Genomic DNA, 105140 nt, shown 5'->3' on the forward strand with positions numbered 1-105140 from the left:
GGGAACTCCATGGTCAGATCGACCCCTCTACCCGCTCAAGTCAAAATGGCAGTCGCGCCATCTCAGAACGAGGCGCCCCTCCCGCGAAGCGGGTTCGTGCATTAGGCGCAAAGCGGCCATTTAGGCCCGGGCGGACGTCAGTCGCCTTTGGATCATGGGCGTGAATTCGCGGGGCGGACGAGCGGCCGCTTAAGATCAAAACTCGGTCGCTCGAGGTAATTGGGTTTTGACCTCACCGATACTCGAAGATCGACCTGAAAATCCCGGGCGCTATCACCGATAGCGGATTGACCTCCAGGTTCGGCTTGTTGGCGTTGCCCTTGAGCCTGTAGGTGACGCCGATCAGGCCGCGGTCGCGGCCGTTGCCGAGCAGTGCGCCGATCAGCGGCAGTTCGCCGAAGATGCGGTTTACGCCGTAGGCCGGCATGAACGTGCCGGTCATGTCCATATTGTTGTTCTGGTCGTAGAGCGTGCCCTGGAAGGTGGTGCCGATGCGCGAGCCGCGCAGCACGCCGTTGCGCAGCTTGAGATAGCCGCTGCCCTTATCGATCTCGCTGAAACCGCGCTCGAACTTCACCCTCGACGTGTCGAGATTGCCTTTGACCGCCTCGTTGAGGCTGCGGTTGTCGCCGGCCGGCGTCGTCGACACGATCGAGGCGAGCTTCGGCTCGTTGACGACAAAGAAGTTCTTGGCGTCGACCTGGCCTTTCATCGGACCGTCGCCGGCCCCGGTGAGCGCCAGCGTGATCGAGCCGCCTTCCATATGCTCGTAGATGTTGAGGAAGCGCAGTATGGCGCCGGCGTCGGCCGACTTCATGTTGAGCGTGCGCAGGCCGCCGCCGGCCGTGTTGCTGATGGTGATGGCGGCTCCCGAACTTGCCGTGGCGCTCACCTTGAGCCCGTTCACCCGGGAGCCTGCGGCGCTGTAGTCGAGCTTCAGATTCGACAGCACCTCGTCGTGGAAGCCGGTCAGGGAGCTGACGTCGGCACTGACCGAGATCGCATCGACGCCGGTGGTCTTAGTGGCGGTGTCGACATCGGACGTGAATTGCTTGATCAGCGAGCGTGCGTCCAGCGCGCTGCCGCTGACCTCGACCGCATAGGCCTTGCCCGACCGCTTCACCGAGACGGCGACGTCGTCGCCCCTGTTCAACGTGACCTTGCTGAACCGGGCCGAGGACAAGGCGCCGTTGACCAGCACGGCGCTGCCGTCGATGGAGAAGGTCTTGCCGTCGAGTTCGAAATTGGACAGCGTCGTGGTGTCGCCGGTCTTCGCCATGGCGAAGACCACCTTGGCGGGAATGCCGGGGCCCTTGCTCCAGCCGGCCCAGGGAATGTCCAGCCTGGCATTGGTCAGGTCGGCCGACACGTTCTGGTTGCCGGTGCCACTCTTGTCGATCGCCACCTTGATGGTTCCGGAAAGCAGCGTCGACAGGCCAGGCATGGCGGTGGCGCGCGTCTTGTCGTCGAGCACCAGCTCCACTTTACGACTGCGCGGCGGGCCGCCATCCCTGAGCGGCTCGATCAGGTCGAGCTCGGCCGGAATGCCGTTGAGCAGCGCCTTGGCCGAGATCACCGCCCGGTCGGGCGCGACCGTGATCGAGCCGTCGGCATGGCTGACCGTCTGGCCCTCGAACGGCTTGCCCAGCGACAGGTCCTTGTAGTCGAGCGCCACCAGCCAATCGAGTTTGGAAGAGTCGACACCGGACTGCAGCGGAATATCGGCCTTGACGTGGCCGGTCACCGTGCCGGACAGGTCGTCCGGCAGCAGGCCGACATGGCGCATGGCGTTGATCGGGTCAAAGGATGCCAGCTCGGCGATTGCCGGCGCCTCGCCGGCGACATCGATGTCGAGCGCGCCGATCACCGGCGGATGGTTCGCCGCCTTGACGGTGAGCGTGCCGTTGCTCGCCGCCACCGTGCGGCCGCTCGGCATATAGACGCTGCCCGACGACAGCGCGACGTCGACGTCATTGCCGTGGAAGCCGACGACGCCGACGGCATCGCGGATCGGCGGAATGCGGCCGGCCGTGTCGAAGCGCGATCCTTCGACCTGGAATCGGCCGAACACTTCATCGGCCGAAAGCGGCACGCCGTTGCCGAGCCGTCCGGGCACGACCTGGAACTGCAGGCTGCCATCGACGACGCGGCCGCCGAACAGGTTCTTAAGCACCCACAGCCTGGCATTGCGCGCCGAAAACCAAGGCCATAATTGCTTGACGTGCGAGACCGGCATGTCGTGGACATTGAGCGCCACCGATATGCCCGGCGCCTGGTTGGCGACGAATGAAACCGAAGCCGTGCCCAGCACTTCGCTGCCCGGTCCGGACCGGACGCCGATCTGCTCGGCGACCAGCTTTTGGCTCGTCGGCTGGTAGACGCCGGCAATACGGGCAATGAAGCTGAGCGCCGGCTCCGGCGAATCCGAAGGCGCCAGGGTCGAACCGTCGCTGGTCAGGTCGTAACGATAGGATGGCTCCTCGCCCGCTGCGCCGGTAGCGGGCTTCGGGCCGATCGAACCGGCGAAATCGAAGGTCGAGCGGCCGGTTTTCACCAGCAAGCTTTCGACCTGGATCTTGTTCGACCCGGCGACGAGCGTCGCATCGAGATCGATGTCGGCCGGAAGCAGGCCGCGCGAACCGAGATCGAGCACCGACCCGGTCAGTGACAGGGCGGCGGTCAGCCGCGAACTGTTGTCGCCGGTCCCTTCCGACCCCGCCAGCTTCAAGGCGATCGCGCCCAATTTGCCGCCTGCTGCCGCAGCTTCGGCATCCGCCGCCTGGATGCTGGCATCCAGCGTGGTGATGCGTCGCGTCGCCGGATCGCGGGTGGCGGAAGCGGCGATGGTAAGTCCCCTGCCGTCGACATCCGCATCGGATGAAAACTCCATGCTTCCCGGTCCCGTCTGCGACACGGAGGCGTCGGCGATGGTGACCGACTTGACCGATCCGGTCTCGGGCAGTGCCAGCTCGACGTTGCGCAGATCGATCTGGCGCATCGAATCCACGCGCACCGCATCGAGCGCGCGGTTGACGTTGGCGAAGACGGCGGCGGAAAGTTTTTCCGGATCGATGAGGCCATCCTGGTTGCGCAGCCCGGCCGTCCAGTCGCCGCCGGACGGCATCGCGGCCATGACGATGTGCGCGTCGGAAATCCGGGCGCTGGTCAGCCGTACCTCGCCCGAAAGCAGCGGGATCAGCCGGATGCCGAAGCGGACCCGGCCGGCATCGGCCATCGGTTTGCCGTCGGCGGTCTTGAGGCTGACGTCGCTGACCTGCAGCGCAATGAAGCTCGACCCGTCAAGCGTCAGCCGGGCCGGCCCGACGGCAACGTCGACATCGAAGCCGGCCAATCTCTCGATTGCCGTTTCGGCTTCCGCGCGAAGCCGCTCCGAGCCGAAGCCGGACACGCCGATCGCATAGACGCCGGCGGCAGCCAGCAGCACAAGGGCGACAAGACCGGCAAACAGCCGCGCCATCATACGGACCCCGCGACCGATCGACGCCTGGCCGAGCGGCGGGACGCGGCACGCGGACGGAAAGGTTCCCAGGTCGGTGATCTCGTCACGCCTGAACCTGATCTTCTCGTGCTGCGGTAGCTCCTGATCCACGCAATCTTCCGTTGAAACGAATTCGATCGTGGACGAATCCCCGCTCGACATTATATCGATGCAGCCTGGCGCGTAACCTCAAACAAGGGCATCGGTATGGCTGGCCTCGACGTGGGCGATGTTGCGCCGCAGTTCGATCTTCCGCGCGACGGCGGCGGTTCACTCAGCCTCGCCGCATTGCTGGGAAAACCCATCGTACTCTATTTCTACCCACAGGACGACACCACAAGCTGCACCAACGAGGCGATCGGCTTTTCGCAGTTGAAGCCGGAGTTCGAAAAGGCCGGCGCTGTCGTCATCGGGCTCTCGCCGGACAGCGTCAAGAAACATGACAAATTCAAGGCGAAATACGATCTGAGCGTCAACCTTGTCGCCGACGAAGAGCGCAAAGTGATCGAGGCTTACCATTTGTGGGTGGAAAAGAAGCTCTACGGCCGCACCTATATGGGCGTCGAGCGGGCGACGTTCCTGATCGGCCGGGACGGACGCATCGCCAGGATCTGGCGCAACGTCCGCGTCAAGGGGCACGCCGAAGAGGTGCTGGAGGCGGTTCACGCCCTTTGAGAGCTGCGCCAGGTCGCTGTAATTCGATACCCGTTTTGCGCGAAGACCTTTGCCTGTCGTTCGATCGGCAAAACTTTGTTAACCCTAATAATGTGTAATCAGGCTTGTCGTTGGTGTCGTAACGAAAGCTTGGTCCCGTGAACGTAGCCAGTCAGCCAGCGGTCTTCGGCAGACGCAGAGAGCCCCACACGGTCATCATCGCCCGGGGCGACCAGATAAGGCATTTCACCATACGCCCGTGGCTGGCTGCATTTTGCGGCTCGGCGCTGGCGGCGGTCGTCATCGGCTACCTGCTGGCGACCTCCTATCTGGTGCTGCGCGACGATCTAATCGGCGCCACGACGGCGCGGCAGGCGCGCATGCAGCAGACCTACGAAGACCGCATCTCGGCACTGCGCAGCCAGGTCGACCGCATCACCAGCCGCCAGCTACTCGATCAGCAACTGATGGAAACCAAGGTCAGCGAGCTGCTGGAACGGCAGAGCCAGCTCAGCCTGCGTCACGGCCGTCTCGGCCCGATCCTCGAACGAGCCGAAAACGAGGTCGCAACGCCGCCCATGCCGACGGCAAAGCCGGACGAACATGCCGACGCGACCGGCAGCATCCAGCCGATGGCCTATTCCGTCGCCAGCCTTGCTGCCCCCCTTCCCAGCAACGACACCAGGCCGTTCTCGCTGTGGTCGACCCGCGCCGATCCGCTGCCGAGCGAAAGCGCGGCCGACCGGGCAGACAAGCTCTTCGTTTCGATCAACAACTCGCTGAAGGCCATCGAGAGCCAGCAGCTCACCCGCATCGCCACACTTGCCGACAATGCCTACAAGAGCGCCGACGCGATCTCGCAGGCGCTCGAGGCCGCCGGCCTGCCGGTCGACAGCGAATTCGAAAAGAGCGACGTCGGCGGCCCGCTGATACCACTCGACAGCTCGTTGGTCTTCGATAGCAAAGTCAAAGAGTTGGACGAAGCGCTTGACGCGCTGGATCATCTTAAAAAGGAAGCGCGCCGGCTGCCGCTCGCCAACCCCGCCCCCGGCCGCAGCGTTACCAGCCCATTCGGCGTGCGCACCGACCCCATCCTCGGCACGGCCGCCTTGCATTCCGGCATGGATTTCAGGGCGCCGGTCGGTGTGCCGGCCAAGGTCACGGCAGGCGGCGTCGTCGTCAAGGCCGGCTGGAACGGCGGCTACGGCCGCATGATCGAGGTCGACCACGGCAACGGTTTTGTAACGCGTTACGGGCATCTCAGCGAAATCGACGTCGCCGTCGGCCAGAAGCTCGATGCCGGAGACGTCATCGGCAAGACCGGCAACAGCGGCCGCTCGACCGGCCCGCACCTGCACTACGAGGTCCGCCACAATGGCGAGGCGATCGATCCGCTGCGGTTCCTGACCGTCGGCAAGAAGGTCGAGCGGTATCTGTAGAGCCGGCGATTCATTCGGCGTGAAGCCTGTCGCGCGGCCAACCGCCCGCTAGGCAATATCAGAGATAGATCGCTTTCAGCCCTCAGCAGCAGCCATGAACGCGCCGAGCCGCCGGTTGAACGGCTCACCGGTCTGCTGAACGCTGTGCCCCGCGCCGGCGATCACGGCACGATCGGCACCAAGCACGTTTTCGAGCACGTCGCAGACGGCGTCGAATGCTGCGCTGTGCCCGCCGGATACCACCAGTTTCGGGAACGGCGCATCGGCAAGTTGCCGAAGCGGAATTTCGGCCTCCCATGGCCCGCGTTCGACGACGAGCATGGCCGCGCCTTGCGCGAGCGGGGGCGGCAGCGGGTCTGGCAATTGTATCGCCGAGCCGACCAGATGGAGAAACTGGCGCAAGAAAAGCGCGGGATCGTCGCGCGGTCCGCTTTGCCAGTGGGTCTTCAGGCGCGTCACGAGTTCATTGACGGCAACATCCTCGCGCGCAAGGTCAAAGGCCGGCGGCTCGATCACCGTGAGCGAACGGATTGCTCGCGGGCGCATCGCTGCTGCAAGAAGAGAGATGACGCCGCCATAGGAATGCCCGACCAGATGGACGCGGTTTTCGTCCCAGAGGTCATGCGTCCGATCGAGGAATCCGGCAACCAGTCCGGCGTCGACGGCGAAATCCTCGCGTTCGGCAGGGGAACTTGATCCGAATCCGGGCCGGTCGACCACAACCAGCTTCCAGCGCTCCGCAAGCGGTAGCTGGGCGGACCATGTCATCATGCCGTTCGTGACGCTGCCGTGGACGAACAGCACCGGCGGCCCGTCGCCCCGCACCTCATAGCCGAGATCAATCCCGTCGAGGGTCAGCTTCGGCATCGCATCTCCTCCCGCCGACCGGCGAGAGGAAGTATGCTCCCTGCAACGGAAAGGCGCAACGAACTCCGATCCTTGGCCGGCTCACAACCGGTTCCGAAATGGCTTCAGGGCGCTGATCGGAATGCCGGCCAAGGTCATGCCTGGCGTCCCCGTCCAGCCGCTGGCGCTTCATACTGGAAAATTGCCAGAGTTGGCCCATCCGCCGGCGGGCGCGAATTCGCCGGCGTTAGAAGGACCTTGGCCGCAGGCGAATTATTTTTGAATTCCATTTGACTGAATAAATGTTCGGTGCGAACCTCTGCTCTCTCGAGAGGGCGCCAGACATGGCATTGCGCGGGACCAATCAGGAGTTCGGGCGGCCGTATAACCGGCGCATCGTGCTCGAATCCATCCGCCTTCACGGGCCAATCGCTCGCGGCGATATCGCCAGGCGGGTCGGACTCACCGTGCAGACGGTGTCAACCATCGTTCGCGAGCTGGAAGAGCACGGTTACGTGCTGTCGTTGCGCGAAGAGCCCAAGGGGCGCGGCCTGCCACCGGCAACGCTGCGCATCAATCCGGAAGGCGGCTATGCCGTCGGCATCCACGTCACCCCGCTGGGCATCAATGCCGCCCTGATCAACCTAAGCGGCGATGTTATCGAGAGCACCTACCGCGAAGCCCCAAATGCAACGCCCGACCACGCTTTCGAGCTGATCGGCGCCATGGTGCTCGAGTTGACGGCATTGCGGGCCGGTGGCCGCGTTCTCGGCATCGGCATGGCGCTGCCCGGACCGTTCGGCGTGGAGTCCATGAGCTTTGTCGGGCCGACCACCATGACCGGCTGGAAGGATGTGGCGCTGCGCGAGCGGCTGGCCGCCTCGACCGGACTGCCGGCCTTTTTCGAAACCGATATGGCGGCGGCTGCCATCGGCGAGCGCCTCTACGGCCTCGGAACGGCATATTCCGAGTATTACTATCTTTATTTCGGCGTCGGTCTCGGCGGCGTCATGGTGCATGACGGGGCGGCATTGCGCGGCGCCTGGGGAAACGCCGGTGAAATCGGCCACATTCCCGCGGTGCCGGGCGGCGAGCCCTGCCCGTGCGGCAATCGCGGCTGCCTCGAACGGTATCTCTCGCTCGAGGCGCTGCGGCGCCGCAACATCGCCGACGCCGAGTGGGTGAGCGAGATTGCGCCGATCTTCCGCAACGCCGTCACCATCATCGAAAACCTGTTCGATCCCGAAACCATCATCCTCGGCGGGCTGGCGTCCACCGAGCTGCTCGAAAGGCTTGCCGGCGCGGCCGCGCACCTGCCCAATTCGGTCTCGGCGCGAAGCGATCGCACGACGCCCCGCGTCAGCGTCGCGCGCGGCGGCCAGCATGCGGTGTTGCGCGGCGCCGCCGCGCTTGCCGTTTCCGGGGTGCTTTCGCCGCGCTTCGGCCAGATCTTCACCGCCGAGCGCGAACGCGGGCGAGATCTCTTGCATAACAAGGGGATCGCGGCATGAGCGAACCGCTGCTGGTGCTCGACAACGTAGCCAAGAATTACGGCGCCATCGAAGCGCTGAAAGGCATCAGCTTTTCGATCGACAAGGGCGAAGTGGTGGCGCTTCTGGGCGACAACGGCGCCGGCAAATCGACGCTGGTCAAGATCATTGCCGGCGGCCTCGAGCCGACCTCCGGCCGCATGCTGTTCGAAGGCAAGGAATTCCTGGCCAAATCTCCCGCCGAGGCCAAGGCCGCGGGGATCGAGACGGTCTACCAGGACCTGTCGCTTTGCACCAATGTCGACGTGGTCGCCAATTTCTTCATGGGCCGCGAGATCACCAGGAAGGTTCTCGGCATTCCGGTGCTCGACGAGCGCGCCATGGAGCAGGTGGTGCAAAAGGCGCTGGCCAGCGCCGGCACCCGCATTCCCTCGCTTCGCACCAATGTCGAGCATCTTTCCGGCGGCCAGCGGCAGGCCATCGAGCTCAACCGGTTCGTGCATTTTGGCGGCAAGCTGGTGCTTCTCGACGAGCCGTTCGCGGCGCTCGGTGTCGAGCAGACGCGGCGCGGCCTCGACATGATCCGCCAGGTGGCGAGCCAGGGCATCGGCGTCGTCATCATCACCCATATCATGCAACAGGCCTTCCAGGTCGCCGACCGGATCGTGGTGATCCGGCAAGGCGTCGTGGCGGGCGATGTCGCACGCAACAAAACAAGTCCCGACGCGGTGATCAACATGATCACCGGAGAGACGCTCGCCGGTGCCGGACCGGCGAACTGAGGGACAAATGAGGGGTCCGGCGCAAGAGGAGCGAACGACATGAAGAAAATACTTCTTTCCGTCTTCGGTATCCTGGCACTGGCCTTTGCCACGCTCACGCCGGCATTCGCCCAGTCCAAGGGCACCGTCTACTACATGGTGCCGACATTGCTCGATGAGTTCCAGACCGGCTCGGTGAGCGCGCTGGAACTGTTCCTGAAGCAGGTCGGCTACGAGATGAAGACGTTGAACGCCGACAACAAGACCGACGCTCAGCAATCGCAGATGAACGACGTCATCGCGCTGAAGCCGGCGGCGATCATCCTTGCCGCCGTCGATTTCAATGCGCTGAAACCGTCGATCGAGGCGGCCCGTGCCGCCGGCATCCCGGTCGTCGAGTTCGACCGCCAGATAACCTCGACCCCGTCCGACTTCACCTCGGTGGCCGGAACCGTCGAGATCGGCTACGTCGCCGCCGACCAGGCACAAAAGCTCCTGACCGCGAAGAACGGCTCGGTGAAGGGCAAGATCCTGCAGGTGCTCGGCGATCCGGGCGATCCCTACACGCTCGACATCCAGAAGGGTTTCGAGGAGAAGATGAAGGCGTTCCCGGACGTCAAGATCATCTCGCTGCCGGCCATGCAATGGGCGGCGGATGCAGCCGGGACCATCGTGAACGACCAGCTGCTCGCCAACCCCGACATCGACCTGATCTTCAGCCATGCCGCGCATCTTTCGGTCGCTGCCGTCGCCTCGCTCGAGGCCGCCGGCAAGAAACCGGGCGACGTCATGCTGATGAGCTCGAACGGCGCTCCGGTCGGCCTCGACCTGATCCGCAAGGGCTGGCTCAACGTCGAAGTCGAGCAGCCGCTCTATGCCCAGGCCGCGGCGGTCGCCATGTTCATGGACAAGGTGGTCAACAAGCAGGAGATCAAGCCCGGCGAATATGATGTGCTTGGCCTGAAATCGACCCTGACCAAGGAAGCCTGGGGGCCGAACATCAAGATCCCCGGCGCTGCGATCACCAAGGAAAATGTCGATAACCCGGCCTTCTGGGGCAACATGAAGCCGCCGACCGAAACCATAAAGCCGGTCGAATAGCAAACTCGCCAGAAGCTCCGGGCCATGCCGGCCCGGAGCCCAGCCCTGCAGCCTCAGTGCGTTCAAACGGACGCGCACGGGAATGCTGCAGCAATTTTCAACCGCGCCTGATAGTCCGAAAACCGAGTGGTTTTTCGGGGTCGGCGCCAACCGGATCCTGAGATGAACCCCCGCACGCGCCAAACCCTCGAGTTCATCCTCGACAATCTCGTCTGGTTCATGCTGGTCTTCGTGCTGGTGGTCTTTTCCATCCTCATCCCGAACTATTTTCAGCTCGGCATTTTTGCGAACATCATCGAGGCGTCGAGCGTGCTCGGCGTCATGTCGATCGGCCTGGCGCTGGTCATCATCGCCGGCCATATGGACCTGTCGGTCGAATCGGTCGCGGCGCTCAGCGCCATGGCGGTCGGCATCCTGTTCTGCTCGTCGGGCATCGGCCTTGGCATCCAGTTGCAGCCGCAATGGCTGATGGTTCCGGTTTCGCTACTCATCGCCCTTGCCGTCGGCGGTCTCATCGGCGTCATCAACGGCTACCTGGTGGTCAAGGTGAAGATGAGCGCCTTCATCATCACGCTGGCGTCCTACATCTGGGTGCGCGGCCTGGTGCTGGTTATTTCCGGTGGCCGCTCGGCACAGGACCTGGCGCCGGCAATCCGCTGGTTCGCCATCCAGCGCCTGGGTGGTCTGCCGCTGACTGCCTGGATCGCCATTGCGTGCTTCGTGGTGTTCTCGCTGATCATGGCCAAGACGCCCTTCGGCCGGCACCTGGTCATGATCGGCGGCAACGAGACGGCGACCTTTCGCGCCGGCATCCGCGTCAACCGCAACCTGGTCATAGCCTTCGTTCTCGCCGGCGCCATCGCCGGCCTTGCCGGTTGGCTGCTGGCGATCCGTACCTCCGGCGCGACAGCTAATCTCGGGGTCGGCCTGTTGTTCAATGCCTTCGCCGCGGTCGTCATCGGCGGCGTCAGTCTGAAGGGCGGCGTCGGCACCTTGCCCGGCGTCTATGCCGGCGTGCTGCTGCTCTCGGCCATCAACACGGCGATCAATTTGATGGGCCTGCCGGCCAACTTCACCCAGGTGATCCATGGCCTGCTGGTGCTTGCCGCCGTGCTGCTCGATGCGTTCAAGCAGACGATACGCCAGAGGCTGGCATGACCGGCCGTCTGGAAGACAAAGTCGCGCTGATCGTTGGAAGTGCGCGCGGGATCGGCAAGGGCATCGCACGACGCTTTGCCGAAGAGGGCGCGACGCTTGTCCTGGCCGATACCGAGGCTGAGGTCGGGCAAGCGACTGCGGACGAGCTCGGTGCCGCCTTCATACGCACCGACATCTCGCAGATGGCCGATGCCGAGGCCGCTGTTGCACTGGCGCTCGACCGTCACGGCCGGCTCGACATCATGGTCCAGAACGCCGGCATCTATCCCTGGCAATTGCTGGAAAACACCAGTCCCGACGATTGGGACCGGGTCATGGCGGTAAACTTGCGCGGCAGCTTCATCGCTGCTCGCGCCGCACTGGTGCCGATGAAGGCACAGCATTTTGGCCGCATGCTGTTCACCTCCTCGATCACCGGCCCGCATGTCACCAGCCCCGGCCACGGCCATTATTCAGCGACCAAGGCCGGCATCAATGGGCTGATCCGTTCGGCTGCGCTCGAATTCTCGGGCTACGGCATTACAGTCAACGGCGTCGAGCCCGGCAACATCCTGACCGAAGGCATAGAGCAGCATCGCGGTGCGGCCTTCATCAAGAACATGGAAGACGCCATCCCGCTCGGCCGTCTCGGCAGCCCGCGCGATGTGGCCAATGCCTTCCTGTTCCTAGCCTCTGACGATGCCAGCTACATCACGGGCACGACCATCATCGTCGACGGCGGGCAGCTTTTGCCCGAGGGCAAGGATTTCCGGCTGCTGCCGCCATGATCCTCGATTTCGGCGGCGGTTTCTTCCTGCGCCGGGCGACCACCGCCGATCGTGCAGCGCTTGCGATGATCTGTCTCAAGACCGGCGATGCCGGCAAGGACGCCAGCGGCCGCGAGGACGACCCGGAACTGCTCGGCCTCCTCTACACCATTCCCTACCAGGTGCTCGAACCCGAGCTGGCCTTCATTATCGATAGTCCCGCAGGTGCGGCCGGCTACCTGCTTGGCGCGGCCGATACGGGCGCTTTCAATGCCAGCCTGGCATCAGACTGGTATCCCGACCTTCAGCGGCGCGTGGCAGACCCCGGACCCGACAGCTCGCGCTGGCGCGGCAGCGACTGGGCGCGGCATCGGGTCCATCGTCCCGATTTCGCTGTTCCGCCTGCGCTGACCGCCTATCCGTCGCATGGCCATATCGACCTGTTGCCGCAAGCGCGCGGGAAAGGCATCGGCCGGCGCGCGATGGCCTTCCTCGAGCAGGGGCTTGCCGCGAGCGGCTCGACCGGCATCCACCTCGAAGTCATGCCGGAGAACGATGGTGCGCTAAGGTTCTACAAGGCGATTGGATTTGAGGTGGTGCAGGACGCTGATTCATCGAAGCGTTGTGTTTATGTGGCGAAACGGATTGCTCACGCTCCGGCGATTGCAGGCTGATCTGCGACAGGCCAATCGCCCAAGTTGCAAAGAACCGGGAGGCCTATGGACGTACAATGCTGCCGTTCTGCAGCAGCCAGTTGCCCCGCGTGAACACCTTTGCCGCGGGAACGAAACCTTCGTCGCGTGCTCCACCGCAGACACGAAAGTCACCAGCATCAACACGGTGCGGGGCTAATCCGAGTGTTGGCGGAGCGTCTACTAGTGCAGTATGGGCGGCAGGGGAACATCCGCGACCGTTCCCCCGGCCACAATCGAGAGCACATAAAGCAGATAAATGGCTAATACCAACAGGGCGAGGAATGAACCGCTGGCAAAGACTCCTGCAACCGCGGCGTCGGGATAAGCTTCGACTTGTTCTTTCTTGAAGGTGTCTTCTTCGTTACGGGTTGTCTTCACAATCCGTTCGCCTGGAAGCCGGTTTTTTTCAGCTTCCTTCGATATCTTATCCGCGAGATCTCCTGCGATCACGGGATCGTCCGGAAGATGACTCGCAAGCCATCCAGGAATATTTTCGCTCCCGCCCATGCCCATACGCAATTGAGATACTGCAAGTTGTAGCTTTCGGCAATCGTTTCCCTCATGAGAGGCAAGCAGATCAGACTTAAGTCCCTGCGGAAAGACAGTTTGAATCAGACCAAAGTCCGAGTAGCACAGTGGTCGGATGCGTCTCACCTGGCGATCAGCTTGAGCGGTGTAGCCCAAACTGAACACATCGAGGAAAATGGTGGGCGATGACGGGCTCGAACCGCCGACATCTTCGGTGTAAACGAGCGTTCAAACGCCAGAAATGGCGTATTTCCGGGACTTTCTGTGCCGTTTGTGCCCAGCTATTTCCCCGCAATCTGGGCGCTTGGCCTCGTATCTGGGCGGTTTCGGGGCGCTGGTTCCTATTTGGAGCAGGTGATAGCATGTGTGATCCGATGAAGGTGACTGTGATCGGCCTTGAAAGGTCATCGGTCCTCCGGGCCGCAAACGGGATTGAGTGCTGTACATGTCACAAGCGTGTCAATTTCGACAGGACGGACAGCAGGCAGGAGCTGGCGCGGCTGGCAGACCTTGGCTGGACCGTTCCGAGGAGCACTACAGATTTCACCACCGCCACTTATTGTCCTGATCATAGAGGCGGACGACAGGAGAGCGGCATGACGCGAGAACCAAATTGGATATCCTTGAGCAAGCTGGGCTCGGCGTATGACGAAGAACTGGACGTCAATGCTTCGCCTGATACCCCCGATAGGCTGAAAATGCGCCATCGGCCGATATCGTTCACAGGCCAGGAAATGGTTGATTGGCAGCCAGGCCCAGCGCCGGACAGCGAGGAAGCCCCCGTGAATGAGATACCCGACGGGCCGCGCAGGCAGTTTTCGACGGTCTGACAACGCCGTGGCGAAGGGACGACGAACCGGGCGGGGACAGCGATGCGGATGTTGCCAGCATCGCCCGCGCCATCATCGCCGAGCGGGAGCGGTGTGCTGAGGCGTGCTTCAAGCGCGCCGGCGGCGACTACTTCAAGGACGACCCTCATAGCTACGAAGCAGCATGTGGTCGCGCAATTCTCGCGGGTGAGCAGCCATGATCGGCGCCCCGGCCGCGCTCCTCCATAGCCGCTCCTTTTGGGCGCGGCATTTAGTCGATGCGGTGGCCCATTCCTGAGACTTTGGTCTTGTCCGGTGCATAGGTCAGGCCGACGGCTTTGCCGCCGCACTTCGCACACCTCAACTTCGGAATGAGATCATCAGCCATGGCCGGCGCATCAGGACCGAGCTTCGCCTTCAGCTTCTCAAGATTGAGCAGCTGATTATGGTGGCATCGCGAATTGTGGCAGAACGCATGGAGCGCCATGCGCGCGTCGATCAGACCCTGAACTGTCCACTTTGCCATCGCGCCGATATAGGTCCAGTCCTTGACGACCGCCAGTCGGGCGCCAGAGTCCCTGCGGATGGATGAGAACTACATCTACGGTGAACGCACAGGCCTGCAGCTGGTCCGCATGGCGATTGAGTTGACCTGCCCCGCCGGCGTCCTGCCGAGCGAGGAAGCCGTGAATTGCCTCTACGGCCCGCTGCCAGTGCATGAGGGCGAAGCACTGGCCAAGGCGATCATCGAGACGGTCGAACGGCTGACGCGTCACGCCAGCGACTAAGGTCACTCGTCGTCGCCGAAACCTACCAGTGAGGCGTGGCGGATATATCGATGCTCGCCGCGGAGGTGCTTGACGCGCAGCTTGACGCCAGGCTCGACCCATTGTGTCGCCGGCCGTTTCTTCATGCCCTCGGGCGGCCGGCCGGCATGGCCTTGGACGTGCTTCCACAGCCTCTGCTTCATGTCACGGCCCAAGGTGATGAAGGCAGTGCCGACATACTTCCCGGTGCCAGGCTGCGCCAGCAGAGCCATGGCCGCGTTGCCCGGCTCCCGCTCGACGCCCATCAGCTCGTATTCCTGGACCGTGAAGCTCTTCGTCTTCAGCCAGTTCGATGTAGGGCCACTGCGGTATGGACTGTCGGCGCGCTTCGAGACGACGCCTTCAAGCCCAGCCTGGTCGGCGAGGTAGAAGATCGCCTTGGGGTCGCCGGGCAGAGCCTCGCTGAACTGGATCCTGCTGTTCGGCTTGATGATGCTGAACAGAAGCTCCCTGCGTGCCTTGCAGCCGATGTCGCGAAGATCGTAGCCGTCGAGATGCATGATGTCGAAGGCACCGAGAATGGTGGCGTAGGGATCGCTGTGGACGGCCTTCTGCAGCGCGTCGAAGTCGGGCAGTCCGGCCTTGTTAGTAACGACCGCCTCGCCCTCGAAGATCGCATTCTTGACCTCGAGGTCCCGCGCGGCTTCAACGAGGCCTGTGTATTTGCTCGTCCAGTCCGCCCCGCTTCTGGTGAAGACGCGAATATCGTCGCGGCCGTTGATGACGATCTGGGTGCGGTAGCCGTCGAGCTTGATCTCGTGAATCCAGTTTTCACCCTCGGGCGGTTTGGCGACCAGCTTCGGGATCATCGGAGGGATGAACGCCAGCCTTTCGCCCATGCAAACTCCACGCCGCACCAACCCGATTCAATAAACTTTGAACGTTTCGGTTCCATGAACGCAAAAAGCCCGCCGGACCTTTCGGCACGGCGGGCGATCATGTTGCCAGCGTCGGGAGAATGATTCAGCGCTGCTCGGCAGCCTTTAAGGCTTCAGCTCGGGCGTGAGCGGCATCAATGGCGCTGGCGCTGGCACGATGTCGAAATAGACGGTCGGCGCCGTCACGACGATCGGGAAGGCCAGCTTCTGCAGGATGTTGCAGGTGTAGGTGAAGCGCGCCTCGTAATGCGCCCGGCCGAGAGCCGTCGCCAGCGGGATGGTGATCGAGCGCTGATAGGTTTCGCGGCCCTCCGGCGGGTAGCCGTCGATCAGCGGCCGGCGGCCGACCGTATAGGTCGATGGGACATGCACGATGCCATCGGAATCGGTGACGTAGCGCTCGACGGTCGCCGCGCAAATGCGGTTCTGGATAACCGTATACTGGATATCCAGCACCCCGCCCTGCGGAACTTCCAGCGTCAGCACTGCCGCCGCCTCGAAGACCGTCGGCGGTTCCCGATCGATGATGGCAATGACCAGCCAGGCCAGCAGCACCGCGAAGGGCGAAGCGATCGCCGATGACAGCCAGTCGAAGGCGCGTGTTCTTTCCAGAACCGTCATTTGACCGACCTCAGATAGGGTGCCAGCATGGTCCACAGCTGGTTCAGCGCCACCAGCACGGCGGCAAGCCCAAGCACGATTTTTGGGGCAGAGCGCAGCGTCCTGGTGAATAGCACCGATCGCGTCACGATCCTGAAGCCTGCCTCCCATTTATCGTCCGGTAGCTTAAGGAATTGATCGAGGCGATCCATCTGCTTCTTGGTCAGGTGGCTGACCTGGATCATGCGTTCGCGTTCTTCCTCGTTCCAGCGGTAGACCATCTCGATGGTCCGCTTGTCGAGGTCGCGCCATCGATCCGGCAATTCGCTGTGAGCTCTTTCCGCCATCCGTTCATGCCCCTGCTCTGCACTGCTCAGTTTTTCAGTTCGGCGCGGCGTGCTGCGCTGGCCTTGGTGTGGCGGTCGCATTCGGCCGGCTTGTAGAGGCCGATCGCGCAGCCCGGCGCCATGGTGCGATCGATCCTGTTCTGATCTTCGACGGTCTTGCCCTCAGCACCCGCAAGGCTGCTACCGAGGGCCGAGCGAAGCGCCGGAACACCGCTGACGCCGGAAGTCCCACACCCCGCCAGCAGCAATGCAGTCGTCAAGAGACCGGCTGGTTTCAATGCCTTTGCGAATCGCATCCTGATTGTCCTTTTCGATCTGGTCGCGCACTTCCTGCGCACCCCAATGCTTGATGAGTTCGTAGCCACCAAGGGCGGTGCCGGAGATGGCGACCAGCATGACGGCCCATGTCAGGATGCCGGCGAGCGGGCGAGGAACGCCAACTAAACCGGCGACGATTCCAATAAGCCCCGACATCAGCAGGACTCCCAGACGCCATCTGTGAGGTAGCCGTGCCAGTGCGAACTCATGTCGGGATTGTGCAGAAGGACTGACGCTCGCACTGTCGGCTTGTCGCGGCTCCCATTCCACGTCCAAGCGCCTGGCCCGGCCACCGTGACGCCGCCGACTGATCGGCAGCCGCAAGGACACTGGAAATCGAACCCGGCCGGCTTGTGGTCGGCAGTCTCGTAGAACTTGATCGCGCCGGCCGGCGCACTCTCCCCGACGATGCTGTCGACCAGCACGGACGATACCGGCTCCGTCTTGACCTCGCCCATCACGCCAGCACCGCATCCGGCGCCGCGGCCTCGGCGGCGATCTCTGGATGAATGTCGCCCTCGTCGGTGTGGCGGCTCTTGAACCAGCCCCACACGGCATAGGCGGCGAGGCCGAGGCCGATCGCGCCGGATCCGGCAAGCAGCATGTTGGCGACGGTTTGGGCCGTGTCGGCCTGAATGCCGGTGAGGTAGCTTGCCGTCTCGGCGACCTGGTCGCGCGCGGCGATGATCAGCACCAGCACGCCGCCGCCCTTGGTTGCATCCTTGACCTCCGGCACTTGGCTTACCAACTGCTCACCGGGTTTCTCGGCAGCGCTCTGCTTCCATGCCTCGAGGCGGCGGAACGTCTCCGGGCCGGCGACGCCATCTGCGGTGACCTTCTGCCCCTTCTGGAACTCGCGCACGGCATCACGGGTCGACGGGCCATAGTCGCCGTCGACATTGACCGCGTAGCCGGCCCGCACCAGCAACGCCTGCAGATCGCGCACTCTGGCGCCGTTCGATCCCATGCGCAGCATGCCGGTCGACGCCGAAACGGGCGGGGAGCCGCTCAGGCGCCTGTATGCGGCCGCCATCTTCAGATGATAACCCTGCTTGGCGAAGGCCTTGCCATTGTAGCCGCGGGCGAAGGCAGTGAAGTCCAGCCGGCGCAGTTCGTCGGCGAGGCCGAACTTGTCGATGAAGCGGGCCATGACGTCGATCTGGCCGGCGGCGCCGCTGCGGGCGAGCTTGATCATGTCGTCGACGCTGGCGAAGCCGAGCTTTTGCCAATGCGCCGTCATCACCTGGCCGAGGCCGATCGAGATCGATTCCAGCGCCGCCTGCCGGTCGATCTTGGCCGCGCGCGCCAGCAGCATCCAGCGGGCCGCCTGCGAGGCCGGGTTCCTCACCTTGCCAGCAACTGGACTGGCAAGCCCCTGCGCGCGGGCGACGGCGCGGTTCGCGGCATCGAGCCGGGCATCGAAATAGTGCCCCTCGAAGCGGATCAGCGGCTCCTGCTTGCCCTTGACCAGCGCGAAGACCTGGCCGTTGCTCTCGACCTCGGCGACGGCCTGCAGGGCAGCGGCCGAGCATTTGAGGCGATCGGCAAGGCCCTCGATCGCATGCAGCGTCGCCGCGTCGAACATGGCAGTTCCTTTCCGCCCTTGCGGGCAGGTTGCAGTTTTTGAAGTTGATGCGTTCTGGAGGTTCCCAGCCGGCGCGAAATCGCTTAAACCGCACTGAGAATTAGCCACGAGGGAGAGTGATGGGAATCCTGAACGAGCTTCGTACGGCCCGGAAGGAGATGGAGGTCTGGTGGCCTCAGATAGGAATAGGTGTCGCGGTAATTATCTGCGGAGTGTGGACCGTCTACTTGCCGATCGTTGGGATCTTATACCTGATGGGTAAACTTCACTGAATCCGCAACCTCACAAACGAAGTAGACTTCGTTATTCAGCAGCGGCCCAAGTTGCGGCACTGGCAGGTATGTTCGCTTCTTAATGACAAAACCATTCAACTCCAGGTCCTCTTGGAACTGCCGCCAGCGAAAGCCGATATGTGAGTGCGTCCATTGATCGCTTACGTACTCACGTTTGATTTTTACGCCAAAGAGTGAACGGAACGCCTTCGGCAGCGTAGCGCGCTGACGCCCGCCCTTCGCGACACGATACAGGTTCTTGATGAAGCCGCTTGGGCCGCTTTCGACCGGCACTCCAAAAACGACGATGGCGCCGGGCGCAGCCAACGCTTGTATATTACTGAAAGCATCCGACATCGCGGAAGGCGAAAGGTGCTCGCAGACCTCAAAGCAAGCGATGCGGGTAAACAAGTGGCGCTTGTCGTTGATCAGCGCATGGATATCCGGACGGAGGTCAACATTCTCGAGGGTTTGGGAGCGCTGGGCAAGTAGGCCCGAGTCCGGATCATAGCCGCAAAGGTCTTCATCCCCGATGATGCCTTGAAAATAGGTGAGAAGGTGCCCGTCTCCACACCCGTAGTCGAGAAGGCGATCCGTAGGACCCGCGCCAAGGATTTGGGCCGCAGACGAAAGCCGACCGCGATGGGCTAGTCCTTTCAGGATTTCGCGTGTATCACGCGTGTAACTGGCGTAATTGGTGGCAGTCATGATTGATGTCTCTACCGTTGCGAAACCGCGATCCCCTAGCCGATAGCAACATTCTGGTCTATGCGCCACTTACTTCCGCCACCGCACCCTCATTTCTCCCGCCGATTGACAGCGCCGGGATTGATCGGGGTGATCTTCATCGTCGCCGCTCTGAATCCTTGGTCCAACTTCGGGTTGAACGATCTGGATTCCCAGCCCTGGCCATTGCTCGGCGGCCTTCTCTTCTGCTTCTCATCGCGTCATTTGCGAACACCGCCATTTTTCGCGGGGATGTGCCTATCGCTCTTTCTTGGCGTTGCGCTCGCAATGGCTGTTGAACCGGGATCGCCAGGGACCGCCAGGGCAGTCGTCAGTTACCTGACGATTATCGTTTGCTACTTCGCCTTCTTCAATTACGTCATCCTGCACGGATTCCCGACCAGGATATTCGTAATCCTGAACCTGATTTGGTTGGGCGTCGGCGTGCTGGAGCTGTTCAACCCGACTTTATCCGACATGATTTCCAAGAACCGAACGACATTGAACCGGGGCGTCACATCGATGTCTCCCGAACCGACGCACTTCGGAATTTTCCTCTTTTTCATGACGTGGCTTTTGCTTGCGTCCCGGAACTATCGACCATCCCACCTGATACTCGCGCTGTGCCTTGCCAATCTCATCGCCATCTTTGCCTTGGCGAAGGCCAGCATGGTCATCATGATCCTGATCATCTCGTTGGGCATCGTCGGTGTAGCGATGTTGTTCCGCTGGATCGCGACGAAAGGCAGGGCGCGCGGGCGGATAGTACTACTAGGACTTTCCGGTCTGCTTGCACTCGGGGCCATTGTCTTGGTAAATGTCACCTTCCCCGATTCCCGTGTCAGCCAGATCACAAGTCGCGCCCTCGAAAACTCCCCCATGGATCTTGTCCTGAGAGACGCCAGTATCAACCAGCGCCTTGAGGCGATCGTTTACTCCTACTACGGTTTTCTGCACAACTGGATGTTTCCAGGCGGCTTCGACACGTTTCTCACCATGCAGGCAGAGCTTCAACTGTTCTGGGGAGACATCTTCTGGTACCCCGTCTTTCACAACAAGATCATGAGTTGGTCAGGCGGCGTGATCTACGAGCTCGGAATCTTCGGAGCGGTCTTTATCCTCATGCTTTTCCTGGCATCCCAACGTGGTGGATTTTTTTCGAAGCGTGAGGCGGTCGTACTGTTTGTGGTCCTTCTTACGGCGATCCCGCCTGCATTCCCCCTGGTACCGATGCTGTTCGCGCTCTGGGCGGCGCAGCGATACGCGACCCCATCACGTTCAATAAACCAAAATATTCGCGTTGGCGTAAATCTGGCCGCGAATGTCTACGATCATAGTCTTGGCCGTAATCGCGGCTGAGGCTGAAACCTGAAGCGCCAGCTTCCCCGAATTGTTGATCAATGTCGCGCTTGACATGTTCTGGTGCCTGACTGACGCCGTGTCTTCAAGGGTGAGGACATAGCCCGATGGAGTCCCGTCCGTGCCACCGGTAACGGTGACATCCCACGACCCAAAGAAATTCGTGTTGGCGTTGTTCAGCGACAGCGTAATCCGCGCTTTCATGTTAAGCGGCATGTCCATCAAGTCGAATATCTGTGTTCCTATGACCGCAGTCACCAAGCGCGGGAACTGGACGTGCTCGATGATTGCACCAACGTTTGTCGTGTTCCCGACATATGCCAGAATCTGCGTCGGTACAGTATCCGACACGATGCTTTCGATAATTGAGTTGTTGGTTGCCCTCAGAAGGATCGGGCAGCGCTCGGTTAGGAAATTGCCGCGCGCGCAAGCACCAGCAGTCAAGTTGATAGCGTAGTCACAATCCTGCGCCAAAGCGTTCGCAAAGATCGCGTTCCTGCGTCCGGAGCCAGCACCGATATTGTAGCCGTACTCAAAGCCTCGGACGCGAACATTGGCGTAGGTCATAGCCGGCAGGCCGCCATCAGCCGCAGACACCTGATAGATGCCATACTTGCCGGCGCGCTTTACCTTGATCGTCCAGTCAGAAAGCGTTCCAGCGCCCGCGATGGTGGTGACGTTAACGGTCAGGCTCGTCCCGCTATAGGCAGTGACCACGCCTTCCATATAGTTGACCGTCGGGTTTGCATCGCTGGTGATGCGCACGGTCATGTTGGCTGAAAATGACTTGCCGGCTGAGACGGTGAAGACCTTTGATCCGGTCCCAATCGTGAATGAAGTCGCGGACGCGTCGATAAGTTCCGGCACGACCGACGCGTGCTTGAACGATACGTTTCCAACATTGAAGCCGTCGCACTCGCCCTGGCCGGAGGATATAGCCGAACGTGACAGATAGGCGCCATGGCCGAGCGTGCATTTCCAGACGCCGTTGGCGACCAGCCCGTCGAGTTGTTCATCCTCGATGTGGATGCCCTCACTGCGGGTGAACGGCACGAGATTGTTAACTACGCCCCAGCCTTTGACGCCAGCGATGCCTACCGCCCAGCCAGAGCCGGTGGACGTGGATCCTGTGCCGGTGGAAAGGATGTTCCCGTCCACCCAGCGGTTCTTCTGCAAACCATCGGGAGAGTTTAACTCGATGACGGTTCCCCTGTTGGAATATAACTGGCTCACCGCAATGATTGCGTCCGTCAGCGTGGAGCCGGTATCGCTAAGCCAACCGTAAGATGCAGCATTGATCTCTGCCCCGAGCATGGTGACCTTCGACGCGCCGGTCGAGATATCGTTCACGCCTTGGCCGTCAACGGATTGCGCCCGACCGGTGAACTTCCAGCCAACCGTGCTGTTTGCAATGCGAAGAGCCGGGTTCGACGTGACGCCATTGTCGACAACCCGCTCAAACATGTCGACATTGCTGATCGAACTGATGGTGTTGACGCGATAGACCTTTGAAGTGGCAGAGCGCAAAGAGAGCGCGCTACTGACCTTGGCGTTATCGTCAGTGACGCCATCACCAACTGCCCCAAGCATGTCGGAGATGGTGCCTTGGCCCTCTACGATCTCCCACCACGCGCCATCCAGCGACTGGAATTTGCCTGAGTGAGACGGCTGCGAAACAACTTTCTTATAAAGCGCCCCGCCGCCATCCCCAACTGCGGTATATCCATTGGTCCGAAGAGCGTTAATGCCTGCTGGAACCGACAGCGCTGCTATACCCGTGGCAGTCGCATAGATTGGCACGTTGCCCTGACTTACGATGTCGGATGCAAACCCTTCCGCAATGTCGCGCGCAGATTCTGCGGCGTCCTGCGCGGCCTCAGACGCCAACTGGATAGCAGCGCTAGCCTGATCCGAGAGAAGCCTAAAAGTCGACCCGGAGACGAAGCCAAGAACCGGCCCAGGCGTCAGACCCGCGATAGCTATGTCACCGCCGGAGGAAGTCTTGATCGTAAGGGCGGCTCCGCCGTTAAATGAAACGGTGACCGGAGTTGCTGTGTTTGCCTCAAACACGTCGAGACGCACGATCTGAGAACCAGCGGCCGAAACGGCTAGATTGGGTTCTGCGATGATGCCGTTAGGCGTTCCGGCTCCGCTGTCTACTGCGTGGACAATCTGGGAGCCGGGGACAAAATCCGTCAACTGTCCCCATGACCCCGTTGTGGTGGCGCCGACCTTCATGTAGAGGCCGTCGTTGGCCGGCGTGGGGTCGCCAGACACCAGCGCCGCAGTGTTTGCCGCCGGCAACAGATCCGCCTCCAGAGCGGCTCTCGTCTGATAGACTTTGCCGTTCGTGAAGGAGAGATTCGCGAGAGATTCGATGTATGTGCCCCACCGGCGGATCTCTGATTTCGGCGGTTGCGATGGCGCCAGGGTCGGTCCATCAGCCCAAATGACACTGGCAAGATCGGCCATCCCTAAATCTCCTCTTTTTCGGCAGCAAAGCAGCCGCCCTGTTCGGCCTGCAAAGCCGCTATGTGAGCATCAACATCAGTATGGTCGCCCTCACAGTCATCGCCGGTCGCCACGAATGTGGACCATGACGCGAGGGCTTCGGTTGGATCATCCTCTAGCGGCAACACTTGCTCTTTCAGGATGCGCCAAATCGGCATTGTTCGAATTCCTTGATCAAGGTGCGACATAGCCGCCACAGTTAAAGTAGACCTGCGAGCCCGTGGTGATATTGGCGATGTTCAGCGCTGTTGCTGCCGTGCTCTTCAAGGGTGACGGAAAAGAAACCCGAACGGGGCAAACACCGAGAGCTTTCAGAAAGCCCCGATAGATCACGGTTGCGCCGTCCTTGACGACGAACTCGGTGTCGACGGAGGCATGGACGTTCTCGGCGGTGAGCCACGTCATGTAGTTACGGAGACCGGCTGCGGCTGCGGCTTTTACCGGAACATCTGCAGTGCCGACCTCGCCGCCAGAGGCAGCCGCGTAGGACCAATCCGCTTCAGGTATAGAGAAAGGCTTTATGACAAGCGCGCCGACGAGGGTAGAGACCAAATCTGCAACATCGCCCGTCTGCACAGCTGTATAATTTGCCGTCAGCGCGCGCGCGCCAGGGCGAACAGGGGAGCCGCTGATCGCTGCGTCGTGTGCAGCTTGACCACCCACGGTCGCCGTGCCCGAAATTGACGCTGTTACCAACGGCAACGCATTGGATGCTGGCGCTTTTCGTGCGTGTCCGACTACTGACACCGTGCCGCTGCCATACGTCGACAAACGCGCGCGAAAGTATCGGAGGAGATTGCCGAACCTGAGGGCGATAATCGCATTGGACGTGGCCGCAGTAATCGAAGATCCGACAGCCGCTACGCTTAAGCCGCCAGTCGAGAGCCAATTGGTATTGTCGTCGCTGGTTTCATACGTGATCGTGCATGATGTTCCTGCATTCGTCACTTGAACAGAAATGCTTTCGTAGCCCAGCATGTCCTGAGTGAAGAGCACACCAGCGCCGCTGAGTGAGCCAGAGACTGGAAGACCGTCCAACTGAGAAACAGGCAACCGCGTTGCGTCCGAATACGAGGTCGAACTGCTAAGCTTGGCCAAGACGGCCGCCAATGTCACCTCTGTTGCCGGCGCCGCAATGATCTTCGCCAGAACGGCGGCAACATCGGCGTGCAGCGTGTCGAGCTTGGTATTGGCACTGACCTGCAGCGTCGACGTCGCCTGCGGGATCGGCGTATCCGTCTCGTCGACCGGAATTGTCCGAGCGATGTCGAGGCCACCGACAGTGGTGACGGAGCGGCTTCGTGTTGCTGCCGCGGCGTCTTTATAGGTTACTGCTGTTCCGGCCATGTCGGCTCCTAGACGTCAAAGATGAACTGGCTGTTGGTGGCGATCGAGAAATCGAAGCTGGCATCGGTGCCGGTCGTGTAGACAATTTCGGAATCAGACCATGTGCCATATTTCCCGTTCGACCCGATGAACGCGGCCTGCACCTCGATCTGGGTTTCCAGTGGCACCGCATTGGTGTTGACGATGATCAGGCCGGCAGCCGGCACGGCATCCGGGTATTTTTGTTCGATCCAAGCACCCGGAACGCCGCCGCCGGTGTCAACGATCCGATAGCGCAGCACGGTTGTTACATCGGCGGTGTTGGGGTCGATGATCGCCACGCGGATATAGGCGGAACCGGCAGACGGCACGGCGTAGACGGTGTCGATCACAGCGCTCGGCACGCCATCCGATTCCGGCTTCGGCGGTACCGGCGGCGCCGATCCTTCGTCAATTGCCGGGACCCACGCATCGATGTCGGTCGGCATGACGACGAAGGTCATCTGGAAGCCGCCGCGCTGCACCGACAGAACCGAGCGGCGGTTGTTGATCAGCTTCCCGTTCATGGAAGGAATGCTTAGCGGGGTCTGCAGCCTGACCCACGGCGCATAGACTGCGTTGATGCCGGTGAAGCGGACATCGAGCGAGCCGCGCTTTTTCTGCCGCAGGCGGGCGAACTCGCGCTTGGCCAGGCGGCGCGCCTGGCGCCACTGATTGACCCAGAGATAGGACGCATCCTGCGGCAGCACCCGGCCGGCTTGGAGCTGCGCAGGCACGTCTTCGAAGAAGTCCGTATCTGTCGAGGTGTAATCGGTCGCCGGATAGGTGAACTTCGGAACGAGGCGGTTGACCTCTTCTTCCGGCAGAACGTCGTGCTGGATGGTATAGCCGACGATATCGGCATCCGTCAGCGTGGCGACGTATTTCTCGCGGAACTTGCCGGCGACGAACAGCAAGGCGCCGTCGCCGCGCTCGCACATCCAGCCGTCGCATGCGGCGAGAATGGCATTGGTGGCAGCCTTCGGGTCATGCTCCGTGGTGTCGAAGCCGCCGCAGGTATATCTTTTCTCGGAGCCGCCAACAGCGCGCGCTATGAGCTCGTCGCAGACCTCGGCCTCCTCTTGCCACATGTCGAGCACCGGCAGCAGCGCCTTCCTGAAATCCCGCTTCGTCCCAAACGGGTTGAAGCACTCGTGCCAGGCCAGTTGGACGGCCGGGTTTTCCGTGAAGACCCATGTCGAGGGGTCTTCTGGATCCTGCAACGGCTCACGAAAATCCCAGCACAAAGCCAGTTCGGCAACCACTGATAGCGCCGGCTTGCCATAGGGGAACAGCGACTGAAAGTCTTCGGCCTGAGGCGATTTGGCAACCATGCCGATGTACGCCTGGCCATCGCCGCGATGGTTGTTGGTCCAGATATCATCCGCCCCAAAATAGGCGACGATCTCCGAGATGGCCGTTTCAGGCGTCAATCCGATCCGAGTATAAAGCTGACATCTGGTTGTGCCGTAGCGATTGCCATGGGCAGCGCTGACATCGTTGCCGGTCAACACGATCTTGTCGTCATTGAAGTAGTAATCGATGTAGCCGTTGATCCGATGCGCGACGATCGCCTGCACGGAGATCATCAGATCGTCTGCGGTTTCCCAGAGCATCATCGCTCCGGCGAGCCTTGCCCGCCCGACACCCCAGAACCGATACGGAATGGCCTGTGTCAGCGGCTGGCGCCCGTCCTCCGGCTTCGGCGGGGTCGGAGCCAGCAGGTACGAAAGACCGACCGTCAGCGCGGTCGTGACAATTGCGGATGCAATCGCAGCGTAGGTGATCGTCGTGCTGCCGAAGGTGATCCCGCCCGTGCCGAGAATAGCGGTGAAGATCGGAACGAAGATGGGGTCCTTGTGAACCGGCCACTGGTATTCGCCGTTCCATCCAGAGGCGAGGAACTCCTGCGTCGTCGTCGTCTCGAACGCGCCAATGCCCGGATTGTAAGAGACCGGTTTGCCCTTCAGCGCCTCGCGGATGGCCGCCTCGAGCGGGGTTATGCGATGCGCCATGCCCTGCCCGTCCAGTCGAGTTTCTTGACCATCGGCCCGCGCGCCGACAGCACCGCCCAGAGTGGACCGAACTTGATCCCGGGAATGTGCTTGACCACCATGCCGGCGACATCGAAGCCAGTCATGGCGTTGATGATGCCGATATCGCCGTCCTGCGGCTGCTGGACGCGCTGGAAGCCCAAGGCGCCGAGCTTTGCCCCGACCAGCGCCCCAACCCCGCCAGCGGCCCGCAGGACGGCGTCAGCGCCATCGGCGTCAAAGTATGTCCCGCGCAAGTCGGCGGCAGGATCCTTGCCCGTCCTCGCCAGCACCCAGCCAGCGCAAAACGTGGTGCAATCCTCGCCGCCCATGCCGCCCCAGCGCCACCGGTGCGGCAGCCTGATATATTCCTCGAGGGTCATGATGCCTCAGTAGTTCGGCCATGCCGGAGCGACGCCGCGGCCAAGCCGCGCGATGTTCGAGCAGAACTCGTCCGTCGGATAGAACGCCTTCTGGTGCGCCGGCGTCCACAGCGACTGAGAGGCCCGCGACCTGGTGTTGGTGCCCGACACGACGGCCAGGCTCAGTGTGGTCTTCTTGTTCTCTCCGCCGGTGACAGCAGGAGATGATTCCGTCGGGTGCGAGGCCGTCCCGCTCCACAGCGCCACGATGCTGGACATCGGCTGATAGTATTGATCGAGCGTGGTGAAGCCTATCTTCAGATCCTTGCCGCGCACATCCGGCATGGTGTCCAGCACCTTTTGCGCGGTGGACGGATCGATGCCGGAGATACCGAACTCCACGGAACTCGACTGGCCGTTGACCAGCACCTCGAGCGTCGGGATGTTAAGCAGCCTGCCGCCGCCGAGATAGACGGTGTCATCCTCGTCGATGCTGTCGAAGCCGGCCGGGATGTCGTTGACGCCCGCCCAGATATGCAGACCGGGATCGGTCTCCAACCGAAAGAAGATGCCGAGGATATGGCTGGTCGCCATGGCTTCGAGCACCGGCTGCGGTACATAGTTGACCGAGTAGGAGCCGATCAGATCCTGCCATGCCATGGAAGGCGTCCGATCAGCCGCGACGGCTGTTGTAATCGCGCAGAGCCGAGCCAACGCCAGCTGCAGCGACTCGGCGGATATGCTCGTCTTCAGTAGCCCTGTTTACGTGAACCTGGATCTTCACTTCATGCCGGCGGATAGAAGCCTCTAAGGCTTCCAGCTTGCGCTCGACCATGGCAAGCCGCTGTTCGATCGTCATCGGACGGGTCTCCACAATGAAAGATCGGATTAGAATCTGGGATAGGTGATGTCAGGACGCTTCGACGAGTCCTTCAGACATTCCATAATGACGCCCTCAAGGTCTCTCGCCATTTTCGATCCGTACCGCTCGATGATGATCGGCATGACCAGATTAGCGGTAAAGGAGTCGTAGAATTGGCTGAAATATTCGGCGGGTACAGACGTTTCCATTGCTGCTTCCTTCTCTTAGAACGCTTCGACGAATTGAAAGCTGACGCTCGCCTGCATGAAGCCCTTTGCCCGCCATGCCAGCGTGAAGCCGACCGGGAACTTGCAGACGCAGCGTGGCCGGGCGAACTCGATGCGGGTGCCCGCCACAGCCGCCTCGCGCAATGGACGATCGAGCGAGAGCAGATATTGCGAGCCGGTGTAGACGACGCCGTCGATCGTCTCGGTGACGTCGACAGGATCCGAGGTCTCCCAGTAGCGGTAGGTCCGCCAGCCCTTGACCGGATGACTGATGGAAAACCAGTCCGACCAGCGCAGCGCGCGGCTGGCGCCATAGATGTTGATGGTGACCTGGCCGGCATTGAGCGCTGCATCCGCCGCGACGGTGCCGAACACCGTCGCCTGGCTGTAGCCGGCGCCGTCCGAAAACAGCGAACCGTCGGAATGCGGAATGCCGCCGATGATCGGCTTCGGAACACCATTGAACAGCGGGAACGGCCCCATCCAGTCGGATCGAACCGGTACGTTCATGAACCGGAAAGATCCGTTCATGCGGGCCGACACCCAGTTGATGTATTCGTGCTCCTCCGGCCGCTGCGCAAAGCAGTTTTCATAGCTGGCGACGAAGACGCCACCGCCGGTGGTTTCGATGGTAACGGATTCGCCGAGCCCGTTGCTGCCGCCCTCGAGGCCGCCGCCCTTGGTGTCGAACGACATTTCCGAGGCCTTGATGAAGCCGATGTCGAGCGTGGGCAGGCCTGTGTAGCGACCCATGCTGCTCAACCCTTCTGGGAGTTGTAGCGGCGCTGCAGTTCGCCGAAGCCGCCGCTGGCCTGCGCCTCGTGATAATCGCCGATGGCCTGCTGCGCGCCCTGCCGGGCCAAAAGGCGGATATGTTCGTCGCCACTACCGCCATAGACATTGACGTGGAGATTGACCTCTTGGCCCCGTCCGCCGCCGCTTGCACTCATGTTCGCGTTCGCGGCCATGTCCATCGAACGACCGTGGCTGCGAATGACGTCGCCGCCGCGCAGCTTGCGCAATTCCGGGCCGCGCTCGCCGACCCATGCCCAGCCTTCCGGCGCGCTCTCGGTGCCGTCGGCAAAGCCGAACAGCTTTGGCAGGAAGCCAAGCAGCATGGAGAGCAAGCCGCCGCCTCCGCCGCCGGCGGCGGCAGGTGCTGGAGTTCCAGCGCCTATGCCCAACATGGCCGCAAAGCCGCCAGGATCCGGCGTGAAGTTGCCGGGCTTGAGACCCTCCAGGATGGAGGCAAGGCCACCGCCTGCACCTCCGACGCCGCCCGCCAGAGAGCCGATGGTCTTGGTGACCGTCGTGTCGAGCCCGCCAAGGCCCTGTGTCGCCTTGTCCACCGCGGCGTTGAACTTGTCGACATAGACCGAGCCGGAGGTGCCGAGAATATCCGTGGCGCCGGCGCCGCTCTTCAGCGGGCCGCCGGTGAACCATGCCGAGGCGGCATCCTGCGGGTTGCCGTATTTGGTCAGGTACTTACCGAACTGCTTCTGGAAAATCGCATCCTGAGCGGCCGGATCGGCAAGGAACTGGTCAGGCGTAAGCGATTTGCCGAGCGCGTCCTTCGACCAGGACGGAATGTTATTGCCCATGACCTGGTAAGCGCCATAGGCCCGGTCGCCGTTCGTCCAGGGACCAAGCGCGGAATAACCGCCGCTGCCGGCGCTTTCGATCGAGCGGATCGCGCTGGCATAAGCGGCCATGCTGCCGGTGCCAACAGCACCAAGCGGCGAGCGCGTCACCGCACCAGGCGCATAGTTGTCATTGGCGAAGGCGCCGACCGCGCCGGCTGCTGCCGCGCCGAAACCAGCACCGCCAGGCACTTGCCCGGTCAGCGCCGAAGCAAGCCACCTCCCAAACATGTCAATGAGCTTGCCCAGCTGATCGTCCATGGACTTCGTCAGCGCGTTGAGAATCGCCGTTCCCAGCGCTTCGCCGACATCGCCGCCATTGCGCAGCAGCTCGGCCTTGAAATCGGTCAGGAAGCCAACGGCGAGACCCTTGGCGTCGGCGAAACGGGCGATGTCTCGCATCTGCTGCGCCGCCGGCGAATTGAGGTCGACATCGAGACCGGCGCCTTGCTGGCGCGAGGCGATCTGCTGATCCTGCGCCGAGCGGAACTGCTGCTCGCGCTCGAAATTGAGGTCCTTCGCCAGATTGGCGCGGGCGATCTCGTCTGCGACTAAGCCATAGGCGGCCGCCTTTTCCTTGATCCGGGCGATTTCCGCCTCATCGGCGGGAACACCCTTCAAGGCGGCTTCCTCGCGGATTGCCGCGATCTGCTCGAATTCCATGCGAAGACGCGCCGTTTCGCCGGCCGTCTTGCCGATCAGCTGCAGGTCGAGCTGCTGGCTGGCCAGCGTCTTATCGATTGCGCGGCCGCGATCGAGTTCGGCGTCGCGCGCCTCGGTGGCTTGCCGGTTGCGCTCGGCCTGCAGCGCACGATCGACGCGCGCCTGAAGGCCGCCGCCCTTGTCCGCATCCTGGAACGCGCGGGCGCGGACCTGCGCCTCGATAGCAGCCAGCTTTTCGGCGTTGGTGCGAGCCCGCGCCATCTGCTGCTCGGCCTCGAATTGATCGTTCTCGCGGCCGAGCGCGGCGTCCCTGCCGGCCACATAGCCGCCAAGCACACGCCGGTCGGCAAGACCGGGCCGCGTGTTCTCGCGATCGATGCGGTCGAGAATCGCCTTTAGTTCCTGCGCCTGACGCGCCGTCTCGACGAAATCCTTACCAAGGCTGATGACCTCGTCGGCCAGCTTGGTGATGCCCTGGGTGGCGCCGATCGCCTCGATATCGGCGTTGAACCTGGAGAGGTTCGGATGGTTTTCGGCGACCTCGATCTGAAACCGGTTGATGACCTGCTGGAACGGCTCGAACTTGCCTTTGACCTCGAACGCCGCCTCGCCGAGCGCCAGCACACTGTCCCTTGTATTGGCAAGCATATCGACATCGGCACCAGGCCGGGTCGCCAGCGTCTTGAACAGGCTGTCGACGTCCTTTTCGAAGCGCGGAATATCGGTGTGGCCCTGGCGGGCGCTTTCGATCAGGCTGGTGATCGGCCCGGCAAAATCGCTACCTTGCGCGCCGCCCATGTTCTGCCGGTCGAGCAGCGACGTCAGCGGGTTGGCATCGCTCAGATAGCCGGTCAGCATGCCGCCGGTCATGCCGCCGACCATTTCGCTGCCCTTTGAGCGGATCATGGTGTTGAGCATGGCCTGGTTGGCGCGCACATCGGCCGCGGTGAAGGCTTGGCCACCGACGGTACCGACCGTCTTGATGACCTCAGCCAGATCCCCGTACTGCTCCGTCAGCAGTTTGAGAGTGTCCGAATGAGCCTTGGTCGCTTCGGCCATCGACTTGGCGCCGTCGCGGCCCTTCATGAAATACTGGATGGCCGCAGCCGTCCCGCCGACCAGTGCCAACGTGACCAGCGAGACCGGATTGACCAGCGACAGGAAGGCTCCGCCGAGAGCCTTGACCGCGCCGCCGGCGCCAAGCGGCCCGAGAACCGCCTGCAACTGCGTTCCCTGCTGCAGGGCGATCTGCAGGGGCGACATGCCCATGGCAGCGGTGACGCCGATATCCTGAAACTGCGCGGCAATGTTGGCGGTGTTGAAGGCGCCGGGTCCTGCCACATGGTTCACCGCGGCAACATTCGCGTTGGCGGCCTGCATTCGCTTCGCGCTGGCGATGGTCTTTTCAGCGGCCAGAGCCTGGCCCTGTATCTGCGCGTTGGCGGCGCCGACTGCGGCGGCGAGCTGGGTTTGTCCCTTGGCAGCCAGTTCCGAGGCGTTTGCCGACAGGCCGAGCTTCTGGTTCATGCCGATCAGGATCGACTGCGCCTGCTCCAGCTTGATCTTGCCGCTGTCGAGACCGCGCGCGAGCGAGCCGAGACCGCTGTCGAATCGCTGCTGTGCCGTAAACCCTTCAACATATTGCCGCGACAGCCGGGTAAGCGCATCGCCGGTCTGGCTGATCCTGGTGTCGGTGGCAGTTGCGGCCTGACCGACAGCCTGCGCCGAGGCCACCATGGCGCGATCGGCGGCGACCTTCTGATCGGCGCCGGTCTTGTATTTCGAGGCATCGATCTCGGCCGAGGTCACCAGGCGGGAGAGTTGTATGGTCATTTGTTCTCACCCTCCTTCTTGGCGACGTGGATCAGCCATTCGTTGTCGATGGCGGTCATGAATGCGAGGAAACGCTCGAAGGCCTCGCCCTCGAGGCTGTAGCGCCGGGCATAGGCGTCATAGGCTATGAAGCCGATCGGCGATTCACCGCCCATGGCGCCATATTGCCGGTCGAAACGGAGCGCTTCCCACGCCTGCCAGTAGAACTGATGCCAGTACTCGGCACGCGCTTCTTCCGGCCGGGTCGGGACCTTGGCCGCCGGCAGTTCCAGCGGGAATTCGGCGGCGATCTTCGCCAGCCACTGGTTCTGGCCTTTCCGCTCAAGATCGTAGCGGAAGGCCGCGGCTAGTTTTTTGTTGCGGCCTTGACGAACTCGACCTGCTTCTTGCCGACACGGCCGGCGCACCAATAGACGATGTTGCGCAGCACGCGGTGCTCTTCGGCCGTCGCGGCATCGGTGGCGTTTTGCGGCGAATAGTCGACGTCCAGCCCGCGCCAGCCGAGCAGCAGATGGTCGACGGCAAGGCGCCCTTCGGCGGCGGCGAGCACGTCGGGAGGAATGATGCCTTCCGGATATTCCTTCTTCAGGTCCTCGAGGACCTTCTGGCGGGCAACCACATAATCCGGATAGTTGGTCGACCGCACCAGGAAGCCGAGCCCGGGCAGCGGCGTCATCGCGCCCGGGTTCTCGAGGTCGAGGCCGGGCCATTCCTTCGGCTCTATCCACTCGCCTTCGCGTTCCTTGGAAAGGTCAGCGCTTAGGCTGGCCAGCTTGATGGTCATGTCGATCTCCTGTCGGGGAGTTGGAGGGATCGGGCGGCTCCGACAAGCCGCCCGCCTTCTGCGCGCGCGGCAAAACTAGACCCGGTGTCGGCCGGGAACTCGGTCACGCGTAAAATTCGAGGCGATCCAGGATGAGATGCGCAGAGGTCAGGTCGTCCTTCGACGCCATGCCCGTCAAAGGCAGCATCGCGTCGGTGTTCTTGGCGGTCGCCGACGGCGCCCCATCGGTGAAGGTGATGCGTGGGATGGCAAAGATCAGCGCCTGGTTGTTCTTTGCGATGCGGGTGTTGATGTTGGTCGGCGTGCTGGCGAACAGCTTGTTCAGCAGGGCGTCCGATCCGAATTGCGTCGGCGCGTTGATGCTGACGTCGAAGCTGCCCTTGCCGATGTCGACCGGGCCGATCGTCTCGTCGCAGTCGAGCGCGTTGATCATGCGCAGATTGTTGTTCACGCTGATCTGCAGCGACTGCATCCAGTTCGGCGAGCCAAGGCAGACGCCGTTTTCGGCGATGCGGCCGACATTGACGGCCGCCGCCATGATGGCGTTCGTCGTCGCCGCATCGGGCGAGGAGTCGAGCGAAGTCGTCGAGGCCTGCCCGCTCATGCCGGAGAAGGTGATGGTGTATTTCGCCTTGTCCTCGGTGGTGAAGTTGAACTGTCCTTCGCCGGCCACCATGCCGCGCTGTGCGATGTAGGTCGGCACCGCTTGGCCCATGAAGCCGCGTTCGATGGTGCAGCTCTTGGTATCGACGCCATTCTTGATCTGGTCGCCGAAGAAAGCCTGGATGGTCTTGCCGGTGCCGACGTCTGTCGTCCAGCCGGACGGCAGGTTATCGAGCGTCAGCTTGGTCGCGGCGATGGCCGTGATGCGAGCCCAGGCGTTTCTGCGGGCAACCAGGCCGGCGGTGACCAGGAAGGCGAAGGTGGTCGCATCGGCGGCACCGCCGATCTTGACCCATTGGCCGACGGCGAGGCCGAGCGTGGTGAAATCGAGCAGCGTCGAGCCAAGGCCATCGGCGAGCGCCGTGATGTCTGCGGCGGCGCCCATGAAACCGACAACCTTCATGCGGGCAGCTGCCGGGGGTGCCGCTTCGGCAACGAAGCCGGCGCCGACGAAGGCGGGAACCGTGGCGCTGCCGGTGGTGCATTTGAATACGCCAGTGTTCGCCGAGGCGGTGAAGCCGGTGAAGCGGACAAGCTGACCAGCGACGAAGGCAGCACCCGTCGTCACCGTGGCGACGTCGGTGGTGTTGGTGAGCGCGGTGATGACGGAATCGGCGACGCCGTCATTGTCGCGGAACGGCGTGTTCAGCCAGGTCGAGCACATCAGTGATTTCAGCCACAGCGACAGCGGCGATTCATCGACCGGGAACGACAGCTCCCCATTGATTGGGCCGCTGTTGGTCTCATTGACCTTGACAGGGTCGCTGGCCATTCTGTCATCTCTGATCTCATCAGAGCTTACAAACGTTGGCTTAAACGCCAGTGTTTCGCCCGTAAACCGAGCCGTCCTCATTCGGGGGGTCGTGGGTGTCGTCCCCAGCGTCACCTCTTCAACCACACTCATCCTGGTCCGATTTGCGTCCATAGCCGTTTCTCCATAGCAACGTGGTCGCTCTCTGGTGGGTAGAGAAGCGGGTTAAGAGATTTGATGAAAAGTCGGAAAGGCGTTTACGTCGCCCAAGACTTGCCAGTTCGGATCGAACTGATTTGCGACGTTGATAGACCGTATTCGACCGCGAGATGCTTGCCGAGCGCGCCGAGCGAGAGCTTGATCCGGATAGCGTCGACTTGCTCGCGCTGCAATTTGGCAACCCCTATTTCGGCGCCACGAAGCACTCTTTTGCTCGGAACATCAAAGCGTCCGATATCCTCAGTCTTGCCGGTCACATGCGACCAAGTTCGCCCATTCGCTATGGCCTGGATGGTTGCCTTGGTGACACCCATCACTTGGGCCACCTGTTGGAACGAGTGCCCTGCCGCCAATAGCCCGCGAATGTCTTTCACGCTTTCGGTGTTGAGACGACAATTACCAGTTGCCTCACCGACCGCGCGTGTGACGCCAATCTGCGAGGCTGTGATCTTCGCTCTGGCGGCTTCCGTATGCCGACGCCCAGTCATAGAAAATACACGTCGTGCGATGTCGACAATGTTGTAGCCGTGTCGTCGATCGGCGGCCCTGCGGACATCAATCCAGTGCTGCTCACGCGCTATGAGCGCTTCGTCGCCATGCGCCATTTCCAACACTTCCCACTGAAAGGACCCTTCACCATATCGGCGATAAGCCTTCAGCAAATGTGTGTTGCAGTGCTTTCCGCTCCGAAGCTGACAGAGATGCACATACTGGCGAGCGCGGATATCGCGAGCGCTCCCGATGTAGACTTTGCCGTTTCGGACGTTGGTGACCTGGTAAATTCCGGAAAAGGACGGCAGCATAATCGGCCTCAAAGCAGCCCCCTTACTCTACAGCTTCGCCGGCCTTTTCCGCACCCTTTTTCGTCTTCGCGGCGATCGGCAACTTTTCGATGTAGCAGGCGTCGACCAGGCCATCGAAGCTCTGCGGCGCCAGATCGTCCTGCGGCGAGACGCGGTCGCCTTCCTTGAATCGGCGCAGCCGCGTCGAAAATGGTTTCAGCACCTGTGCCATCATTCGTCCCTTTCGAAGTTCACGATTGCCGTCATGGCGTAGTAATTGGCGAAGGTCCGGCCGGGATCGCCGGCGCCGATCGACGCGTCGCGAAAGGTGACGGCGTCGATGTCCTGGCCCCAGAACAGCCCGACCAGCTGTTTGGCCAATACGCGGGCCCGGCGGCTGCCGGTGCCGTTCGGCGTCATGACGTGCAGATAGACCTGCCCGCCCTCGCGCCACAGATTGTCTTCGCGCGGCTCGGCGCCGAGCGAGAACTGGTCGAAGAAATCGCCATAGATTTCGACATAGACGAACTCGGTCGGGACGTCGGGCAGCTGATAGTCATCGTTCTCGAAGACGACGGGCGTGATGTTCCACAGATCGGCGATCTGCTGCTCGACGACGTCGAAGGCTTCCGGGCTGGCCATCAGAGCGCGTTGATCACGAGGGCCGGATAAGTCAGCGGGGTGCCAGCCGCACGCCGGCGGGTTGTCCGCTTGAGCTTGTAGGGAGCCAGCGGGTCAATGCCGCCGGGCACGTCGACGTACTTCGTCTCGAATTTGAAGGCGCTGCTGAAGCGTCGATTGAGAGCGCCCTTTGAAAGGTCGAAGTGCCTCTTACCTGGTCCGTTGGAACCGGTCTCTGTTTTGCGCGTATAGGGCTGAGCGTTGAAGATGATCACTTCTGCATCCGCTCGCAGACGCGAATAATCGGTGACCACTGTCCTGCCGCCGACAACCACCACGAAAGACCTTGCATACCGGCCAGACCTGCGGGGCGAACGCCTGATCAATTCCTGCAGCGCAGCGTTGATGATCAGCGGCCAGTTGACGAATTCGTAGACGATCGGCCCGGGCGCCTTCACTGCCTCTTCCGGCGCACCCTGGACGCCGTTGACATAGCGCTCGTAGTTCGAGCTGGCGATCCCTTCGCCGATGACGCGCGCGAGCTCCTGCTTCGCGAAGGCCGCCAGCGCGTTGTTGATCGCCTCCGGCTCCATGCCGGCGGTCGCGAGCTTGAGATCGCGCTCGAAGAACTGGAAGCCAGCCATCAGCCGCCCACCGTCAAATCAACCCGCACCAGCTCATTCTGGAGCCGGATATGCTTGGCGAACTCGACATTCCTGACCTTGCCGTCCTGCACGATCTTATCGTTTTTCTTGACTGGCAGACGCCACTGCGCGCGGTTGATGTCGGTCGGGCTAAGCACGACGCGCGACCAGGTCTGATCGATGGCGCCCACGAGCTCCTCGGGCCGCAACGGCCGGATCGAAGCCCTGACATCGGCATCGAACGGGATCTGGATCGAGTTCGGGCCAAGCGTCAGCCGACGCAGCTTCACGTCCTCGCCGGCATCGAGCAGCGCGGCGTCGAGATCGGCGATCAGTTCGGCCGGCGTCGTCACCTGGCGTGAATCCGGCCCGACAACACGGTGCTGCCGGCATAGGTTCCGGTCGAGACCAGCTTCAGCCTGAGGTGGTCGCCGAGCACGCCGTCGATCGCGGTGTCGTCGGCCAGAGCGCCGTCGGACGGGACGACCTGCGTCAGTTTCGGCGTCAGCGCCGAGAAATTGAGCACCGCCGTTTCGCTTGCCGTCTGGAACAGCACACAGGCGATATCAACGGCCGTGGTTCCACCGTCGAGACTTGTTTGCAGATAGGCGCGGATCGTGGTTCCGCCACTGCCATAGGCGAGCCGCAGGTTGGCCAGTGCCGCCATCATGCCTTCAAGGTCGGTGACCCAGTCGCCGACCTGCGTTCCTGCCGCTGTGATGGCGAGGTCGCCAAGCGAGTAGAGGCCAGGATTGTCCATCATGCCACCATCATGTTGCGGAAGCGGGCGAGCTGGCCGGCGACGATGTCGGGGACAGCGCCCTCATTGGATTGACCCGGGACCGAACCGACCCAGTAGCCGCGCTCGACCCTGCGCACGTCAGGGATGTCGACAACCTCGGATTTCAGCGCGGGATCACGTTTGCTTTCGGCCCAGGCGAGCCGCATGAAATCCATGGCCGCCTGCTTGAGGTCGCCGGGAACGGTGACAAAGCCAGCCTTGTAGACGACTACGACCTTTCCGGCGCACCAGCGACGCGGACAGTCGTCGGAAAGCCTGGTCACAAGGCCTGATTCCGGATCGACCGAGAAGCTGACCTCATTTGTCAGCGTGACGCCGTCTTCGATCAGGCTCGTTATCTCGACATTGTGCCGTCGTGCCAGAACCAAAACAGCAGCATCGACCCTGCGGCACGTCTCGGTCAGCGTTTCCTGCAACAGCGTCGGCTCGGCGCCGGCGCCGATGGCAATCCTACATTCCGCCATGATGGCGGCACCAAGTCGCAGGTCGAGCGCCGCAAGCTTGGTGTCCTGGCTGGAATCTGTCACGCCGATTGCCTCGCGACGCTCGGCTTGGGTCAGCAGCGAGCGGTCACTCGCCGGTGTCGTGACCGCCAGGACGGACAGCATTGATCAGGCCTGCGCAGCCATGCGAGCGTCGGCGATCTTGCCGAGCACGACATCCTTGCTGTCGCCATCGACGACGGCGATCTTCTCGGCTTCAACTACCTTGGCGAGGTCTTCGTCCGAAAGCTTCATGAGGTCCGCCAGGATAGCATCGCGCATCTTGGCCGCTGCCTTCGCGGCTTTCTCGTCCGCCTTGGCCGCCTTCACAGCTTCCGCGATTTCCTCAGGCGTGCTTCGCGACGCATAGCCGTGCGGCGGATAGTCCGATGCTGAATACCCAGCGGCCACGAACTCTGCGACTGTGGGGCCATCGTCACGAAGGGCACCCTTGCCACCCTTCTTGCCACCGAGCGCCTCAACGTAGCCTTCAGCCTCCAGGCCGGCGAACACGTTTTCCGGCACCTTGTCTTCGGTGCCCTTGACGATCTCTCGGCCGTAGTGATTGCCGGTTTCCGCAACGCGGACGGTTCGCAGAACCTTGACTGCTTTCATGTCGGACATGCTCGTTCCTTTCGGGGTTAGCCCTTGACGAGGGGATTGGGATGCTTCGCATGATCATAGCGTGCCTCGATCGCATCGGCCGATGGCAGCCGATCGTGCGGCGTCATCGTAACGACGTGTCGTTCGCCGGTGTCCTCAAAGGCCAGATCGACCATGTCGTAGCCGTAGAGCCGATCGGGTATCGGCGCGTTGGCGTCCATGAGCGATGTCCCGGAGGGGAAGCCGATTTCGATCCCACGTTCGGACGCAATCCCGAGATGGAATTCGACGCAGGCCCGCCCCTTCTCGGCCTGATGGGAATTCGCATAGGTGAAGTCGAAACCCCACATGCTGATCTTCTTGACCCCGATGTGGATGGCGTAGGCGACGGCATAGGCTGCCGTGCTGTTGAAATAGGCCCAGCCGCACGAATTGATGACATCGTCCAGCGGGTAGGCGATAAGACCCGGATAGTCCGGATGCGTCTGGCTGGTGTAAATCGGGCCAGGATGGCGTCGCATCCATTCAAGCATCCTGGCAATGTTACTGTCCGGCCGAGCTGCTGCGCGCACCTCCTGGACCCTGACATCGTCCATGTGGAAGACCCGATCGCACTGAACGACGCCGGCCACGGCGTTGATACCCCAAACCTCGTCACAGAAAGCGTGCCGTCCGCCGAGGCGCTTCACCAGGTCAACATAAGCCTCGAGCGAAGGGCCGAGGCCAAGAATGCAAACGTGGTCAGGAACGTCGCCGGCCGGGTGAATCGGCGCAACAGGTTCGGAAGACCAGCTGATATTCGGCAGTCGGCCGTCAAAGCCCTGCTGCACTGAAACCGGGAACCACTCAGCCAGGCGCTCTATATCGCCGTGATCACAGTGAAGTGCCGGCAGTTCGGCCGGATGATTCCCGACGATCACCGAGACGTTGTAATCGTACGTTCCGACCCGAGCCTCGCGGCAGTCAAAACCCGCAAGAATGAGGTGGTAAAGCAGAAGCCCGGCATTCCAGAGCGCGACATGCCCGCCGACGATGGCGTGCTTCATCGGCGGTACCGTGACCACCAGATAGCCACCAGGGCGAAGCCGGCGACGGCATTCCCGCAGGAACGCACCCGGATCAACCTGGTGCTCAAGAACGTGGCACGCCCATATTGCGTCGAAGTCGGTCTTCGGCGAGGCCCAGCCCATGAAGTCACCGATCACGTCGGCCGGCTCGATGAGCGAGATCGCGATCACATCACGGCCTTCGGCGCGCATGATGCGAGCATGCTCGCCGTCGCCGCTGCCGACGTCGACAATGGTCCGGACGTCGTCATATTCCAGCAGGCGTGTCAGCGCCTGGTCACCACGCAGGGATGTCATTTGGAATTCCTGTTGTCGGACAGGGGAGGCGCGCGCCAAGCGGTGCCGGCGCGCGCGGAGGAAATGTCAGGTCGCGGGCTTGCTGGCCGGATCCAGGTAGGCAGTCGCGGCGACCGGCGTCGCGGCCGTCGTCGTCGACTTGACGCTGATATTGCAGTAGCGCTTGCCGCCCTTGTACCCGATCGTCTTGACACAGTTCTTCGAGGTTCCCGAGACGCGGGTTCCGGTGGCGCCGACACCAGCTGCGGCTTCGGTGCCGATCAGATCGGCGTCGGCTGCAGAGGTCATGGTGCCAGTGACGTCGCCTTCTTTGACGGTCGCCGTATAGACTGCGGCCGTTGCGGTCACGGTGCCGTATTCGACCGCGAACAGAACGGGGCCGATATAGCCCTTGCGGTCTACGATTTTCCCGACCTGGCCGGTGCCGGTGGTGCCGATGGCAACCGGCGAGATGACACGAACGGGCTTGAGCCCATTTTGAGGTCAAACATTTGAAGTGCTCCGATTTGTTTGAGGAAGAGAGCCCGGCCTTTGCCGGGCTCAGCTGATCACAAAGGCTCTCAGGTCGAGCACTTCAGCAGGCGGATTGCCTCGGCCAGCACCACCTTGCCGCCAAGCCGCTTGCGCAGGATGAAGCGGATGTTGCCGGAGGTCGCCTGGGTGAAGGGATCGCGCAACATCTCCATCGAGATGCGATCGGCCATCGTATAGGCGCGGCGGAAATCGCCGAAGCCGATCGGATAAAGATTGGCGCCTTCCGATGGCATATCCGGCATTTCGACATAGGGAGCACCGAGGATGGTGTTCGGCACGCCATTGGCCAGGCCAGGCATCCAGATATACTGCTTCTGCGAGTCCTTGAGCTTGCGCACCGAGCCGAGCGTGGTCCGGTTCAAGATCCAGTTCGCATTGCGCGTATAGTCGGTCTTGATGGCATGGAAGAGTGTCATGAGGCCGTTAGCCTGGCCGTCGGAATCGGCGATGACGGCAGCCGAGCCGGATACGGTCGAGGCCACGGAAGCGTTGGTTAGAATGCCTTCCATCTCGCCGACGCCGGAGCCGGAGACAAACTCGGCGCCTTCCTTGACGGCGAACTGCTCCTGCGCCTCCTCGCGAATCTCAGCTTCCATGTCGAAGGCAGAATCCTCGAGCATCTGGTTGGAAATGTCGATCAGGGCATACATTTCCGGCAGGGGCATTTCTTCGAGGCCGTATGTCAGACCGGTAGTCTCGGTCTTGGTGCCCTGCTCAGAAACGCGTCGAGCGGCGAACTGGCCCGTTCGCTTCGGGAGCTGGATTGCCTTGTTCGCGCTTTGCCGAACCTTCACGATGGAGCGTGCCGGGCTGATTTCGGTGACGCCCTTGATGATCTCGGCAACATACTCCGTCGGCGCGAGATAGCCACCGGCGGTGTCGGTGCCGACGTTGAGGGCCTTGTATTCGGCCACTACGTCCGACAGAGCTTTCTGCTGCTCTGCGGAAAGATTGGCACTGCCCATGGCATAGGCGTCATAGACAGCGTGGCCCCAGTCGTTGACGCGCTTCTTCAGCTCGATCCGGCGTTCAGTGCCGTTCTGCGCGCCAGGACGGCCGAGTTTGGCTTCCATCTTGGCAAGAAGCGCGTCGGACTGTTCCTTGTGCTCCTCCAGAGCCTTGTTCTTGGCTTCGGCCTGCGTCAGGCGCTGGTTGAGACCTTCGAAACCTGCGAGCGACGTCTCGATCTTGTTGAGCTTGTCGACGGTCACCGGATCCGCGCCCCCCTTCTTCTCGATCTCCTTGAGACGGGTGTCATTGGTGTCCTTGAACTGCTCGAAGGTGGTCATCAAGCCTTCGACGGCCTTTTTGACTTCTTCCGGCGACACGGCAACCGCGCCGGCGGAGGCGATCATCATGTGGTTGGCATCGAAGCCGTGACCATGAACGGCGCCCACAAGCGCGACGACGGCATCCGGCGAAACGCCGAAGGCGAAAGTGATTGCGATGGCGCAGCACGCAACGAGCGCGAGCGCCGTCAGAAGACGGTGACTTTTCATGATATCCCTCGTGTGGGTTGGGTTGAGTTTGGTTGCCTACCGAAGAGCGGCAGCGGCTCGATTGATCGAGGCGATGAGCTCCGCCGGCAGACCCTCGTCACGAGGTCCCGTTTCCGGCTCTCCAGCGTCGCGCTGGAGCCATGCTTTGAGGCCCGACACCGCTTTCGTGGCATCGGCGCGCGAAAGCCCTTCGTCGCGAAGGGCCGCCTCCAGATCGCGCCAGTCCTGTGCTGCCATGCCGCCGATCAGCGACTTGACGTTCGTCACCAGGGCGCGTTCGTTCATTCCGAACAGAACGACGCTGACTTCCTTGAGATCGAGAGTTTCGATCGTTCGATACGGCTCGGCCGGTTTTGTTCCGAGCGAGAATTTCTTGGCCCGGTAGCCGATCGATAGCCCGTCGAGCTCGCCTTCTTTCATCGCGGCATAGATCGATTTGCCACGGTCGGTGTCGAGCGCGATCAGCTTGCCCTCCACCCGAAGGCCCTTGGAATCTTCTTTCATCGCGGTCCATTTGCCAATCGGCACCGAGTCCTCGGCGCCGCCGAAGAACATGCCGCCATGCTGCAACAGCATTTTCGGCAGCTTGCCCTTCTTTTCCCATTCGGCCAGGCTATCCTTGAAGGCGCCGCGCAGGATGACGTCACCGCCCATGTCCTCATTGCCGAACATTGAGCCGTAGCCCTCGAACGTTCCGTCCGGAGCGCCCTGAGCGAACTTCACCTCGAGGTCAAAGCTAAGCCGATCCATTGGTTTCCCCTTTCGGAAGCGTCTTCAGCACCGTGTCGAGTTCATCGCGGGCCGATGTGATGCGGCGTTCGTTTGCAGCAGACAGAACGCGGCCGACTTTCGCCTCGATTTCGGCATCGTCGAGAGCCGGGCCGCCATTGTGGCCCATCATGCTCTTGACCGCGGCGGTGACTTCCTTGGCCATGGCGGCGCGCTCGGAAGCGGTCCCCATGTTGAGCGGGATCAACGGCTCATCGAGGCCGTCGATCGGGTTGAGGTTTTCCCAGCCCCTGACCTCATTGCGGGTGAAGTAGCCGTTAATGATGCCGGAGGCGTAGAACTCGGCGCGGGTCTTGTGGTCGCCGCGTAGCAGGCCCTGCACGCTGAATTCTGCGCTGATATCGTCCTCGTCCGGGAACAGATCCCGCGCGAACACCTGCTGCCAATTTTCAATCCAAGGCGCCAGTGAATGGATGACGTGGGCGAGGAAGAACGCTTCGGCCGATGCGAAGGTCGCCGTCTTGTCGCTGTGGCCGACCATTTGCGGAAACACGCCGAGGTCGCGGCAGATTTCCTCGATCTGGAACTTGCGGGTTTCGAGATGCTGGCTGTCGACGCCGGTCATCTGGAACGGCGTCCATTTGGCGCCGTTGTCGAGCACCAGCGTCTTGAAGGCCGAGCGCAGGCCGGAAATATTCTCCTGTGCGAGCGCCTTCAGCCGTTCCTTGGCCTTGTCGCCGAGTTCCTTGTCAAACGACAGCAGACCGCCAGGCTTGGCGCCATTGCCGTGCATGCGCGCCTGCGTCTCCTCTGTCGCGATCGCCAGCCCGATCGCCTCACGAGCAAGCTGCAGGGCGTTCATGCCGGCAAAGCCGTTCCATGACGGGCCACGAAGGTGGAGGATATCTTCGCGCCGATACGTTGAGGTCATTCCATCGCTGGCGGTGACCTCGTAGGTGATAGTCCAGTCGGCCGCCTGCCTGGTCACCACATGGCCAACCAGCGGGATCAGTTCGACCAACCGTCTTTTGACGCCGCCGCGGCCGATATAGGCGTAGGCGTTGCCGTCCAGCACGGCATGAAACATCATCAACTGGCGAAACTCGAATGAGGTCATCCAGTCATTCGGCCGGCGCCACAAAAGGCGATAGGCCGGGTGATCCTTGGCAAGCGCTTTCGAGCCTTTGGCGTCCTCGCGAAACACCTTCAGCGGGATCTGCGCCACGCCATTGGCGAGCGCCCGTGTCACGGCCAGAACGGTCGACACCTTCAGCGCGGAATCGATGTTGACCGAAACGCCTGATTTGACCTTGGCATCCTCGCCGAACAGCTTCTCCCAGGTCAGATTGGAGATGTCCGTCGCTTTGCTCTCAAGCCCGCTCGCCAGCGCGCCGAACAGGCCGCGGCCCATATCAGGCCGCCTTCGCGCTGATCAGGATAGTCCCGGCGAGAAGCAGAGCGCCGCCAACGATGTAGCCGGCCGCCGGGAAAACCAGCCAGGCGCCGTAGGAGATCAAGCCGACTGCCGCCAGGCCGACGAGGTCACGAAGGACGATCGGCAACCGAACAGCGATGGCGGCCAGAGGCCCTGCAAGCTTCTTCAACATCGGTCGCCTCAAAAAACGAGAACTTCTTCGTGGTCGAGATAGGAGCTGCCGGCGATCGCGATCGGCTCCGGATTCGTCACCATGATCGACACCGCGTCGAACAGCGCCATGGCTGGATCAATCTTGGCGTCTCCGGCGTTTTGCTTGGTGGCTCGAATCGCCGTCGCCGTTGGCTCAATCCTGATGTTGCCCACGCACCAATCCATGAGCTGGCTCGACTGATGCTTGAGTGTGCCGTTGGCAAGCTTACGCTCGGAGGTCTTGATAGCGTTCATCAGCCGATAGCCCTGCCCCACACCGACCAGGTTCTTGTTTTCCTGCGTCACGCCGATCAGCGCCAGTGCGTCAGCAAGCTCGCCGTACGGCCCTTCGACGTCGATCGCCACAGCGGCCAGCTTTCCGGCTTCAAGCACCCGCGACACCAAGATCAGAACGCCAGCGACATCCTTCGGCAACAACAGCGCGTCGCAAGGCTCGAGAAGCGTCACCAGGGCGGCGACGTCGACGAACTCATCGTCTATGATCTCGATCTCATCGAGCCTTGCGAAATCCAGCAGCCGCGCGGCGATCGTCAGCCGCCTTTCCAACACGCTCTTGTGGCACCATGCCTTCGATACCGACAGCCATGTCTTGGTAGCCTTCTCTCGGCCGAGCGCGCTGGCGCCGAACAGATCGTCAAGCCCGCCGCCGTCGATGCCGACGACGATCGCCTCCGAGCGTTCAATCAAGCTGTCTAGGTCAAGCTCCGGTTCTTCCGCTCCGGCCCAGAACTCGGCGCCGGGCCAGCCGTCCGTCTTATGCCCTACGCCCATTTCGATGTTGAGATATTGTGACGCCCACTCACGGATCGAGCGTTCGCCCTTGTCTTTGTCGGAATTCCAGCCCTGGACCAGGTCCTTCATATGCACTGAACGGCCGAGGTTCGGTTGGACCATCGGCCAGTTCGCCGGATCACGCCACTTCGCGGGGTCTTTCGCGATGTCGTCCGGAAACTCGTACATCACCGCCAGGGTGGGCCGTGCTTCTTTGTCCCGGAACTCGCCGTCGCGGTGTTTTCGCGCGCTGTGGAGTTCATCCTTGAAGGCGCCGGCCGGGATGTCGTCGCTTTCGGTCGTCGTGATCAGGAACTTGCCTTCGGGCGTCTTGTCGATTCCGCCGCGTATCTGGCGGATCACCTTGCCGGCGTAGGGTGACTTGCCGAGCAGGTGGACCTCGTCGAGGTGCGCGAAGATCAGGATCGCGCCGGTCAGAATGTTCAGGTCGAACGTCTTGACCTTCATCTCCGAGCCGTTAACCAGGTCCTCGATCGTCTTGAGGTGATCGCGCGGCCGAAAGCGTCGCTTGAGGTCCGGCGATTCCTCGATCATGCCGACCGCTTGTTCGTAGGCGCGGTCGGAAATCGCTTGGGTCGGTCCGATGAACAGGGCCTCCGCCCGCGGGCGGCGGTTCATCAGCATGACCGCCAGTTCCATTCCGGCACCATAGGAGGTCTTCGACGACCCTTTCGGCGCTAGGACGAAGATGTCCCGGATGAAGTTCTGCTGCGAGGCAGGATCCCACGATCCAAAAGAGGTGGCAACGATATCGCGGAACCACTGCCCCGCGGCATCGCCCAACCGCGGCTTTCCCGGAACGTCGGGAAGCTTCAACTCGTCGAAGAACGCGAGGCCCATCTCGGCCTCGGATCGGATCAGCGGCAGATCCGGGATCAGGGAACGGCCGGTACGGATCCGCTCTTCCCAGTCCGGACAGCTTAGATCCCACATTAGCGGCGGCGCATCAGTTCGCTGGCCCCTGCCGGCGCGCCATCAGGTCGCCAAGGCGATTGCCTCTATCCGGCTGGTGAGCCGCGGCGGCTTCGGCTTCCTTTTTGCCGAGCTTGGGAGCCTTTTCGGGCTTCGGCGGCTGCGCGATCTGCCCGTACAGCATGAGGTCGTTTTTCTCGACGAAGTCGCGGAATTCCTTGCCGGCGGCGACGTTGCCAGCCATGAACAGTTCCCACAGCTTGGTCGCCACGGTGGCATTGAGACGATCCCGAGCTACATCCCGGAACTTTAGCTCGGAAAAATAATGCTTCCGCAAAGTCGGCAGTGTCACGAACAGCGCCGAGGCAATCCGCGCATTCGACCAGCCCAGCGACACTAACATGCTGACACGATTCCGGTTTTTCTGGCTGGCGATGTGCTGCGGTCGACCGCGCTCACCCCAGTTCGCCGGAACGGCCTCGCCAAAGAGGTCCAAAATCTCACTCATCGAAAAAAAACCTCTGAATGAGCCCCAAGCGGTTAGGGGCCCCATCGACCCCCAGAGATTTGACCCGCCCCCCCTTGGTCAGGGTCGGGCTGCCATCCTCTTGGCCCGCTCGGCCAGCGTCTTCTTGGTGTGCGATGCTCCGCAGCGGAGCATGATGTTGCGCTTGTCGAGCGGCGCACCGCCGTCCCTGAGCTCGATGACGTGATCACCGAACACGCGCATGCCAGGCCGATGCGTGTTGCCATCGCATTGCGGGTCCTCGCATCGGCGACCGCGCTCCGCGATGATCTCGGCCATCAGCTTGCGCCACTCGGGCGACAGGTAGAACGGCTCTGCCGTCTTGGGAGCGACCTTGACCGTGCGTGTGTCCATGGTCCGGATAACCGGAGCCATCATCTTCAGCTTTGCCAAGGGAATCTTTTCCATTGCGGGGAAGCATGCCGGGCCGAGCCCTTCGCTTCATCTGGATCCGTCCGGCACCCATCCTACGCCGCACTGGCGTGGCCGTGTCTCGGTCTCGGGAGCAATACGCGCTCCACTGTCGACGGTTCGTCCTGGGTCGGATTCGCTAATCCGGTTTCACCAAATGCGCAAGAGGGATGTCGATGACGTTCTTACCACCCCAGAGCATGAGCATAATGCGATCGTGACGCTTGCCCTTGATCGCCTTGACGACGCCCTTCTTGCCATATGCTGGGCCGGCACCGACCTTGACCGTATCGCCGACGCCGACAGTCCAGCCAGTCGGTTTCTCACCATAGACGCCGAGATCGACCATCGTGCGGAAGCTGTTGAACTGCTTGTTCAAAATTGGCATCGGCCCATGCTCGTCGCCAATGATGGAGATCACGTGCTTGACGCTCCTCAGACCGTGCCAAGCGTCCGCCGACATCACGATATGAACGAACAGCAGACCCCACAGCACAGGCCGTTCCTGCACCGGCAGGCGACGTCCTCGGCGCACCAATCCCTCTATGCGTTCGAGCGGCAGCCACGTCGAAACGCCCGCCATCCACAGCGCTTTATCCACAGCCTTCTCGCAGTTTACCCGCACGCGAATCGCAAACCAGGCGCGCTCACCGTCCACCGCTGCCGCTTCGAGCTGCTTGCGAACCCGTGCGCGACTCAGCAGCGCACGATCGATCGCAGCCGTCTGCCTGTCGGTCGGGCCGATGATTTCCGCCTCACTCAGCCGCTTCACGTCCGCTCGCATCATGGTTCCCTCGCACCGCCTGTTCGAATGCTTCCAGTCCTGCCGGCCCGCCAGCCGGGAAATACACGCCGGGCATCGTTCCCGGGTCCGGCAGCCATGGCCAACCGCGCATCTCGTGCTCGAGCTTCCATGCCTGCCATACCTCGCTGCCGATCGGCACGAACTCGCAGAGCTTGCCGATCTGCTCTTCCTCAACTCCAAAGCCATGGATACCGAGCCCACGCGTCTCCGCCGCAAGGTCCAGCGCGTTGACCATCGGCCAGCCGCCACGCAGCCTGTTGGCCTTCTCCAGCGTGTGCCGATCGAGCTTCATGGTGCCGTCGGCGAGCGAGCGTTCTTCCCATGGCTTCAGCGGCGTCGCCTGCTTCGGCCCGGTGACTAGGTCACGCATGCGGATCGCTGCCCAGACCGGGCCGAAGGCAGGCGCATAGGCCGGCTTGGGCGCTGCCACTGGCGGTTCCGGAACCTCGCGCCACAGCTTCTGCCCAAAGTAGCTCGATGGCGCTGGAGTATGGGTCTTGCGCTGCGCCTTGAGCAGCGCCAGCCAGTGCGGGAACAGCCGTGCGGCCTCGGCCCGTTCCACTGGTTCGAGGCCGCGCCACACCTTCAGCGCCGGTTCCTTCGGCATGCCGGCGAACCCCGGCCAATCCTTCAGCAGCGCCCAGCCTTCGGCATCGATTTTCTTGCCGTCCTCGCGCTCGCGCTCTCTCTCAACTGAGGGATCAAGGGAGGGGTCTTGAGGGGTTGGGTGACTCAGCTTGTCACCCTTAGGCGTCTCCGGTGTCACCCTTTTGCTGTCGCCGGTGTCACCCTTTTCATCACCTTCCAAGGGTGACACCGTGTCACCCTTTTTTTCTTCGCCGTTACCTGCCCTGTCGGCCGCCACAAGCGCCCATCCGCCCTTGCCAAGCAGGTGCAGCACGTCGAGGTCGAGCGTGTATTCGTTGGTGCTGCGCGGCCCCTTGCCGCCCTCGCGCACCAGCCTGATGAGCCCGATGTCGAGGAAGGCTTTCAGCTCGCGCTGCACCTGGCGCGTCGAGCATTGCGCGGCACGGGCGATCGTCGAGATCGCCGGGAAGATGCGGCTGCCGTCATCGTCGCAGGCGTCGATCAGCTTGAGCAGCACCAGCTTGCGTGCGCAGGTGCCCATGTCGGCGCGAAAGCCTATGCCAAGTAGAAATGCGCTCATGTCTACACCAGCAACGGCTGCACGGAGCCGTCCGAGAAGTAACTGTCCATCGGCATGTCGGCCGCCGGCTCGTCGCCATCCCAGCCGTTCGGCCATGTCTCAGCGGCGATAAGCTCGCGGATACGCGCTTCTTCCTCAGGGTTGAGGATGTCCAGCAACGGGCGGCCTAGTTCGGCGGCGCGAGCGTTGCACTGACCCTGAATAGACAACACGCGATCGAGGCCCATAAGCCGGGCCGCGAAGGTCAGCGGCCCCATCCTCTGCGGGTTGGCCGCGACCGATCCGTCCTTCAGTCGTTCAAGGCCGGCCTTGCGAATGCGATGCCGGGGCTCGCGCAGCTCGCGATAGAGCGGCTTCAGGCCCTTCAGCGGCGCAAGGTGACCCCATGCCGGCGACGCCACGATCGTGTCGAGCGCAAGATCCTTGCTGGCCAGCGGGCAACCGGCGCAGCCGGTGCGCGCATTGATCTCGGTCGCCTCGTCGCCGCCATAGGCGTCGGCGATCGCCGCCGTCGCCCAGCCGCCATATTCGGCCATGGGCGCATAAATGCGCAGCCAGTCCCAGACATTGCAGACCCGCCAATGCAGCAAAGGTGCGAGCGTCGCGATACGGCCCCTGATACCCTTGGCGTTGGGCAGAACCTCCTGATACCAGCCCTGCCCGCATTCGGCCCCATCCTTGCCGCAGGACATGGCGATGCGGTCATCGCGAATGGCGCTTTCGCCCTGGCGCACGCCTGTGATCATCAGGATCTTGCCGTCCAGCTCGCCGAGCCGCTGCTCGAGCGCTTCGGCCATCGGGTCGATCTTGATCTGCCGCGTGCACCAGCGCAGCGTGTTGTTGTTTGGCGGCGGCACGCCACGGCCGAGGATGTAGACCAGGAACCGCTTGTCGAGCGGCGCCCGAACCACCTCGCTGCGGATGCCGCGCTCGGCCAGTTGCACCATGATGCGCTCGGCCGCGATTGCCAGCGGCGGCAATTCCTGCCGCGTATCGGCATAGAACACGGTGAGGCTTTTTGGAGCCGCCAGCCGGCCGACATCGATCAGATGGACGATGAGTGACAGCGTTGCCGAGCTGTCCTTGCCGCCAGACCAGGCGATGCCCCAATGATCATGCGCTGGGCCGTATGCCTGCATGGATTGCAGCGTGAGATCGACCGCCTCATCATAGACGAGGCGCTTTGATCCTTCGAAAAGCGTTGGCTGAAAGGGCTTCACTGCACGGCCTCCGGCTTTCGCCTTGCGCGAGCCCGGTGTTCCAGCTTCGCGATGGCCATGATGGTCGGCTTGAGTTCAGCCGGTGCCGCGTCATACCGGCGGCCGGATTTGCCATTCAGTCGTGGCAGGAGCCCGATCGGGACCAGTTCCCAGTTCGCGGGATCGGTGTTCGACCGGTCGCTGTCGAGGCATTTGAGCACATGGCCTTCTGGCACCGGGCCGTGCGCCTTCTCCCAAAGCCAGCGATGCTTGTGGATTCGCCACGTCGAGGCGCCCGTCCACGGATTGGGCTGATCGGTGACGATCCAGACATAGCCATCGTCGTCGATCGATTCATGCCCTGGGCCACGATAGTTTTGCGGCAGCTGGCCCTTCTTGAACCGGGTCGCGGCCGAATTCGCGTTGAAGGGCATCCTCTTGCCCTTGTTGTGCGAAACCGCCCCTTTTTCGAAGTGTCCGCTGCGGCCGGTTTTCCAGCCCATGCGCTTGCGCAGGCTGTGCAGCTTGGCCGGCGTCGCATCGTCGCGTGCGAACGCTTGGCGAAACGCGGCGCACCAGGCGTTGATCTCCATCGTCGAATTGTCGCGCAACCACGCGATTTCTGCGGCAGTGTAGCGATTGTGCCGCCCGGCAAACCGACCGGGCGCGCGGCCAACCTTCCAGCCTTTGCGCTTGCGAAGCCCATGAAGATGACCCGCCGACACGTCGTCGCGGCCGAACTCGACACGGAAAGCCGCGTGATAATCGCTGATGATCATCGCGCGATTGGTCTGCAACCACGCCATCTCGGGGGCGCTATAGTGGATGCGACCGCCCTTCATTGGCCGCCCTCGACTTTCTTCTTGAAGTCCAAGACCGGCGCCGACGTCGCGGGCTCGGCCAGCATCGGCAGGTGCTTCATGAAGCGGTCGCCGTGCTTGGCAACTAGCTCGCAGGCCTGCAGGTTGAGGCGGGCGTTGTCGACGATCTTGTCGGCGATCTTGACCATGGCGTCGGTGCGGTCGACCTCGCTGGCGATGTGTTCCGCCGTAAGGGTTTCGTCGGCAAGTCGCTCGAGCTGCATGAACAGATGGTCATTCAGATCGGTCAGTCTGTTTTTCATGGTCATGTCCCCGCCTTCAGCCATGCGGCGAAGCTGGCGCGCAGCGCTTTCCACGCTTCGCTCGCCTTGCCGCCATCGTTCAGTTCTTTTCGTGATTGGACGCCGAGCAGCGAGCGCACCTTTTGCGCCACGCGATCGTCGGTCAGCGGCTTTTCCAGCCCGTGAGCCTCATGGAGGAACAGCTTGAAAGCCGCATCGTCCTTGCACTTCATCGCGCATTCGGCGGCGAAGTTCTTGACGTCTCGCGCCATCGGCTCGCCGGCCGGTTCGTTCTGCCGTCGAGGCTCCGGCAGCCCGCGCAACCGGCGGATTTGGAAGCAAGCGGCATCGAACAGCCGTAGTAGGAAAGCGACCGTCTCCGGCGCATTGCAGACGAAGTCGATCTCGTCGACTGTCGCTTCGTCGAAGCGCGCCAGCACGAATAGCTCGCCCATGTCGCCGTGCGATTCGACGTAAGCGCCGTCGGCGCCATGCACGCGCGTCCACACAGCAGGCTCGATCGTGGCCAGGGCGGCGCGAACGGCTTTCAGCCGCTCGGCATCGGGCGAGAGCACGGCGGCGTTCACGGCATCCGCCCGTGCTTGCGCATGACCCGGCCTAGAATTGTGCCTGCTCGTTCCAGGGACTTGCGCGCTGCGATCTCGCCCGCCCCGAACTTCGCCTGCGCCAGCCGGTCGGTGGCACTAGCCACCTGTCGGCAGGCCTCCATGATGTCGTCATCAGCCTTGCTGGCTTTCGGCTTTGCAGCCGGCAGCGCTGCAGCGAGCCGCTCGACTTCGGCCAACAGCATTTGGCGGACGACTGGTGCCATGGCGCGCGCCAGTGGATCGACACGTTGCCCGAGCGCGCTCACGTCTCGACCCCCATGGCGGCGAGTGCCGCCTCGTTTTCGGTAATGCGCAGCCTGAAGGCGGCGATCAGATCGTCGCGGATGCGCGCCTCATAGCCGGGCGTCAGGACAATAGCCGAAGGCCCGTTGCTTTCGCCGATCCGCAGGGTCAGCGCTTCGCCGCCGGCAAGCCGCGCCAGCATGGCGACGTTCTGGTCACGCGCATTGCTGATTAGCCGCGCTTTTTCGAGATCGGCGGCTCTCATTGGTCGAACTCGCCGCAGCCACGCCCGATCTCCCCTGGCTTTTCAGGCTTGGTGAATTGCTGCCATGGCACCCAGCCGCGCGGGCAATGGAAGCCCCATGTCCGCAGATTCGGCCCGGTCAGGAACAGCGTCCAGCAGGGGCCATCGACCAGTTCGATGCGATGTGCGGCCGACGCGAGGCGGAACTTGCGGTCGCCTGCTTGCCTTTCGACCCGCTGGTTGATGCCGCCGGCCGAGATGGTGTGTTCTAGATACCGGCCGTGCAGCAGGATCGATAAGTTCCACCACGGATGATCGTGCAGCGCCCGGTCATCGTCGGAGCGCATGAAATGATGGAGATAGATGTTGAACACGCGATTGCGTGGAATGATCCACCACCGCAGCATGTAGGGATCGGCCGCACCGCCGATGATCACGTCGGGCGGCCGTTTTCCCGAGAGCGCGATGATGCGCGGCGCAAGCCGCAAAATGATCGACTTAAGCATTCGTGGAAATTCCTGTTTCAGTGCTTTTCCCGTGAAACATCGCCCGCGCGCGTAATGCTCGCCTTGGGTGCTTGCGCGGTAGCGGCGCGCCGAGCGGCGGCCGATAGAAGGAGCGGGCATCGAGCCCTGCCCAGTCGCAGATGGCGAAGATTTTGCCGGCGGCGATGTCCTGCCCAGCCATGACGCGCGACAGGTCCGGCGAGGTCACGCCGATCTCGTCGGCCAGCGCCCGCCAGCCGCGCCCGTCATATTCCAGCATCGGCCGCAGTTTCCTGCTCAGGGCCAACGTGTCATAGGCGGCGAGCGTGCCGGAACGGATCGGGCGGCCACCCTCGCGCGCTGTCAGTTCCTCGGCGCGGTCATCCATGCGCATGCGCTTTTCCAGCGCCTTACGCAGGCGGGCCATGGCGCGGAGGATGGAGACGTCCGGGGTCATGCGCTAGCGCCCCAGACAACGGCGAAGACCAAGCCGGCACGGCCATTGACGTCCGGTCGGAACCATGCCATTTTGGCAGGTATTCGACAGGGGCAATTGTGCCCGGCGATGGAGGTCACCGAGATGGTTGAGTACGTTCCCGGCATGACGGTTGCGCAGTTGAGGGCGCAGATCGATGCGGCCAAGGCGCACGCCATGGATAGGTTTGAGAGCGATTGGGGAACGCGTGACATACGCGTTGTCATGGACGCGCTGTGCCGGACCATTCCCGGCAGCGCGAGCCCGGCCGATGCTGCCGCCAAGGCGCTGGCGATTGTGCGCCGATGAACGGCGAAGAATTCCGCAATACCCTTGACCGGCTTGGGCTCAGCATCGTTGGCGCGGCGCGCATGATGCGGGTCGGCGAACGCACGGCCAGGCGCTGGGCGGCCGGCGAGCAGGATATCCCCTACGTGGTCACTCTGCTGTTGCGACTTATGTTGCGGTTCGAGGTCAAGCCCGAAACGCTGGAGTGAGGCGTGCGAACGGTTCATTCCGCCGCCTCCACCAGGTCACTCTCGCCGATGCCCAGCATGTCGAACATGGTCGGCACAGCCAACTGCGCTTCGGCCTTGCGGCAATAGTGCGTGCCGTCATGGAAGTAGGTGGCGGAAAGCTCGGAGGCCTGCCCGCGCCGGCCCTTGAGGATCGCTCGATAGGGCACGGTCATCAGCCCGCCGAACGGGTCGTAGATGATATCGCCGTTGTTGGAATAGCGCTCGATCAGCCGGTCGACGATGTCGAACTGCAGAGGACAAACGTGCTTCTCCAAATTCTTGAACGCCTGCTCACCATTCAGCGTCAGCATGCGCACCACATCGGTCCAGATCGCCTCGTGCTTCGATGGCGGATCGAGCGTCATGTAGGTCTTGGAGAGTGAATCGCGCGCGGCCAGTTCCTCGCCGAGCTTCACATGCATTTCGAAATCGTAGATCGCCTCTTCGGAAACCTTCTGGAACAGCGCGCGCAGCGGCTTCGGTCCGAGCCGCACAAGTTCATCAGTGGTCAGCAACCTATCGCCGGATGACGGCCAGAACGCATGCGCGTCGAGCTGCCAGCGCGCCAGCGTGTAGCCGCTGGCCGCGACCTGCGGCCGGCGGTCGCCGTCGCTCCAGCGCTCATGGCTGCCGTCTGGCGCGATCACCAGCGGCTTGTCGTGCACAACAGGTTCGTCGGCATAGCCGCGGGTGAGATCGCTCTGCGGCCGGCGGAACAGCAGCACATATTCCGGACAGCCGACGCCCATCTTGGTGGCGTCCTTCATCATCTCGGAATAGGTCAGCCGATAGGTCTGGTTGTTTTCCTTCACCACGTCGGTGGCGATGGTGATCATGCCGACGAACTGAAAACCGTGCTTGAGGTAGTGGAAGATCGCCTCGGCATGGAACGGCGAGACGGTCGGCACGCCTTCGCCGGTCACCGAGCCGAATAGCACCCGGTCCTTGACATGGATGCAGGCCAGCCGGCCGGGCTTCAGGATCCTAAGCAGCTCCGGCGTCAGGAAATCCATCTGCGCCCAGAAATGGCCATTGTCGTCGGTGTGGCCGAAATCATTGTAGCTCGCCGTGTATTCGTAGTGGTTGGCGAACGGGATCGAGGTGACAATCTCGCCGATGCTGGCGCTGGCGGTCAGGCGCGCCTCGAGCACGGCATCATTATGCGCAATGACGAAGCTGTCGCCGCGCTCCTCGCGCCGCACGACGCCGATCGAGCGCGACAGCACGTCGTCGAGTGGGAGGCCGTCCAGCCCATAGCGGCGGATGATCTCGGCCATGCGCGCCATCAGCCGCTCATGCTCGGCCCATTTGCCTTCGAGGTTGCGGCGCACTTCGCGCTCGGCTTCCGAAAAGATGATGTCGATGCGGCATTCATGCGCCTGGCCGAAGCGCACGATCCGGTGCACCGCCTGGATGAAGTCGTGGAACTTGAAGCCGACGCCGACGAAGATCGCCCAATGGCAATGTTTCTGGAAATTGTTGCCGGCGCCCGACATTTCCGGCTTGGTCGCGAGGTCGCGGAACTTGCCGTCCTTGAAGCCGATGGCGTTCTTCTCGTTCGCCTCTAGGCCTTGCGTGCCATAGATCGAGCGCACGCCGGGCACCGCCGCCTCGATCGCCCGGCGTTCATCCTCGAGGTCATGCCACAGGATGCGGTGCGCCTCAGGATCCTGCGCGATCAGCTCCGACATCTTGGCGATCCGCGCCGCCAGGCTGTCGCGCTTGGCAGCACTCGCCTGCACCACGCCGAGCGCGGCGTTGCGCAGCAGCAGGCCCTGCCCGTCGCGATCCTCGCCGGCCGTCGAATGGTCGATCGGCACCTCGTGCCAGTTCACCGTCACCGGCGGCAGCACATAGCCATCGTCGGAAAAGCCGAGATCGGAAGGCGATTGCAGAAACACCGCCCAGCTGTGCACCCACAGCCAGAATTCATCTTCCTTATGCGGGAACAGCGTCAGGTCGCCGGCCTTTTCCGAATTGCGCTGGAAGAACCGCGTCAGCGCCTGGCCGGTGTCCATCACGCCGAGGAAGCCGGCATAGTGGATCAGTTCCTTGGTGCGGTTCGGCGACGGCGTCGCCGTGGCGACGAACTTGAAGCGCACCGCCTTGAACAGCGGCAGGAACGTCTGGAAGGTTTTTGTCCCATAGCCGCGCAGCACGGCCGCCTCGTCGAGGCTCGCCCCGACGAAGCGCGACACGTCGATCTTGCCGGCCAGCACGCTTTCGTAATTGGTCAGGTAGATCGTGTCTTCGCCTTCAATGCCGTCATCGCTCTGGATGAACTTCAGCTTCACGGCGCAGTCGCCGGCAAAGCGCTCTTCCGCCTCGGCGAAGAATTCGTGGCGCACGCCGAGCGGGATCACGATCAGCCGCAGACCAGGCGCGAACTGTCCGACCAGCCGCATCAGCTCGATCTGCATGAAGGTCTTGTGCAGCCCGAACGATGCGAAGATGGCGCGGCTGCCGCCCTTCAGCGCCCAGCGCACGATGGCCCGGCAATGCGGTGCACCGGCCGGGTTGATGTCGTCGAGCGCGACGTCGAACCCGTCCGCCTTGGCCAGTTGCATCTTGCCGCGCAGGAAGTCGAGATAGGGATCGTCGGGGAAGGTGACGGGCGCGTTCATGCCGATTCCTCGACACGCGAGAGGTCGCAGAGATATCCGGCCTGGGTGACGCGCAGGCGCCTGCGCTCCTGGTAGAACTCGACCAGCTCAGCGGCGGCGAGCTTGTTCCATGTCGCCCGCATCACCGGGGCGCGGTCGCCACCGGCGAGCAGCACCTGGTTGCGATCGAAACCCCCGTCACCATTGCGGTTGCGCAGCCATTTCAGCGCGGCAAGGCAGCTTGAGGTGACGGGCGCGTTCATGCCGGCACCCGCGACAGATAAAGCGCGGCCAACATCAAGGCGCCGCCAGTCGCACCGCCGAGTGTCCAGACCAGCTCAAGCTTCCAGTCGGAATTCTTCGTAGCAACGATGTTGAAGCCACAACCCAATGCCGAAAGCAGTCCGACGATGAAGATGGTGGCGATCATGCCGGCACCGCCTTTTCAAGTGCTGCGGCCTTCTGCAGCCTGTCGAGATCACGGCCGATCATTGCGTGTTGAACACGCAAGGCGGCGAGGTGCACTGCCAGTTCGTTCGAAGGGATTTCATCCGTCCGCTTCAGCAGACGACGCATCTCGAGGGCGTCGGCGCGGGCGAAGGCTAGGCATCTCTGGAATTCGCTCATGCCGGCACCGCCTTGCGCGGTCGGCGCTTCGTCGGAGGTGCAATGGGCTCCGCTTTTGGCGTGATCTCGGCTTCGACGATGGGCTGGAGCGCATCACGCCGCGCGATTTCGTCCGGGCTCAGATCGTCACGAGCCTTCAGCCGATTGAATTCGGTCCAATCGGCCAACGCATCGCTGAAGCCTCTTTTCTTGCAATCGACAACATTGACGGCATCGCCATCGGACGCGGCGTCTACCAACCGCCCAAGTTCGGCGAGACGCTTGGCACCGCCGACAGACAGTTCCCTGCCCGCCCAAATCAGGCCCCTTTCCTTGAGGGTTTCGAACAGTGGTCCGGAAACTGTGATGCCGTCGGCGACAGCGCCGAGCATCTTGAATTCGGTAAGCTCGGCGGCGGTAACCGATGCGCACCCGTCATCCGTTACTGCAATTGGCACGGCGTGCGGCGCTACAGGTCCGCCATCACCGACCGCCTCAGGTGTCGCCAGTTCCGATTCATTGCCCCAGACCTCCCAGCCTGGGCGCGCGCTGCGCGCGTTGAGTTCGATCTTCGGCGTGTTCGGCCAGTGCTTTTCGATCCACCCGGCGAAGACGTCCGGCTTGGCAGAATGCTTGGTCGCATCGGCCTCGATCGCCACATCGTCGACCCAGCTGTGCAGTTGGTCGCCCATTGCCGGGGCCACCGGGTTGCCGCGCGTGGCGATCAGCAGGATTTCGTGCTTGCCGCGGTTCCAATAGCCGGGCGCAATCTTCTGCTTCAGCCAGGCCCAGTGGCTGACATAGCGGGCATGCGCCTTGTTCGGCATCAGGTAGCCGGTTGTGGCGTCGCGCTCGATCCAGGCGAAGCCCCATGCGTCGAGAACGCAGATCGCCTCTACCAGCATCGGCGCCGTCGCCCACAGGAACAGCACGCAATCCTTGGCGGCGATCGCGCCGACGTCCCGCTTCATCAAGGTCAGCAGATCGCTGGTCGGATAGTGATTGTCCGGCGCGCGATCCATGCCGGTGTCGGCATTCCACGGCTCGAACTTCCATTCCGGATCGGCATAGATGATGCCGTATTTCTTCACCGGCAGCGCCACCTGGCGCGCGGCAAGCTCGATCTCGCGCTCGCCGCGGCGTTCCTTCTTTTCAGCCTGCACCTCGGCGCGGATCGATTTCACCGCCGGCGCGATGGCACGCTTCAATGCCGTGCGCGTCGGTTCGGAGCCGCTTGCGAGGATGTCCGTCAGCGCACGCTTGACGACATCCGGATCCTGCTCGATCGCGTCCCGTATCTGCCGCGATTCGAAAACCTGCTTGCGAGATAGCCCGGCCTCTTGCGCGGTAAAACCGTTCCCGTCCGGAACGGTTTTCGGACGTCCGCCCTTGGCAGCACCGGCAGGCTGCGCCGCATCATATTCGTCGGCCAGCCGGCGCTTGGCCATCGCCTCGATTTCCAGCGCGTCGGCTTGCGTGCGGTGCGTCGCGGCGATCAGCTCGTCATGCGCCCGCCGCGCCCTCTGCAGGCGCGCCGTGCGCTTGGCGGCATCATAGATGGTCGACGCCATTTCGGCGGCGGCCAGCACCTCTGCCGAAGTCTCCGCACGCGCCAGCGCTGCCGCCGCTTGACGAACAAGCGATGGCAGTGCCGACGGCGAGGCCGGCGCGATGGCGGATGACTTCGGCTTGGCGCGGATCATTGCTCCGGCGCACCTTCGAATGCAGGCAGGCCGGTCGCCTTGGCGACCGTTTCGAGGTCACTCTCCACCTGCTCGCGCAGGAAGAATTCCCAGCGATAGAGCTGGTAGAACCACATGACCTTGCCGCCGGCGACGCGATAGCGCAGCCGCGCCGGAATGCGCACCACCTCGCCGTCGACGAAAGCAGGCACCGACAGCATGAAGATGCCCGGCACCGTGATCGCCTCGCCCTTGGCGTTCTGATGCTCTTCCGCGAACTCCACCGTGCGCTCGCCCGTCTGCAGGCGAATGCCCTGCTTTGCGCGGGCGGCAACGAACACCTCGAGATAGCGCGACAGCGCAACGACGTCCGACGGCGTCGCCATCTTTTCGTTGAACAGCCTTTCGTATTCGCTGACCTCGCCGTCCGTCGGCGCGGCCAGTTCGGCGGCATGCTCCTCGAGGAAGGCGGCAAAGACTTCCTGTTCCATCGGCTTGGCGTTGGCGCCGACCCACGCCTTGAACTCTTCCGTCAGCGGGAATGCGTAGATGATCCGATGGTCGGCGGGACGGACGTCGGCATTGGCCGCATTGTAGTTCAGCACGGCGGTGAGCTTCGGCTCCGGCCATGCGCACTTTCCGAACAGCGCCGACTGGGCGTCTTTGTGGCGGTCGATCAGGGCGATGAAGCTTTCCAGCGTCTCGGCGCGCGCCGTGCCCTTGCGGCGGGCTTTGACGTCGCGGAACTCCTGCACCAGGCCTTTCAGCGACTTGAAGCTGGAAGTGACACGATCAAACGCGACCGGGATCTTCTCCGGGAGATCGTCACCGAGCCCGACCGTGTCCAGAATCAGGATCTCGGGTGCGGCTGCCTGTTTTGCCAGGGCCGTCACCAGTTCGATTGCATGCGGTTCGATAGGCACGTTCTGCTGCTTGTCGGCCATGGCCGTTTCCTTTCAGGGGTTAAGAAAGAGATCAGGAGGCCGCGGCTTCCTCGTCTGTGTCGTCATCCTCGCTTTCGCGCGAGGCAGCCGCGCGCGGCGCGCGGAACATGTCGATCTGGTTCGGGTGCTCGACAGAGAGCTGGCCGTCGACGGCCCAGAACGGCGTCTTCATGAACTTCACGGTGTCGGGCAGCTTCGATTTGGCGTCGGCCTTGATGTCGATGCGGCCAAGCTCATAGTCGAGCGTGATCTTGACGATGATCTCGGCCTTGCACTTGTCGGCCGGGCATTCCTCGACCGCCTGAATCGCTTCGTTCAGGAGCTTGTCGCAGTGACGTGAAAAGTCGCCACGCGAGAGCAGGCCAAGCATTTCACGGAAGGTGCGCAGCACGCGGCTCATGGTCCGGTCCTTTCTGCTGTTTGAGAAAATTGCTCTTCGGCCGTAAGCCGCTCGCGAACACGAGCGCCGAGCCATTCGACGTCATTGGCGAGGCTTCGCGCGTTACCGTCGTCGCCTTCGCCGCGCATGATCTTGGCGAGGAAGTCGAGCGTCACGGCGGCGAGCGAGAGCCGGTCCTTGAGAGGCAGGTTCATCGCTCAGCTCTCGCCGATGACGCGGTAGGTTGCAGACGTGCCCATCTTGCCTTTGCGCACCGTCTCCAGAAGGCCAGCCTCGATCAGCGCCAGAACCAGCCGGCCGGTCGATGCATGGTCGCAGCCGATGTCTTCGGCGAGCAGGGTCTGGAAGCGCTGGACGTGGCCATTTTCCCCGGCATGGACGCGAAGCGCGCACCACAGCTTCGCGGCCATCAGCGTGACGTGATGGCACTTGCTGAACTCCACGGCATCGAAGCCGGCAGCATCGAAAGAGGCGAGCTTGGTCGCATTCGGCCTGGCATCGAGGATGGTCTCGAAATGCCGCTGCACGAACGCCGTCACGCTGATGCCGGCCTTGCGCGCCGCCGCTTCGATCCTGGTGCTGGTCGCACGGTCGCACCTGACCGAATACCGGTAGACGGCATCGGCACGCTCGGCTTCCTTGAATCCAAAGCCGCCCATCAAAACCCCCGCGGCGGCACGAACAGGCAGATCGTCTTGCCGTCATTGGCGCCGGCGACCGAGCACCAATGGAACTTGCCGTCGGGGCTCCGCCTGACCTTCGGATCGGTCATCGCGATCAGTTCGCCGGTGGCGCGAATCTCGTAGCCGCGTGCGCCCTCGACGATGTCGGCGTCGGGCACCTCGCGGCAGTCATAGCCGGAGCAGCAGGCGAACGGATAAGACCAGCCTTGCGGCTTGGCGACGGTCGGCAGCGCATCATGCGGGAAGGCGACGTCGCTGCCGAAGATCATCGGCCAGGCTGCGGCGTAACCCGCCGCGAGAATGCCTACCGCGAGAATTGTTCTGACGCGCATCATTTTGTCCCACCCTGTTTGCGCCATGCCTTGAGGATCGTCGTAACCAGCGACAGCCTGACGCCGGTGGCGGTCGAGATCGCCTCCGCATCGCCCTGCCCGGCGCAGGCAAAGACCAGCGTCACCTGCCGGTCGAGTTCGGCATCGCTCGCCGGATCACCGCGCTCCTGGCCGATGCGCGCAGCGAAGGCGGCGTCGAACAGCAGCTTCGCGTAACCGGTCGGCGACATGCCTTGCGAGCGGGCACGCTTCGTCACCGCATCGAAGACCTTCGGCGACACGGCGAAGGCGAACTGCTTGCGCTCTATGGTGTCGGGCGTCATGCGGCCCTCGCCGAGAAGCCGGCATAGACGCGTGCGGAATGGTGCGCGCAATAGGAAGCGCCCTCGCCCGTCACCTCACCGCAGAACAGATGCAACTCGCCGGCCGGCGCATCGTTGACCGCAAAGCGGCACTGGTTGGAACCAAGCTCGGCCAGCGGCAGTTGCCGGCTGCCAACATCATATTTCCTGGGACTGATTACCGGGCGCGGGCGCGGCGCCGGAGCTTCGGCGTAGAGATGGAGGCAGGCCGGATCGGGTGACGTTTCGCCCACGCTCTGCACGAACAGTTTTCTCGGCAGATAGGCCGTGTGCCCGACGGCGCGCTGCTCTGCTTTTCGCGTCAGTGGCGAATGCGGCACGGCCTTGAGCAGAGCCGCTTGCTTTTTGCGCTTGTGCAGCGGCGGGCGTGAGCCGCCGGCCGCACGTGCAAAGCCAATTGCCTTCAGGTCCTTGTTGCGATGGACAATGCCGACGATGGCATTGCGGCTCACGCTTTCCCGGCGAAGCTCCGAAAGCCGCACGGCGATGCGCGAGGCCGCGTCGCCGTCGCGCAGCCATCCTGCAATGGCGGCAATCTCCGCCGCCGAATAGCCGCTGCCGATGCTCGTCATGCCGCCTCCACCTTCGCTTCGATCGCCGCGATTGCCTGGCGAAGGTCGGCGAGCTCGTTCAGGATCCGTTTCTTTGCCGCCGGCGTGATCGTCTGGTCGGCGATGCCGGCCATGATCGCCGACACCGCTTCGGAGGCCTCGCGATGCAGGCGCTGCAGATCGTCGAGGTCGAGGTTTTGGCCGGTGCCCTTCTGCTCAGCCTTGACCAGGTCGTAGCCTTGCAGGGCGGCGAGCGTACGCGTCACCGCCGGATCGCCGGCCGCGAGCTCGAGGTCGAGCACCACGTCGATACCGGCATGCCGATCGTCTTCGTGTGGCGCGATGTAGCGCGACAGCATCGTGGCGTTGACCCGCGTGACCGTCTCGGCGAGATTGCCCGCGCCGATCAGGTCGATGACGCGCGCCACCGCCATCTTCAGGCTGTGGCGCTGCTTGTCGGAGGATGAGCGGGACATCAGCGGCCTTTCCCAAACCGGTTGAGGCCGGTGCGGTCGAACGCCGGCACTTCGTGGAAATCGTCGGAAATGCTATTTGCGTGACGCTCGCCCGCCTCGGATTCTATCTGTCGGGCAAGCGAGGGAATCCCGATGGCTTCGGCATACACACAGATGGCGCGGGCGATGATCTCTTCGGCGGGCAAGCCCTTGGCGGTGACCGCCAGATTGAGGATCAGCGCCACCGCCGGTTTCAGCTCGATGGAAAGGGTGACCGCGCCGGAGCCGGAAGAGGCAATCTTCAACTCCGGCGCGGTCTTATCCTGCCCCGTTGCGGCGCAAGGACAGGATTCTGTGAAATGGGAAAATGCCGCCGAAGCCGGGAGGTCTTGGGCTTCGGCGGCAGCCGCGTTCTCCTGGGAGGGAGAGGAAATGGCGGGGAGGTCAGCCGAAGCCGCCTCCCCTTCAAGGCGGCCCTCACGATCCGCAAGCGTCCTGCTACCTATGCCGGCAAGGGAGGCTTCGGCTTGCGGACCCGCCCCCAGGGATGGCTCATCGTTGATCGAGGGCCTCTGTGCATTCGAGAAATCGGCGCGCCGCGGCACAAGACGTTCGGTGAAACTGATGCCAGCAAGCCGCTCGCCATCTGCGAGGACCGCGCCGGTGGCGAGGGGCGCCTTCATGGCAGCACCTCGATGGCGTCGCCATTAGATTGGATGATGCGCGAGCCCGCAAAATGGTTACGGCTTAAGGTTACCGATCGGTTTCTGTGGAAGAAAACGGCACCGTGGCGCATTTTACGATGATGGAAGATGCGGCACCAAAGGCGGCGGGAGCCGGAGACCGAGTTCATGCGGCCTCTCCGTTGACGGCTGGCCCAAAGACATCGGGTCGAATTTCGTGGCGAGAGATGCCGGTGATGCGTTCAAGCTCCAGAACTTTTTCCGGGGCAACCTTCCGGGAACCCGCCTCGATTCGTGACCATTGGACGTTGCTCACGCCGATCAGATGGCCCGCCTCTTCCGTGCTTAAGCCGCTCGCTTTCCGCCAATTTCTGAGCTGTTCCATTGCGCGGATGTACCATCATGGTAATTCACGCGCAAGATCAAAATTACCAAGTTGGCTGAATACGCCGCTCAACCATGTTGGTAAGTTCAGCCATGGTCGCTAGGATCAAACTTGACGAGGCCCCAGAGGCCAAAATTTATCTGGCAGAGTGGAGGGAGACGAAGTTCCCAACACAGCCGGCGCTCGCTGAGGCTATGAATACTGCACCTGCTACGGTGTCGAGGATTGAGACCGGCGAGCGCGACTGGGGCAAAGGGTATCTGGAAGCCCTCGCCTACTTGGTGGGATGCCAAGTACCCGATCTATTTTACCCGCCCAATGTTGCGCCTGAAAGACCAGAAGCACAGGACAGTTTCTGGCCGCTTTTCGAGAGGCTAGAAAGCCTTCAAGGCACCGAGCGCAAACGGATGCGAATGTTGATTGAGGCTAACTTGCAATTCGCCCTGGCCGAATAAGGGCGAACTCCGCATCGTGATCGACGTGACATATCCATGTTCCACCGTGTAACGCCGTCATTGATTCTGCCAGCGCAGCTGCTTGCAGCCTAATTTTCTCATGCAGGTCAGGTTCCGGCGTCGCTGCCAGTGGCGCGACCGCTGCGCTCGCAAACATCCCCGAGAAAACTGCACGCCTGCTGAAGGCCGATTTTGCCACGCCCGATCCCTAACCCCTTTTTATTTATGTGTTGTGTGAATTAGTAAAGGAATTCTGCCCGGTGAGAGCCAGAACTTCTCGCTCGTTTGTGCCGATTTGGCACGCATGTACGATTATAACCATTGATGATCGATCACCAGATCATTTCAACTTGTAACATTACCCTGTGGATAACGGGGAAAAGGTATAGCATGAGTGGGGTATTTATAGCGGGCGTGGACCTATTTCCGGTTGCATGCCTTTCGTCCATAAAACGCGGCATGCCGCCGCAAGAACGCCTGACAATCCATATCCGCATATCGCCTTCTCTCTTGAAGCGCCTGAAAATGTCAGCGGCCGAGGCCGATCGCAGTATGAACGCGGAAGTCGCAGCCAGATTGGAGCGTTCTTTTGGGCCAGATGATGCGGATCGGCTTGCTGTGGTAAAGCTTCTGACTGATGCCTTGTCTATCCTCGATAGGGGCTCATAGGGGCACGGCTCTGGAACCATTACGGTTGACGCTACGCTGCATCATGGAAAATTCTCAGTCTGACACTAGTCGTGCCAGTCAAGTGCACCGACGGCAGGAACGGCGACGCTTACCCGTGTGATGGCGGCCCAAATCAGCGGCGAAGGAACACTCGCGCTGACCAGCGGTGAGGTTAGGCGCTTTGTCTACTCGTCTGTCGGCGAGCCATAAGCGTACCGTGTTGGTAATTTTCCGCTTGCGCCAATATACCAACATGGTAATGTCGCTCTCACCAAGGCACGTGCCTTGGCTGAGAGGACAGCATGGAACGCGTTTCAGCCTTTGTTCCTGGTAATACCGCCGAGCGCCTGATCGCGCTGGCGGACGCCTCGCCCAAGGTCTTCGACTGGGTATCCCTGCAACTGAAGGCAGGGCGCAAGCCGTCGGAGATCCTCGCTGATCTTGAGCGGTCGCCATCCTTGGCGGAGGCCCGCTGATGGCCTACCGCAACAAGTATCTTGTACGTGCCGTCCGCATGCTACGCGAGATGCATGACATGGGCTTTACGGTCGAGATCATCGCCGAGATAGCGATGGCGGGCCGGGAACCCCACACACATTCCCCAGAGGGTCGTGAGACAGTCAAACGGGTCTACCTCGATTCGCTGCCGCCGGAGTTGCGGCAATGAAATCGTCCCGTATCACCGATCCTCATGGCGGTAGGAGCGTTTCCGAATGGATAGGCTCGACACCCGACGCAACGGTTCCCGACTGGGTGCGTGATCGCATCTTCGTTCGCGCCGGGCGCCGTTGCCATATTTCCGGCCGCAGGATCCGGCCCGGCGAAGGCTGGCAGATCGAGCACATCAGGCCGCTGTCTCTCGGCGGCGAGCATCGCGAGAGCAATCTTGCGCCGGCGCTGAACCTGTACCACCAGGCCAAATCGTCGATTGAAACCGATCTCCGCGCCAAGGCCGACCGCCAGAGGCGCAAGAACGACGGCACATGGCCGAAGCCTGTCCGCCCGCTGCAATCGCGCGGCTTTCCAAAACAACACGAGGAGCAACGCTGATGCCGACGTTCCGCATTCATTTCGCCGACGGGACAAAGGTCCACGTCGACGCCGAAACCGCAGCTGAGGCCAGGAAGAGGGCAGAGCGTACGCGCATCGGGATCATCACCAAGGTGAAGCTGGCTAGCGATCTCCAATTTCCTTCGACCACGCTCGCCTTTGCGGTCAGCTTGATGTTCGGCCTGACCTTCTGCGCATGCTGGATGGGAATCCCGGCATGACCGCGCGCGATGCCATTGACCGCCTGAACCGCAGCCGTTCGCAGATCCGAGGCGAACTGCCAGACCGCGCACCGCTCGACCACTTCGAGCGCATGTTCGACGATGTCGAGTTCGAAGAGCTGCCGCCGCTGGGCGCCCGTCCGCTCTGGGACTTTCAGGCAAAGTTCCTGATCGTCCTCTTGATGGCGGCGCTGATCGTTGGCGCCATCGGCTGCTGGCCGAGGCTCGGCTGATGAACGCCCGCCTCAATCGCACACCGCCCCGTGAACTGATTTCGGTGCCGCCGCACGGCAACAAGCAACTGATCTGCGACCAGTGGCCGGAATGCATGTGCCGCGGCGACTGCCCCGACGATACGGTCAGAAGTCCAGTCGCCTCAGGCATCCTTGCCGTCCTGATGATCGCAGTGGCCCTGATCATCGCTGGCCTGTTCTATGTGGGGCTGCGCTGATGACTAGGCTTGGTCCACGTCCAACACCAGGCGAGCAATTGGCCGACGCCATCAACATGGCGAACCGCCTATTCCCCGGCAAGCATTGGTTGTTCGCCAAGGGCCGTGTCCGGGTTGATGAGCCGCTCTACGGCTTTCGCGTTTTTGAGCCTGGCAACACGGAGACGGTCGTCGCTGAAAGCGAACATGACGATCCCATCGAATGCGTAATGATGGCTATCGATGTCGGCCGGTCAAAAAGGAGGCCGAGATGATGAAGGCCGCCATCATCCTAGCGTTGCTGTTCCTGTCGGCTTGCACGACGACCGAGCCGCACGACTTCGCCGCCGAGCAGCTCGGCGCGCTCGGCCCGCTGCTGAAGGGCGAGCGGCCATGAGTGCGGCGAGCGATCTGCACGATCTCCTGTCCGGCCGCTTCGTCCGCGAAGTCATCGGTCCCGCCATCAAGGGCGGCGCGACCTATGCGGAGCTGATGGTCCTCTTCGAGACCGTCCAGTTCGGCATGATGGAGGTTCTGCACCGTCACTACGAGCTGGCGCCCGCCACCGCAGTCAGCCTCTGCGAGGAAAGCCTGCATAGCGCCATCGAACGCTTTGCCGGCGCCAGGAACAAGGATGGCGCCCGTGGCTGAATTCCCCCCATCCCAGTCCACCGAAGCGAGCTTGCCAGGTGAGGTGCCCGGCAAGGTCGAAATGTTTGAAGGCCGGCTTCAGACCGTGGTCGATGCCGCGCGCACCGGCTGGTGGCGCTTTCATCAGCGCTACGACCGCGACAGCTACTGCGACAACCCGGGAAGGGGTTACTGATGGCAACACTGGAAGAGAAGCTGGTCTTTGCCGTGTCCCCGACCGGGCAGGGCGATGGCGTTCCGCTCCTCATCGTCGGCGTCCCGGCCGGCGCATGGGAGTACATGAAGGACGGCAAGACGCACCACTTCGACCTGACCAAGGCCGGGGTGCCAGTGAAGTTGCTGTTCTTCGGCGCCGCCACTCACGCCGCGGCGATGAAAGTCATCGACGACGCGATGAAGGCGAGCGGCACCGCCTATCTCGACGAGCGCCGTACCGACTTCTCAATCAAGCCGAAGCGGGGTGGCGGCAATGGCTGACCACTTCAACGGCCACATCAATCGCGAGGCTTTCGAGAAGGTGCTGCGCGAGGCTTTTTCAAACATCCCGCCGGAGGCAAAGGCAGCGCCTGTTTTGGCGTGCCAAGCCCGTGCGGTCGAAGTTTCAGTCCAGTTCGCTCTCTTCATCGCGGACGAACTGAATGCCGGCACCAGCGCCACCGTTCTTCTCGATGCCGGATCGCGCGTGATCGGCGGCATGGTCGAGAACTTCGCACGCGGTTTCGCCGCCGATGCGGGCGAGGACATCCTCTCAATCATCCTCGAGCGCGTTCGATGGGCGACAACGTCGGACGATGACGATTTCGAAGTGTCCGTGAAGCGTCCGCAGGTCAAAGGCGGAAGAGCGTGATGGCTGACAAATCCGCAATCGAATGGACCGACGCGACGTGGAATCCGATCACCGGCTGTTCGATCGTCTCGCCGGGCTGCACCAACTGCTATGCCATGAAGCTCGCCGGGACGAGGCTGAAGCACATCGACAGCCGCAAAGGTCTCACCCGTGAGACCAAGGCCGGCCCGGTCTGGACCGGCGAGGTGCGGCTTAACCGGCAATGGCTTCATCAGCCGCTCGAGTGGAAAAAGCCGCGCCGCATCTTCGTCTGTGCCCATGGCGACCTGTTCGCCGAGAACGTGCCGGACGAATGGATCCTCGACGTATTCACCGTCATGGCCGCCGCCGACCATCACACGTACCAGGTGCTCACCAAGCGACCAGACCGCATGTGCGAGTTCCTGTCGCGCCGCGATCTGCTCAATGACATCTACGCCAATTGGTACACTTTCACCGGCAAGCCGGCGGAAGTCTACTCATGGCCGCTGCACAATGTCTGGTGTGGCGCTTCGGCGGAAGATCAGACGCGATACGACAACCGGCGCCGCTGGCTCGACGAGACGCCTGCGGCGGCGCGCTTCTGGAGCCTTGAGCCGCTGCTCGGCCCGATCGAGATGAATATCCAGTTCGTCAAGCCGGACTGGGTCATCGTCGGCGGCGAGAGCGGCCACAACGCCCGGCCCATGCATCCCGCATGGGCGCGCTCGATCCGCGACCAGTGTGCTGCCGCCGGCGTGGCGTTCTTTTTCAAGCAGTGGGGAGAATGGATGCCCGTCAAGGTCGTTGACGATGGCGACGGGCCTTTCGGAATAGGCGACGGCGCGGACCCCTTGCACGCATATCCGAACGTCCCGGTTTATCCCGCGCGGAACATAGACGGCCAGGACATGTGGCGCGTCGGAAAGAAGCGCACCGGCCGGCTGCTCGACGGCATCGAACATAAAGCCATGCCGGAGGGCGATTTCTCATGAGCGACTGGTTCAAGCGCACCCGCATCGCATGGATCGCCGAGATGGTTGAGATTTACGGCTTCATCAACCGTGAGCATATCCAGACCAAGTTCGGCGTTTCGACGCCGCAAGCATCTTATGACCTTCGGGACACGATGGCCGCGCTACCGGGTCTAATCGTCTACAACACCAGCACCAAGCGCTACGAGAAAGCAGACGATCGCATCCCGAACGATGCCGAAAAGAAGGCGCAGGGCGCGCGTTGCGGCTGTCTCGGGGCCGATGACTACTGCGTCTGCCAGAACCTGCCGGACGCGATCACCAAGCACGAGCGAGCCGCCGCCATGCCGGAGGCACGCTGATGCCGAACATCCTGTTGGTGACCAACGCCGGCCACGGCGAAACGATGGTTCCATCCGGCGCGCTGTTGAAGCCGGGCGATATCTTGAACATCCACAATTCCGAGGATGACAGTCAGCGCCCTGCGAAATGCGTAGCCATCGCGCCGGCCGGCGTTCCTGTCGAGTATGCCATCGCCGACCAGACCGGCACCGCACGGCCGCTGATGATCACCAAGCCACGGCATCGTGAGCCGCTTTACGTCCTCGAATGGGAGGGCCGTCAGTTTCTGGTCACCCACGCAAAAATCCGCAAGGGCCTTCAACGCGCCGAGAGCGCAGGGCTCAACGCCACGGAGCCTTCATGATGACGCCGACCCAGATTGAGCTCGCGCGCCACGCGCTTGGCTTGGACGGCCGCCGCCGACAGTCCTATCGCAACTATTTCGTGACGGGCGAAGGCTGTCACGAGCACACCGAATGGATGGCCATGGTTTCGGCAGGCTACGCATGGCGCCGGGCCGGAACACCACTGACTGGCGGCTCTGACCTGTTCCGCCTCACCAGGGCCGGTGCCAAATTGGCCATCGAACGGGGAGAAAGTCTTGATCTGAAAGACTTCCCGACGGTGCCGTCGTGAGCGTCTATGTTGACAACGCCAGGCATCCCTTCGGCCGCCTGCTCATGTGTCACATGTGGGCAGACACCCGCGAAGAGCTGTTCGCCATGGCCGACCGGATCGGCGTGCAGCGCAAATGGTTGCAGCGCCCGGCCGGCATCGGCGTCGCCGGCATGGATGCATCCTGGGAGCACTTCGACATCGCGCAATCGAAGCGCGCGATGGCGATCGCCGCCGGTGCGATCGCGACCGACAAATACGGCCCGGTTGAGCACACAGCGCGCATGGCCGGCAATCAGAAGAAGCTCGAGCAGATCGCACGCTGCCGGGCCCTAGGCTTCGGTCAATCCGAAGGGGACCTATTGTGACGATCGAGAAACACTCCGGCCTTCAGCAGATCGTCTGCGAATGCGGCGAATCGCAGAGCCGAACCTATCAGGCCGACGAGTTCGACGTGATGGTGTCCGACGCGCGGCGTGAAGGCTTCGTCATCGCCAAGGTCGCCGGCGAGTGGACGCACACCTGCCAGGACTGCGCTCGGCCGGCGCGAGCGCAAAGGAAGCTGCTGTGATCGATCTCCCCGACCTCGCCATTTCCGTCCGTCAGCCTTGGCCATGGGCAATCCTGCATGGCGGCAAGGATATCGAAAACCGCGACTGGCCGACGAAGATCAGAGGCCGCGTCTGCCTGCATGCCTCCAAGGGCATAACACGTGACGAATACGAGGATTGTCTGGCGACCATCCATCACGTCAGCCTCACGCATCCCTTCACGCCTGGCTTGACACTGCCGGCATTCGAGGAGCTGCCGCGCGGCGGCATTGTTGGCACGGTCGAGATCGCCGGCTGTGTCGCCGACAGCGCCAGCCCGTGGTTCTTCGGTCGCTATGGTTTCGTGCTGCGCAACGCCGAACCGCTGGACGAATTCATCCCTGTCAAGGGCGCCCTCGGGTTTTTCAGATGGCGCGACCAGATCAGCGCCACGCCGACAGCGAACACTCCGAAGCAGGGCAGCCTGCTTTGACCTATCCGTTTCTGACCCAGGAGAGAAACCTATGGAAGTAGCCACCATCAAAGGGGCAACCCACAATCCCGGTGCTCCGGCGAATTGGACGCCGTCCAATGGGCCGTGCGGCACGCTGCCGATCCTCTATCGCAAGGATTCCTACGGCAATCCGGAATGCGTGAGCGCTTGGAGACCGAGTCCTGAAGAGATCAAGACCCTCAGCGAAGGCGGCTTCATCCTGCTGAAAGTGGTCGGCTGGCAGGTGCCGGTGTGGATATCCGTCGCCGACAAAGATGCGGCCACCACTGGGTGAGACCCGGACAGCACAAATCAAGGAGGCCTGCGAGTATGAGCGAGACCCCGAAATGCGAGCTTTGCGGCGAGCCTATGCCGGCCGGCGAAGAGATGTTCAAGTTCCACGGCTACAGCGGAAATTGCCCGCGGCCGCCGCTCCCGACCATCGAATGCCACGGCCTCGACACACAGGAGCGTGTTTGCTTCTACGAGCAGGATTTCTATGTCCTGTCGAATTTCTCGGCGTTCACCATCATGTGGGAGTGGACGCCGCGCGAAGGATTGGTGCGCTTCGACACGTCGGAGGCCGTCTATCATTTTATGAAGTTCAAGGCGAACGTGCCGACTGCCCAGCAGTTTCAGCTTATGGAGCGTATACGGAGCGCCCCTTCCGCCCACGACGCCTTCAAGCTCGCCGAACGCAACAAGCATCTCCGCCGACATGATTGGGATGACGTGAAGGTCGACGTCATGCGCGATATCCTTCGCGCTAAGGCTGATCAGCACGAATACGTGCGCCGCAAGCTGCTGGCGACCGGCGATCGCGAGTTGGTCGAGAATTCATGGCGCGACGACTTCTGGGGCTGGGGTTACAACCGCGACGGCAAGAACATGCTCGGCAAACTGTGGATGGAAGTGCGGGCCGAACTCCGCGCCGCTATCAGCAGGGCCGAAGGTAGGCCACACGTCTGATGGGCAGCTCCTTCACAAGTAAACCCGTCCGCCTTCGCCTCTCACGCGCCAAGGGTTTCGATCTGCAACTGCACTCCCGATCGTTCAACGGCCTCGACGCCGTCAACGTCGCGCGGCCATCGCTTTTCGGTAATCCATTCAAGGTCAGCGCCAGGCACGACCGCGCCTATGTCGTCCAGCTATTCAGCCAAATGGCCTGCTGCTGGGACTGCCTGATCCCGGATCCGTCGCCTCAGGAACAGGCTAAGGCGCGGCTCGCCATCTTCCGCAACATCGGCAGTCTGACCGGGAAGAACCTCGCCTGCTGGTGCGCGCTCGACGGCAAGCCGTGTCATGCCGACGTCCTGCTCAACATCGCCAACGATCCCGAACAACTCGTCAGTCGGCAGCGCTTTGCCACCAGATGCGAAGAGGTTTCACCATGACTACGAAAGAATTCCCGACATGCGACGTTCTGTCGACCATCACCGGCATATTGATGGGCCCGATCGGCGGCGTCTATGAGGTGCTGAACTTCATGACCGGCGAGGACGTGTTTACGCATCAGATACCGCGCATCAGCCGTGAGGCAACGCCGGTGGTGCTGAAGATGCATCCCGAGCTTGAAGCGACCATCACCGAAGCCGAGCAAGTCACGGAAGACAATTACCTCACGTGGTTGGCGACGTGGGAGGAGCGCTACGGAAAGTCGATCACCGTCCCGCAGATGACGATCGCCGAGCACGAGCGCATAGACCCACTGTCCGAACTGGCCGAGAAGGTCTCGCCCGACAAGATCGCGGTGGTTTCGCCATGACCACGCCAACGCAAGACATACTTGACGGCATCACCGCTGACATCGAATTGCTGCGGATGGCCGTCGAAGCTGACGACCCAAAGGCCGAACTGAGGAACAGGCTTGACGATGTCCGATCTGCGATAGGGCGGTGCCGCGCCACTCTCACCAAATCCAGCCCGGTTGAAGCTGTGGCGGTGAGATTTGGTGAAAGTGCCATGGCCTGCACTTCAACAGGAGCCGCCATGAGCGCTCCCTATCCCAATGCAGCCATGGATGTCGTTGTGAAATTGCTGATGAACGAATGGCGCTTGTCGCGAGAACAGATCGCCAATCTTGCGGCCGATATCCCTGGCGAATGCGCTAAATCCGGTTGCAAGCAATTCGAAAACAACTGGTGCTCCTGCTCCAATGATTGCGCACTGGTGCAATCATGACCTGCCCGACAATCGAAGAGGCAATTGAACGTCTGCTCGACGCGTCAGCTGCGGTCGCCCACGCTGAAGGCATCTATTCCGCTGGTGCTCGTCGCGAACTGGACAGGGCGTTGGCTGCGGTCAAGGGCATCTCCTCTGGGGGCGCAGGAGACCCGGTGGACAGGGCCGACGTTCTTCAAGAAATGGTTCATAGCTATTCACAAGTCATCAGTGCCAAACAACGTCGCATCGACGCGCTCGTGGCTGCGCTTGAACCGTTTGCCAACATGCCGATGCCGGAACAGCATGGCGAAGCGCGCGAACGCATACACAAAGCCCGCGCCGCACTTGCGCTTGCGCGCGGGGCAGAGCCGGAGGAGCCGACCGAGGCGATGAAAACCGCCGCCCTGAATGCGATCCCAATGGACAAATACATGGAAATCGGTTCGCGGCTCAGCAACGTCACCCTGAACACAGACGAATGCGCAACAATATATCAGGCCATGGTCACTGCCGCCATCGCAGGAAACCCCTCTCTTCCCTCTGGTGGGGAGAAATCGTCATGAGCGCGCCATCGGACTTGATCGCAGAAATGCGGGCCGACTTGGAATTTACTGACGAACGATACCTTGGCCGCTGCTCCTCCGACAACATCCACATCCTTATAGACCACATAGCCAGCCTCGAAGCCGAACGGGAAGCACTGAGAGAGGCGCCGTTTGCGAACCGCGCGTTTATCTTCGAAGGGCTAGAGGATGACTGGTTCTGCCAACCATCGGTCCAAATCAAGCACCTGCGCGCCGCCCGCGCTCTCCTTCCCCGCCAGGATCGCCTCTCTGGAAAGGGAGAGGGCAACCCGAACAGCGACCCCATCTGCCGGCAGTGCGCAACACAGGAGCACGGATCGCCTCCGCTGCCTGAGAAATGCGTATGCGGAGATCACCCCGCCGGTAGGAAAGGACAGTCGTGAGCGCGCCATCCGCCTCCGAAGACGACACGCCGATGCGGCTCCAGGAAGCATGCGATAGGTTCTTTGGGGGGCGGATCACGCCGAAGGCCTTGCGCGCCGAAGCCCGCAAGGGGAATTTGACAATCGAGCAGATTGCCAACAAGGATTTCGTCACACCGTCCGCAATCAGGGAAATGCGACTCAAATGCCGCGTCGAAAAAGCCCGCCCCGCATCGTCCCAAGGCTCGACCGGGACGGGGTCAAGCGGCTCGTCATCCGCGACGGGTCCGTTTACAAGCGAACGGGATGCCTTGTTGGCGAAACTGATAGCGCGGCGGAAAAGCTCGCGGAATACATCGGGCAAAAAAAGCAAAAGCCCGTCTCCGTCGAACGTGGTCCCGATCACATCGCATGCGCCGCGGCGCTAGATTACTATCTCGCAGCCAAGCAGGCGAGCAGCGACGACACAGGGCCGCTTGAAGGCCGCATCGCATTCCTGACCTTATTCTGGGGCGACAAGCCGCTGTCAGCGGTCGACGGCGAGACCTGCCGCGAATATAGCGCCAGCCGTAAGCATCAAGCAGCTGCACGCCGCGAGCTCGAGGATCTTCGTGCGGCGGTCTACATGTTCTGTAAAGAGAAGCGGCTGAACTTCCGGCCCTATTTCGACCTGCCAGACAAGCCCGTCGCCCGCGAGCGCTGGCTGACGCGGCAAGAGGCGGCCGACCTTCTGCGCGGTGCGCTCCGGCTGCGGCGCGCCAGGCCGAAGACCTATGAATGTCTGCCGCGCTTCATCTTGATCGGCCTCTACACTGGCACCAGGCACGCCGCCATCCTCGATCTCAACTGGAACCGTGGCCCGGCTGGCGGCTGGCCGGATCTTGACGCCGGCGTGCTCTATCGGCGCGGCGAGCGCGTGCGCGAAACAACCAAGCGCCGGCCGCCAATGCGGCTGCCGCGCCGGCTGATTGCGCATCTGAAACGATGGAGACGGAAAGACGGCGGCAAGGGTCCGGTGATCCATGCCAAGGGCGGCGAGCCGATCGGCCTTATGCGCAAGTCGTTCGATGCCGCCCGCGTCGAGGCCAAGCTCGGCGAGGAGGTCACGCCGCATATCCTTCGCCACACCCGGGCGACCTGGTTGATGCAACGCCGGGTGCCGATCTGGGATGCCGCCGGCTCGCTCGGCATGACCGTCAAGCAGATGGAATCGACCTACGGCCACCATCATCCCGACTTCCAGCAGGCAGCCGCCGATGCCTACTGAAGCGCCCCAAAATGCTCGTTTCTGGGCGCATAGCTGGGCGCACGGGACGCCTGACTACCTCCAAGCGAAGCAGACAGCATTGAAATCATTGAGATAAAATGGTGGGCGATGACGGGCTCGAACCGCCGACATCTTCGGTGTAAACGAAGCGCTCTACCAACTGAGCTAATCGCCCGCTCCGGGCCGGACCTTTAAGCAGTTAGGACCGGCTTCGCAAGGCCAAATGAGCGGCCAGTGGCTTGGCCGGGAGCCGGTTTCGGCAACAAAGTTCGGCTTGTCAAAAAACCTTCTGCTGTTTGCTGTTATGCTGTCCGGGTCCGCTTGACACCCGGTGGCTTACCCCTTATCCACCGCCCCAACGACGAACACGGCTGACACGTGCTCGTCCATGCGCGGGTGTAGCTCAGTTGGTTAGAGTGCCGGCCTGTCACGCCGGAGGTCGCGGGTTCGAGCCCCGTCACTCGCGCCATTTCTCCTTTGGGGTCACGTCCCCTGGTGTCGGAGAAATGTCGACGTTGATTTGTCAAAAACCGTCGTCGTTCATGATGTAATCCATACGGTCTCACCCCTCGGCGAGCAGCGCCTCGACCTCCTGCAGCGTCGGCATGGACGGGGCGGTGCCTGGGCGCGTCACCGAGATGCCGGCGACGGCGCAGGCGAAGCGCACCGCTTCCAGAGGTTCGATCCCCCTCGACAGCGCGGCAGCCAGGCCGCCGTTGAAGGCGTCGCCCGCGCCTGTGGTCTCGACCACCGGGCCGGCGGCGACCGCTGCGACATGCTCGGAACGATCGGCCGTGTGCAGCAGCGCACCGTTTTCGCCAAGCGTCACGATGACTGCCCCAACGCCCTTCTCAAGCAGGCTGTCGGCGGCACGGCGGGCGTCGTCGATCGAGGACACCTTGATGCCGGTCAGTTCCTCGGCCTCGGTTTCGTTCGGCGTGACATAGTCGCAAAGCGTGTAGATGCGGTCCGGAAGCCTGGCCGCGGGCGCCGGGTTGAGGATGGTGGTCACCCCTGCCCCGCGCGCGATCTCCAGCGCCCGCAGCGCCGCCTCGATCGGCTGTTCGAGCTGGGTGACGAAAACGCCGGCCGCGCGGATCAGGCCGGCATTTGCCTCGATATCGGCGGGCGAGATCAGCATCGCCGCACCCGGACTGACGATGATCGCGTTGTTGCCGCTCGTCTCCTCGATGAAGATATAGGCGGCACCGGTGTAGCTTTCCGGTGTGTCGATGACGGCGCTCTTCACGCCGGCGTGCGACCAGGTCTGTCTCGCCATATCGGCAAAGGGGTCGACGCCGAGGCGGGTAAGAAAGGTGACGTCGGCGCCGAGCCGGCCGGCCGCCACCGCCTGGTTCGAGCCCTTGCCGCCGGGGCCGAGCGTGAAGGACGTGCCCAGGATCGTCTCGCCCATGCGCGGCTGGCGGGCGGCGCGGTAGGCCGTATCGGCGACGAAGACGCCCAATATGACAACCGGCTTCATGACGATCGGATTCGCCGGCATCCCGCTACTCCGCATCCGGTGGCACGACGCCCTTGCGGAACGCAAAACAGCCATAGAAGCGGCGCTCGCCGGTCTGGATGACGCAATAGGCCTTCTTGGCGCGTTCGTAGAAGGCGTAGCGCTCGACCGAGATCATCGGCCAGGCCTTGCCCTCGGCGGCATCGATCTCTTTTTGCACTTCCTTCTGCACGGCGGGAATGTCGTCCGGCTTGCCGACGATCTCCATGCGCGCGGCGGCATCGTCGACGAAGGTGTCCAGCGGATAGAGCGACAGTACCGCCTTGACCACGTCGGCCGCCGACGCATCGATGCGCAGTAGCCGGCCAAGCACGGTCTGGCGCGCCACCGAATCGGACGGGAAATTGGTGTCGGCGATAATCAGATCGTCACCGTGGCCCATCGCCCGCAGCGCCTGCAGCACATCGGCATTGAGCAGCGGATTGATTCCTTTGAGCATGGTATTCCTCGCGAAGTTTGCTGGGGCGAAATCAGAGACGCTTGCCGGTCTCTGCGTCGAAGAGATGCACCTGGTCGAGCCGCGGTTTCAGGTGCAGTGTGTCGCCCGGCTTGAAGTCGTGGCGCTCACGGAACAGCGCCACCATCTCGCCCTCGCCGAAGCGCAGGAACACCAAAGTCTCGGAACCGGTCGGCTCGACCACCGAAATCTTCGCCGGAACACCATCGGGATGGATTTCGAGGTGCTCGGGCCGCACGCCGTAGACGACATTACGGCCATCCTCGACGGCACTGGTCGCCGCAATCGGGAACGGCGTCCCGGCGATCTCGACGACGGGCTTGTCGCCCTTGCGCACGACGCCCTTGAGCAGGTTCATCGAGGGCGAGCCGATGAAGCCGGCGACAAACAGGTTGGCTGGCCGGTCGAATAATTCCAGCGGCGCGCCGACCTGTTCGATGCGACCGTCGCGCATCACCACGATCTTGTCGGCCATGGTCATGGCCTCGATCTGGTCGTGGGTGACGTAGATGGTGGTGGTCTTCAGCCGCTGGTGCAGTTCCTTGATCTCGGTGCGCATCTGGACACGCAGCTTGGCGTCGAGATTGGAGAGCGGCTCGTCGAAGAGGAACACCTGCGGGTTGCGCACGATGGCGCGGCCCATGGCGACGCGCTGGCGCTGGCCGCCAGAGAGCTGGCGCGGATAGCGCTTGAGGTAGGGATTGAGGTCGAGGATGTCGGCGGCGCGCTTGACCCGCTCAGTGACCACCGCCGGGTCGGTTTTGCGCAGCTTGAGAGCAAAGGCCATGTTCTGCTCGACCGTCTTGTGCGGATAGAGCGCGTAGTTCTGGAACACCATGGCGATGTCGCGCTTGGCCGGCGGCAAATGGTTGACGATGCGCTCGCCGATGGCGATGGTGCCGCCGGAGACCGTTTCCAGCCCGGCCACCATCCTCAGCAGCGTGGACTTGCCGCAACCGGAAGGCCCGACCAGCACCACGAACTGTCCGTCGGCGATGTCGACGCTGACATCGTGCAGAACCTTGACGGTTCCGAACGCCTTGGCCACATTGCGGATCGCGACTTGAGCCATCATTCCCCCTTCAGTTGCCGTGAAGCTAAACAACGCAAACGGCGAGGGCAAGTCAGTCTCTTATAGATAAAAAACCCATTCACGTTGACACCGCACTTCGTTGTGCGAATAGTGACAGTGTCCGGCTTATGACCCTGTTCCGGGCGCACCGGTACGCTTGTCCGGCACTGAATGCCAAGCGTCGCGGGAGGGAGAATTCGGGCCGCTATTTACCGGAGTCGCTGTCGTTGGGGAACATAATCGGCGCTCCACCATCTGAACCAATTCACAATTGACCTTCTGGGAGGAACGAAATGAAAGTCAGCCTTTATAACCAACTTGTCCGCGCCGGGGCCACCCGCCGCGACGTGCTGAAGGGAGCGGCCAGCATGGCCGCCCTCGCGGCGGCCTCAAGCGCCGGGCTTGGTGCGCTGACGCGCACGGCTGCGGCCGCCGACGACCTGCGTGCGCAGATCCTGCAGATTCCGGGTGTCGGCAAGGGTCAGCCGACCGATGCCGACTTCCAGCAGGTCGGGGAGCTTTGCCTTGGCGCCACCAAGGCCAATGTCAAGGAAGGCGAATTCGCCGGTGTCGAACTCACCTTCATGGGCCTCAACAACCAGAACCTGCACAATGTGCTGTTTCGCGGCTTCCTGAAGCCGTGGGAGACCTATACCGGCGCCAAGATCAACTGGATCGACCTGGCGCAGGCCGACTACAACGCCCGCCTGCAGCAGTCGATCGCGACCGGCACCGTCGATTTCGACATCATCGAAATGGGGGCACCGTTCGAAGGCGACGTCTGCGGCAAGGGTCTCACCTCCGAGATGCCGGACTGGGTCAAGGACCAGATCGACATGAAGGATGTCGTGGCCTATCTGCAGCCGCCGGTGGGCACATGGGACGGCAAGCAATATCGCGTGACCGTTGACGGCGACGCACATAATTTCAACTACCGCACCGACGTGTTTGCCGATGCCGACCTCGCCAAGGCCTGGAAGGACGGCGGCGGAGAAGGCGAATGGGGCGTGCCGAAGACCTGGCAGCAGGTGCAGGCGGTGACGAAATTCCTCAAGGGCAAGCAGGTGAAGGGCCAGGATGTCTTTGGCTACCTCGATGCGCCCAAGCCCTGGGGCGGTTTCGGCTACTATTTCCTCGGCAGCCGCGCCAGCGCCTACGCCAAGCATCCCGATGACAAGGCCTGGCTGTTCGATGCCGACACGATGAAGCCGCGCGTCAACAATCCGGCATGGGTGCGGGCGATCCAGGACGTCATCGATGCCCTGCCCTCCGAACCTGCCGACCAGATCAACGCCGACCCGAACACCACCGCCTTCCAGCAATTCTTGGCAGGCACCGGTTCGATGGTTACCTGGTGGGGCGACGTCGGTTCGAACGTCAAGACCAACGATTCCTCGGTCGTCGGCGACATCACCGGCTTCTCGATCCTGCCGGGCTCGGACGATGTCTACAACTCCAAGACCGGCCAGTGGGACAAGCTCGCCAGCGGCCCGAACCATGCGCCGAACTGCGCCTATCTCGGCTGGGGCGTTTACGTCATGGCCCGCGTCGACAGCGACGAAAAGAAGAAGAAGGCGGCATGGTCTGCCGCTGCCCATCTCGGCGGCAAGGACCTGTCGCTCTGGTGCGCGGCCTATCCGTCGGGTTTCCAGCCCTATCGCAACTCGCATTTCAACATTCCGGAATGGGTGGCGGCGGGCTACGACGAGGCGTTCATCACCTCGTATCTGAAGTCGGAAGCCGACAGCTACAACCATCCCAACGCGGCGATCGAGCCGCGCATCCCCGGCATCTTCCAGTACTACAGCGCCGCCGAGGACATTTTGGCCAACACCTTTGCCGGCAAGATGAAGGCGCAGGAAGGCGCCGACGCCATCGCAGCCGCCTGGGAGAAGCTAACCGACCAGATCGGCCGCGACAAACAGGTCAAGCTCTACAAGGCCTCGCTCGGCATGTAGGCTGAGATCGTGAAACCTGGTTCGGCGGCGAACAGCCGCCGGACATCCGCTTGACCGGCCCGGCCTCGATCGGCTCGGCCGGTCATCGAGCCTCCTGTGAACAGGCAAGACGCGTGGCTGACCGGACCCTGGCTGACCAGACTTTGTCGACAAGTGAATGGCCGGCAGGCGCCGTGCCATCCGACCTGATTCCGCGGAGCCGCAAACGGCTTGGCTGGGCGCTGATGGCTGCTGCGACGCTCGGCCTTCTGGCGGTGATCGCGCTGCAAATCCTCTACAAGAGCGAGGTCGACACTATCGGCTTCGAGACCTGGCGGCCGGTGGTCTACGCCTACGTGCTGTGGGGTGTCGCGCTCGGCATCGGCCAGGTGCTGACGCGCGGCGAGGACGGCCAGCGCGCGCTGTTCCTGCTGCCGGCGCTGCTGTTTACCATTGCCATGGTGATCTTCCCGACGCTGTTCGGCTTCTACATCGCGCTGACCGACTGGAACCTCAGTTCCTTCAGCGGACGGCAGTTCAACGGGCTCGACAATTTCTGGCAGATGCTGAACGACGCCTATTATCGCAACGCGCTGTTCAACATGGTGCTCTACGTGCTGGCGGTGTTCGTCGAATATGTCATCGCCTTCGGCCTGGCGCTGCTGCTCAACGCGCAGATTAGGGCACGAAAATTCTTCCGCGTCGTGTTTCTCATGCCGCTGATGCTGTCGCCGGTGGCGGTGTCGTGGATGATCGGCAAGTCGCTGATGGAATACCGCTTCGGGCCCGCCGCGACGCTGGCGCGGCATCTCGGCTGGGAAAACCCGGCCTTCTTCTCCAACCCGATCACCGCCCGCATCTCGATCATGGTGCTCGACGCGTGGACGTTCATCCCGTTCATGATGATCATGCTGCTCGCCGGCCTGCAGGCAATGTCGCGCGAGGTGCTCGAGGCAGCGCGTGTCGATGGCGCCACCGCCTGGCAGACCTTCTGGCAGGTCACCTTCCCGCTGATGCTGCCGGTGTCGGTGACAGCGGTCATCCTGCGCATCATCTTCAAGCTGAAGCTCGCCGACATCATCATCACCGTCACCTCCGGCGGGCCGGGCGGCGCGACCGATTCGGTGTCCAGTTTCATCTACCGCGAATATCGCGACCGTTCGAACGTCGGCTACGGCACGATGCTGGCGATGGCCTATTTGATCATCATCATCGTGTTCGTGACCTGGCTGCTGAAGTTCGCCAGCCGCTTCGTGCGCAACGTCAACTGATCGGGCCGGCAAGATGAGCGTTCAGACCACCGACTATGCCGCTTCCGAAATCCGCTCGCCGGCGAACTTCCTCGCTAACCGCGTCTTCATCTATGGCGCGCTCATCTTCTGGGCTTTCATCTGCCTGTTCCCGATCTATTGGACGATAACCACCTCGTTCAAGACCGCGGTCGACGTCACCCAGGGCCATCTGATCCCGTTCGTCGACTTCCGGCCCGACTGGAAAGGCTGGCGTTCGCTCGGCCTGTCGCCGGACTCGATCTTTCGGACGTCGACGGTCCGCGACGAATTCATCAAGCGCTTCATGAATTCGGTCATCACTTCGGTCGGCGCGTCGAGCCTCGCCATCGTCATCGGCAGCCTCGCCGCCTACGGGCTGACCCGCTATCGTTACAAGTTTGCCTGGTTCAGGAACGAGGATATTTCCTTCTTCTTCCTGTCTCAGCTGATCCTGCCGCCGGTGGTTTTGGCCTTGCCCTTCCTCGTGCTTTACCGGGAGGTCGGCCTGCTCGACACACGCGTCGGGCTGATCCTGCTCTATACGCTGATGGTGCTGCCGATCGTCATCTGGATCATGCGCGACCAGTTCAACTCCATCCCGGTGGAGCTGGAGGAGGCAGCACTCGTCGACGGCCTGTCGATCTGGGGCGCCTTCTTGCGCATCGTCATGCCGATCGCGCTGCCGGGCATGGTCGCCGCCTTCATCCTGGCGATGGTGCTGTGCTGGAACGAGTATTTCTTCGCCGCGCTTTTGACCTCGACCGACGCAAAAACCATTCCTGTCATGGTGGCCAGCCAGACCGGCTCACAAGGCATCAACTGGTGGTCAATGGCGGCGCTTGCCACCGCCGCCATCACACCGCTCGCCGTCATCGGCATCGCGCTCGAGCGTTACCTGATCATGGGCATGACAGCGGGCGCGGTGAAATAACTGCGCCGGCTCTCCCTTCTCCCCTTGTTGCGGGAGAAGGGAAAAGCGCGCTAACCCGAAAGTGTTGCCCGCAAATGCTCGAGGATCATGGCAACCCCTTTTTGCCCCAACTCCACCGAGGCTTCGGGCGCACTTGCCGTGTACCAGCCGGTGTTGTCGGCGAAGCGGCCGGCATCCACCGCCTCCGGGCACAGCGCCAGCATCAGCGACGTCTCGCCGGTGCCGGCATGGTCGAACGGGTACCGGCTGTGCATTGAAGCCGGCATCAACGGATGCACCTGCACCCAGTTGAAGAAATTGCTGCCCTCGGCGTGCTCGGCATAATAGTCGGCCATCGCCGCAGAGCCCCACCAGCCTTCGCCACGTTCTTTCTCCAGGAAGCGGAAGATCGCCTGCCGGCCGGCGGCCTTGAAGGCGAGATCGGTTGGCATGCCGGCGGCAAAATTTTCGGTCTGGTGGTGAATGATGGCGTGGATGTTGCGGAAGCCGATGCGCAGCAGGCTATAGAACAGTTCTTCCGCAAATGGCGCCAGCACATTGCCGCCGACCTGCAGCGAACCACTGCCCTCCGGTGCTGCAACAGCATAGCTCGCCGCGCCGTAATAGAAGGGCGGCAGAATGACGATCTCGGCTTCTTTTTCGAACAGTTCCAGGCTCTTGACCACCGCCAGCGTGTCCATGCCGACGGCCATGTGCTCGCCGTGATATTCAAGCACACCCAGCGGCAACACGACCGGCCGGTTTTCGGCGATCACCTTGCGTATCTGATGCGGCAGCATCAATTCGTAGCGCATGACACCTACTCCATATTGGTGTGGCGGCCGCGCATCGCTCCCGGCGAGACGCCGGTCAGATCCCTGAGCTTCAGCACCATCACTTCGAAGAGGACGAACAGCACGCCTTCGAAAACCGAGCCCATCGGCAGGACGGATGTCTTTTCGGGACCCTGGTCGTCGGCCATGGTCTGAGCCGGGATAAGCAATGTGAAGTCGGCCAGCTTTGCGGCAGTGCTGTCGGCTTGCGCGGTGAGCAGCAGGACTGTGGCACCGGCCTCGCGCGCGACCTGCATCAAGGTCAGCACCGTCGACGTCTCACCCGGGCCGGAACTGGCGAGGAAGACATCGCCCTCGCCCAGCGGCGGCGTGGTCATGTCGCCGACGACCGACACCGGCAGACCGAGATGATAGAGCCGCATGGCAAAACCCTTGACCTGCAGCGCCTCGCGGCCGCAGCCATAGGTGACGATCTTTTTCGCACCGGCCAAGATGGCGCAAGCGGCGTCGATGCGGCTTGCGTCGATACGCTCCAGCACGGTGCCAAGCTCGTTCAGCGCAATCCCAAACAGGTTTTCGCCGGCGTCCGTCATGACATTTGCACCAGCCTGCCGGTGCCGGAGAACCATTTGAATATCTTAGTCACCTTTGCCCCGAACAGCTTGTTTTCATTCATGCTATCACCGCGAAAATCGGTGTCCAACGACACGCAGTGCTTTTGATGCGCTACAGCCGTGATAGTGTCACGGCAAATCGTGAATGAGGAAACGACGACATATGAAGACACGGCATTTCGACCGCATCGGCAATGGCGGCATCACCTTCACCGAGCTCGGCTTCGGCACCGCACCGCTCGGCAATCTTTACCGCGCCGTCTCCGACGAGGATGCCAATGCTACGCTGGAGGCGGCATGGCGGGTCGGCTGCCGCTACTTCGACACCGCGCCGCTTTATGGGCTAGGCCTAGCCGAAACGCGGCTCAATCCGTTCCTGCGTTCGAAGAAGCGCGACGACTACGTGCTGTCCAGCAAAGTCGGGCGCATAATGCGCGCCTGCCCGCCGGAACAGCGCACCGGCATCGGCAAGTTCTTCGACACCCCATCGCGCCGAGAGGTCTACGATTACAGCTATGACGGCGTCATGCGCTCCTTCGAGGCCTCGCTGGAACGGCTCGGCGTCGACCGCATCGACATCCTCTTCGTGCACGATGTCGACATCTTCACCCATGGCAGCAAGGAAGCCTCGGACCAGCGCATCCAGGAATTCATGAGCTCCGGCTACTACGGATTGCTGGCATTGCGCGACCAGGGCGTGATCAAGGCATTCGGCGGCGGCATCAACGAGTGGCAGGTTGCCCAGACGCTGGCCGAGCGCGGCGATTTCGATCTGTTCCTGCTTGCCGGGCGTTACACGCTGCTGGAGCAGGAAGCGCTGCAGTCTTTCCTGCCGCTATGCCAGCAACGCGGCATCGGCATCGTTCTCGGCGGGCCTTACAATTCCGGCATCCTGGCAACCGGGCCGAAGCCCGGCGCCTACTACAATTATTCGGAGGCGCCGCAGGACATCATCGACCGCGTCACCCGCATCGAGGCCGTCTGCAAACGCCACGGCGTGCGCCTGATCGAGGCGGCGCTGCAGTTCCCGCTGCTGCATCCTTCCGTCGTCTCGGTAATCCCCGGCGGCCAGCGGCCGGGCGAAGTCGAAAGCAATCGCTCCCTGCTCGACGCGAAGCTGCCATCGGCGCTGTGGACCGATCTCAAGAAAGAAGGCTTGATGCGCACGGACGCGCCGACGGCATAGCGCCGCCTTTTCCAACAGAAAAGAAAAACCGGATATGCCGGCTTTTCTTTTCTCTGAAAGACTTAAGGAGGCGCCTAGTTGACCGCGTCCTTGAGGCCCTTGCCGGCCGAGAACTTCGGCACGGTGCGCGCCGGGATCTTCACTTCCGCACCGGTCTGCGGATTGCGGCCGGTCGACGCGGCGCGTTTTGACACGGTGAAATTTCCGAAGCCGACAAGCCGGACATCGCCGCCCTTTTTCAGTTCGCCGGTGATCACGGAAAACACCGCATCAACCGCCGACTGCGCGTCACCCTTCGAAATACTCGCGGCATCGGCGACAGCGGACACCAGTTCGTTCTTGTTCATAAAAATTCCCTTCCATGAGAAAACCGGAACACTCGACTCATCCGGCAGGAAACGGACTTTAGAAAGAAGCGCTCCGGCAACCAAGTCGAAAAGCGCCAGGAAAGTCGAAAAAAGCCCGGAAATCCGCGGTTCTTCACATGAAAAAGCCGGGCTCAAGGCCCGGCTCTCTCTTTGTGCATTGCAACTTTAGCAAGCACTAATGCGCCAGCGATTTACCAGCCTCGTCTCCGACATCGACCACGGCCGGCGCATTGACGGGTTCGACCCACTGGATCGGTTCCGGCATGCGCACCAGCGCATGGCGCAACACTTCGCCAACCCGTGAGACCGGAATGATCTCCATGCCGCTCTTCACGTTCTCCGGAATCTCCGCCAGATCCTTGGCGTTCTCTTCCGGGATCAGCACCTTCTTGATGCCGCCGCGAAGTGCGGCAAGCAGCTTTTCCTTAAGGCCGCCGATCGGCAGCACCCTGCCGCGCAGCGTGATCTCGCCGGTCATCGCCACATCGGCCCTGACCGGGATACCGGTCAGCACCGAGACGATCGCCGTCGCCATCGCCACGCCAGCCGACGGTCCGTCCTTCGGGGTTGCACCCTCTGGCACGTGGACGTGGATATCGCGCTTGTCGAACAGTGGCGGCTCGACGCCGAAATCGATGGCCCGCGAGCGGACGTAAGAGGCCGCCGCAGAGATCGATTCCTTCATCACATCGCGCAGATTGCCGGTCACGGTCATGCGGCCTTTGCCGGGCATCATGACGCCTTCCACCGTCAACAGCTCGCCGCCGACTTCCGTCCAGGCGAGCCCGGTGACCACGCCGACCTGATCGTCGCTCTCGACCTGGCCGAAGCGGAAGCGCGGAACACCAAGGTAATCGGCAAGATTGTCCGCCGTGATGTTGATCGTCTTCTTCTTCGTCTTCAGGATCTCGGTCACCGCCTTGCGCCCGAGCTTCATCAGCTCGCGCTCCAGGCTCCTGACGCCCGCTTCACGGGTGTAGGTCTGGATGATGCCGCGGATCGCGTCCTCGCCGACGGAGAACTCCTTCGGTTGCAACGCGTGGTCGCGGATCACCTTGGGCATCAGGTGACGCTTGGCGATCTCGATCTTCTCGTCCTCGGTGTAGCCGGCGATACGGATGATCTCCATGCGGTCCATCAAGGGCGCAGGGATGTTCAGCGTGTTCGCCGTCGTCACGAACATCACGCTCGACAGGTCGTATTCGACCTCGAGGTAATGGTCCATGAACGTCGAGTTCTGCTCGGGATCGAGCACCTCGAGCAAAGCCGATGACGGATCGCCGCGGAAATCTTGGCCCATCTTGTCGATCTCGTCGAGCAGGAAGAGCGGGTTGGATTTCTTCGCCTTCTTCATCGACTGGATGACCTTGCCGGGCATCGAGCCGATGTAGGTGCGGCGGTGACCACGGATCTCGGCCTCGTCGCGCACGCCGCCCAGCGCCATGCGGATGAACTCACGGCCGGTCGCCTTGGCGATCGACTTGCCGAGCGAGGTCTTGCCCACGCCGGGAGGTCCGACGAGGCACAGGATCGGCCCCTTCAGCTTCTTCTGGCGGCTCTGCACAGCGAGGTATTCGACGATGCGGTCCTTGACCTTGTCGAGGCCGAAATGATCGGTATCGAGCACATTCTGGGCAAAGGCCAGGTCCTGCTTGACCTTGGAGTTCCTGCCCCACGGAATCGACAGCAGCCAGTCGAGATAGTTGCGCACGACGGTCGATTCAGCCGACATCGGCGACATCGTCCGCAGCTTCTTCAGCTCGGCTTCCGCCTTTTCGCGGGCCTCCTTGGAGAGCTTGGTCTTCTTGATGCGCGCCTCGATCTCGGCAGCCTCGTCGCGGCCGTCCTCGCCCTCGCCGAGCTCCTTCTGGATCGCCTTCATCTGCTCGTTGAGGTAGTATTCGCGCTGCGTCTTCTCCATCTGGCGCTTGACGCGCGAGCGGATGCGCTTCTCCACCTGGAGCACCGAGATTTCGGCTTCCATGAAGCCCATCGCCTTTTCCAGCCGTTCCTTGACGGACAGCGTGGCGAGCATCTCCTGCTTCTCGGGGATCTTGATGGCAAGGTGCGAAGCGACCGTGTCGGCGAGCTTGGAATAGTCGTCGATCTGGCTGGCAGCACCCACCACTTCGGGCGAGATCTTCTTGTTCAGCTTGACGTAGTTCTCGAAGTCGGTGACCACGGAACGTGCCAGCGCCTCGACTTCGACCTCTTCCTCCTCCGGTTCGACCAGCGCCGCAGCACGGGCCTCATGGAAGTCGGGACGGTCGGTGAACGCGACGATTTTCGCGCGCGAGGCACCTTCGACCAGCACCTTCACGGTGCCGTCCGGCAGTTTCAGCAATTGCAGCACATTGGCGAGCGTGCCGATGTCAAAGATGGCATCGGGCTCCGGATCGTCGTCGGCGGCATTCATCTGGGTCGCGAGCAGGATCTGCTTTTCCTGACCCATCACTTCTTCCAGCGCCTTGATCGACTTTTCACGCCCGACGAAGAGCGGAACGATCATGTGCGGGAACACCACGATGTCGCGCAGTGGGAGGACTGCGAAGACGCCGTCGCTGGGAGCCTTGGATAATTTGGCCATTGTCCAACCTTTCATGTCGCGGCCGCCAATCGGCCAACCGCGAATCTCATATTAACGACCGGGGATCGTTCCGCCTACCACCGTTTGTGACGGGAGTTTTACAGCACAGAATTCGGCACCACGGCCTTCCGCCTTTAGTTGGAGGCCCGGGGGGTAAAGATCAAGGGTCAACACGGTCCGTCCCTCCAATCCGCAGCCACTACGCGGCGCCGTACGCGGTGTGCGACAGCAAAACGGCGCCCTGCGGCGCCGTTTCAGAAAAATCCATTGCCGGCTCACGTCAGGCGCTGACGTTGCCCTTCTTTTCCTTCTGCTCGGAATAGATGTAGAGCGGCCTGGCGTTGCCTGACACCACCTCTTCCGAAATAACCACTTCGCGCACGCCTTCCAGTGCCGGCAGCTCGAACATGGTGTCGAGCAGGATCGCTTCCATGATCGAACGCAGGCCGCGTGCGCCGGTCTTGCGCTCGATGGCGCGCTTGGCGATCGCCGACAGCGCGTTCTCATGGAAGGTCAGGTCGACATTCTCCATCTCGAACAGCCGCTGATACTGCTTGACCAGCGCGTTCTTCGGTTCGGTCAGGATCTGGATCAGCGCCGGCTCGTCGAGATCCTCCAGCGTCGCCAGGACAGGCAGACGGCCGACGAACTCGGGAATGAGGCCGAACTTCAACAGATCCTCAGGCTCGACCAGGCGGAAAACATCGCCGGTGCGGCGATCCTCGGGCGAAGCGACGATGGCGCCGAATCCGATCGAGGTCTTCCTGCCGCGATCCGAGATGATCTTGTCCAGGCCGGCGAAAGCGCCGCCGCAGATGAACAGGATGTTGGCGGTGTCGACCTGCAGGAATTCCTGCTGCGGATGCTTCCTGCCGCCCTGCGGCGGCACGGAGGCGACAGTGCCTTCCATAATCTTCAAAAGTGCCTGCTGCACGCCCTCGCCCGACACGTCGCGGGTGATCGAGGGATTGTCCGACTTGCGCGAGATCTTGTCGATCTCGTCGATATAGACGATGCCGCGCTGGGCGCGCTCGACATTGTAGTCGGCCGACTGCAACAGCTTCAGGATGATGTTTTCGACGTCCTCGCCGACATAGCCGGCCTCGGTCAACGTCGTCGCGTCGGCCATGGTGAAGGGGACGTCGATGATGCGGGCCAGAGTCTGCGCCAGCAACGTCTTGCCGCAGCCGGTCGGGCCGATCAGCAGGATGTTCGACTTCGCCAGCTCGACGTCGTTGTTCTTGCCGGCATGGGCGAGGCGCTTGTAGTGGTTGTGGACGGCCACCGACAGCACGCGCTTGGCGTAAGGCTGGCCGATGACGTAGTCGTCGAGAACCTTGAGGATTTCCTGCGGGGTCGGCACGCCCTCGCGCGACTTCACCATCGAGGTCTTGTTCTCCTCGCGGATGATGTCCATGCACAGTTCGACGCATTCGTCGCAGATGAACACCGTCGGCCCGGCGATCAGCTTGCGCACTTCGTGCTGGCTTTTACCGCAAAACGAGCAATAAAGCGTGTTCTTGGAATCACCGCTGTTGTTGCCGACCTTGCTCATTTTCATGTCCTTTCATGGCCGCCCGCCGATGGTCTGGTTGAAAGGGCGCATATTCAATCTATCGCGGGAATCCGCCGCCGCCAGTGCCCCGGCTCCCGCAACGCATTCCGTACGAAACACAAATCGGAAAACGGGGCAATGATTCGAACAACCCCACGCAAAGCTAAGCCGTCGAAAATCAACATAGCCTTAACGTAGGCAATTGCACCCGTCGAGGGAACAGCCAATTGTGGCCGAAATGCCGCAAGCTGCGCCAAAAGCGCGTGATCCCGCCACTCATTGCCACCGCGGGCCTATAAGGCAATACCTTCGACCGGCTCACGTGACGAAATGACCTTGTCGATGAGGCCGAAATCCCTGGCCTCGTCGGCAGTCATGAAATGGTCACGGTCGAGCGTTTTTTCAATCTCATCATAACTCTTGCCGGTGTGCTTGACGTAGACCTCGTTGAGGCGGCGCTTCAGTTTGATGATGTCCTGGGCATGGCGCTCGATGTCGGAAGCCTGGCCCTGGAAGCCGCCGGAAGGCTGGTGGACCATGATGCGGGCGTTCGGGGTGGCAAAGCGCATGTCCTTGTGGCCCGCCGTCAAGAGCAGCGAGCCCATCGAGGCGGCCTGACCGATGCAGAGCGTCGACACCGCAGGCTTGATGAACTGCATGGTGTCGTAGATCGCCATGCCGGAGGTGACGACGCCGCCGGGCGAGTTGATATAGAGGTTGATTTCCTTCTTCGGATTCTCCGCCTCGAGGAACAGCAGCTGCGCGCAGACCAGCGTCGCCATGCCATCCTCGACCGGGCCGGTGATGAAAATGATGCGCTCCTTGAGGAGCCGCGAGAAAATGTCGTAGGCCCGCTCGCCGCGATTGGTCTGTTCGACCACCATCGGAACGAGGTTCATGTAGGTTTCGACGGGGTTCTTCATGGACTATCCCTTTTTGAGGATGGGATTCCGGCGCCGGAGATTTGCAATCGGGCAGAATCGGTTCTGGATCGTTATTGTGTAAATAGGATGCCGGCTCACCCTAGCGCAAGGCCGCCTCTCCTAGCGACTTGGTTAAAACGAATCAAGCTTGCCGGACGGTGCCCGGAGGACGCGGCACGGATCCTGGTGGATTGACTTCACCTCTTTGATCCACGGTTTCGCGCGGCCATGGTGGCACTGGCGTCGCTCGCAACGCGAAGGGTCTGGAACGTCGTACCAGGCGAGGAAGATTGATTGCGTTCCCGGGACCGCTAAGTAGCTGCCTCCGCAGGATTAAGCAGGCGCTACCTGGCCCAACAGAAGCCGAACGCGCAACCACTCACTGATACTTTTTGCGAGACCGCGAAGGAATTCGCCTCATCGAGTGCGATACGGATCAGCCTTGACCTGTCGCGGGGCCGGAACATGTTCTGAAACTCGTCCGGCAACGCGTCGGCGACCGACAGAATCTTTTCGACTGTTCCTCTTGCACGCTCGGTTCCGTTACCCACGTCGACCGCCATTCCTTCGCGCAGCGAAAACAGATAGTTGTCCGGCAGATAGGCGAGGACGTAGGACTTGCCGCCGTCGATCTGTAGAAGCGGATCGCCGAACCGCAGCACCTGGCCAGGGACCGGCACCTTGGCGCCAACGACCCCCTCCGTGACCGAGCGGATGTTTCCGCCGTCATATATGGCCTTTACCTCATCCATAGCCTCGCCCGATCTCGCACGGAATTGCGCCACCAGGGCGAGTTCGGATTTGGTCGCTTGCAGTTGACCGGTCAGATCAGCCAGATGTTCGGCGGCCTGGAAGCTGCCACGAACGGCTTCGTCCTTCGTCGAAGTCGAGACGATGCCTGCCGTGACGATGGTGTCGATTCTCGCAAGTGTCGTCCTGGTTTCACGCGCTGTCCGCTCGGCCAGCGGCATCACGGACTGGATCGCTTCGTGTCGGCTGTGGAGCTGGCCCTCGCGAACGGCGAGTTCACCCTGTCGCAACAGCAGCTCCGCGATCTCCTTGACCATGTCGAACGATTCAAGCTCGACGAGCAATGTACCGGGCTCGACCTTGTCTCCCGCCTTGACAAAGACATGCGTCACCTTGGCCGGATAGGCGGCATCGACGGCATACCGATCCTTCAGGACAATACCGTCCGCTGACAAGACGACCGCATCACCAATGAGGTAGTAGACGATCGAAGAGGAAAACAAACCGAGGAGAGCGAGGTAAACGATGCGACCCCAACTTCCCACACTCGCGCGCTGCTGTTTTCCCAGATTGTCCACTCGGACATGTTTTCGAATGTATTTCATCTGAAACTCGTTCTCTACCAGGGCCGCTCTAGCCGAACTTTGATCGGCGTGTAGTTGTCGCGATGTGAACCTGAGAACACCCATTCATCGATATAGGCGATCAATCGAACGGGTCTCATCACATAGGTCATGAACAGGGAGTAGCCGGGCAGGAACCATATGCTTCGCCAGAACCCCCGCCGCTCGGTGGTCCAACTGGCCAGCGCCAGCACAAACACGTCGAGAACCAGGAGGCCGCACTGCATGCCGATGAGGATCGCGGGCGTGAAAGAGCCGTACTGGAGGGCGAGCCAGACGAGATAGAGCGGGAATATCGCGGCACCAACGACGTTGAAAAGGAGGAAATCCCATTGGTGTAGGGCCTCCGGAAGCCGGAAACCCGAGTCCGAGACATGAAACAGGCGGTAGTGTTTGCGAAAGCGTAGCCAAATGGCATCGCGTTCCCAGCGCAATCGCTGGCGGATATATTGGTATGCGGTTATCGGGACGTCCGTATAGCAGATCGCATCCGGTACATAGGCCATGCGCCAGCCCGCCCGCCGCAATCTCAGCGTGACATCCAGATCCTCGCCACCGCCTACGTCGAACCCCCCAACCCCCAAAAGGGCTTTGCGCCTGAAGGCGCTGAACGCTCCCGAAATGCAAACGACCTGATCGAGAGCTCCAGCAATACGCTTTCCGACCGAAATCGACTGCAAATATTCGATCTCCTGAAACTGGGCGACGATACTCGCGTGGCCGTTGCGCGGTGCAATATCGCCGCATGCCGCTCCAACCGCTGGATCCGAAAAGGGGCCGAGAATATTCTCGATCGCGTACCGATCAAACGAACAGTCGCAATCGACATTGATCAGTATGTCGCCTTTGGCTACGCGGCACGCCAGATTGATCCCGCTCGCCTTGCCGCCCCGCAGATCCGTCGAAATGATGCGCGAGGCATAACCTCTCTTGACCAGAGCTTGCGAGACCCTGCTCATCCGATCGGTCGAACCATCACTGACAATGACAACTTCGAAGTCATTGAAAGACTGTTCCCGCAACGAGCGGACGCAGGTTTCGATGGACTCAGCCTCATTATGGCCAACCAGAATGATGCTTACATTGGGCCGTAATGGTCGCTCAGGGTCAATCGAACCCGCGGCATCACGCGAACGCATGGTCACAGCGGCCGCGACGAACGGAATGATGTAGCGGGGGAACTCAAAGACCAGCGTGTACCAGAAAACGGAGGCCAGGCTCGCCGTCGATTGAGCTAGCAGGAACGCAAATCCGAGTTCGAGATCATTCAACGCGAGGCTTGCCCCGTTTTGGTCGCCACCCGAGGGCGAGGATCAAGCTTTTCGCCCAAAGACGCCTCGCAGATTGAAAGCATTGCCGATATCTGCTCCGACAATGTTGCGTCGCCCTTCGCCGTCATGATGAAATAGTCGGCGGCGGCGCCTTTGTGCACCGATCCTGTCTCCGCAAGGTAATTGCTCAGGTTTTCGATGAAGAGACGGCGCAGTTTCTCAAAGACGTCCTGGCCCTTTGATTTTATGAGCGACTCTCGTGCTCCGTAACGCAATTCCGTGACCGCCAACGGCGGGCCCTTCGCTCCGGTCATGCGTGCGCGGTCGAGTTCCTGAACCAGGGACGGCGGCAACCCCAACAAGGACGTTGGCAGCTTTTTCTCCGGACTGGTGAGCAGAGACAGCGCCTGATCCGTGAGTGCGTAGGAAAAAAAGTCGATACGTTTAACGCTGTCGCCATCAGCCCGCGCATCACAATCCTGGCAGACGAATCCAACAGCCGGCTCCGATGTCGAATCCTTGCACCTCCTGCAGATTTGCGAGTGGCCGGGCTTGTCATAGTCCTTTCCATAGTGACGCAATTGCTGGCTGCATTTGGGGCAGACCAGTGCGCTTCCCTGCCGAAAATCGCCTTCAGGACGAAGAGCCGCGCAACGATAATGATGAATAAGCTCGGCCTCGAACATATCGGCCGAACGGCAGGAGGGACATTCCTCGCGAACGGTAAGCCGCCGCGACCCGCAGGCGCCGCACTCATGCACGCGGTCGAAGAAGGTCTTAAGCAGAAGTCCGCGATGGGAGAGATCTTCGGCGATCGGGATCGTCTTGGCCGCCGACGGAAAGCCCGGATAGCTTATGGAGGCCGACGTCATCGGATAGCGCTTGGCTTCGATGCTTCTGCCGGCGACGAAGGCATGCGCAAGAAAGCGCGTTTCGGGCGTATTTGTCGAACGGATGTGCGCGGCAAGCTGTTCGCGGCGGCGGCGAAAATCGAGTATGCATTTTGCCGTCTCCGCCCAAGTCGTTTGCTGCATCAGATCGAAATGTACATCCGCGAACCGGCCGGCACGGCCGCCCAGATCGATGACAGGCACCATCGCCAGCGGAATGTGGTCACGCAGGTTGTCCAGCGGCGAGTTACGCCGCTCATCGGCCAGAAGAACGGCATCGATGTCCCCTTCCGACGAGGAGTCGAACATCGTGCGGTAGATCGCCGAATGCAGAACGACCACGCGTGGGAACCATTCGACGGCAGGCTTCCAGGACAATCCCATTCTGGCCCAGAGTGCCAGGCAAAGGTCGGTGAGTTCATGGCTTGCGGTGGAAGCCGTCGGTGCCGGCAGTTGCACAACGGATTTCGCAACAAGTTCTGCGGGCATGTCGGCCTCCATTTGCCCGGCGCTCGCAAAGGAACGCCGCCACAGGTACGACTTGCAGCCTGGGTGGAGGATCCAAGGGCAACGTCACATTTACTGAAAGGATTATTGCAGGACGAGATATGCGGAAAACGCGGGATCGCATGCGACACCGGATGGCCAGCTACGTCCCCCCACGACGTTCCTGACCAGCGACCAAGTCAATCAACTCGAATACGTCAAATGTTATTCGTTGATTGTTAGCGGATGCTTAATTGGCAGCAAGAATTTGTCTGTCGGACTCAGGTAGTCGAATTAACGAAGTTTGATGAATCGCCTTTTCCACGACATGGCTTTCCCTACAGTTCAACGTTGAACCCGCTTCATGCGGTTCGAACAGGGGGAGTTCCATGACCAGGAAAGCTTCTTCCTTCGCCATTGCCGGCCTGACCATGCTCGGCACAATGTCGGAAACGGCGGCCGGCGGACGCGCGGTCGAATGCTACGAGCAGGTCAATCGGCCGGCCGTCTACGACACCGTCTACGAGGATGTGCTCGTCAGCCCAGCCGGCCAGCAGGTGGAATACGAGGCGCCAATCTACGGGACGCGCGAGCGCGTGGTGCAGATCGCGCCGGCGCGCGTCAGCTACGAGATCGTGCCCGCCATCACCCGCACCATCTACCGGTCCGTGAGGGTCGATGACGGCGGCTATTCCTGGGAATGGCGCATCATCAATGGCCGCAAGGTGCTGTGCAAGGTCAGGCACAAGGCGCGCTATGAACGCGTGGCCGAGATCGTCGTGATTGAGCCGGAACGCCGGCGGCGCGTTGTCCTGCCCGCCGAATACGAGAGCGTCGCCGAAGAGGTTCTCGTGCGGCCGGAGCAACAGCGCATCGTCGACATTCCGGCGTCTTATCAGACAGTGGCTCGCCGCGTGGTGGTCAGGGAGGGCTCATCCAGCTGGCGGCGCGTGCACATCCCACGCCACTGCCGGTACTAGCAGCCGCTCAGGCCACCTCTGCCCTGAGCCATTTCTTCAGGCCGTCGACATCGCCATTGCCGACGCAGGCCGCAACCCTTCTGCCGACCGCCGCGCCGAACTTGTAGCCGTGGCCGGAGCAGGCCGAGACGATCAGGCATCTGCCTTTCCGGTGGGCCAGGAACTTCTCGTCGGCGGTGAATGTGTAGGCGCAGGTGACCACTTCGGTGACCTTGTACTCCTCGACACGAGCGATCGGCGGCGAAAACAGGTTGCGGATCGCCTCACCCTCGCCCGGTACCGGCTGACGGTTCCAGTCTGCATCGCTGGTCGGCACCCTGTGCAGGCCCGAGCCGAATTTCATGCCGGCGCCGCCTGTCGGCGGGATGGCGTAGCCGTCGACAGTGCCGCCGATGTTGAGGACGACCGGTGCTGCCTGCCAGACCGCTTTCAGGTCCGCCGGCGGTTCGACATAGGCGAGCGCGGTGCGCCAGGTTTTCAGCTCGCCATCCAGCTCCGGGAACAGTTTCAGCACCCAGGCGCCGGCAGCGACGACGATCCGTTCGGCCTGCATCGTTTCGCCGCCCGCAAGCACAACATGCCCGGCGTCGGCGTCGATCTCGACCACCTTGCTGTTTTCGTAGACATTGGCGCCGTTCGCGCGCAGCCATCTGGCGAGGCCCGAGGCGATCTTGCGGCAGTGCAGCGCGCCGCCGTCCGGCGAAAAATACGCATAGCGGAATGAACCGGGCTGCAGGAACGGCCAGCGTTCGACCGCGGCGTCCGGCTCGAACAATTCGAACGGGTAGTTCCCGGCTTCCATGCCTTCGCGGTATTCCTCGGCCTCATCGCCCGGCTGGCGCGAAATGCAGATGAAGCCGCGCGGATCGAGATGGCTTTCACCGAGATCGGCCCACATCTCATCCCAGGCTTCATAGGTTTCGGTGATCAGCCGGCCGTAGCCCGTTCCGGCCCGGTAGGCGCGGCGGATGATGCGATGATGGTCGCCGGAGGCGGCGAGCGGATTGGGGATCGGTCCCTGCTCGACGATCGAGACGAGGTGCCCGGCCCTGACCAGCGACCACGCCGTGGAAAGCCCGGCAATGCCTGCACCGACCACGATCACATTCATGAAAACCGTCCTTCCGCAGCCGCTTCGGCGGCTCGCCTCGCGGGAGGGCCAACATACGGTCTGGCACCAGACAGGCAAGCCGCGCTAATGATCTGGCATGACCGAATTGAAGCCGCCCTACCTTGCCTTTGATCCAGCCACGCGTCGCCTGCGGCTCGATCCGCACGAGCCGGCTTTTTTCCAAGACCCTTACGAAGCTTACGCCTTCGTGCACGGCGCATCGAACGCCTTCTTCTGGGAAGAATTTGGTTTCTGGTGCTTTGGCGGCTTCGACGACGTCAATCGGCTGCTGCGCGATCGCCGCTTCGGCCGGCAGAACCCGGCCGGCATTCCGGACAGCCGAGGCATCGGTCAGGACCGCACGCACCTCAGCGCGTTCGACGGCATCGAGGCCAATTCGATGCTGGAGCTGGAGCCGCCTGTCCACACACGGCTCAGAACGCTGGTCAACCGCGCCTTCGTCTCGCGCCAGGTCGAGCGGCTCAGGCCACGTGTCGAGGCGCTGGCCAACGAACTGATCGACCGTTTCGAACCAGGAGGAGTCGACCTGCTGCCGGCATTCGCAGCTCCCTTGCCGATCACCATCATTGCGGAAATGCTCGGCGTGCCGGTCGACATGGGGCCGCAGCTCCTCGACTGGTCGCATCGGATGGTCGCCATGTACATGCATGGCCGCACCCGCGAGACGGAGGACACGGCCAATCGCGCCGCGCGCGACTTTTCCGATTTTCTGCGCGGCTACGTCGCCGAGCGGCGAAAGAGGCCGGACGAGGATCTTCTGTCGCTGCTGATTGCGGCACAGGAGGACGGCCAGAAACTGTCGGAGGACGAGCTGGTATCCTCGGCCATCCTTTTGCTCAATGCCGGCCATGAAGCAACTGTCCACCAGACCGGCAATGCGGTGCGCTCGATCCTTGCGCAAGGCGGCGACCCGCGCCGCTTCTTCGCCTCACCGGAAGCAACAGCCGCGACGGTCGAAGAGTGCCTGCGCTTCGACGCGCCGCTACACATGTTCACGCGCTACGCCTATCAGGAGGTCGAGGCCGGGCCGGGGATCATCGTCCAGCCGGGCGAGACGATCGGTCTGCTGCTCGGCATGGCCAATCGCGACCCTACTGCGTTTGCCGAGCCCCTCGCCTTCAGGCCGGACCGTGCCGACCAGAAGAACGTGTCGTTCGGCGCCGGCATCCATTTCTGCATCGGCGCGCCGCTCGCCCGGCTCGAACTGCAGGTGTCGCTGAAAACCTTGTTCGAACGCCTGCCGCGGCTCCAAATGGCCGAACAGCCGCGCTTCCGTGACACGTATCATTTCCACGGGCCGGAAACGCTTGCCGTCAGAATCTGAGGACGGCTTCCGACGACAGGCTTCGAAGCCGGCTCCGGCGAATTCCGGTCAAATAGGTAACATCTCAAGGCCGCGAGTGCCAAATAATCGCTGATCGAACGATGAAGCTACCGGAAGCAGGACCTCACACTAACAATCCCGGATGCCTATAGAAATTCGGTCATGAAGCTTGAAGAGAGACGGGATTTGAATCTTTTTGCGTCGTCTCGCGGACGATGTCGAGGAAGGCCTTCAGCACCGGCGAGGGTTGTTCATGCCGGTAGATGATTGAAGTGTCGATAGACAAGGTTCGTCCCTGGATAGGGCGATAAACGACGCCGCTCCGGCGCAAATTTTGCAGACAGGCGGGCAGCAGCGAGACGCCCAGCCCGACGGATACAAGTCCGATGATTGTCTGCTTCGGCGTTGCTTCTCGAACGATCCTCGGGCTGAACCCGGATGAACGGCACAACCCGACGATCTCGTCATAGAGGGATGGATTGATGCTGCGCGGGAACTGAATCAACGCTTCGGAGGCCAAGTCGGCTAGCGCGACCTCTGCTTCCGAGGCCAGCCGATGCGTTTCCGGCAAGGCCACGATCAGGGGTTCGACCAGTATGCTTTCGACCTTCAATGCGTTGTGAACGACGGGAGGATGAACAAAACCGACATCGAGCTGGCGTTCGGCCACAGCCCTGACTTGATTGGGAATGCGCAGGTCGGTCAGGCTCAACTCGACCTCGGGATAGCGCTTGGTGAAGCGTTGGACGACAGACGGCACCACGCTGTAGATAGCCGCGTCGATGAATCCGACAGCAAGATGGCCGGTTTCGCCACGATCGGCTTTGCGAGCAAGCTCCACCGCCTGCTCTGTCTGCTGAAGCACGGCCCTAACCTCATCAAGGAACACACGCCCCGCCGCAGTCAGTTCGACCTTGCGCTTGGTGCGCTCCAGCAAGCGCACACCCATCGCCTGTTCCAGTTGCTGGATCTGCTTTGTCAGGGGCGGCTGTGAGATATGCAAGCGCGCTGCCGCGCGCCCGAAATGCAGCTCTTCGGCGACGGCCATGAAGGACTGCATCAGCTTGTGGTTCATCTTCAGCCTTTAATTTCCCAAATAGAATTACCCATGGCTCAAACGATATTGGACGGAAAGTATCGGAATCTGCAAAATCCGGAAAGCTGCAAAATCCGGGAGACGCGCTTTGAAAAATTCCGAGATTTCACGCCGCCAGATGCTGAAAGTGCCGCTCATCGGCGCGACGATCGCCGCGACATCTCAATCCGGTCTTGTCTGCGAGGCCCTTGCCCAGCCCGTTCCAGCTTCGTCGCCAGCGCCCCCTGGCGCTTTCGCCCACAATGTCGAAGCAGTGGGCTATACCGATCTCGATCATCGCCCAGCCTTCAAAATGGCGATCAGGCAGGTTGGCGAACGTTGGTATCTCTACACTGGGCACTTCTGGCACTCCGGCTGGAGCATCGTGGACGTGACCGACCCGGCCAAGCCCGAGACGGTCAAGTTCGTGCCCTATCTCGGCACGAATACTTGGACTCTACAAATAGATTTGTCCGGCGACACGATGGTGACCGCCCTCGAAAAGCCCTTTGCTAATTTCGGCGGTGACCCCGACGCACCGTTCGGCGAAGGCGTTCTGATCTGGGATATCGCGGACCCCATCAATCCGAAACAACTCAGTCACTACCGCACCGGCGGAAACGGCACGCATCGCAACCTCTATCCCGGTGGACGTTATGTCCACCTTGCCGCCGGCATGCCGGGTTACAGGGGCAACATCTACGTCATCCTCGATATTTCGGATCGCTCGAATCCGCGCGAAGCCGGACGCTGGTGGGTGCCGGGCCAGCACGAGGCCGGCGGCGAGAGCTTTGCGGCTGCGAAGCCCGCCGCCGACCAGGAGACCGTCGATCGCTACCGGTTGCGACTGAAGCCGCAATGCATGTGCGGCGCCTTCTGCGCCAGCACGGGCGAGGATGTCTCGCTGCACGGCCCGCCTTATGTCACTGGCGATCTTGTCTATTTGCCTTATGGTGCGGCGGGAATCGTTGTGCTCGATATTAGCGATGTCTCCCAGCCGAGGCAGGTCGGCGGCCTGAGCTTCAGCCCTCCGTTTCACTCGCGCTTCGGTGTGCATAGCGTGCTGCCTATTCCAGAGCGCGGCATTGCCTTCGCCAATTCGGAGAACGTCACCTATGGACTTGGTCCGATGCATCACGCTTCGATCGTCGATATTTCCGATTCCAGTGAACCCTTTCTGCTGTCGCTGTTGCCTGAACCAGTGCCACCCGAAGGCGCTCCCTATTCGGATTTCACAACTCGTGGCGGCTGGCGCGGACCGCACAACATCAACCACCACCAGCATCATCCCGATGTCCAGAAACAAGGCGATCTGTTCTATATCGCGCACTTCAACGCCGGGCTCAGGGTCTATGACGTCTCGAATACTCGGCTTCCGCGCGAGGTCGGCTACTTCATCCCGCCGGAGCCAGTCCGACGCTACGGCCCTATGCCGGAAGACAAGCTGGTTGTTCAGACCGAGGACGTGGTCGTGGACCGGCGCGGCTTCGTTTACATAACTGACAAGAACCAGGGGCTCTGGATTCTCCGCTACACCGGCCCGCGGCCGGAAACGGATCGAACGTGACGGTCACATTCATCCTGAATGAAGCCTTAGTCGGAGCGCGGAAGCGGAGGCAGTCAGGATTTGCCGGGAGTTTCATGGCACCGCGACATGATGAGCCGATACGGATTTTCCGACACGGACATCGATCGCTTTTGTAAAGTCCGGCGCCATGCGAAATCAAAGCTTGATTACATACTCCTTGCGCGTCGTTTCAAGCACTTCCCAGCTTCCTCTAAAGCCCGGCCTCAGCACGAAGCTGTCGCCTGCCCTGACGGTGCGCGCATCGCCGCCGTCTTCAGCGATCACCGAAACCCCTGACAGGATGTGGCAGAACTCCCACTCATCATATTCGATGCGCCATTTGCCTGGCGTCGCTTCCCAGACGCCGGCATAGAGGCCGCCGTGCTGTTCCTCGACATTCCAGGTGCGGAATTTCGGATCGCCCGACATCAGGCGATCCGGCGCTGGTGCGCCAAGTTCCGGTTCGACGGCGTCGACGCCGACGGAAAGAAATTTCGGCGTAGCCATGGCGATCAAACCTTGGCGAGAGCCTGTTCCAGATCGGCGACGATGTCGTTGACGTCCTCGATGCCGACCGAAAGCCTGACCGTGTCAGGCCCTGCCCCGGCGTTGATCTTCTGCTCGTCGGAAAGCTGGCGATGCGTGGTCGATGCCGGGTGGATGACCAGCGACTTGGTGTCGCCGACATTGGCCAGATGCGAGAACAGTTCGAGCGCCTCGACGAACTTGATGCCCGCCGCATAGCCGCCCTTCAGCCCGAATGTGAACACCGCGCCGGCGCCAAGCGGCGAGTACTTCTTCTGCAACGCGTTGTTCTTGTCGCTGGGCAGGCCGGGATAGGAAACCCAGGCAACCTTGGGATGGTTGGAAAGCCATCCGGCGACCGCCGCCGCATTGTCGCAGTGGCGCTGCATCCTGAGCGGCAAGGTTTCCAGACCGGTCAGGATAAGGAATGCGTTGAACGGCGAAATCGCCGCGCCGATATCGCGCAGGCCGAGCACGCGAGCAGCGATGGCGAAGGCGAAATTGCCGAAGGTCTCGTGCAGGACGAGGCCGCCATATTCGGGGCGCGGCTCCGACAGCATCGGATACTTGCCCGACTTCGACCAATCGAACGTGCCGCCGTCGACAATGGCGCCGCCGATCGAATTGCCGTGACCGCCGATGAACTTGGTCAGCGAATGCACGACGATGTCGGCGCCATGCTCGATCGGCCGCAGCAGATAGGGCGAGGCCAGCGTGTTGTCGACGATCAGCGGCAGGCCGTGCTTGCGGGCGATGTCGCCAATCTTCTCGATGTCGACGAAGACGCCGCCGGGATTGGCCAGGCTCTCGATGAAGATTGCCTTGGTCCTGTCGTCGATCTGGCTCTCGAAGGTCGAGACGTCATTGGTGTCGGCCCAGCGCACCTGCCAACCGAAATTCTTGAAGGCGTGGCCGAATTGGTTGATCGAGCCGCCGTAAAGCTTTGTCGCGGAAACGAAATTGTCGCCGGGCTGCATCAGATTGTGGAAGACCAGCACCTGCGCGGCATGGCCGGAGGCGACCGCAAGGCCTGCCGTGCCGCCTTCGAGTGCCGCGATGCGCTCTTCCAGCACCGCCTGCGTCGGGTTCATGATGCGGGTGTAGATGTTGCCGAACGCCTTCAGCCCGAACAGCGAGGCGGCATGGTCGGCATCGTCGAAGACGAAGGAGGTGGTCTGGTAGATCGGCGTCGCTCGCGCGCCGGTCGCCGGATCCGGCTTGGCGCCGGCATGGACGGCGAGCGTGTTGAAACCGGGCGTGCGGGCCATCGAAAAACCTCCCTCAATGGTGAATGGTGAATGGTGAATGGTGAATGGTGAATGGTGAATGGTGAATGGTGAATGGTGAATGGTGAATGGTGAATGGCAAAGTCGGCCAGCCCCACCCTGATTGCAAGCGGCTCATATGCCGCCTTGCCCGCCTTCCAGAAAAATCTTTCTATTCACCATTCACTATTCACTACCTACTTCTGGCGAACGCCGAAACTCTGGAATCCCGGCCGCATCAGCGGCTTCTTCGACGACAAAACGCCGGAATTGACGCCGGTCCAGCCGATCTCGCCGGACAGCTTGCCATATTCGATCTTGGGGCAACGGTTCATCACCACCTTGATGCCGGCGGCCTCGGCGCGCGCGGCGGCCTCGTCATTGCGCACACCAAGCTGCATCCAGATGACCTTCGGCAGCGGATCGAGCCGCAACACCTCGTCCACGATGCCCGGCACGGCAGCGGAGCCGCGAAAGACGTCGACCATGTCGATTGGCTCTGGAACATCGGCCAGCCTGGCATAGGTCATCCGCCCGAGGATTTCCTTGCCGGCCTGGCCGGGATTGATCGGGAACACCGAAAACCCTTTGCCGAGCAGATATTTCAGCACGAAATAGCTCGGCCGCACGTCATAGGCCGATGCGCCGACCATGGCGATGGTCTTCACCGAATTGAGGATGCCGGCGATATAGGCGTTGTCGTAGGCGTCGTGGTTCATGCCTCGTCATACAGCGCTTCGGAGTGAGGTGCCAACAGCCGAGCAAGTGGCTTGCAATGGGCCAGGGAGAACGTCGTCAGCCCGGCAGCGAAATCGATCCGTCTTCCGCGATCGGAAAAGCCGGATTGTGCGCGACTTCCCAGACATGCCCGTCGGCATCGGCGAAATAGCCGTACCAGCCGCCCCAGAAGGCGCGCCCGGCCGGCTTGACGATCTTGCCGCCGGCCTTCTCAGCCGCCGCAAGCACTTCGTCGACCTCGGCGTCAGAGCGGGTGTTGTAGGCGAGGTAGACGGCCGACGGCGCCTTCGAGAAGCTGACGCCCGAATCCTCTTCGGCGCTTGGGCGCGGAAACAAGCCAAGAATGGCGCCGCCCATCTGGAAGAAGGCAACGCCCTCGGTGATCCCGGCATGGCGGGTCAGGCCCATCGCCTCATAGAAGCGCGTCGCACGGTCGAGATCGTCGGTGGCGATGGTGATGATGGAGATGCGCGGTTCCATATCCGCCTCCTATTCCTCCGGCCACTCCGGCTTGCGCTTGCCGATGAAGGCGCCAATGCCCTCTTCCGCATCGCGCGCCAGCATGTTTTCGACCATGACGCGCCCGGTGTAATCATAGGCCTCGGCCAGCCCCATTTCTGCCTGTTCGTAGAAGGCTTCCTTGCCGATCTTGACGACCAGGGAGGATTTGGACGCAATGGTTTGCGCGTATTTGGTGACAATCTGATTCAGATATTCGCGCGGCACGACGCGGTTGACCAAGCCGAATTCCTTGGCGGTTGCCGCATCGATCGTCTCGCCGGTCAAAAGCATCTCCATGGCGTGCTTGCGCGAAACGTTGCGCGACAGCGCCACCATCGGCGTCGAGCAGAACAGTCCGATATTGACGCCAGGCGTGCAGAAGGTCGCCTCGTGCGAGGCGATGGCGAGATCGCAGCTGGCGACCAACTGCAATCCGGCCGCCGTCGCCAGACCGTCGACTTCGGCGATCACCGGCTTAGGATGGCGAACGATCGCCTGCATCAGCGCGGCGCAGGCGGAAAACGTCTTTTCGAAGAAGCCCCTGCCGCGATCGGCATCGGCGCGGTGCGCGCTCAACTCCTTGAGGTCGTGCCCGGCGCAGAACACTTTGCCGGTCGCCCCAAGGACGATGACGCGGACGGATTTGTCGGCCTTGGCGCGGTCGAGTTCCGCCGTCAGCGCCGCCATCACTGCAAGCGAAAGAGCGTTGGCCGGCGGATTGGCGAGCGTCAGGCGCAGCACACCGTTGTCCAGCCTGGAGACGACCGGCCCTTCGGCAACGGCAGGCTTGATGGCGACGATTTCGGCCATGATCATTCCTCTGCGATTCCGGATCGATGATGGACTAATCTAGTATGCCGCCTCGCTTCGTCCAACTTCCTCGTCCGCTTCTGCCATAATGAATGGGGTGTTGCCAGAAACGCCACGTCGCGTTCATACATGCAGGGCGCAAACCGGGAGACTGAAATGCCCGCCCACAGCAATCTCAAGCCGGTGCTGGCGGCTGCCGAAATCAACGCGCTGATGGCGACCATTTTCCCGCAGCTCAACGACCAGTTCACCTTCTACGAGGCGTTGGAGGTGTTTCCAGGCGGCTGTGTCGTGCGCCTCAACGCCGACGAGCGCCATTTGCGTCCCGGCGGCACCGTGTCGGGTTCGGCGCTGTTCACGCTGGCCGACATAGGCGGCTATGTCTGCGTGCTCTCGCATGCCGGACCGGATGCGCTTTCGGTCACCACCAGTCTCAACATCAATTTCGTCCGCAAGGCCGAGAGTGGTCCTATCGACGGCCATTGCCGCATCCTCAAGCTCGGCAAGAGCCTGATGGTGTTCGATATCGACATCGTCGCCGGCCCGGAGGGACACACGGTAGCGCACGCAACGGGCACCTATTCGATCCCGCCAAAGCGGATTGATGGTGTGGTAAAATAATACCTTTCATCCAAGGCATTGTTTTTGCTGGATTTTGATAGCTCGCCGACATTTCATGCGCCTTGACGCGGTCGAACCCCTCCCCTATAAGCCCTCACGGAACAGCGGCCCGCAAAGGCCGCCGTTTTGTTATTGGCGGCGGGCAAGCGCCTTTCGCCAATCCAAGCAACAAGAAACGCCTTCTTTTGAAGGTCCGAACCGAAAGCAACAATCCATGGCAACCTTTTCGCAGAAGCCTGCGGATGTGGTGAAGAAGTGGGTGCTGATCGACGCCGATGGTCTCGTCGTCGGCCGTCTCGCCACTGTCATCGCCAATCATCTTCGCGGCAAACACAAGCCCAC

Annotated in this window: 137 protein-coding genes and 2 tRNA genes (1 of these 139 running past the window's edge); 51 read left to right on the forward strand and 88 right to left on the reverse strand. The window is 62.0% G+C overall.

Annotation, left to right across the window (positions count from 1 at the left end):
* Positions 1–232: 232 nt before the first annotated feature.
* A complete protein-coding gene (locus tag NKI08_RS12810; RefSeq protein ID WP_352769697.1) occupies positions 233–3610 on the reverse strand; it encodes a hypothetical protein in 3378 nt (1125 codons plus the stop codon).
* A gap of 96 nt (positions 3611–3706) precedes the next feature.
* Between NKI08_RS12810 and NKI08_RS12815 the strand changes: the two genes are divergently transcribed.
* Positions 3707–4174, forward strand: coding sequence for a peroxiredoxin (locus NKI08_RS12815; RefSeq protein ID WP_352471944.1), 468 nt, complete (start codon positions 3707–3709; stop codon positions 4172–4174).
* A gap of 137 nt (positions 4175–4311) precedes the next feature.
* On the forward strand, positions 4312–5592 hold the full coding sequence (locus NKI08_RS12820; RefSeq protein ID WP_352769701.1) for a M23 family metallopeptidase: 1281 nt from the start codon (positions 4312–4314) through the stop codon (positions 5590–5592).
* Between the two features lie 75 nt (positions 5593–5667).
* On the opposite strand, the gene NKI08_RS12825 is transcribed toward NKI08_RS12820, so the two are convergent.
* Complete coding sequence (locus tag NKI08_RS12825) at positions 5668–6459, reverse strand: alpha/beta fold hydrolase (RefSeq protein ID WP_352769703.1); 792 nt, start codon at positions 6457–6459, stop codon at positions 5668–5670.
* Positions 6460–6782: 323 nt separating this feature from the next.
* On the opposite strand from NKI08_RS12825, the gene NKI08_RS12830 reads away from it, so the two are divergent.
* The 6 genes from NKI08_RS12830 (at position 6783) to NKI08_RS12855 (ending at position 12368) form a co-directional block, all read left to right on the forward strand.
* Entirely contained in the window at positions 6783–7949 is a 1167-nt protein-coding gene (locus tag NKI08_RS12830; protein ID WP_352769706.1) for an ROK family transcriptional regulator, read from the forward strand.
* Positions 7946–8710, forward strand: a complete 765-nt coding sequence (locus tag NKI08_RS12835; protein WP_352471950.1) for an ATP-binding cassette domain-containing protein — start codon at positions 7946–7948, stop codon at positions 8708–8710. Before NKI08_RS12830 ends, NKI08_RS12835 begins: the two co-directional genes overlap by 4 nt.
* Before the next feature lie 39 nt (positions 8711–8749).
* The gene (locus tag NKI08_RS12840) at positions 8750–9790 is read left to right on the forward strand and encodes a sugar ABC transporter substrate-binding protein (RefSeq protein ID WP_292663104.1); all 1041 of its coding nucleotides are present in this window, start codon (positions 8750–8752) and stop codon (positions 9788–9790) included.
* A 162-nt stretch (positions 9791–9952) separates the two neighbouring features.
* Positions 9953–10948, forward strand: coding sequence for an ABC transporter permease (locus tag NKI08_RS12845; protein ID WP_352769710.1), 996 nt, complete (start codon positions 9953–9955; stop codon positions 10946–10948).
* Complete coding sequence (locus tag NKI08_RS12850; protein ID WP_352766855.1) at positions 10945–11715, forward strand: SDR family oxidoreductase; 771 nt, start codon at positions 10945–10947, stop codon at positions 11713–11715. The genes NKI08_RS12845 and NKI08_RS12850 overlap by 4 nt, the downstream gene beginning before the upstream one ends.
* The gene (locus NKI08_RS12855; protein WP_352769713.1) at positions 11712–12368 is read left to right on the forward strand and encodes a GNAT family N-acetyltransferase; all 657 of its coding nucleotides are present in this window, start codon (positions 11712–11714) and stop codon (positions 12366–12368) included. The genes NKI08_RS12850 and NKI08_RS12855 overlap by 4 nt, the downstream gene beginning before the upstream one ends.
* Before the next feature lie 201 nt (positions 12369–12569).
* On the opposite strand, the gene NKI08_RS12860 is transcribed toward NKI08_RS12855, so the two are convergent.
* Positions 12570–13073: a hypothetical protein gene (locus tag NKI08_RS12860; RefSeq protein WP_352769716.1), complete on the reverse strand. Its 504-nt coding sequence runs from the start codon at positions 13071–13073 to the stop codon at positions 12570–12572.
* Between the two features lie 440 nt (positions 13074–13513).
* Here NKI08_RS12860 and NKI08_RS12865 point away from each other — a divergent pair, with 440 nt between their 5' ends.
* Positions 13514–13747, forward strand: coding sequence for a hypothetical protein (locus NKI08_RS12865; protein WP_352769719.1), 234 nt, complete (start codon positions 13514–13516; stop codon positions 13745–13747).
* A 250-nt stretch (positions 13748–13997) separates the two neighbouring features.
* Here NKI08_RS12865 and NKI08_RS12870 read toward each other — a convergent pair whose 3' ends face one another.
* Positions 13998–14252, reverse strand: coding sequence for a hypothetical protein (locus tag NKI08_RS12870; protein ID WP_352769722.1), 255 nt, complete (start codon positions 14250–14252; stop codon positions 13998–14000).
* 58 nt (positions 14253–14310) lie between these two features.
* Here NKI08_RS12870 and NKI08_RS12875 point away from each other — a divergent pair, with 58 nt between their 5' ends.
* On the forward strand, positions 14311–14514 hold the full coding sequence (locus NKI08_RS12875; RefSeq protein WP_352769725.1) for a hypothetical protein: 204 nt from the start codon (positions 14311–14313) through the stop codon (positions 14512–14514).
* Positions 14515–14516: 2 nt separating this feature from the next.
* Here NKI08_RS12875 and NKI08_RS12880 read toward each other — a convergent pair whose 3' ends face one another.
* The 7 genes from NKI08_RS12880 to NKI08_RS12910 all read right to left on the reverse strand — a co-directional run bounded on the left by NKI08_RS12880 (position 14517) and on the right by NKI08_RS12910 (position 19261).
* On the reverse strand, positions 14517–15392 hold the full coding sequence (locus tag NKI08_RS12880; RefSeq protein WP_352769727.1) for an ATP-dependent DNA ligase: 876 nt from the start codon (positions 15390–15392) through the stop codon (positions 14517–14519).
* A 144-nt stretch (positions 15393–15536) separates the two neighbouring features.
* Complete coding sequence (locus tag NKI08_RS12885) at positions 15537–16052, reverse strand: hypothetical protein (RefSeq protein ID WP_352769730.1); 516 nt, start codon at positions 16050–16052, stop codon at positions 15537–15539.
* On the reverse strand, positions 16049–16378 hold the full coding sequence (locus tag NKI08_RS12890) for a hypothetical protein (RefSeq protein ID WP_352769732.1): 330 nt from the start codon (positions 16376–16378) through the stop codon (positions 16049–16051). Before NKI08_RS12890 ends, NKI08_RS12885 begins: the two co-directional genes overlap by 4 nt.
* A 180-nt stretch (positions 16379–16558) precedes the next feature.
* Positions 16559–16852 carry a hypothetical protein gene (locus tag NKI08_RS12895; protein ID WP_352769735.1) on the reverse strand — a complete coding sequence of 98 codons (294 nt, stop codon included), beginning with the start codon at positions 16850–16852 and terminating at the stop codon, positions 16559–16561.
* The gene (locus NKI08_RS12900; RefSeq protein ID WP_352769736.1) at positions 16852–17154 is read right to left on the reverse strand and encodes a ubiquitination-like system serine protease family protein; all 303 of its coding nucleotides are present in this window, start codon (positions 17152–17154) and stop codon (positions 16852–16854) included. The genes NKI08_RS12895 and NKI08_RS12900 overlap by 1 nt, the downstream gene beginning before the upstream one ends.
* On the reverse strand, positions 17154–18281 hold the full coding sequence (locus tag NKI08_RS12905) for an N-acetylmuramidase domain-containing protein (protein ID WP_352769739.1): 1128 nt from the start codon (positions 18279–18281) through the stop codon (positions 17154–17156). The genes NKI08_RS12900 and NKI08_RS12905 overlap by 1 nt, the downstream gene beginning before the upstream one ends.
* Positions 18282–18526: 245 nt before the next feature.
* Positions 18527–19261: a class I SAM-dependent methyltransferase gene (locus NKI08_RS12910; protein WP_352769742.1), complete on the reverse strand. Its 735-nt coding sequence runs from the start codon at positions 19259–19261 to the stop codon at positions 18527–18529.
* 129 nt (positions 19262–19390) lie between these two features.
* Between NKI08_RS12910 and NKI08_RS12915 the strand changes: the two genes are divergently transcribed.
* Positions 19391–20638, forward strand: a complete 1248-nt coding sequence (locus NKI08_RS12915; protein WP_352769743.1) for a hypothetical protein — start codon at positions 19391–19393, stop codon at positions 20636–20638.
* On the opposite strand, the gene NKI08_RS12920 is transcribed toward NKI08_RS12915, so the two are convergent.
* The 40 genes from NKI08_RS12920 to NKI08_RS13115 form a co-directional block, all read right to left on the reverse strand.
* Positions 20558–23110, reverse strand: a complete 2553-nt coding sequence (locus NKI08_RS12920) for a hypothetical protein (RefSeq protein WP_352769746.1) — start codon at positions 23108–23110, stop codon at positions 20558–20560. The two genes, NKI08_RS12915 and NKI08_RS12920, sit on opposite strands and share 81 nt — an antisense overlap.
* A 2-nt stretch (positions 23111–23112) precedes the next feature.
* Positions 23113–23307 (reverse strand): hypothetical protein, encoded by a 195-nt coding sequence (locus NKI08_RS12925; RefSeq protein ID WP_352769748.1) that lies wholly within the window; start codon positions 23305–23307, stop codon positions 23113–23115.
* Positions 23308–23323: 16 nt separating this feature from the next.
* Entirely contained in the window at positions 23324–24496 is a 1173-nt protein-coding gene (locus NKI08_RS12930; RefSeq protein ID WP_352769751.1) for a hypothetical protein, read from the reverse strand.
* 8 nt (positions 24497–24504) lie between these two features.
* Complete coding sequence (locus NKI08_RS12935; protein ID WP_352769754.1) at positions 24505–26529, reverse strand: hypothetical protein; 2025 nt, start codon at positions 26527–26529, stop codon at positions 24505–24507.
* Positions 26514–26930 (reverse strand): DUF6950 family protein, encoded by a 417-nt coding sequence (locus NKI08_RS12940; protein WP_352769757.1) that lies wholly within the window; start codon positions 26928–26930, stop codon positions 26514–26516. The genes NKI08_RS12935 and NKI08_RS12940 overlap by 16 nt, the downstream gene beginning before the upstream one ends.
* A gap of 6 nt (positions 26931–26936) precedes the next feature.
* Entirely contained in the window at positions 26937–27569 is a 633-nt protein-coding gene (locus tag NKI08_RS12945; RefSeq protein WP_352769760.1) for a hypothetical protein, read from the reverse strand.
* Between the two features lie 13 nt (positions 27570–27582).
* The gene (locus NKI08_RS12950; RefSeq protein ID WP_352769762.1) at positions 27583–27768 is read right to left on the reverse strand and encodes a hypothetical protein; all 186 of its coding nucleotides are present in this window, start codon (positions 27766–27768) and stop codon (positions 27583–27585) included.
* Between the two features lie 29 nt (positions 27769–27797).
* Positions 27798–27980, reverse strand: coding sequence for a hypothetical protein (locus NKI08_RS12955; RefSeq protein WP_352769765.1), 183 nt, complete (start codon positions 27978–27980; stop codon positions 27798–27800).
* 15 nt (positions 27981–27995) lie between these two features.
* A complete protein-coding gene (locus NKI08_RS12960; RefSeq protein WP_352769768.1) occupies positions 27996–28751 on the reverse strand; it encodes a hypothetical protein in 756 nt (251 codons plus the stop codon).
* 5 nt (positions 28752–28756) lie between these two features.
* Positions 28757–32134: a phage tail length tape measure family protein gene (locus tag NKI08_RS12965; RefSeq protein WP_352769771.1), complete on the reverse strand. Its 3378-nt coding sequence runs from the start codon at positions 32132–32134 to the stop codon at positions 28757–28759.
* A complete protein-coding gene (locus NKI08_RS12970; RefSeq protein ID WP_352769774.1) occupies positions 32131–32541 on the reverse strand; it encodes a phage tail assembly chaperone in 411 nt (136 codons plus the stop codon). Before NKI08_RS12970 ends, NKI08_RS12965 begins: the two co-directional genes overlap by 4 nt.
* A complete protein-coding gene (locus tag NKI08_RS12975) occupies positions 32481–32918 on the reverse strand; it encodes a hypothetical protein (RefSeq protein WP_352769777.1) in 438 nt (145 codons plus the stop codon). The genes NKI08_RS12970 and NKI08_RS12975 overlap by 61 nt, the downstream gene beginning before the upstream one ends.
* A 103-nt stretch (positions 32919–33021) precedes the next feature.
* Positions 33022–34506, reverse strand: a complete 1485-nt coding sequence (locus NKI08_RS12980; protein WP_352769779.1) for a phage tail tube protein — start codon at positions 34504–34506, stop codon at positions 33022–33024.
* A gap of 83 nt (positions 34507–34589) precedes the next feature.
* The gene (locus tag NKI08_RS12985) at positions 34590–35354 is read right to left on the reverse strand and encodes a GIY-YIG nuclease family protein (protein ID WP_352769782.1); all 765 of its coding nucleotides are present in this window, start codon (positions 35352–35354) and stop codon (positions 34590–34592) included.
* A 22-nt stretch (positions 35355–35376) separates the two neighbouring features.
* Positions 35377–35565 (reverse strand): hypothetical protein, encoded by a 189-nt coding sequence (locus NKI08_RS12990; RefSeq protein WP_352769784.1) that lies wholly within the window; start codon positions 35563–35565, stop codon positions 35377–35379.
* On the reverse strand, positions 35565–35975 hold the full coding sequence (locus NKI08_RS12995; protein ID WP_352769787.1) for a hypothetical protein: 411 nt from the start codon (positions 35973–35975) through the stop codon (positions 35565–35567). The genes NKI08_RS12990 and NKI08_RS12995 overlap by 1 nt, the downstream gene beginning before the upstream one ends.
* Positions 35975–36598, reverse strand: a complete 624-nt coding sequence (locus NKI08_RS13000) for a hypothetical protein (protein ID WP_352769789.1) — start codon at positions 36596–36598, stop codon at positions 35975–35977. The genes NKI08_RS12995 and NKI08_RS13000 overlap by 1 nt, the downstream gene beginning before the upstream one ends.
* Positions 36598–36951, reverse strand: coding sequence for a hypothetical protein (locus NKI08_RS13005; protein ID WP_352769791.1), 354 nt, complete (start codon positions 36949–36951; stop codon positions 36598–36600). The genes NKI08_RS13000 and NKI08_RS13005 overlap by 1 nt, the downstream gene beginning before the upstream one ends.
* Positions 36948–37361 (reverse strand): hypothetical protein, encoded by a 414-nt coding sequence (locus NKI08_RS13010; protein ID WP_352769793.1) that lies wholly within the window; start codon positions 37359–37361, stop codon positions 36948–36950. The genes NKI08_RS13005 and NKI08_RS13010 overlap by 4 nt, the downstream gene beginning before the upstream one ends.
* Positions 37358–38008: a hypothetical protein gene (locus tag NKI08_RS13015; RefSeq protein WP_352769795.1), complete on the reverse strand. Its 651-nt coding sequence runs from the start codon at positions 38006–38008 to the stop codon at positions 37358–37360. Before NKI08_RS13015 ends, NKI08_RS13010 begins: the two co-directional genes overlap by 4 nt.
* 3 nt (positions 38009–38011) lie before the next feature.
* The gene (locus NKI08_RS13020) at positions 38012–38506 is read right to left on the reverse strand and encodes a hypothetical protein (RefSeq protein ID WP_352769796.1); all 495 of its coding nucleotides are present in this window, start codon (positions 38504–38506) and stop codon (positions 38012–38014) included.
* Between the two features lie 17 nt (positions 38507–38523).
* Complete coding sequence (locus NKI08_RS13025; RefSeq protein ID WP_352769799.1) at positions 38524–39888, reverse strand: class I SAM-dependent methyltransferase; 1365 nt, start codon at positions 39886–39888, stop codon at positions 38524–38526.
* Between the two features lie 27 nt (positions 39889–39915).
* A complete protein-coding gene (locus NKI08_RS13030; protein WP_352769802.1) occupies positions 39916–40197 on the reverse strand; it encodes a hypothetical protein in 282 nt (93 codons plus the stop codon).
* A gap of 212 nt (positions 40198–40409) precedes the next feature.
* Entirely contained in the window at positions 40410–41882 is a 1473-nt protein-coding gene (locus tag NKI08_RS13035; RefSeq protein WP_352769805.1) for a phage major capsid protein, read from the reverse strand.
* 36 nt (positions 41883–41918) lie between these two features.
* Positions 41919–42632, reverse strand: coding sequence for an HK97 family phage prohead protease (locus NKI08_RS13040; RefSeq protein WP_352769808.1), 714 nt, complete (start codon positions 42630–42632; stop codon positions 41919–41921).
* Positions 42619–44022, reverse strand: a complete 1404-nt coding sequence (locus NKI08_RS13045; protein WP_352769811.1) for a phage portal protein — start codon at positions 44020–44022, stop codon at positions 42619–42621. The genes NKI08_RS13040 and NKI08_RS13045 overlap by 14 nt, the downstream gene beginning before the upstream one ends.
* A gap of 1 nt (position 44023) precedes the next feature.
* Entirely contained in the window at positions 44024–44215 is a 192-nt protein-coding gene (locus tag NKI08_RS13050) for a hypothetical protein (RefSeq protein ID WP_352769812.1), read from the reverse strand.
* An 11-nt stretch (positions 44216–44226) separates the two neighbouring features.
* Positions 44227–45984, reverse strand: coding sequence for a terminase large subunit domain-containing protein (locus NKI08_RS13055; protein ID WP_352769814.1), 1758 nt, complete (start codon positions 45982–45984; stop codon positions 44227–44229).
* Between the two features lie 13 nt (positions 45985–45997).
* Positions 45998–46459: a hypothetical protein gene (locus NKI08_RS13060; protein ID WP_352769817.1), complete on the reverse strand. Its 462-nt coding sequence runs from the start codon at positions 46457–46459 to the stop codon at positions 45998–46000.
* A 90-nt stretch (positions 46460–46549) separates the two neighbouring features.
* The gene (locus NKI08_RS13065) at positions 46550–46882 is read right to left on the reverse strand and encodes an HNH endonuclease family protein (RefSeq protein ID WP_352769820.1); all 333 of its coding nucleotides are present in this window, start codon (positions 46880–46882) and stop codon (positions 46550–46552) included.
* 157 nt (positions 46883–47039) lie between these two features.
* On the reverse strand, positions 47040–47687 hold the full coding sequence (gene nusG, locus NKI08_RS13070; protein ID WP_352769822.1) for a transcription termination/antitermination protein NusG: 648 nt from the start codon (positions 47685–47687) through the stop codon (positions 47040–47042).
* On the reverse strand, positions 47656–48873 hold the full coding sequence (locus tag NKI08_RS13075; protein WP_352769825.1) for a helix-turn-helix domain-containing protein: 1218 nt from the start codon (positions 48871–48873) through the stop codon (positions 47656–47658). The genes nusG and NKI08_RS13075 overlap by 32 nt, the downstream gene beginning before the upstream one ends.
* Positions 48874–48875: 2 nt before the next feature.
* Positions 48876–50093, reverse strand: a complete 1218-nt coding sequence (locus NKI08_RS13080) for a phosphoadenosine phosphosulfate reductase domain-containing protein (protein WP_352769828.1) — start codon at positions 50091–50093, stop codon at positions 48876–48878.
* A complete protein-coding gene (locus tag NKI08_RS13085; protein WP_352769830.1) occupies positions 50090–50914 on the reverse strand; it encodes an HNH endonuclease signature motif containing protein in 825 nt (274 codons plus the stop codon). Before NKI08_RS13085 ends, NKI08_RS13080 begins: the two co-directional genes overlap by 4 nt.
* Positions 50911–51195, reverse strand: coding sequence for a hypothetical protein (locus NKI08_RS13090; RefSeq protein WP_352769833.1), 285 nt, complete (start codon positions 51193–51195; stop codon positions 50911–50913). The genes NKI08_RS13085 and NKI08_RS13090 overlap by 4 nt, the downstream gene beginning before the upstream one ends.
* Positions 51196–51197: 2 nt before the next feature.
* A complete protein-coding gene (locus tag NKI08_RS13095; protein ID WP_352769836.1) occupies positions 51198–51761 on the reverse strand; it encodes a hypothetical protein in 564 nt (187 codons plus the stop codon).
* A complete protein-coding gene (locus tag NKI08_RS13100; RefSeq protein ID WP_352769839.1) occupies positions 51758–52006 on the reverse strand; it encodes a hypothetical protein in 249 nt (82 codons plus the stop codon). Before NKI08_RS13100 ends, NKI08_RS13095 begins: the two co-directional genes overlap by 4 nt.
* Before the next feature lie 38 nt (positions 52007–52044).
* The gene (locus tag NKI08_RS13105; protein WP_352769842.1) at positions 52045–52290 is read right to left on the reverse strand and encodes a hypothetical protein; all 246 of its coding nucleotides are present in this window, start codon (positions 52288–52290) and stop codon (positions 52045–52047) included.
* Entirely contained in the window at positions 52287–52775 is a 489-nt protein-coding gene (locus NKI08_RS13110) for a hypothetical protein (RefSeq protein WP_352769845.1), read from the reverse strand. The genes NKI08_RS13105 and NKI08_RS13110 overlap by 4 nt, the downstream gene beginning before the upstream one ends.
* Positions 52768–53211 carry a hypothetical protein gene (locus NKI08_RS13115; RefSeq protein ID WP_352769847.1) on the reverse strand — a complete coding sequence of 148 codons (444 nt, stop codon included), beginning with the start codon at positions 53209–53211 and terminating at the stop codon, positions 52768–52770. The genes NKI08_RS13110 and NKI08_RS13115 overlap by 8 nt, the downstream gene beginning before the upstream one ends.
* A gap of 123 nt (positions 53212–53334) precedes the next feature.
* On the opposite strand from NKI08_RS13115, the gene NKI08_RS13120 reads away from it, so the two are divergent.
* Positions 53335–53538, forward strand: a complete 204-nt coding sequence (locus NKI08_RS13120) for a hypothetical protein (RefSeq protein WP_352769850.1) — start codon at positions 53335–53337, stop codon at positions 53536–53538.
* Positions 53535–53726 (forward strand): hypothetical protein, encoded by a 192-nt coding sequence (locus NKI08_RS13125; RefSeq protein ID WP_352769853.1) that lies wholly within the window; start codon positions 53535–53537, stop codon positions 53724–53726. The genes NKI08_RS13120 and NKI08_RS13125 overlap by 4 nt, the downstream gene beginning before the upstream one ends.
* Positions 53727–53740: 14 nt before the next feature.
* Here the strand turns inward: NKI08_RS13125 and NKI08_RS13130 are convergent, their stop codons facing one another.
* The 16 genes from NKI08_RS13130 to NKI08_RS13205 are packed head-to-tail and all read right to left on the reverse strand — an operon-like array spanning position 53741 to position 63433.
* Positions 53741–56371, reverse strand: a complete 2631-nt coding sequence (locus tag NKI08_RS13130) for a DNA methyltransferase (RefSeq protein ID WP_352769855.1) — start codon at positions 56369–56371, stop codon at positions 53741–53743.
* Positions 56368–56613, reverse strand: a complete 246-nt coding sequence (locus tag NKI08_RS13135) for a hypothetical protein (RefSeq protein ID WP_352769857.1) — start codon at positions 56611–56613, stop codon at positions 56368–56370. Before NKI08_RS13135 ends, NKI08_RS13130 begins: the two co-directional genes overlap by 4 nt.
* Positions 56610–56780: a hypothetical protein gene (locus NKI08_RS13140; RefSeq protein WP_352769860.1), complete on the reverse strand. Its 171-nt coding sequence runs from the start codon at positions 56778–56780 to the stop codon at positions 56610–56612. The genes NKI08_RS13135 and NKI08_RS13140 overlap by 4 nt, the downstream gene beginning before the upstream one ends.
* A complete protein-coding gene (locus NKI08_RS13145; protein WP_352769862.1) occupies positions 56777–56977 on the reverse strand; it encodes a hypothetical protein in 201 nt (66 codons plus the stop codon). The genes NKI08_RS13140 and NKI08_RS13145 overlap by 4 nt, the downstream gene beginning before the upstream one ends.
* Positions 56974–58659 (reverse strand): MT-A70 family methyltransferase, encoded by a 1686-nt coding sequence (locus tag NKI08_RS13150; RefSeq protein ID WP_352769865.1) that lies wholly within the window; start codon positions 58657–58659, stop codon positions 56974–56976. The genes NKI08_RS13145 and NKI08_RS13150 overlap by 4 nt, the downstream gene beginning before the upstream one ends.
* Positions 58656–59582: a DUF2303 family protein gene (locus NKI08_RS13155; protein WP_352769868.1), complete on the reverse strand. Its 927-nt coding sequence runs from the start codon at positions 59580–59582 to the stop codon at positions 58656–58658. Before NKI08_RS13155 ends, NKI08_RS13150 begins: the two co-directional genes overlap by 4 nt.
* Positions 59583–59613: 31 nt before the next feature.
* Positions 59614–59982 carry a YfdP family phage-associated protein gene (locus NKI08_RS13160; protein ID WP_352769871.1) on the reverse strand — a complete coding sequence of 123 codons (369 nt, stop codon included), beginning with the start codon at positions 59980–59982 and terminating at the stop codon, positions 59614–59616.
* On the reverse strand, positions 59979–60176 hold the full coding sequence (locus tag NKI08_RS13165; RefSeq protein WP_352769873.1) for a hypothetical protein: 198 nt from the start codon (positions 60174–60176) through the stop codon (positions 59979–59981). Before NKI08_RS13165 ends, NKI08_RS13160 begins: the two co-directional genes overlap by 4 nt.
* Positions 60177–60179: 3 nt before the next feature.
* Positions 60180–60641 (reverse strand): hypothetical protein, encoded by a 462-nt coding sequence (locus tag NKI08_RS13170; RefSeq protein ID WP_352769875.1) that lies wholly within the window; start codon positions 60639–60641, stop codon positions 60180–60182.
* On the reverse strand, positions 60641–60997 hold the full coding sequence (locus NKI08_RS13175; protein ID WP_352769878.1) for a hypothetical protein: 357 nt from the start codon (positions 60995–60997) through the stop codon (positions 60641–60643). The genes NKI08_RS13170 and NKI08_RS13175 overlap by 1 nt, the downstream gene beginning before the upstream one ends.
* The gene (locus tag NKI08_RS13180; RefSeq protein ID WP_352769881.1) at positions 60997–61320 is read right to left on the reverse strand and encodes a hypothetical protein; all 324 of its coding nucleotides are present in this window, start codon (positions 61318–61320) and stop codon (positions 60997–60999) included. The genes NKI08_RS13175 and NKI08_RS13180 overlap by 1 nt, the downstream gene beginning before the upstream one ends.
* A complete protein-coding gene (locus NKI08_RS13185; protein WP_352769883.1) occupies positions 61317–61931 on the reverse strand; it encodes a GcrA family cell cycle regulator in 615 nt (204 codons plus the stop codon). Before NKI08_RS13185 ends, NKI08_RS13180 begins: the two co-directional genes overlap by 4 nt.
* Positions 61928–62386, reverse strand: coding sequence for a hypothetical protein (locus tag NKI08_RS13190; protein WP_352769886.1), 459 nt, complete (start codon positions 62384–62386; stop codon positions 61928–61930). The genes NKI08_RS13185 and NKI08_RS13190 overlap by 4 nt, the downstream gene beginning before the upstream one ends.
* Positions 62386–63048, reverse strand: coding sequence for a hypothetical protein (locus tag NKI08_RS13195; protein WP_352769889.1), 663 nt, complete (start codon positions 63046–63048; stop codon positions 62386–62388). The genes NKI08_RS13190 and NKI08_RS13195 overlap by 1 nt, the downstream gene beginning before the upstream one ends.
* Complete coding sequence (locus NKI08_RS13200; protein WP_352640647.1) at positions 63045–63218, reverse strand: hypothetical protein; 174 nt, start codon at positions 63216–63218, stop codon at positions 63045–63047. Before NKI08_RS13200 ends, NKI08_RS13195 begins: the two co-directional genes overlap by 4 nt.
* Positions 63215–63433, reverse strand: coding sequence for a helix-turn-helix domain-containing protein (locus NKI08_RS13205; RefSeq protein WP_352640645.1), 219 nt, complete (start codon positions 63431–63433; stop codon positions 63215–63217). Before NKI08_RS13205 ends, NKI08_RS13200 begins: the two co-directional genes overlap by 4 nt.
* Before the next feature lie 92 nt (positions 63434–63525).
* Here NKI08_RS13205 and NKI08_RS13210 point away from each other — a divergent pair, with 92 nt between their 5' ends.
* The 28 genes from NKI08_RS13210 to NKI08_RS13345 all read left to right on the forward strand — a co-directional run bounded on the left by NKI08_RS13210 (position 63526) and on the right by NKI08_RS13345 (position 75044).
* Complete coding sequence (locus tag NKI08_RS13210) at positions 63526–63888, forward strand: helix-turn-helix domain-containing protein (protein WP_352640643.1); 363 nt, start codon at positions 63526–63528, stop codon at positions 63886–63888.
* 971 nt (positions 63889–64859) lie between these two features.
* Positions 64860–65033: a hypothetical protein gene (locus NKI08_RS13215; RefSeq protein ID WP_352769893.1), complete on the forward strand. Its 174-nt coding sequence runs from the start codon at positions 64860–64862 to the stop codon at positions 65031–65033.
* The gene (locus NKI08_RS13220; protein ID WP_352769896.1) at positions 65033–65224 is read left to right on the forward strand and encodes a hypothetical protein; all 192 of its coding nucleotides are present in this window, start codon (positions 65033–65035) and stop codon (positions 65222–65224) included. The genes NKI08_RS13215 and NKI08_RS13220 overlap by 1 nt, the downstream gene beginning before the upstream one ends.
* Positions 65221–65607 carry an HNH endonuclease gene (locus NKI08_RS13225; protein ID WP_352769899.1) on the forward strand — a complete coding sequence of 129 codons (387 nt, stop codon included), beginning with the start codon at positions 65221–65223 and terminating at the stop codon, positions 65605–65607. Before NKI08_RS13220 ends, NKI08_RS13225 begins: the two co-directional genes overlap by 4 nt.
* Complete coding sequence (locus NKI08_RS13230; protein ID WP_352710874.1) at positions 65607–65828, forward strand: hypothetical protein; 222 nt, start codon at positions 65607–65609, stop codon at positions 65826–65828. The genes NKI08_RS13225 and NKI08_RS13230 overlap by 1 nt, the downstream gene beginning before the upstream one ends.
* Positions 65825–66061 carry a hypothetical protein gene (locus tag NKI08_RS13235; protein WP_352769902.1) on the forward strand — a complete coding sequence of 79 codons (237 nt, stop codon included), beginning with the start codon at positions 65825–65827 and terminating at the stop codon, positions 66059–66061. Before NKI08_RS13230 ends, NKI08_RS13235 begins: the two co-directional genes overlap by 4 nt.
* The gene (locus tag NKI08_RS13240; RefSeq protein ID WP_352710879.1) at positions 66061–66279 is read left to right on the forward strand and encodes a hypothetical protein; all 219 of its coding nucleotides are present in this window, start codon (positions 66061–66063) and stop codon (positions 66277–66279) included. Before NKI08_RS13235 ends, NKI08_RS13240 begins: the two co-directional genes overlap by 1 nt.
* A gap of 38 nt (positions 66280–66317) precedes the next feature.
* Positions 66318–66533, forward strand: a complete 216-nt coding sequence (locus tag NKI08_RS13245; protein ID WP_352769905.1) for a hypothetical protein — start codon at positions 66318–66320, stop codon at positions 66531–66533.
* On the forward strand, positions 66530–66655 hold the full coding sequence (locus tag NKI08_RS13250; protein WP_352769908.1) for a hypothetical protein: 126 nt from the start codon (positions 66530–66532) through the stop codon (positions 66653–66655). The genes NKI08_RS13245 and NKI08_RS13250 overlap by 4 nt, the downstream gene beginning before the upstream one ends.
* Complete coding sequence (locus tag NKI08_RS13255) at positions 66652–66909, forward strand: hypothetical protein (protein WP_352622304.1); 258 nt, start codon at positions 66652–66654, stop codon at positions 66907–66909. The genes NKI08_RS13250 and NKI08_RS13255 overlap by 4 nt, the downstream gene beginning before the upstream one ends.
* A complete protein-coding gene (locus tag NKI08_RS13260) occupies positions 66902–67084 on the forward strand; it encodes a hypothetical protein (RefSeq protein WP_352710887.1) in 183 nt (60 codons plus the stop codon). Before NKI08_RS13255 ends, NKI08_RS13260 begins: the two co-directional genes overlap by 8 nt.
* On the forward strand, positions 67084–67386 hold the full coding sequence (locus tag NKI08_RS13265) for a hypothetical protein (protein WP_352769913.1): 303 nt from the start codon (positions 67084–67086) through the stop codon (positions 67384–67386). Before NKI08_RS13260 ends, NKI08_RS13265 begins: the two co-directional genes overlap by 1 nt.
* Entirely contained in the window at positions 67379–67756 is a 378-nt protein-coding gene (locus tag NKI08_RS13270; protein ID WP_352769917.1) for a hypothetical protein, read from the forward strand. Before NKI08_RS13265 ends, NKI08_RS13270 begins: the two co-directional genes overlap by 8 nt.
* On the forward strand, positions 67756–68709 hold the full coding sequence (locus NKI08_RS13275; RefSeq protein WP_352769920.1) for a phage Gp37/Gp68 family protein: 954 nt from the start codon (positions 67756–67758) through the stop codon (positions 68707–68709). The genes NKI08_RS13270 and NKI08_RS13275 overlap by 1 nt, the downstream gene beginning before the upstream one ends.
* Complete coding sequence (locus NKI08_RS13280; RefSeq protein WP_352769923.1) at positions 68706–69050, forward strand: BrxR family helix-turn-helix transcriptional regulator; 345 nt, start codon at positions 68706–68708, stop codon at positions 69048–69050. The genes NKI08_RS13275 and NKI08_RS13280 overlap by 4 nt, the downstream gene beginning before the upstream one ends.
* A complete protein-coding gene (locus NKI08_RS13285) occupies positions 69050–69394 on the forward strand; it encodes a hypothetical protein (RefSeq protein ID WP_352769926.1) in 345 nt (114 codons plus the stop codon). The genes NKI08_RS13280 and NKI08_RS13285 overlap by 1 nt, the downstream gene beginning before the upstream one ends.
* Entirely contained in the window at positions 69391–69666 is a 276-nt protein-coding gene (locus tag NKI08_RS13290) for a hypothetical protein (RefSeq protein ID WP_352769929.1), read from the forward strand. The genes NKI08_RS13285 and NKI08_RS13290 overlap by 4 nt, the downstream gene beginning before the upstream one ends.
* On the forward strand, positions 69663–70013 hold the full coding sequence (locus NKI08_RS13295; protein ID WP_352769932.1) for a DUF4031 domain-containing protein: 351 nt from the start codon (positions 69663–69665) through the stop codon (positions 70011–70013). Before NKI08_RS13290 ends, NKI08_RS13295 begins: the two co-directional genes overlap by 4 nt.
* Positions 70010–70216, forward strand: a complete 207-nt coding sequence (locus NKI08_RS13300; RefSeq protein WP_352769935.1) for a hypothetical protein — start codon at positions 70010–70012, stop codon at positions 70214–70216. Before NKI08_RS13295 ends, NKI08_RS13300 begins: the two co-directional genes overlap by 4 nt.
* Positions 70213–70668 carry an ASCH domain-containing protein gene (locus NKI08_RS13305; protein ID WP_352769938.1) on the forward strand — a complete coding sequence of 152 codons (456 nt, stop codon included), beginning with the start codon at positions 70213–70215 and terminating at the stop codon, positions 70666–70668. Before NKI08_RS13300 ends, NKI08_RS13305 begins: the two co-directional genes overlap by 4 nt.
* A 31-nt stretch (positions 70669–70699) precedes the next feature.
* Positions 70700–70963 carry a hypothetical protein gene (locus tag NKI08_RS13310; RefSeq protein WP_352769941.1) on the forward strand — a complete coding sequence of 88 codons (264 nt, stop codon included), beginning with the start codon at positions 70700–70702 and terminating at the stop codon, positions 70961–70963.
* 35 nt (positions 70964–70998) lie between these two features.
* A complete protein-coding gene (gene ybiA, locus NKI08_RS13315) occupies positions 70999–71637 on the forward strand; it encodes a riboflavin biosynthesis intermediates N-glycosidase (RefSeq protein ID WP_352769944.1) in 639 nt (212 codons plus the stop codon).
* On the forward strand, positions 71637–72062 hold the full coding sequence (locus NKI08_RS13320) for a DUF4326 domain-containing protein (protein ID WP_352622323.1): 426 nt from the start codon (positions 71637–71639) through the stop codon (positions 72060–72062). The genes ybiA and NKI08_RS13320 overlap by 1 nt, the downstream gene beginning before the upstream one ends.
* Entirely contained in the window at positions 72059–72433 is a 375-nt protein-coding gene (locus tag NKI08_RS13325) for a DUF7736 domain-containing protein (protein WP_352769947.1), read from the forward strand. The genes NKI08_RS13320 and NKI08_RS13325 overlap by 4 nt, the downstream gene beginning before the upstream one ends.
* A complete protein-coding gene (locus NKI08_RS13330) occupies positions 72430–72849 on the forward strand; it encodes a hypothetical protein (protein WP_352769950.1) in 420 nt (139 codons plus the stop codon). The genes NKI08_RS13325 and NKI08_RS13330 overlap by 4 nt, the downstream gene beginning before the upstream one ends.
* Positions 72846–73394 carry a hypothetical protein gene (locus tag NKI08_RS13335; protein ID WP_352769953.1) on the forward strand — a complete coding sequence of 183 codons (549 nt, stop codon included), beginning with the start codon at positions 72846–72848 and terminating at the stop codon, positions 73392–73394. The genes NKI08_RS13330 and NKI08_RS13335 overlap by 4 nt, the downstream gene beginning before the upstream one ends.
* Positions 73391–73798: a hypothetical protein gene (locus NKI08_RS13340; protein WP_352769956.1), complete on the forward strand. Its 408-nt coding sequence runs from the start codon at positions 73391–73393 to the stop codon at positions 73796–73798. Before NKI08_RS13335 ends, NKI08_RS13340 begins: the two co-directional genes overlap by 4 nt.
* Positions 73799–73982: 184 nt before the next feature.
* Positions 73983–75044, forward strand: a complete 1062-nt coding sequence (locus NKI08_RS13345) for a site-specific integrase (RefSeq protein ID WP_352769959.1) — start codon at positions 73983–73985, stop codon at positions 75042–75044.
* A 99-nt stretch (positions 75045–75143) separates the two neighbouring features.
* Here NKI08_RS13345 and NKI08_RS13350 read toward each other — a convergent pair.
* Positions 75144–75219: transfer RNA gene (locus NKI08_RS13350), tRNA-Val, on the reverse strand.
* Positions 75220–75436: 217 nt separating this feature from the next.
* Here NKI08_RS13350 and NKI08_RS13355 point away from each other — a divergent pair.
* Positions 75437–75513, forward strand: a tRNA-Asp gene (locus NKI08_RS13355).
* A gap of 93 nt (positions 75514–75606) precedes the next feature.
* On the opposite strand, the gene rbsK is transcribed toward NKI08_RS13355, so the two are convergent.
* From rbsK to NKI08_RS13370, 3 genes are read right to left on the reverse strand one after another with little or no spacing between them, the layout of a single operon-like run.
* Positions 75607–76548: a ribokinase gene (rbsK, locus tag NKI08_RS13360; protein WP_352769962.1), complete on the reverse strand. Its 942-nt coding sequence runs from the start codon at positions 76546–76548 to the stop codon at positions 75607–75609.
* Between the two features lie 4 nt (positions 76549–76552).
* Entirely contained in the window at positions 76553–77005 is a 453-nt protein-coding gene (locus NKI08_RS13365; RefSeq protein ID WP_352471958.1) for an RbsD/FucU family protein, read from the reverse strand.
* Positions 77006–77036: 31 nt separating this feature from the next.
* The gene (locus NKI08_RS13370) at positions 77037–78095 is read right to left on the reverse strand and encodes an ABC transporter ATP-binding protein (protein WP_352449436.1); all 1059 of its coding nucleotides are present in this window, start codon (positions 78093–78095) and stop codon (positions 77037–77039) included.
* 293 nt (positions 78096–78388) lie between these two features.
* Here NKI08_RS13370 and NKI08_RS13375 point away from each other — a divergent pair, with 293 nt between their 5' ends.
* The 3 genes from NKI08_RS13375 (at position 78389) to NKI08_RS13385 (ending at position 82234) form a co-directional block, all read left to right on the forward strand.
* A complete protein-coding gene (locus tag NKI08_RS13375) occupies positions 78389–80053 on the forward strand; it encodes an ABC transporter substrate-binding protein (protein WP_352769966.1) in 1665 nt (554 codons plus the stop codon).
* Positions 80054–80181: 128 nt separating this feature from the next.
* Positions 80182–81303 carry a carbohydrate ABC transporter permease gene (locus tag NKI08_RS13380; RefSeq protein WP_031211226.1) on the forward strand — a complete coding sequence of 374 codons (1122 nt, stop codon included), beginning with the start codon at positions 80182–80184 and terminating at the stop codon, positions 81301–81303.
* 13 nt (positions 81304–81316) lie between these two features.
* Positions 81317–82234, forward strand: coding sequence for a carbohydrate ABC transporter permease (locus NKI08_RS13385; RefSeq protein ID WP_352769969.1), 918 nt, complete (start codon positions 81317–81319; stop codon positions 82232–82234).
* 50 nt (positions 82235–82284) lie between these two features.
* On the opposite strand, the gene NKI08_RS13390 is transcribed toward NKI08_RS13385, so the two are convergent.
* Both NKI08_RS13390 and hxlB read right to left on the reverse strand, forming a co-directional pair.
* Positions 82285–83028: a creatininase family protein gene (locus NKI08_RS13390; RefSeq protein ID WP_352769972.1), complete on the reverse strand. Its 744-nt coding sequence runs from the start codon at positions 83026–83028 to the stop codon at positions 82285–82287.
* A gap of 5 nt (positions 83029–83033) precedes the next feature.
* Positions 83034–83600 (reverse strand): 6-phospho-3-hexuloisomerase, encoded by a 567-nt coding sequence (gene hxlB, locus NKI08_RS13395; protein WP_352766863.1) that lies wholly within the window; start codon positions 83598–83600, stop codon positions 83034–83036.
* 184 nt (positions 83601–83784) lie between these two features.
* Between hxlB and NKI08_RS13400 the strand changes: the two genes are divergently transcribed.
* On the forward strand, positions 83785–84807 hold the full coding sequence (locus tag NKI08_RS13400) for an aldo/keto reductase (RefSeq protein ID WP_352471963.1): 1023 nt from the start codon (positions 83785–83787) through the stop codon (positions 84805–84807).
* Positions 84808–84881: 74 nt separating this feature from the next.
* On the opposite strand, the gene NKI08_RS13405 is transcribed toward NKI08_RS13400, so the two are convergent.
* The 7 genes from NKI08_RS13405 to NKI08_RS13435 all read right to left on the reverse strand — a co-directional run bounded on the left by NKI08_RS13405 (position 84882) and on the right by NKI08_RS13435 (position 94275).
* Positions 84882–85154 (reverse strand): HU family DNA-binding protein, encoded by a 273-nt coding sequence (locus NKI08_RS13405; RefSeq protein WP_006201846.1) that lies wholly within the window; start codon positions 85152–85154, stop codon positions 84882–84884.
* 196 nt (positions 85155–85350) lie between these two features.
* Positions 85351–87762 (reverse strand): endopeptidase La, encoded by a 2412-nt coding sequence (gene lon, locus NKI08_RS13410; protein WP_352501552.1) that lies wholly within the window; start codon positions 87760–87762, stop codon positions 85351–85353.
* A gap of 280 nt (positions 87763–88042) precedes the next feature.
* On the reverse strand, positions 88043–89317 hold the full coding sequence (clpX, locus tag NKI08_RS13415) for an ATP-dependent Clp protease ATP-binding subunit ClpX (protein WP_006332719.1): 1275 nt from the start codon (positions 89315–89317) through the stop codon (positions 88043–88045).
* Between the two features lie 293 nt (positions 89318–89610).
* Complete coding sequence (locus NKI08_RS13420; protein ID WP_023674655.1) at positions 89611–90240, reverse strand: ATP-dependent Clp protease proteolytic subunit; 630 nt, start codon at positions 90238–90240, stop codon at positions 89611–89613.
* 344 nt (positions 90241–90584) lie between these two features.
* Positions 90585–91595, reverse strand: coding sequence for an HlyD family secretion protein (locus tag NKI08_RS13425; protein WP_352769976.1), 1011 nt, complete (start codon positions 91593–91595; stop codon positions 90585–90587).
* Between the two features lie 14 nt (positions 91596–91609).
* A complete protein-coding gene (locus NKI08_RS13430; RefSeq protein ID WP_352769979.1) occupies positions 91610–92884 on the reverse strand; it encodes a glycosyltransferase family 2 protein in 1275 nt (424 codons plus the stop codon).
* Entirely contained in the window at positions 92881–94275 is a 1395-nt protein-coding gene (locus NKI08_RS13435) for a TackOD1 domain-containing metal-binding protein (protein WP_352769981.1), read from the reverse strand. The genes NKI08_RS13430 and NKI08_RS13435 overlap by 4 nt, the downstream gene beginning before the upstream one ends.
* A 374-nt stretch (positions 94276–94649) precedes the next feature.
* On the opposite strand from NKI08_RS13435, the gene NKI08_RS13440 reads away from it, so the two are divergent.
* Positions 94650–95240 carry a hypothetical protein gene (locus tag NKI08_RS13440; protein ID WP_352542611.1) on the forward strand — a complete coding sequence of 197 codons (591 nt, stop codon included), beginning with the start codon at positions 94650–94652 and terminating at the stop codon, positions 95238–95240.
* Positions 95241–95247: 7 nt separating this feature from the next.
* On the opposite strand, the gene NKI08_RS13445 is transcribed toward NKI08_RS13440, so the two are convergent.
* Positions 95248–96351 (reverse strand): NAD(P)/FAD-dependent oxidoreductase, encoded by a 1104-nt coding sequence (locus NKI08_RS13445; RefSeq protein ID WP_352769985.1) that lies wholly within the window; start codon positions 96349–96351, stop codon positions 95248–95250.
* A gap of 97 nt (positions 96352–96448) precedes the next feature.
* Between NKI08_RS13445 and NKI08_RS13450 the strand changes: the two genes are divergently transcribed.
* Complete coding sequence (locus NKI08_RS13450; RefSeq protein ID WP_352769988.1) at positions 96449–97696, forward strand: cytochrome P450; 1248 nt, start codon at positions 96449–96451, stop codon at positions 97694–97696.
* 160 nt (positions 97697–97856) lie between these two features.
* On the opposite strand, the gene NKI08_RS13455 is transcribed toward NKI08_RS13450, so the two are convergent.
* Both NKI08_RS13455 and NKI08_RS13460 read right to left on the reverse strand, forming a co-directional pair.
* Positions 97857–98771 carry a LysR family transcriptional regulator gene (locus NKI08_RS13455; RefSeq protein ID WP_352769991.1) on the reverse strand — a complete coding sequence of 305 codons (915 nt, stop codon included), beginning with the start codon at positions 98769–98771 and terminating at the stop codon, positions 97857–97859.
* Positions 98772–98898: 127 nt separating this feature from the next.
* A complete protein-coding gene (locus NKI08_RS13460; protein WP_352682002.1) occupies positions 98899–99069 on the reverse strand; it encodes a hypothetical protein in 171 nt (56 codons plus the stop codon).
* A 93-nt stretch (positions 99070–99162) separates the two neighbouring features.
* Here NKI08_RS13460 and NKI08_RS13465 point away from each other — a divergent pair, with 93 nt between their 5' ends.
* Positions 99163–100338 carry an LVIVD repeat-containing protein gene (locus tag NKI08_RS13465; protein ID WP_352769994.1) on the forward strand — a complete coding sequence of 392 codons (1176 nt, stop codon included), beginning with the start codon at positions 99163–99165 and terminating at the stop codon, positions 100336–100338.
* A 156-nt stretch (positions 100339–100494) separates the two neighbouring features.
* On the opposite strand, the gene NKI08_RS13470 is transcribed toward NKI08_RS13465, so the two are convergent.
* From NKI08_RS13470 to NKI08_RS13490, 5 genes are all read right to left on the reverse strand, one after another.
* A complete protein-coding gene (locus tag NKI08_RS13470) occupies positions 100495–100845 on the reverse strand; it encodes a cupin domain-containing protein (protein ID WP_352769997.1) in 351 nt (116 codons plus the stop codon).
* A gap of 5 nt (positions 100846–100850) precedes the next feature.
* Positions 100851–102131: an O-acetylhomoserine aminocarboxypropyltransferase gene (locus NKI08_RS13475; protein WP_352769999.1), complete on the reverse strand. Its 1281-nt coding sequence runs from the start codon at positions 102129–102131 to the stop codon at positions 100851–100853.
* Positions 102132–102325: 194 nt separating this feature from the next.
* The gene (locus tag NKI08_RS13480; RefSeq protein WP_352770002.1) at positions 102326–102847 is read right to left on the reverse strand and encodes a CoA-binding protein; all 522 of its coding nucleotides are present in this window, start codon (positions 102845–102847) and stop codon (positions 102326–102328) included.
* Between the two features lie 76 nt (positions 102848–102923).
* On the reverse strand, positions 102924–103346 hold the full coding sequence (locus NKI08_RS13485) for a VOC family protein (RefSeq protein ID WP_352770005.1): 423 nt from the start codon (positions 103344–103346) through the stop codon (positions 102924–102926).
* Between the two features lie 9 nt (positions 103347–103355).
* Positions 103356–104177 (reverse strand): enoyl-CoA hydratase, encoded by an 822-nt coding sequence (locus NKI08_RS13490; protein ID WP_352501540.1) that lies wholly within the window; start codon positions 104175–104177, stop codon positions 103356–103358.
* A 156-nt stretch (positions 104178–104333) separates the two neighbouring features.
* On the opposite strand from NKI08_RS13490, the gene NKI08_RS13495 reads away from it, so the two are divergent.
* Positions 104334–104798: a PaaI family thioesterase gene (locus tag NKI08_RS13495; RefSeq protein ID WP_352770009.1), complete on the forward strand. Its 465-nt coding sequence runs from the start codon at positions 104334–104336 to the stop codon at positions 104796–104798.
* 214 nt (positions 104799–105012) lie between these two features.
* A protein-coding gene (gene rplM, locus NKI08_RS13500) for a 50S ribosomal protein L13 (protein ID WP_352770012.1) crosses the window boundary here: on the forward strand, positions 105013–105140 show its 5' portion. Its footprint extends 337 nt past the window's final position; only the first 128 of its 465 coding nucleotides appear in the window; it begins with the start codon at positions 105013–105015; its stop codon lies off the right edge, out of view.

Origin of the sequence: Mesorhizobium sp. M0768 (genome assembly GCF_040320195.1) — a bacterium.
GTDB lineage: Bacteria > Pseudomonadota > Alphaproteobacteria > Rhizobiales > Rhizobiaceae > Mesorhizobium.

Excerpts from the sequence above, each read along its gene's own strand:
- NKI08_RS12815 (WP_352471944.1), top strand. The coding sequence starts at position 3,707 with ATGGCTGGCCTCGACGTGGGCGATGTTGCGCCGCAGTTCGATCTTCCG.
- NKI08_RS12825 (WP_352769703.1), bottom strand. The coding sequence starts at position 6,459 with ATGCCGAAGCTGACCCTCGACGGGATTGATCTCGGCTATGAGGTGCGG.
- NKI08_RS12830 (WP_352769706.1), top strand. The coding sequence starts at position 6,783 with ATGGCATTGCGCGGGACCAATCAGGAGTTCGGGCGGCCGTATAACCGG.
- NKI08_RS12835 (WP_352471950.1), top strand. The coding sequence starts at position 7,946 with ATGAGCGAACCGCTGCTGGTGCTCGACAACGTAGCCAAGAATTACGGC.
- NKI08_RS12840 (WP_292663104.1), top strand. The coding sequence starts at position 8,750 with ATGAAGAAAATACTTCTTTCCGTCTTCGGTATCCTGGCACTGGCCTTT.
- NKI08_RS12845 (WP_352769710.1), top strand. The coding sequence starts at position 9,953 with ATGAACCCCCGCACGCGCCAAACCCTCGAGTTCATCCTCGACAATCTC.
- NKI08_RS12850 (WP_352766855.1), top strand. The coding sequence starts at position 10,945 with ATGACCGGCCGTCTGGAAGACAAAGTCGCGCTGATCGTTGGAAGTGCG.
- NKI08_RS12855 (WP_352769713.1), top strand. The coding sequence starts at position 11,712 with ATGATCCTCGATTTCGGCGGCGGTTTCTTCCTGCGCCGGGCGACCACC.
- NKI08_RS12865 (WP_352769719.1), top strand. The coding sequence starts at position 13,514 with ATGACGCGAGAACCAAATTGGATATCCTTGAGCAAGCTGGGCTCGGCG.
- NKI08_RS12870 (WP_352769722.1), bottom strand. The coding sequence starts at position 14,252 with ATGGCAAAGTGGACAGTTCAGGGTCTGATCGACGCGCGCATGGCGCTC.
- NKI08_RS12875 (WP_352769725.1), top strand. The coding sequence starts at position 14,311 with ATGGATGAGAACTACATCTACGGTGAACGCACAGGCCTGCAGCTGGTC.
- NKI08_RS12880 (WP_352769727.1), bottom strand. The coding sequence starts at position 15,392 with ATGGGCGAAAGGCTGGCGTTCATCCCTCCGATGATCCCGAAGCTGGTC.
- NKI08_RS12885 (WP_352769730.1), bottom strand. The coding sequence starts at position 16,052 with ATGACGGTTCTGGAAAGAACACGCGCCTTCGACTGGCTGTCATCGGCG.
- NKI08_RS12890 (WP_352769732.1), bottom strand. The coding sequence starts at position 16,378 with ATGGCGGAAAGAGCTCACAGCGAATTGCCGGATCGATGGCGCGACCTC.
- NKI08_RS12895 (WP_352769735.1), bottom strand. The coding sequence starts at position 16,852 with ATGTCGGGGCTTATTGGAATCGTCGCCGGTTTAGTTGGCGTTCCTCGC.
- NKI08_RS12900 (WP_352769736.1), bottom strand. The coding sequence starts at position 17,154 with ATGGGCGAGGTCAAGACGGAGCCGGTATCGTCCGTGCTGGTCGACAGC.
- NKI08_RS12905 (WP_352769739.1), bottom strand. The coding sequence starts at position 18,281 with ATGTTCGACGCGGCGACGCTGCATGCGATCGAGGGCCTTGCCGATCGC.
- NKI08_RS12910 (WP_352769742.1), bottom strand. The coding sequence starts at position 19,261 with ATGACTGCCACCAATTACGCCAGTTACACGCGTGATACACGCGAAATC.
- NKI08_RS12920 (WP_352769746.1), bottom strand. The coding sequence starts at position 23,110 with ATGGCCGATCTTGCCAGTGTCATTTGGGCTGATGGACCGACCCTGGCG.
- NKI08_RS12925 (WP_352769748.1), bottom strand. The coding sequence starts at position 23,307 with ATGCCGATTTGGCGCATCCTGAAAGAGCAAGTGTTGCCGCTAGAGGAT.
- NKI08_RS12930 (WP_352769751.1), bottom strand. The coding sequence starts at position 24,496 with ATGGCCGGAACAGCAGTAACCTATAAAGACGCCGCGGCAGCAACACGA.
- NKI08_RS12935 (WP_352769754.1), bottom strand. The coding sequence starts at position 26,529 with ATGGCGCATCGCATAACCCCGCTCGAGGCGGCCATCCGCGAGGCGCTG.
- NKI08_RS12940 (WP_352769757.1), bottom strand. The coding sequence starts at position 26,930 with ATGACCCTCGAGGAATATATCAGGCTGCCGCACCGGTGGCGCTGGGGC.
- NKI08_RS12945 (WP_352769760.1), bottom strand. The coding sequence starts at position 27,569 with ATGGCATGGCAGGATCTGATCGGCTCCTACTCGGTCAACTATGTACCG.
- NKI08_RS12950 (WP_352769762.1), bottom strand. The coding sequence starts at position 27,768 with ATGACGATCGAACAGCGGCTTGCCATGGTCGAGCGCAAGCTGGAAGCC.
- NKI08_RS12955 (WP_352769765.1), bottom strand. The coding sequence starts at position 27,980 with ATGGAAACGTCTGTACCCGCCGAATATTTCAGCCAATTCTACGACTCC.
- NKI08_RS12960 (WP_352769768.1), bottom strand. The coding sequence starts at position 28,751 with ATGGGTCGCTACACAGGCCTGCCCACGCTCGACATCGGCTTCATCAAG.
- NKI08_RS12965 (WP_352769771.1), bottom strand. The coding sequence starts at position 32,134 with ATGACCATACAACTCTCCCGCCTGGTGACCTCGGCCGAGATCGATGCC.
- NKI08_RS12975 (WP_352769777.1), bottom strand. The coding sequence starts at position 32,918 with ATGACCATCAAGCTGGCCAGCCTAAGCGCTGACCTTTCCAAGGAACGC.
- NKI08_RS12980 (WP_352769779.1), bottom strand. The coding sequence starts at position 34,506 with ATGGACGCAAATCGGACCAGGATGAGTGTGGTTGAAGAGGTGACGCTG.
- NKI08_RS12985 (WP_352769782.1), bottom strand. The coding sequence starts at position 35,354 with ATGCTGCCGTCCTTTTCCGGAATTTACCAGGTCACCAACGTCCGAAAC.
- NKI08_RS12990 (WP_352769784.1), bottom strand. The coding sequence starts at position 35,565 with ATGGCACAGGTGCTGAAACCATTTTCGACGCGGCTGCGCCGATTCAAG.
- NKI08_RS12995 (WP_352769787.1), bottom strand. The coding sequence starts at position 35,975 with ATGGCCAGCCCGGAAGCCTTCGACGTCGTCGAGCAGCAGATCGCCGAT.
- NKI08_RS13000 (WP_352769789.1), bottom strand. The coding sequence starts at position 36,598 with ATGGCTGGCTTCCAGTTCTTCGAGCGCGATCTCAAGCTCGCGACCGCC.
- NKI08_RS13010 (WP_352769793.1), bottom strand. The coding sequence starts at position 37,361 with ATGATGGACAATCCTGGCCTCTACTCGCTTGGCGACCTCGCCATCACA.
- NKI08_RS13015 (WP_352769795.1), bottom strand. The coding sequence starts at position 38,008 with ATGCTGTCCGTCCTGGCGGTCACGACACCGGCGAGTGACCGCTCGCTG.
- NKI08_RS13020 (WP_352769796.1), bottom strand. The coding sequence starts at position 38,506 with ATGTCCGACATGAAAGCAGTCAAGGTTCTGCGAACCGTCCGCGTTGCG.
- NKI08_RS13035 (WP_352769805.1), bottom strand. The coding sequence starts at position 41,882 with ATGAAAAGTCACCGTCTTCTGACGGCGCTCGCGCTCGTTGCGTGCTGC.
- NKI08_RS13040 (WP_352769808.1), bottom strand. The coding sequence starts at position 42,632 with ATGGATCGGCTTAGCTTTGACCTCGAGGTGAAGTTCGCTCAGGGCGCT.
- NKI08_RS13045 (WP_352769811.1), bottom strand. The coding sequence starts at position 44,022 with ATGGGCCGCGGCCTGTTCGGCGCGCTGGCGAGCGGGCTTGAGAGCAAA.
- NKI08_RS13055 (WP_352769814.1), bottom strand. The coding sequence starts at position 45,984 with ATGTGGGATCTAAGCTGTCCGGACTGGGAAGAGCGGATCCGTACCGGC.
- nusG (WP_352769822.1), bottom strand. The coding sequence starts at position 47,687 with ATGATGCGAGCGGACGTGAAGCGGCTGAGTGAGGCGGAAATCATCGGC.
- NKI08_RS13075 (WP_352769825.1), bottom strand. The coding sequence starts at position 48,873 with ATGAGCGCATTTCTACTTGGCATAGGCTTTCGCGCCGACATGGGCACC.
- NKI08_RS13085 (WP_352769830.1), bottom strand. The coding sequence starts at position 50,914 with ATGAAGGGCGGTCGCATCCACTATAGCGCCCCCGAGATGGCGTGGTTG.
- NKI08_RS13090 (WP_352769833.1), bottom strand. The coding sequence starts at position 51,195 with ATGAAAAACAGACTGACCGATCTGAATGACCATCTGTTCATGCAGCTC.
- NKI08_RS13100 (WP_352769839.1), bottom strand. The coding sequence starts at position 52,006 with ATGGCACCAGTCGTCCGCCAAATGCTGTTGGCCGAAGTCGAGCGGCTC.
- NKI08_RS13105 (WP_352769842.1), bottom strand. The coding sequence starts at position 52,290 with ATGAGAGCCGCCGATCTCGAAAAAGCGCGGCTAATCAGCAATGCGCGT.
- NKI08_RS13110 (WP_352769845.1), bottom strand. The coding sequence starts at position 52,775 with ATGCTTAAGTCGATCATTTTGCGGCTTGCGCCGCGCATCATCGCGCTC.
- NKI08_RS13115 (WP_352769847.1), bottom strand. The coding sequence starts at position 53,211 with ATGACCCCGGACGTCTCCATCCTCCGCGCCATGGCCCGCCTGCGTAAG.
- NKI08_RS13120 (WP_352769850.1), top strand. The coding sequence starts at position 53,335 with ATGGTTGAGTACGTTCCCGGCATGACGGTTGCGCAGTTGAGGGCGCAG.
- NKI08_RS13125 (WP_352769853.1), top strand. The coding sequence starts at position 53,535 with ATGAACGGCGAAGAATTCCGCAATACCCTTGACCGGCTTGGGCTCAGC.
- NKI08_RS13130 (WP_352769855.1), bottom strand. The coding sequence starts at position 56,371 with ATGAACGCGCCCGTCACCTTCCCCGACGATCCCTATCTCGACTTCCTG.
- NKI08_RS13135 (WP_352769857.1), bottom strand. The coding sequence starts at position 56,613 with ATGAACGCGCCCGTCACCTCAAGCTGCCTTGCCGCGCTGAAATGGCTG.
- NKI08_RS13140 (WP_352769860.1), bottom strand. The coding sequence starts at position 56,780 with ATGATCGCCACCATCTTCATCGTCGGACTGCTTTCGGCATTGGGTTGT.
- NKI08_RS13145 (WP_352769862.1), bottom strand. The coding sequence starts at position 56,977 with ATGAGCGAATTCCAGAGATGCCTAGCCTTCGCCCGCGCCGACGCCCTC.
- NKI08_RS13150 (WP_352769865.1), bottom strand. The coding sequence starts at position 58,659 with ATGATCCGCGCCAAGCCGAAGTCATCCGCCATCGCGCCGGCCTCGCCG.
- NKI08_RS13155 (WP_352769868.1), bottom strand. The coding sequence starts at position 59,582 with ATGGCCGACAAGCAGCAGAACGTGCCTATCGAACCGCATGCAATCGAA.
- NKI08_RS13160 (WP_352769871.1), bottom strand. The coding sequence starts at position 59,982 with ATGAGCCGCGTGCTGCGCACCTTCCGTGAAATGCTTGGCCTGCTCTCG.
- NKI08_RS13165 (WP_352769873.1), bottom strand. The coding sequence starts at position 60,176 with ATGAACCTGCCTCTCAAGGACCGGCTCTCGCTCGCCGCCGTGACGCTC.
- NKI08_RS13170 (WP_352769875.1), bottom strand. The coding sequence starts at position 60,641 with ATGGGCGGCTTTGGATTCAAGGAAGCCGAGCGTGCCGATGCCGTCTAC.
- NKI08_RS13175 (WP_352769878.1), bottom strand. The coding sequence starts at position 60,997 with ATGCGCGTCAGAACAATTCTCGCGGTAGGCATTCTCGCGGCGGGTTAC.
- NKI08_RS13180 (WP_352769881.1), bottom strand. The coding sequence starts at position 61,320 with ATGACGCCCGACACCATAGAGCGCAAGCAGTTCGCCTTCGCCGTGTCG.
- NKI08_RS13185 (WP_352769883.1), bottom strand. The coding sequence starts at position 61,931 with ATGACGAGCATCGGCAGCGGCTATTCGGCGGCGGAGATTGCCGCCATT.
- NKI08_RS13190 (WP_352769886.1), bottom strand. The coding sequence starts at position 62,386 with ATGTCCCGCTCATCCTCCGACAAGCAGCGCCACAGCCTGAAGATGGCG.
- NKI08_RS13195 (WP_352769889.1), bottom strand. The coding sequence starts at position 63,048 with ATGAAGGCGCCCCTCGCCACCGGCGCGGTCCTCGCAGATGGCGAGCGG.
- NKI08_RS13200 (WP_352640647.1), bottom strand. The coding sequence starts at position 63,218 with ATGAACTCGGTCTCCGGCTCCCGCCGCCTTTGGTGCCGCATCTTCCAT.
- NKI08_RS13205 (WP_352640645.1), bottom strand. The coding sequence starts at position 63,433 with ATGGAACAGCTCAGAAATTGGCGGAAAGCGAGCGGCTTAAGCACGGAA.
- NKI08_RS13210 (WP_352640643.1), top strand. The coding sequence starts at position 63,526 with ATGGTCGCTAGGATCAAACTTGACGAGGCCCCAGAGGCCAAAATTTAT.
- NKI08_RS13215 (WP_352769893.1), top strand. The coding sequence starts at position 64,860 with ATGGAACGCGTTTCAGCCTTTGTTCCTGGTAATACCGCCGAGCGCCTG.
- NKI08_RS13220 (WP_352769896.1), top strand. The coding sequence starts at position 65,033 with ATGGCCTACCGCAACAAGTATCTTGTACGTGCCGTCCGCATGCTACGC.
- NKI08_RS13225 (WP_352769899.1), top strand. The coding sequence starts at position 65,221 with ATGAAATCGTCCCGTATCACCGATCCTCATGGCGGTAGGAGCGTTTCC.
- NKI08_RS13230 (WP_352710874.1), top strand. The coding sequence starts at position 65,607 with ATGCCGACGTTCCGCATTCATTTCGCCGACGGGACAAAGGTCCACGTC.
- NKI08_RS13235 (WP_352769902.1), top strand. The coding sequence starts at position 65,825 with ATGACCGCGCGCGATGCCATTGACCGCCTGAACCGCAGCCGTTCGCAG.
- NKI08_RS13240 (WP_352710879.1), top strand. The coding sequence starts at position 66,061 with ATGAACGCCCGCCTCAATCGCACACCGCCCCGTGAACTGATTTCGGTG.
- NKI08_RS13250 (WP_352769908.1), top strand. The coding sequence starts at position 66,530 with ATGATGAAGGCCGCCATCATCCTAGCGTTGCTGTTCCTGTCGGCTTGC.
- NKI08_RS13255 (WP_352622304.1), top strand. The coding sequence starts at position 66,652 with ATGAGTGCGGCGAGCGATCTGCACGATCTCCTGTCCGGCCGCTTCGTC.
- NKI08_RS13265 (WP_352769913.1), top strand. The coding sequence starts at position 67,084 with ATGGCAACACTGGAAGAGAAGCTGGTCTTTGCCGTGTCCCCGACCGGG.
- NKI08_RS13270 (WP_352769917.1), top strand. The coding sequence starts at position 67,379 with ATGGCTGACCACTTCAACGGCCACATCAATCGCGAGGCTTTCGAGAAG.
- NKI08_RS13275 (WP_352769920.1), top strand. The coding sequence starts at position 67,756 with ATGGCTGACAAATCCGCAATCGAATGGACCGACGCGACGTGGAATCCG.
- NKI08_RS13280 (WP_352769923.1), top strand. The coding sequence starts at position 68,706 with ATGAGCGACTGGTTCAAGCGCACCCGCATCGCATGGATCGCCGAGATG.
- NKI08_RS13285 (WP_352769926.1), top strand. The coding sequence starts at position 69,050 with ATGCCGAACATCCTGTTGGTGACCAACGCCGGCCACGGCGAAACGATG.
- NKI08_RS13290 (WP_352769929.1), top strand. The coding sequence starts at position 69,391 with ATGATGACGCCGACCCAGATTGAGCTCGCGCGCCACGCGCTTGGCTTG.
- NKI08_RS13310 (WP_352769941.1), top strand. The coding sequence starts at position 70,700 with ATGGAAGTAGCCACCATCAAAGGGGCAACCCACAATCCCGGTGCTCCG.
- ybiA (WP_352769944.1), top strand. The coding sequence starts at position 70,999 with ATGAGCGAGACCCCGAAATGCGAGCTTTGCGGCGAGCCTATGCCGGCC.
- NKI08_RS13320 (WP_352622323.1), top strand. The coding sequence starts at position 71,637 with ATGGGCAGCTCCTTCACAAGTAAACCCGTCCGCCTTCGCCTCTCACGC.
- NKI08_RS13325 (WP_352769947.1), top strand. The coding sequence starts at position 72,059 with ATGACTACGAAAGAATTCCCGACATGCGACGTTCTGTCGACCATCACC.
- NKI08_RS13330 (WP_352769950.1), top strand. The coding sequence starts at position 72,430 with ATGACCACGCCAACGCAAGACATACTTGACGGCATCACCGCTGACATC.
- NKI08_RS13335 (WP_352769953.1), top strand. The coding sequence starts at position 72,846 with ATGACCTGCCCGACAATCGAAGAGGCAATTGAACGTCTGCTCGACGCG.
- NKI08_RS13340 (WP_352769956.1), top strand. The coding sequence starts at position 73,391 with ATGAGCGCGCCATCGGACTTGATCGCAGAAATGCGGGCCGACTTGGAA.
- NKI08_RS13345 (WP_352769959.1), top strand. The coding sequence starts at position 73,983 with ATGCCGCGTCGAAAAAGCCCGCCCCGCATCGTCCCAAGGCTCGACCGG.
- rbsK (WP_352769962.1), bottom strand. The coding sequence starts at position 76,548 with ATGCCGGCGAATCCGATCGTCATGAAGCCGGTTGTCATATTGGGCGTC.
- NKI08_RS13365 (WP_352471958.1), bottom strand. The coding sequence starts at position 77,005 with ATGCTCAAAGGAATCAATCCGCTGCTCAATGCCGATGTGCTGCAGGCG.
- NKI08_RS13370 (WP_352449436.1), bottom strand. The coding sequence starts at position 78,095 with ATGGCTCAAGTCGCGATCCGCAATGTGGCCAAGGCGTTCGGAACCGTC.
- NKI08_RS13375 (WP_352769966.1), top strand. The coding sequence starts at position 78,389 with ATGAAAGTCAGCCTTTATAACCAACTTGTCCGCGCCGGGGCCACCCGC.
- NKI08_RS13385 (WP_352769969.1), top strand. The coding sequence starts at position 81,317 with ATGAGCGTTCAGACCACCGACTATGCCGCTTCCGAAATCCGCTCGCCG.
- NKI08_RS13390 (WP_352769972.1), bottom strand. The coding sequence starts at position 83,028 with ATGCGCTACGAATTGATGCTGCCGCATCAGATACGCAAGGTGATCGCC.
- hxlB (WP_352766863.1), bottom strand. The coding sequence starts at position 83,600 with ATGACGGACGCCGGCGAAAACCTGTTTGGGATTGCGCTGAACGAGCTT.
- NKI08_RS13400 (WP_352471963.1), top strand. The coding sequence starts at position 83,785 with ATGAAGACACGGCATTTCGACCGCATCGGCAATGGCGGCATCACCTTC.
- NKI08_RS13405 (WP_006201846.1), bottom strand. The coding sequence starts at position 85,154 with ATGAACAAGAACGAACTGGTGTCCGCTGTCGCCGATGCCGCGAGTATT.
- lon (WP_352501552.1), bottom strand. The coding sequence starts at position 87,762 with ATGGCCAAATTATCCAAGGCTCCCAGCGACGGCGTCTTCGCAGTCCTC.
- clpX (WP_006332719.1), bottom strand. The coding sequence starts at position 89,317 with ATGAGCAAGGTCGGCAACAACAGCGGTGATTCCAAGAACACGCTTTAT.
- NKI08_RS13420 (WP_023674655.1), bottom strand. The coding sequence starts at position 90,240 with ATGAAGAACCCCGTCGAAACCTACATGAACCTCGTTCCGATGGTGGTC.
- NKI08_RS13425 (WP_352769976.1), bottom strand. The coding sequence starts at position 91,595 with ATGAAATACATTCGAAAACATGTCCGAGTGGACAATCTGGGAAAACAG.
- NKI08_RS13435 (WP_352769981.1), bottom strand. The coding sequence starts at position 94,275 with ATGGAGGCCGACATGCCCGCAGAACTTGTTGCGAAATCCGTTGTGCAA.
- NKI08_RS13440 (WP_352542611.1), top strand. The coding sequence starts at position 94,650 with ATGACCAGGAAAGCTTCTTCCTTCGCCATTGCCGGCCTGACCATGCTC.
- NKI08_RS13445 (WP_352769985.1), bottom strand. The coding sequence starts at position 96,351 with ATGAATGTGATCGTGGTCGGTGCAGGCATTGCCGGGCTTTCCACGGCG.
- NKI08_RS13450 (WP_352769988.1), top strand. The coding sequence starts at position 96,449 with ATGACCGAATTGAAGCCGCCCTACCTTGCCTTTGATCCAGCCACGCGT.
- NKI08_RS13455 (WP_352769991.1), bottom strand. The coding sequence starts at position 98,771 with ATGAACCACAAGCTGATGCAGTCCTTCATGGCCGTCGCCGAAGAGCTG.
- NKI08_RS13460 (WP_352682002.1), bottom strand. The coding sequence starts at position 99,069 with ATGATCGAGATCGGTATAGCCCACTGCTTCGACATTGTGGGCGAAAGC.
- NKI08_RS13470 (WP_352769997.1), bottom strand. The coding sequence starts at position 100,845 with ATGGCTACGCCGAAATTTCTTTCCGTCGGCGTCGACGCCGTCGAACCG.
- NKI08_RS13475 (WP_352769999.1), bottom strand. The coding sequence starts at position 102,131 with ATGGCCCGCACGCCCGGTTTCAACACGCTCGCCGTCCATGCCGGCGCC.
- NKI08_RS13480 (WP_352770002.1), bottom strand. The coding sequence starts at position 102,847 with ATGAACCACGACGCCTACGACAACGCCTATATCGCCGGCATCCTCAAT.
- NKI08_RS13485 (WP_352770005.1), bottom strand. The coding sequence starts at position 103,346 with ATGGAACCGCGCATCTCCATCATCACCATCGCCACCGACGATCTCGAC.
- NKI08_RS13490 (WP_352501540.1), bottom strand. The coding sequence starts at position 104,177 with ATGGCCGAAATCGTCGCCATCAAGCCTGCCGTTGCCGAAGGGCCGGTC.
- NKI08_RS13495 (WP_352770009.1), top strand. The coding sequence starts at position 104,334 with ATGCCCGCCCACAGCAATCTCAAGCCGGTGCTGGCGGCTGCCGAAATC.